The 115,343-nt window shown below is 71.1% G+C and carries 90 protein-coding genes, 2 tRNA genes, 5 pseudogenes and 1 riboswitch; of the genes and pseudogenes, 40 read left to right on the top strand and 57 right to left on the bottom strand.

The window, feature by feature from the left end; genetic code table 11:
- Positions 1-119: 119 nt before the first annotated feature.
- The 12 genes from ABZV42_RS27785 to ABZV42_RS27840 form a co-directional block, all read right to left on the bottom strand.
- Complete coding sequence (locus ABZV42_RS27785) at positions 120-659, bottom strand: hypothetical protein (RefSeq protein WP_356054075.1); 540 nt, start codon at positions 657-659, stop codon at positions 120-122.
- 87 nt (positions 660-746) lie between these two features.
- Entirely contained in the window at positions 747-1,685 is a 939-nt protein-coding gene (locus ABZV42_RS27790) for a DsbA family protein (protein WP_356054077.1), read from the bottom strand.
- A 133-nt stretch (positions 1,686-1,818) separates the two neighbouring features.
- The gene (locus ABZV42_RS27795) at positions 1,819-2,517 is read right to left on the bottom strand and encodes a DJ-1/PfpI family protein (RefSeq protein WP_356054079.1); all 699 of its coding nucleotides are present in this window, start codon (positions 2,515-2,517) and stop codon (positions 1,819-1,821) included.
- A gap of 335 nt (positions 2,518-2,852) precedes the next feature.
- A complete protein-coding gene (locus tag ABZV42_RS27800) occupies positions 2,853-5,012 on the bottom strand; it encodes an MMPL family transporter (protein ID WP_356054081.1) in 2,160 nt (719 codons plus the stop codon).
- 375 nt (positions 5,013-5,387) lie between these two features.
- A complete protein-coding gene (locus ABZV42_RS27805; protein WP_355985920.1) occupies positions 5,388-6,167 on the bottom strand; it encodes an alpha/beta fold hydrolase in 780 nt (259 codons plus the stop codon).
- An 80-nt stretch (positions 6,168-6,247) separates the two neighbouring features.
- Positions 6,248-7,384 carry an alpha/beta fold hydrolase gene (locus ABZV42_RS27810; protein WP_356054083.1) on the bottom strand — a complete coding sequence of 379 codons (1,137 nt, stop codon included), beginning with the start codon at positions 7,382-7,384 and terminating at the stop codon, positions 6,248-6,250.
- Entirely contained in the window at positions 7,381-10,050 is a 2,670-nt protein-coding gene (locus ABZV42_RS27815) for a thioester reductase domain-containing protein (protein WP_356054085.1), read from the bottom strand. Before ABZV42_RS27815 ends, ABZV42_RS27810 begins: the two co-directional genes overlap by 4 nt.
- Before the next feature lie 75 nt (positions 10,051-10,125).
- The gene (locus ABZV42_RS27820) at positions 10,126-24,927 is read right to left on the bottom strand and encodes an SDR family NAD(P)-dependent oxidoreductase (RefSeq protein WP_356054087.1); all 14,802 of its coding nucleotides are present in this window, start codon (positions 24,925-24,927) and stop codon (positions 10,126-10,128) included.
- Positions 24,928-25,259: 332 nt separating this feature from the next.
- On the bottom strand, positions 25,260-27,008 hold the full coding sequence (locus tag ABZV42_RS27825) for a fatty acyl-AMP ligase (RefSeq protein ID WP_356054089.1): 1,749 nt from the start codon (positions 27,006-27,008) through the stop codon (positions 25,260-25,262).
- 403 nt (positions 27,009-27,411) lie between these two features.
- A complete protein-coding gene (locus ABZV42_RS27830) occupies positions 27,412-29,082 on the bottom strand; it encodes a hypothetical protein (RefSeq protein ID WP_356054091.1) in 1,671 nt (556 codons plus the stop codon).
- Between the two features lie 37 nt (positions 29,083-29,119).
- Positions 29,120-30,724, bottom strand: a complete 1,605-nt coding sequence (locus ABZV42_RS27835; RefSeq protein ID WP_356054093.1) for a protein kinase — start codon at positions 30,722-30,724, stop codon at positions 29,120-29,122.
- Between the two features lie 116 nt (positions 30,725-30,840).
- Positions 30,841-32,592: an FHA domain-containing protein gene (locus ABZV42_RS27840; RefSeq protein ID WP_356054094.1), complete on the bottom strand. Its 1,752-nt coding sequence runs from the start codon at positions 32,590-32,592 to the stop codon at positions 30,841-30,843.
- A gap of 83 nt (positions 32,593-32,675) precedes the next feature.
- Here ABZV42_RS27840 and ABZV42_RS27845 point away from each other — a divergent pair, with 83 nt between their 5' ends.
- Positions 32,676-34,247, top strand: a complete 1,572-nt coding sequence (locus ABZV42_RS27845; RefSeq protein WP_356054095.1) for a hypothetical protein — start codon at positions 32,676-32,678, stop codon at positions 34,245-34,247.
- 274 nt (positions 34,248-34,521) lie between these two features.
- On the opposite strand, the gene ABZV42_RS27850 is transcribed toward ABZV42_RS27845, so the two are convergent.
- Positions 34,522-34,935, bottom strand: a complete 414-nt coding sequence (locus tag ABZV42_RS27850; protein WP_356054096.1) for a cupin domain-containing protein — start codon at positions 34,933-34,935, stop codon at positions 34,522-34,524.
- 101 nt (positions 34,936-35,036) lie between these two features.
- On the bottom strand, positions 35,037-35,945 hold the full coding sequence (locus ABZV42_RS27855) for a zinc-dependent alcohol dehydrogenase family protein (RefSeq protein ID WP_356054097.1): 909 nt from the start codon (positions 35,943-35,945) through the stop codon (positions 35,037-35,039).
- Positions 35,946-36,374: 429 nt separating this feature from the next.
- Between ABZV42_RS27855 and ABZV42_RS27860 the strand changes: the two genes are divergently transcribed.
- Positions 36,375-37,265: a helix-turn-helix transcriptional regulator gene (locus ABZV42_RS27860; RefSeq protein WP_355985942.1), complete on the top strand. Its 891-nt coding sequence runs from the start codon at positions 36,375-36,377 to the stop codon at positions 37,263-37,265.
- 27 nt (positions 37,266-37,292) lie between these two features.
- Here the strand turns inward: ABZV42_RS27860 and ABZV42_RS27865 are convergent, their stop codons facing one another.
- Positions 37,293-37,961, bottom strand: a complete 669-nt coding sequence (locus tag ABZV42_RS27865; protein ID WP_355985944.1) for a phosphoribosyltransferase — start codon at positions 37,959-37,961, stop codon at positions 37,293-37,295.
- Between the two features lie 370 nt (positions 37,962-38,331).
- The gene (locus tag ABZV42_RS27870) at positions 38,332-38,694 is read right to left on the bottom strand and encodes a helix-turn-helix domain-containing protein (RefSeq protein WP_355985946.1); all 363 of its coding nucleotides are present in this window, start codon (positions 38,692-38,694) and stop codon (positions 38,332-38,334) included.
- Between the two features lie 187 nt (positions 38,695-38,881).
- Here ABZV42_RS27870 and ABZV42_RS27875 point away from each other — a divergent pair, with 187 nt between their 5' ends.
- From ABZV42_RS27875 to ABZV42_RS27890, 4 genes are all read left to right on the top strand, one after another.
- A complete protein-coding gene (locus tag ABZV42_RS27875; RefSeq protein ID WP_355985948.1) occupies positions 38,882-39,679 on the top strand; it encodes an ANTAR domain-containing protein in 798 nt (265 codons plus the stop codon).
- Between the two features lie 436 nt (positions 39,680-40,115).
- Complete coding sequence (locus ABZV42_RS27880; RefSeq protein WP_356054099.1) at positions 40,116-41,429, top strand: GAF domain-containing protein; 1,314 nt, start codon at positions 40,116-40,118, stop codon at positions 41,427-41,429.
- Positions 41,430-41,691: 262 nt separating this feature from the next.
- Positions 41,692-44,301: a DUF5127 domain-containing protein gene (locus ABZV42_RS27885; RefSeq protein ID WP_356054101.1), complete on the top strand. Its 2,610-nt coding sequence runs from the start codon at positions 41,692-41,694 to the stop codon at positions 44,299-44,301.
- Positions 44,302-44,328: 27 nt separating this feature from the next.
- Complete coding sequence (locus ABZV42_RS27890; RefSeq protein ID WP_355985954.1) at positions 44,329-46,182, top strand: glycoside hydrolase family 76 protein; 1,854 nt, start codon at positions 44,329-44,331, stop codon at positions 46,180-46,182.
- A 60-nt stretch (positions 46,183-46,242) separates the two neighbouring features.
- Here ABZV42_RS27890 and ABZV42_RS27895 read toward each other — a convergent pair whose 3' ends face one another.
- Positions 46,243-46,677: a hypothetical protein gene (locus tag ABZV42_RS27895; RefSeq protein WP_355985956.1), complete on the bottom strand. Its 435-nt coding sequence runs from the start codon at positions 46,675-46,677 to the stop codon at positions 46,243-46,245.
- A 97-nt stretch (positions 46,678-46,774) separates the two neighbouring features.
- On the opposite strand from ABZV42_RS27895, the gene ABZV42_RS27900 reads away from it, so the two are divergent.
- The gene (locus tag ABZV42_RS27900; protein ID WP_356054103.1) at positions 46,775-47,617 is read left to right on the top strand and encodes a methyltransferase domain-containing protein; all 843 of its coding nucleotides are present in this window, start codon (positions 46,775-46,777) and stop codon (positions 47,615-47,617) included.
- A 77-nt stretch (positions 47,618-47,694) separates the two neighbouring features.
- Here ABZV42_RS27900 and ABZV42_RS27905 read toward each other — a convergent pair whose 3' ends face one another.
- The 3 genes from ABZV42_RS27905 to ABZV42_RS27915 all read right to left on the bottom strand — a co-directional run bounded on the left by ABZV42_RS27905 (position 47,695) and on the right by ABZV42_RS27915 (position 49,677).
- Positions 47,695-48,063 carry a low affinity iron permease family protein gene (locus ABZV42_RS27905; protein ID WP_355985959.1) on the bottom strand — a complete coding sequence of 123 codons (369 nt, stop codon included), beginning with the start codon at positions 48,061-48,063 and terminating at the stop codon, positions 47,695-47,697.
- Positions 48,064-48,065: 2 nt separating this feature from the next.
- Entirely contained in the window at positions 48,066-48,242 is a 177-nt protein-coding gene (locus ABZV42_RS27910; protein ID WP_355985961.1) for a CsbD family protein, read from the bottom strand.
- Between the two features lie 187 nt (positions 48,243-48,429).
- Complete coding sequence (locus tag ABZV42_RS27915) at positions 48,430-49,677, bottom strand: MalY/PatB family protein (RefSeq protein ID WP_356054105.1); 1,248 nt, start codon at positions 49,675-49,677, stop codon at positions 48,430-48,432.
- An 81-nt stretch (positions 49,678-49,758) separates the two neighbouring features.
- Between ABZV42_RS27915 and ABZV42_RS27920 the strand changes: the two genes are divergently transcribed.
- The gene (locus ABZV42_RS27920) at positions 49,759-50,244 is read left to right on the top strand and encodes an Lrp/AsnC family transcriptional regulator (RefSeq protein ID WP_356054107.1); all 486 of its coding nucleotides are present in this window, start codon (positions 49,759-49,761) and stop codon (positions 50,242-50,244) included.
- A 576-nt stretch (positions 50,245-50,820) separates the two neighbouring features.
- Positions 50,821-50,895, top strand: a tRNA-Met gene (locus ABZV42_RS27925).
- A 262-nt stretch (positions 50,896-51,157) separates the two neighbouring features.
- Here ABZV42_RS27925 and ABZV42_RS27930 read toward each other — a convergent pair.
- Positions 51,158-52,426, bottom strand: coding sequence for an MFS transporter (locus ABZV42_RS27930; RefSeq protein ID WP_356054110.1), 1,269 nt, complete (start codon positions 52,424-52,426; stop codon positions 51,158-51,160).
- Positions 52,427-52,516: 90 nt separating this feature from the next.
- Between ABZV42_RS27930 and ABZV42_RS27935 the strand changes: the two genes are divergently transcribed.
- Positions 52,517-53,278, top strand: a complete 762-nt coding sequence (locus tag ABZV42_RS27935) for a DeoR/GlpR family DNA-binding transcription regulator (RefSeq protein ID WP_355985970.1) — start codon at positions 52,517-52,519, stop codon at positions 53,276-53,278.
- Positions 53,279-53,408: 130 nt separating this feature from the next.
- Here the strand turns inward: ABZV42_RS27935 and ABZV42_RS27940 are convergent, their stop codons facing one another.
- From ABZV42_RS27940 to ABZV42_RS27985, 10 genes are all read right to left on the bottom strand, one after another.
- Entirely contained in the window at positions 53,409-54,266 is an 858-nt protein-coding gene (locus ABZV42_RS27940) for a transposase family protein (RefSeq protein ID WP_356054112.1), read from the bottom strand.
- Between the two features lie 195 nt (positions 54,267-54,461).
- On the bottom strand, positions 54,462-54,983 hold the full coding sequence (locus ABZV42_RS27945; RefSeq protein ID WP_355985973.1) for a hypothetical protein: 522 nt from the start codon (positions 54,981-54,983) through the stop codon (positions 54,462-54,464).
- On the bottom strand, positions 54,980-55,414 hold the full coding sequence (locus ABZV42_RS27950) for a MarR family transcriptional regulator (RefSeq protein WP_355985975.1): 435 nt from the start codon (positions 55,412-55,414) through the stop codon (positions 54,980-54,982). Before ABZV42_RS27950 ends, ABZV42_RS27945 begins: the two co-directional genes overlap by 4 nt.
- Before the next feature lie 113 nt (positions 55,415-55,527).
- Positions 55,528-56,685, bottom strand: a complete 1,158-nt coding sequence (locus ABZV42_RS27955; RefSeq protein WP_355985978.1) for a VWA-like domain-containing protein — start codon at positions 56,683-56,685, stop codon at positions 55,528-55,530.
- 41 nt (positions 56,686-56,726) lie between these two features.
- On the bottom strand, positions 56,727-57,941 hold the full coding sequence (locus tag ABZV42_RS27960) for an AAA family ATPase (protein ID WP_356054114.1): 1,215 nt from the start codon (positions 57,939-57,941) through the stop codon (positions 56,727-56,729).
- A complete protein-coding gene (locus ABZV42_RS27965) occupies positions 57,938-59,839 on the bottom strand; it encodes an ankyrin repeat domain-containing protein (protein ID WP_356054116.1) in 1,902 nt (633 codons plus the stop codon). Before ABZV42_RS27965 ends, ABZV42_RS27960 begins: the two co-directional genes overlap by 4 nt.
- The gene (locus ABZV42_RS27970; RefSeq protein WP_355985984.1) at positions 59,836-60,969 is read right to left on the bottom strand and encodes a gala protein; all 1,134 of its coding nucleotides are present in this window, start codon (positions 60,967-60,969) and stop codon (positions 59,836-59,838) included. The genes ABZV42_RS27965 and ABZV42_RS27970 overlap by 4 nt, the downstream gene beginning before the upstream one ends.
- 106 nt (positions 60,970-61,075) lie before the next feature.
- Positions 61,076-61,151 (bottom strand) — tRNA-Arg (locus ABZV42_RS27975).
- Between the two features lie 280 nt (positions 61,152-61,431).
- The gene (locus ABZV42_RS27980; protein WP_355985986.1) at positions 61,432-61,887 is read right to left on the bottom strand and encodes a VOC family protein; all 456 of its coding nucleotides are present in this window, start codon (positions 61,885-61,887) and stop codon (positions 61,432-61,434) included.
- 29 nt (positions 61,888-61,916) lie between these two features.
- Entirely contained in the window at positions 61,917-62,435 is a 519-nt protein-coding gene (locus tag ABZV42_RS27985) for an adenylate kinase (protein WP_355985988.1), read from the bottom strand.
- A gap of 138 nt (positions 62,436-62,573) precedes the next feature.
- Between ABZV42_RS27985 and ABZV42_RS27990 the strand changes: the two genes are divergently transcribed.
- Positions 62,574-63,041, top strand: coding sequence for an HIT family protein (locus ABZV42_RS27990; protein WP_355985990.1), 468 nt, complete (start codon positions 62,574-62,576; stop codon positions 63,039-63,041).
- A 40-nt stretch (positions 63,042-63,081) separates the two neighbouring features.
- On the opposite strand, the gene ABZV42_RS27995 is transcribed toward ABZV42_RS27990, so the two are convergent.
- Positions 63,082-63,471: a (2Fe-2S) ferredoxin domain-containing protein gene (locus tag ABZV42_RS27995; RefSeq protein WP_355985992.1), complete on the bottom strand. Its 390-nt coding sequence runs from the start codon at positions 63,469-63,471 to the stop codon at positions 63,082-63,084.
- Between the two features lie 172 nt (positions 63,472-63,643).
- A riboswitch (cobalamin riboswitch) is annotated at positions 63,644-63,820 on the bottom strand.
- A gap of 130 nt (positions 63,821-63,950) precedes the next feature.
- On the bottom strand, positions 63,951-64,247 hold the full coding sequence (locus tag ABZV42_RS28000) for a hypothetical protein (RefSeq protein ID WP_355985993.1): 297 nt from the start codon (positions 64,245-64,247) through the stop codon (positions 63,951-63,953).
- A gap of 192 nt (positions 64,248-64,439) precedes the next feature.
- On the opposite strand from ABZV42_RS28000, the gene ABZV42_RS28005 reads away from it, so the two are divergent.
- The 3 genes from ABZV42_RS28005 (at position 64,440) to ABZV42_RS28015 (ending at position 67,760) form a co-directional block, all read left to right on the top strand.
- Positions 64,440-65,111 carry a hypothetical protein gene (locus ABZV42_RS28005; RefSeq protein ID WP_355985994.1) on the top strand — a complete coding sequence of 224 codons (672 nt, stop codon included), beginning with the start codon at positions 64,440-64,442 and terminating at the stop codon, positions 65,109-65,111.
- A gap of 160 nt (positions 65,112-65,271) precedes the next feature.
- Positions 65,272-66,387, top strand: coding sequence for a S8 family peptidase (locus ABZV42_RS28010; RefSeq protein WP_355985997.1), 1,116 nt, complete (start codon positions 65,272-65,274; stop codon positions 66,385-66,387).
- Between the two features lie 281 nt (positions 66,388-66,668).
- Positions 66,669-67,760, top strand: coding sequence for a serine hydrolase domain-containing protein (locus ABZV42_RS28015; protein WP_356054118.1), 1,092 nt, complete (start codon positions 66,669-66,671; stop codon positions 67,758-67,760).
- 107 nt (positions 67,761-67,867) lie between these two features.
- On the opposite strand, the gene ABZV42_RS28020 is transcribed toward ABZV42_RS28015, so the two are convergent.
- Positions 67,868-68,686, bottom strand: coding sequence for an SAM-dependent methyltransferase (locus tag ABZV42_RS28020; protein ID WP_355986001.1), 819 nt, complete (start codon positions 68,684-68,686; stop codon positions 67,868-67,870).
- A 229-nt stretch (positions 68,687-68,915) separates the two neighbouring features.
- On the opposite strand from ABZV42_RS28020, the gene ABZV42_RS28025 reads away from it, so the two are divergent.
- The gene (locus ABZV42_RS28025) at positions 68,916-69,335 is read left to right on the top strand and encodes a PH domain-containing protein (RefSeq protein ID WP_355986003.1); all 420 of its coding nucleotides are present in this window, start codon (positions 68,916-68,918) and stop codon (positions 69,333-69,335) included.
- A 169-nt stretch (positions 69,336-69,504) separates the two neighbouring features.
- On the opposite strand, the gene ABZV42_RS28030 is transcribed toward ABZV42_RS28025, so the two are convergent.
- The 5 genes from ABZV42_RS28030 to ABZV42_RS28050 form a co-directional block, all read right to left on the bottom strand.
- Positions 69,505-69,915, bottom strand: a complete 411-nt coding sequence (locus ABZV42_RS28030; protein WP_355986006.1) for a hypothetical protein — start codon at positions 69,913-69,915, stop codon at positions 69,505-69,507.
- A gap of 199 nt (positions 69,916-70,114) precedes the next feature.
- A complete protein-coding gene (locus ABZV42_RS28035) occupies positions 70,115-70,807 on the bottom strand; it encodes a carbon-nitrogen hydrolase family protein (RefSeq protein WP_356054120.1) in 693 nt (230 codons plus the stop codon).
- An 88-nt stretch (positions 70,808-70,895) separates the two neighbouring features.
- Positions 70,896-71,339 (bottom strand): MarR family winged helix-turn-helix transcriptional regulator, encoded by a 444-nt coding sequence (locus ABZV42_RS28040; RefSeq protein WP_356054122.1) that lies wholly within the window; start codon positions 71,337-71,339, stop codon positions 70,896-70,898.
- Between the two features lie 341 nt (positions 71,340-71,680).
- Entirely contained in the window at positions 71,681-72,352 is a 672-nt protein-coding gene (gene lexA / locus ABZV42_RS28045) for a transcriptional repressor LexA (protein ID WP_356054125.1), read from the bottom strand.
- Between the two features lie 213 nt (positions 72,353-72,565).
- The gene (locus ABZV42_RS28050) at positions 72,566-72,754 is read right to left on the bottom strand and encodes a hypothetical protein (RefSeq protein ID WP_355986014.1); all 189 of its coding nucleotides are present in this window, start codon (positions 72,752-72,754) and stop codon (positions 72,566-72,568) included.
- Positions 72,755-72,960: 206 nt separating this feature from the next.
- Between ABZV42_RS28050 and ABZV42_RS28055 the strand changes: the two genes are divergently transcribed.
- A complete protein-coding gene (locus tag ABZV42_RS28055; protein ID WP_355986016.1) occupies positions 72,961-73,914 on the top strand; it encodes a LuxR C-terminal-related transcriptional regulator in 954 nt (317 codons plus the stop codon).
- A gap of 517 nt (positions 73,915-74,431) precedes the next feature.
- Here the strand turns inward: ABZV42_RS28055 and ABZV42_RS28060 are convergent.
- Complete coding sequence (locus ABZV42_RS28060; protein WP_356054126.1) at positions 74,432-76,327, bottom strand: BTAD domain-containing putative transcriptional regulator; 1,896 nt, start codon at positions 76,325-76,327, stop codon at positions 74,432-74,434.
- A gap of 408 nt (positions 76,328-76,735) precedes the next feature.
- On the opposite strand from ABZV42_RS28060, the gene ABZV42_RS28065 reads away from it, so the two are divergent.
- The 6 genes from ABZV42_RS28065 (at position 76,736) to ABZV42_RS28090 (ending at position 83,335) form a co-directional block, all read left to right on the top strand.
- A complete protein-coding gene (locus ABZV42_RS28065; protein ID WP_356054185.1) occupies positions 76,736-77,803 on the top strand; it encodes a radical SAM protein in 1,068 nt (355 codons plus the stop codon).
- Positions 77,800-78,492 (top strand): iron-containing redox enzyme family protein, encoded by a 693-nt coding sequence (locus ABZV42_RS28070; RefSeq protein ID WP_356054128.1) that lies wholly within the window; start codon positions 77,800-77,802, stop codon positions 78,490-78,492. Before ABZV42_RS28065 ends, ABZV42_RS28070 begins: the two co-directional genes overlap by 4 nt.
- On the top strand, positions 78,485-78,694 hold the full coding sequence (locus ABZV42_RS28075; RefSeq protein ID WP_355986025.1) for an aroma-sacti cluster domain-containing protein: 210 nt from the start codon (positions 78,485-78,487) through the stop codon (positions 78,692-78,694). Before ABZV42_RS28070 ends, ABZV42_RS28075 begins: the two co-directional genes overlap by 8 nt.
- 101 nt (positions 78,695-78,795) lie before the next feature.
- Entirely contained in the window at positions 78,796-81,870 is a 3,075-nt protein-coding gene (locus ABZV42_RS28080) for an adenylate/guanylate cyclase domain-containing protein (RefSeq protein WP_356054130.1), read from the top strand.
- A complete protein-coding gene (locus ABZV42_RS28085) occupies positions 81,867-82,727 on the top strand; it encodes a S8 family serine peptidase (protein WP_356054132.1) in 861 nt (286 codons plus the stop codon). Before ABZV42_RS28080 ends, ABZV42_RS28085 begins: the two co-directional genes overlap by 4 nt.
- On the top strand, positions 82,724-83,335 hold the full coding sequence (locus ABZV42_RS28090; protein ID WP_355986032.1) for a GAF domain-containing protein: 612 nt from the start codon (positions 82,724-82,726) through the stop codon (positions 83,333-83,335). The genes ABZV42_RS28085 and ABZV42_RS28090 overlap by 4 nt, the downstream gene beginning before the upstream one ends.
- 275 nt (positions 83,336-83,610) lie before the next feature.
- Here the strand turns inward: ABZV42_RS28090 and ABZV42_RS28095 are convergent, their stop codons facing one another.
- From ABZV42_RS28095 to ABZV42_RS28115, 5 genes are all read right to left on the bottom strand, one after another.
- A complete protein-coding gene (locus tag ABZV42_RS28095) occupies positions 83,611-84,732 on the bottom strand; it encodes a glycosyltransferase (RefSeq protein ID WP_356054133.1) in 1,122 nt (373 codons plus the stop codon).
- Positions 84,729-86,861 carry a prolyl oligopeptidase family serine peptidase gene (locus tag ABZV42_RS28100; protein ID WP_356054135.1) on the bottom strand — a complete coding sequence of 711 codons (2,133 nt, stop codon included), beginning with the start codon at positions 86,859-86,861 and terminating at the stop codon, positions 84,729-84,731. Before ABZV42_RS28100 ends, ABZV42_RS28095 begins: the two co-directional genes overlap by 4 nt.
- Before the next feature lie 51 nt (positions 86,862-86,912).
- Positions 86,913-88,349, bottom strand: coding sequence for an MFS transporter (locus ABZV42_RS28105; RefSeq protein WP_355986038.1), 1,437 nt, complete (start codon positions 88,347-88,349; stop codon positions 86,913-86,915).
- Positions 88,346-89,542: a radical SAM protein gene (locus tag ABZV42_RS28110; RefSeq protein ID WP_356054137.1), complete on the bottom strand. Its 1,197-nt coding sequence runs from the start codon at positions 89,540-89,542 to the stop codon at positions 88,346-88,348. Before ABZV42_RS28110 ends, ABZV42_RS28105 begins: the two co-directional genes overlap by 4 nt.
- Before the next feature lie 103 nt (positions 89,543-89,645).
- Positions 89,646-89,921, bottom strand: coding sequence for a hypothetical protein (locus ABZV42_RS28115; protein ID WP_355986042.1), 276 nt, complete (start codon positions 89,919-89,921; stop codon positions 89,646-89,648).
- A gap of 551 nt (positions 89,922-90,472) precedes the next feature.
- Here ABZV42_RS28115 and ABZV42_RS28120 point away from each other — a divergent pair.
- Positions 90,473-91,720 carry a cytochrome P450 gene (locus ABZV42_RS28120; protein WP_355986045.1) on the top strand — a complete coding sequence of 416 codons (1,248 nt, stop codon included), beginning with the start codon at positions 90,473-90,475 and terminating at the stop codon, positions 91,718-91,720.
- A 113-nt stretch (positions 91,721-91,833) separates the two neighbouring features.
- Here the strand turns inward: ABZV42_RS28120 and ABZV42_RS28125 are convergent, their stop codons facing one another.
- Together ABZV42_RS28125 and ABZV42_RS28130 are read right to left on the bottom strand one after the other, a co-directional pair.
- Positions 91,834-92,853, bottom strand: a complete 1,020-nt coding sequence (locus ABZV42_RS28125; protein WP_355986048.1) for an aldo/keto reductase — start codon at positions 92,851-92,853, stop codon at positions 91,834-91,836.
- Positions 92,850-93,773 carry a helix-turn-helix transcriptional regulator gene (locus ABZV42_RS28130; protein ID WP_355986051.1) on the bottom strand — a complete coding sequence of 308 codons (924 nt, stop codon included), beginning with the start codon at positions 93,771-93,773 and terminating at the stop codon, positions 92,850-92,852. Before ABZV42_RS28130 ends, ABZV42_RS28125 begins: the two co-directional genes overlap by 4 nt.
- A gap of 666 nt (positions 93,774-94,439) precedes the next feature.
- On the opposite strand from ABZV42_RS28130, the pseudogene ABZV42_RS28135 reads away from it, so the two are divergent.
- Positions 94,440-95,926, top strand: a pseudogene (locus ABZV42_RS28135) (pyruvate, phosphate dikinase); the annotation flags it as partial.
- A 176-nt stretch (positions 95,927-96,102) separates the two neighbouring features.
- On the opposite strand, the gene ABZV42_RS28140 reads toward ABZV42_RS28135, so the two are convergent.
- A complete protein-coding gene (locus tag ABZV42_RS28140; protein WP_355986054.1) occupies positions 96,103-96,708 on the bottom strand; it encodes a WHG domain-containing protein in 606 nt (201 codons plus the stop codon).
- Complete coding sequence (locus tag ABZV42_RS28145) at positions 96,701-97,537, bottom strand: alpha/beta hydrolase (protein ID WP_356054139.1); 837 nt, start codon at positions 97,535-97,537, stop codon at positions 96,701-96,703. Before ABZV42_RS28145 ends, ABZV42_RS28140 begins: the two co-directional genes overlap by 8 nt.
- A gap of 389 nt (positions 97,538-97,926) precedes the next feature.
- Here ABZV42_RS28145 and ABZV42_RS28150 point away from each other — a divergent pair, with 389 nt between their 5' ends.
- The 3 genes and pseudogenes from ABZV42_RS28150 (at position 97,927) to ABZV42_RS28160 (ending at position 98,625) form a co-directional block, all read left to right on the top strand.
- A complete protein-coding gene (locus tag ABZV42_RS28150) occupies positions 97,927-98,220 on the top strand; it encodes a hypothetical protein (protein ID WP_356054187.1) in 294 nt (97 codons plus the stop codon).
- Between the two features lie 86 nt (positions 98,221-98,306).
- A pseudogene (locus ABZV42_RS28155) lies at positions 98,307-98,453 on the top strand (UDP-N-acetylglucosamine--N-acetylmuramyl-(pentapeptide) pyrophosphoryl-undecaprenol N-acetylglucosamine transferase); the annotation flags it as partial.
- Position 98,454: 1 nt separating this feature from the next.
- Positions 98,455-98,625: a hypothetical protein gene (locus tag ABZV42_RS28160; protein ID WP_355989516.1), complete on the top strand. Its 171-nt coding sequence runs from the start codon at positions 98,455-98,457 to the stop codon at positions 98,623-98,625.
- 14 nt (positions 98,626-98,639) lie between these two features.
- Here the strand turns inward: ABZV42_RS28160 and ABZV42_RS28165 are convergent, their stop codons facing one another.
- Positions 98,640-98,837 carry a hypothetical protein gene (locus tag ABZV42_RS28165; RefSeq protein WP_355989513.1) on the bottom strand — a complete coding sequence of 66 codons (198 nt, stop codon included), beginning with the start codon at positions 98,835-98,837 and terminating at the stop codon, positions 98,640-98,642.
- Between the two features lie 73 nt (positions 98,838-98,910).
- On the bottom strand, positions 98,911-99,312 hold the full coding sequence (locus ABZV42_RS28170) for a helix-turn-helix domain-containing protein (protein ID WP_356054141.1): 402 nt from the start codon (positions 99,310-99,312) through the stop codon (positions 98,911-98,913).
- Positions 99,313-99,552: 240 nt separating this feature from the next.
- On the opposite strand from ABZV42_RS28170, the gene ABZV42_RS28175 reads away from it, so the two are divergent.
- Together ABZV42_RS28175 and ABZV42_RS28180 are read left to right on the top strand one after the other, a co-directional pair.
- A complete protein-coding gene (locus ABZV42_RS28175; RefSeq protein ID WP_355989507.1) occupies positions 99,553-100,089 on the top strand; it encodes a hypothetical protein in 537 nt (178 codons plus the stop codon).
- A gap of 180 nt (positions 100,090-100,269) precedes the next feature.
- Entirely contained in the window at positions 100,270-100,869 is a 600-nt protein-coding gene (locus tag ABZV42_RS28180; protein WP_355989505.1) for a hypothetical protein, read from the top strand.
- A gap of 477 nt (positions 100,870-101,346) precedes the next feature.
- Here ABZV42_RS28180 and ABZV42_RS28185 read toward each other — a convergent pair.
- Positions 101,347-101,742 (bottom strand): annotated as a pseudogene (locus tag ABZV42_RS28185) (kinase); the annotation flags it as partial.
- A gap of 163 nt (positions 101,743-101,905) precedes the next feature.
- Positions 101,906-102,748 carry a CAP domain-containing protein gene (locus ABZV42_RS28190; protein WP_355989503.1) on the bottom strand — a complete coding sequence of 281 codons (843 nt, stop codon included), beginning with the start codon at positions 102,746-102,748 and terminating at the stop codon, positions 101,906-101,908.
- Between the two features lie 497 nt (positions 102,749-103,245).
- Between ABZV42_RS28190 and ABZV42_RS28195 the strand changes: the two are divergent.
- The 3 genes and pseudogenes from ABZV42_RS28195 to ABZV42_RS28205 form a co-directional block, all read left to right on the top strand.
- Positions 103,246-103,362: pseudogene (locus ABZV42_RS28195) on the top strand (thioredoxin-disulfide reductase); the annotation flags it as partial.
- A gap of 49 nt (positions 103,363-103,411) precedes the next feature.
- Positions 103,412-103,786 (top strand): hypothetical protein, encoded by a 375-nt coding sequence (locus tag ABZV42_RS28200; RefSeq protein ID WP_356054143.1) that lies wholly within the window; start codon positions 103,412-103,414, stop codon positions 103,784-103,786.
- Positions 103,787-103,946: 160 nt separating this feature from the next.
- On the top strand, positions 103,947-105,707 hold the full coding sequence (locus tag ABZV42_RS28205; protein WP_355989500.1) for a S8 family serine peptidase: 1,761 nt from the start codon (positions 103,947-103,949) through the stop codon (positions 105,705-105,707).
- A gap of 920 nt (positions 105,708-106,627) precedes the next feature.
- Here the strand turns inward: ABZV42_RS28205 and ABZV42_RS28210 are convergent.
- A complete protein-coding gene (locus ABZV42_RS28210; RefSeq protein ID WP_355989497.1) occupies positions 106,628-106,798 on the bottom strand; it encodes a CsbD family protein in 171 nt (56 codons plus the stop codon).
- 792 nt (positions 106,799-107,590) lie between these two features.
- On the opposite strand from ABZV42_RS28210, the gene ABZV42_RS28215 reads away from it, so the two are divergent.
- From ABZV42_RS28215 to ABZV42_RS28250, 8 genes are all read left to right on the top strand, one after another.
- Complete coding sequence (locus ABZV42_RS28215) at positions 107,591-108,649, top strand: YihY/virulence factor BrkB family protein (protein WP_355989495.1); 1,059 nt, start codon at positions 107,591-107,593, stop codon at positions 108,647-108,649.
- A gap of 163 nt (positions 108,650-108,812) precedes the next feature.
- On the top strand, positions 108,813-109,346 hold the full coding sequence (locus ABZV42_RS28220) for a phosphatase PAP2 family protein (RefSeq protein WP_355989492.1): 534 nt from the start codon (positions 108,813-108,815) through the stop codon (positions 109,344-109,346).
- 220 nt (positions 109,347-109,566) lie between these two features.
- Entirely contained in the window at positions 109,567-109,938 is a 372-nt protein-coding gene (locus tag ABZV42_RS28225; protein ID WP_355989489.1) for a phage holin family protein, read from the top strand.
- Positions 109,935-110,384, top strand: coding sequence for a DUF3618 domain-containing protein (locus ABZV42_RS28230; RefSeq protein ID WP_355989486.1), 450 nt, complete (start codon positions 109,935-109,937; stop codon positions 110,382-110,384). Before ABZV42_RS28225 ends, ABZV42_RS28230 begins: the two co-directional genes overlap by 4 nt.
- 4 nt (positions 110,385-110,388) lie before the next feature.
- On the top strand, positions 110,389-110,664 hold the full coding sequence (locus tag ABZV42_RS28235; RefSeq protein WP_355989484.1) for a DUF4235 domain-containing protein: 276 nt from the start codon (positions 110,389-110,391) through the stop codon (positions 110,662-110,664).
- Positions 110,610-111,623: an ornithine cyclodeaminase family protein gene (locus ABZV42_RS28240; RefSeq protein ID WP_355989483.1), complete on the top strand. Its 1,014-nt coding sequence runs from the start codon at positions 110,610-110,612 to the stop codon at positions 111,621-111,623. The genes ABZV42_RS28235 and ABZV42_RS28240 overlap by 55 nt, the downstream gene beginning before the upstream one ends.
- Before the next feature lie 238 nt (positions 111,624-111,861).
- Positions 111,862-112,827: an LLM class F420-dependent oxidoreductase gene (locus ABZV42_RS28245; RefSeq protein ID WP_355989482.1), complete on the top strand. Its 966-nt coding sequence runs from the start codon at positions 111,862-111,864 to the stop codon at positions 112,825-112,827.
- 19 nt (positions 112,828-112,846) lie between these two features.
- Positions 112,847-113,518, top strand: coding sequence for an HAD family hydrolase (locus tag ABZV42_RS28250; RefSeq protein WP_355989481.1), 672 nt, complete (start codon positions 112,847-112,849; stop codon positions 113,516-113,518).
- A gap of 216 nt (positions 113,519-113,734) precedes the next feature.
- On the opposite strand, the gene ABZV42_RS28255 is transcribed toward ABZV42_RS28250, so the two are convergent.
- The 3 genes and pseudogenes from ABZV42_RS28255 to ABZV42_RS28265 form a co-directional block, all read right to left on the bottom strand.
- Entirely contained in the window at positions 113,735-114,391 is a 657-nt protein-coding gene (locus ABZV42_RS28255; RefSeq protein ID WP_355989479.1) for a diguanylate cyclase, read from the bottom strand.
- A gap of 9 nt (positions 114,392-114,400) precedes the next feature.
- Entirely contained in the window at positions 114,401-114,667 is a 267-nt protein-coding gene (locus tag ABZV42_RS28260) for a hypothetical protein (protein ID WP_355989478.1), read from the bottom strand.
- Positions 114,668-114,821: 154 nt separating this feature from the next.
- Positions 114,822-115,311: pseudogene (locus ABZV42_RS28265) on the bottom strand (PP2C family protein-serine/threonine phosphatase); the annotation flags it as partial.
- Positions 115,312-115,343: the final 32 nt, after the last annotated feature.

Genomic DNA, 115,343 nt, shown 5'->3' on the forward strand with positions numbered 1-115,343 from the left:
GGACGGCCACCCGGCAAGTCGTGCTGGCCAAACCCGGAAACATCACCGGACCCCCACCCGAAATCGAAGACCAGAATTCACGCGGTGGATCGAGGGTGAGTAATACATGCTCATGTCGCTCATGTGGGCTCTGCGCAATAACCCAGGAGGGCGGAGAACCCGACGCTTACGGAATCTGCCGGGAACACCCGCAGGACGGTGGCGCGGTCCGGCGACGTAATGACGTAGTGGTGGGCGAGGTAGGAAAGATCTCCCCGGCTTTCCCGGCTGTGGGCGCGCATCAGTACCTGGCCGCATCTCGTACAGCCGACCCAAGGGACGAGGAAGAGCCCGGCCAGTTCCGGGCCGGACCCATCCACCGGCTCATGGTCCGTGCCGTCGTCGTGTTCGATCAGCTTCAACTCGGCCGGAGCGCCGTTCCCAGGGCATTGAAGGATCCGGGGCGTGAGCGCCTCCCGCTCGCCCCACGCCTCCGCGAGTACGGAGATCTCGGCCCTGACCGTCTCGCTGATCAGCGCATGATGGGCGAGGATCCCGGAGACGAGCACGCCAAGCCCCGCCTCCTGCTCCCCGATGCTCCAGCAGTCCCGGAAACCCAGGGCCTCGGGCTCCGGAAGCAGGGCGGCGAGCCTGTTCCAGGCAGCAGCGTCCTCGATCACCGGGCAGACGCTACCGGCCGGCGCCGGCACCCGGACGCCGAGGCGAAGTCGGCGTCGTGGGGCTCAGCGATCAATCACGGGACGAGCTCATGGCGTCTTCCGGGGCTTGGGTGACCATGCCTTGCCCTTGCCGACGGGGCGGGACGTGGCACCGGCCTGGGCGAGGAGTTCTTCCACCTCGGTGACGGAGTGGCCGGTGAGTGCGGCGTACTCGAGTGAGGTGCCGGTGCCGAGCCGTTCGGTGGCGTCGTCGATCGAGGAGATGAGGGGCCGGCGGGTCGCGCCCGACACGGTGAGGAAGGTGTTCTCCAGGCGGTCCGGCTGGATCCAGCCGTGCAGGACGACGCGGCCGTCGGGGCCTTCGAGGATGAGGGTCGGGAAGCCGCGGGCACCGAGTTCGTGAGTGCGCACCAGGTCGCGTTCGAATTCGGATTCGGCCTCGCCGTTCTCGATCAGACGGCGGTACGACGACACGTCCAGGCCGAGCTCCACGACCAGTGCCTCGAGGAGTTCAGGGGCGGCGATGTTGCGGCCGTCCAGGAAGAGTTCCTCGCGCAGGCGGCGCAGGTAGGCCTCTTCCTGTGCGGGGGCCAACCGCCGGACCGCGGCCAGCGCGATGCTCGGAGGGTACGAGGAGTCGATGGGGTCGCTCCACCAGACGGAGGAGTTGATGGGCTGGCCGGAGAGCTGGGCGAACTTGTCCCAGTGGTGGGCGACGTCCTCGGGGCGCCGGATGCCGTTGCCCGCGTCGTGGAAGCCCTGCCAGCCCCGCAGGAGTCCACCGTAGACATGGTGCACGTCGACGAGGTCGCGGTAGCGCTCCGTGAGCGAACGCCAGGCGGGTTCGAGGATCCAGCAGGCCGAGCAGATCGGGTCGGTCACGTAGGTGATGCGGGTGAGACCCACCTCGGGAGCCGGAGTGCCGGCGCTCGCACCCGGAAGAGGGGCGCTGTCGCCGGGCAGGGCACAGATGCCCGACTCGACATCGCACACGCCTTCGGCGAGCGACTGGTCTGGCTGACTCATGATGTCTCCATAGGTGTATTCAGGCGCGTTGTCTGGGTGTTGGGGAGCTTGCGGTGCAACAGGGCGGTGGGGGGCGGGGTGGTTGCGTGCGTGGGCTTGCGTCGCCCCCGCCCCCACCGCTTCCTGCTGTGGGTCAGTTGTCGGGGAGGAAGACCTTTTCCATGGCGTTCTGGAGGCCCTTGACGAAGGTGTCGTCGTCGTTGGTGAGGGGGCCTTCGGGGTTGAAGAGGGTTTCGCCGTGGAGGGGGAGGGTGTCCCAGGTGGCGGCGAGGGTGCGGGCGCGGTCCTCGCCGTAGAGGTGGGTGATGAGGGCGATGGTGCTGGGGTGGACGGTCGCGGCGCCGCCGGCGGTGAAGATCTTCGCGTCGGGCAGGAGGGACCAGGCGCGCCGCGGTTCGGCGACGTCGGCGCCGAGTTCCTTCAGCCGGCGGCCGAGGACGGCGGCGGCCTGGAAGCGGGTGCCCTGGAGGATGCCGGAGCGGAAGACGACGCCGACTCCGGCGCAGTTCGCGGCCACCCAGCGGCCCTCGGTGTGGTGGGCGCGGATGAGGTCGAGGATCTGCGGGTCGTGGGAGGCGGCGCCGCCGCCGATGCCGCCGGGGATGTAGAGGAGGTCGTAGCGGTCTTCGGGGTTGACCTTCTCGGTGTGGATCTGTGCGCCCATGTGGGTGGTCATGGTGCCGCCCTCGAGGCTGCCGAGGGTGACCTCCAGCTGCTCGCCGCTCCGGCCCAGGTCGTAGGCCAGGGCCCTGAACAGCTCCCAGGGCGCGAGGAGGTCCTGCTCGCCGACGTTGGGGAAGGCCAGGAAGAGGACCTTGTTGATGCCGCTCATCGTGATGCTCCTTGTGTGGATGCGGGTGGGTGAGTCACCCCGTACAACATGCTCATGGGTCATGACTATTCCAGTTGGAAGGAAATCTTTTTTTGAACTCGTGAACGCGCGAGGTGCGGACCGCCCCGGCGTCCCTCCCGGCGGGCCATACCGGCCGTGACTGCGCCTTGGACGCGAAGAGGCGCTGCGCCCACCCGGCTTCTGTCCGGGGGGCGCAGCGCCGCGGCACCGACGTCCCCACGTCGTGCCGTGCATCCGGGTCGCCGCATGCTCTGCGCGACGTGACCGGGGCCGGCTCGCCGACCGAGCCTCCCGGCTCCCGGACGACCGGGAAATCAGACCTTGACGAGCCCGTGGTCCGGGTCCGCGGCTGCCGTTTTCCGAGGGGCGCCGGAGAGCCTCGCCCCTTCGACGTCGAAGTCGGGCAGCGCGCTGTCCAGCCGGCGGGGCAGCCACCATGCCCGGTGACCGAGGAGGGCCAGGACCGCGGGAACGACGGCCATACGGACGACGAAGGCGTCGAAGAAGACAGCGACGGCCAGGCCGAAACCGATCGTCTTGATCATCTGCTCGCCCGAACCGATGAAGCCGGCGAAGACCGCGATCATGATGACGGCGGCGGCCGTGACGACACGCGCTCCATGCCGGAATCCGGTGACGACGGCCTGGTGCGCCTGTTCGCCGTGCACGTAGGCCTCGCGCATGCGGGAGACGAGGAACACCTCGTAGTCCATGGCCAGTCCGAAGACCACGCCGACCATGAAGATCGGCGTCATCGACATGATCGGGCCTGTCTGCTCGACGCCGAACAGGGAGCCGAGCCAGCCCCACTGGAAGACGGCGACGACGGCTCCCAGCGCGGCCACCACCGAGAGCAGGAATCCCAGCGCGGCCTTCAGCGGCACGAGAATCGAGCGGAAGACCATCATCAGCAGGATGAACGCGAGTCCCACGACCAGGGTCAGGTACGGCATCAGCGCGTTGTTCATCTTCTGCGAGAAGTCGATGTTCAGTGCTGTCGTGCCGGTGACCAGGACGTCTCGTTCGGAACGATTCCGGATCTCGTGAACCAGATCCTCGGTGGAGGCTGAAGAGGGGCGGCCCTGCGGGATCACGGTGATCACGGACGTGTCACCTGTTGCATTGGCCTTGGGCGGGCCGACGGCCGTGACGCCACCGATGCTCCTGATGGTCTGCGCCGCTTGTCCGGCGGCGGCCCTGTCACCGTCGACGACCACCAGGAGGGGGCCGTTGAAGCCGGGGCCGAAGTGCTCCGACAGCAGGTCGTAGGCCTTGCGCTGAGTGGTGCCGGAAGGCTGCGCGCCGTCGTCGGGCAGACCCAGTTGCAGCGAAGCCGCCGGGACGGCGACAGCGGCCAGCCCCAGCACACCGGTCAGGAGAACCATCACCGGGCGGCGCAGGACGAACCCGGCCCACCGACTGCCCGCGTTGGTCCCGCCGCGGACCGGCCGCGCTCTCCTGCCGCGATCGGTGATCCGGCCTCCGGCGAAACCGAGCAGCGCGGGGACCAGGGTCAGGGCGATCAGGACGGCGATGACCACGGCGCCGGCGGCGGCCAGACCCATCTTGGTGAGCATGGGAACGCCCGCCACGGACAGCCCGGCCAGCGCGATGATCACGGTGAGTCCCGCGAAGACGACCGCGGAACCCGCCGTACCGACAGCGTGGCCCACCGCCTCCTCACGCTGCTTGCCCTCCGCGACTTCCGCGCGATAGCGGGAGACGATGAACAGGGCGTAGTCGATCCCCACGGCGAGGCCGATCATCATGGCCAGCGTCGACGTGCTCGAACCGAGATCCAGCACGCCGGCCAGGGCCGTGATGACCGAGATCCCGATACCCACGCCGATTATCGCCGTCAGCAGAGGAAGCCCGGCCGCGGCCAGAGAGCCGAAGGTGATCACGAGGACGACACCGGCTATGACCACACCGATGATCTCTCCGGCACCCGGTTCCGGTGTCACGGCCAGGGCATCACCGCCGATCTCGGCTTTCAGACCGGCCTGTTCGGCCCGCTGCCCGGCCTCCTTCAGCGCGTCACGGGAGGAGTCGGTGACCTCGGGCGGACCGACCTTGTACGTGACGGAAACGTACGCGGTGGTTCCGTCCTCGGAAACCGCTCCGGCCTCATAGGGGTCCGCTACGGCCGCGACCTGGACAGAACCCGACCCGAGGTCGGCGACCACCTCACGAACGGCGTCCTTGTGTGCGGCAACCATCAGCTTCTGACCGTCGTCGGCCCTCAGGACGACCCGGGCTGTCGCGCCGTCGGCGCTGCTGTTCGGGAACCGCTTCTCGATCAGGTCGGAGGCACGCTGGGACTCTGTTCCCGGCAGGGAGAACGTCGAAGAGGCGGCAGACGACGCGGTTGCGGCGCCCACGCCCGCCATCACCAGGAAAGCCAGCCAGACCAGCGCGGTGATGCGTCGTCGTCGGAAGGCCAGACGGGCGAGTCTGTACAGATATGTGGCCACGGGAGCCTCCCACAGGGCTCGATCGGCGCGGGAGGAACAGGGTCGGCCTGATGCTGGGGCGTGAATCGCCGAGCAGCTCTCTGCCCGATGCGGATGGGGTCCGATCGGACATTTCCTCCAAGGTCGATCCTGGCCGGGCCAGGCCTCCCGATCGTGAGCAGTCGGTGCTCATGTTCCGGCTCACCCGGTTCGACGAGACGCGTCCCGTCGGCCGGGGCTCCGATACGGCCCGGTGTGACCTGGCCGTGCCGGCATCCGATGTACGCGGGGAGCGGGCACGTCATCCGTCCTGGGTGGCGATCCCTCGTGCCGGAACGCCGAAGTGCGGGCCGAATCGGCGGCATGTGTCCGCTTCGGCCCGCACCGAAAGCTCGGCTACGGCTGGGACGTCACGAACCCGTCGAGCACGGCGGTGAGTTCGGCCGGCTTCTCGACGGGGAGTTCGTGGCCCGCGTCCACGATCCGTACGACGGCGTCGGGATAGGCCTTCGCCATGCGGAGCATCTGTGAGAGGGGCAGCTGGATGTCGTGGTAGCCGTGGACCAGGAGGGTGGGGGTGCGGATCTCCCCGAGCCGGTCGAGGACGTCGAAGGACCGCATGGCGCCGTAGCAGGTCATGACCACCTCGCGGGGCGTGCCCGCCGAGTCCCGGACGTACTCGCGGATCTTCTCGCGCGGGTAGCCGGGGGCGAAGGCCCGCTGGATGTTGGCGGCCACGAACAGCTTGAACGGCACCAGGGTGGAGACCGCCATCAGCAGCCCCCTCCCCCGGCTGTACGTCATCCTGCTGATCGAGTTCACCAGCACCAGCCGCTCGACCCGCTCGGGGTGGGCGAGCGTCAGGGTCTGCGCGATCATCCCGCCCATCGAGTGGCCGACGAGTACGAACCGGTCGAGCTCCAGGTGGTCGAGGACGGCGAGAACGTCACCGGCCAGCTCCGCCACCGTCCGCCGCCCCGACCCGTCGCTCTCCCCGTGCCCGCGCAGGTCCAGCCGTACCACCCGCCGCTTCTGCGCGAAGTGGTCCATCTGGTGGTCCCAGCGGTGCCGGTTGGCCGTCCAGCCGTGGATGAACACCAGAGGCACACCGTCGCCGTCGCGGGGGCCCTCGTCGTCGTACGTCAGCGCGGCGCCGTCGACTTCGAGCTGCGGCATGGGGCCTCCTGGAGTGCGGTCCGGTTTTTGGGTTCCGTCTGGTTACTGGTCGGTACGTTAACCGGCCGCGGGGGCCGCCGTCACCGTCGTTCGCCGAGGAATTCGAGGATGTGACCGAAGACGTCGAGGGCGGCGGCCCGTCCCAGGAACGTGTCCAGGTGGCCGTAGGCGGGGATCTCGGTGTACGACACGTCCAGCTGGGGCTGGCGGCGCGCCAGTACCTCGTGGCAGAGCTTCTGCGAGTCCAGCCACAGTCCGTTCTCGCTGCCCGCCAGCAGCAGCACCGGAGTGTCGATGCGGGCGGCCGCGTCCAGCGCGTTGGGCGGCAGGGCCCGGTAGCGGTGGTCGGTGTCGTGCCAGCGGACGACGCTGCGGGCCAGCTCGATACGGCGCAGGTGCGGCAGGATCCACAGGGGCGCCGGCCCGAGAAGCTCGGCGAGCCGGTCGTGCGTGGCGTCGGACAGGTTCTCGTGCAGGAACAGCGAAGCGCCCGAGCCCCAGGCCGAGTTGTGCAGGATCTGGCAGGTCGGGTCCGGGCAGCCCGCCCCGCGGGAGGCCAGCGCGAACAGGGGCGTGTACTTCGAGCGGAGACCCACCTTGCGGAAGTCGACCGGGATGTGGTCGATCCGGTTCCTCAGCAGCTCGCCGGCCACCGTCATCCGCAGCGAGGTGCGTCCCGCCAGCTTCGGCGTCAGGAACACGCCCTGGGAGACGACGCCCGCGAGCCCGGGCACCAGCCCCGCCGTCATGCTCAGCGACAGAGTGAGGGAGCCGATGCAGTGGGCGACCACGAACAGCGGCCGGTCGCCGATGCGTTCGCGGATACGGGAGACGGCCTGGGGGATGTCGTACAGGGCCACGTCGTCGTACGTGTACCGGGCGCCGGTCTCGTTGTACGGCAGTCGGCAGCTGCCCCTCCAGTCCAGCAGCCAGGGCTCGTAGCCGTCGTCGAGCAGCACGTCGACCAGGTTTCGCGTCTCGGGGAGCAGGAACATGTCGGCGGACGCGGTGTGCCCGTGCAGGAGCAGCACGGCGGGCCGGTTCTGCTCACCACTGTCGATCCGGGTGAGACCGAGGCGTACGCCGTCCCCGGCCGTGAACGGGATCTCCTCGACCCGCGCCGGGTCGAGGCGGTGGCGCAGCGGCCGCAGGGTGGTGGCCGTCCTGACCTTGCGGATCGCGGGCCTGGTACGGGAGTTGGCGGTTCTGAAGATCATCGGTGGCGCTCCGAGGGGGTCCGGGTACGGCGCAGGTCGAGGAGGTCGGCGGCGGCGCGGGTGAAGGGGCCGAGCAGTCCGCGGCCCATCTCCGCGCCGAACCAGGCGAGCCAGGTCAGCTTGGCGGCGCGCTTCTCCTGGGCGGTCAGTCGCGGGTCCACCTTGATGCCGTCGATCTGGTCGCGTACGTAGCTGTCGGCGGGCACGATCAACTCGCCTGCGAGGCATGCCGGTTCGCCTTCGCGGCCGATCTCGACGCTCAGCGCGCGGGTCTGCCGCCACACGTCTCGGCGTGCGCGGGCGTACTTGTGGCCCTCCAGCCACCAGCGGCCCCCGTCGGCGTCACGCAACGTCAGCCGGTAGCGCAGGAGTTGGTGACGTGTCCCGTGCCGCTGCGGGATGCCTTCCTCGGGGCGGACCCATACGTCGCCGCGTTCCACGAGCAGCGGCTCGGGATGCGCCGCCGCGCACAGCAGCTCGCCGCCGACGTCCACCCGCCGTTCCTTCACCAGTTGATACATGCTCGCGATGGAGAGGGTGAGCGCCATCGAGCAGGGGGTGTCCGCGTCGGCGCCGACCGGGCCGACCGCGCCCTCCGTCGTCTCGGAGAACCACAGGTACGGCTGGTCGTCCTTGTCCGGAACCCGGGCCAGGCCGTCCTGGGCGAGCCGCTCGAACGTCCTCAACTGGGCCTGGGCGTCGTAGCGGGCCGCGGGGCGCAGACCGAGCGCCTCCACGAGCGCGGCGGTGCGTTCGCCGGTGGCCGCGGGTCCCTTCAGGGTCGCCTCGCACAGCTTGAGGGCGGTGGGACTTCGCAACACCCGCGTGAGGAAACCGAGTTCGGGAATCGGTTCCGCCTCCAGACGGGCCAGGGCGTCGGTGCGCCACTCGTCCCAGTCCTGTACGCGCACGTGCATCCCGCCGAACGCCATGTCCCGTACGACATCATCGAGGGTGTTGGGCACGCCGGTCAGGTTGTAGTCGAATCCCCAGGCGTCGGGTTCGCAGATGACGGCTGCCGCGACCCGGCTCACCCAGTCCACCGGGGCCGCGTTCAGAGCGCGGAAGGCGGGCACGGTACGGAAGCGGCCGAACGCCGCGATGAGGCCGCTGCTGAGGTCCTGCGGGTTGTGCGCGCCGGTGCGGGTGTGGCCTCCGATGCCGCCCGGGCGCATCGCGGTGACGATCAGGCCATGGTCGCGGGCCCGCCGCAGGGCGACCTCGGCCGCCCACTTGGTCTGGTCGTAGCCCGCGACGAGGCGGTCGACGTGGGCGAGCGGGTCGTCCTCGCCCATGGACGCGATACCGACCTCGTTGAAGACCGCGATCGAGGAGATGTGATGCAGCGGCTTGGGCGGCCCGGTCGCCGCCAGTTCGGCCAGGGTCAGCGCGCCGATGACGTTGCTCTGCCGCAGCGACTGGTAGCCGCGCAGGAAGTCCACGGCCGCCGCCACGCCCACGACGCTGTCCAGTTCGTGGGCGAGCTTGTTCCAGACGTCCTCGGACAGGCCGAGGCGCGGTCGCCTGATGTCGCCGGGGAGCACGGTCACCCGGCGGCGGATCTCCGACGACCAGGGCAGCCGGTGGCTCTTCAGCGCCTCGCCGAGGCGGGCGGTGGCCGCCTCCTCGTCGGCCGCGCGGACCAGGCAGTAGACATGCGCGTCACTGTGCCTGAGCAGATCGAGGAGCAGATGGCTGCCGAGGAAGCCGGTGGCCCCTGTCAGCAGGATTCGGCGGGGCGGCAGGGGCTCGGGCGAGCCCGTCCAGGGCAGGCGGTCGGCCAGGGAGAGATCGGCCAGGATCTGATCGAGGTCTTCGGGACGGGCGGCCGTGGCGCTCGGGGTGCCGCCCTCGATGCTCCGGGAGGAAACCACCGCGCCGGACGGGGTGCCGGGCAACGGGATGGACGGAGTGTCCGGGACACGCGCCGGGGTGGAATCCGGGGCGAGAGCGGGGCCGAATCCCGAGGGGGGAGCCGGAGCCAGGATCCGTGCGGCCGTCGACGTTGCCTGGAGCCCCGGGGCCGAGAGAACCGCGGTGGCACCCGCGGTCTCCAGCCAGCGCATGGCGAGGCTGCGCGGCCGTGCGTCGGCGAACACCTCGTCGAGGTCGATCTCCATGCCCAGCTCGTCCTCCAGCGCCGCGACGAGCTCCACGGCGCCCACGGAGGTACCTCCGGCGTCGAAGAAGTCCGTGTCGGGCGACAGATGCCCTCCGGGTACGAAGGGACCGGCCGCCGCGGCGACGACGGCGGCCAGGCCGTCCGCGTCGGGTGCGGGGGACGCGGTGGACGCGGTGGACGCGGTGGAGTCGGTGGAAGCCGCCGGGGCAGGGAGGGCGCCGACACCGCAGTCCACCCCGGTCCCGGTTCCGGTCTCTATACCGTCACCATCACCGTCACCGTCACCAGCACCAGCACCAGCACCAGCACCAGCACCAGCACCAGCACCAGCACCCAACGGCACGGTTTCCGTACGGGTACGGGACTCGGAGGTGTCCGCAGCCGCCGCCGGCTCCGTGCCCGTCCCGGTCGCCGTGAGTGTGGGGGCCTGTCTGATCCTGGCCAGCAGTGCCTCGACGCTCGGCCCGGCGTCACCTCGCTCGATCGCCTCGCCGGTGGCCCGCCGGTCGGCGTGCGACGACGCGTCCTCGTTCACTTCAAGCATGAGAGTCCCTCACCCTGTGCAATGCATTGTCTGCTGTTTCCGTCCTGCCTGTGCGGGCCGAGCCGCCGGGTCCGCTCACTGCCGCCGCCAGGAGCGGAAGGCCCGCAGGTGTTCCGGCGTGACCACGCTCTCCAGGTGCTCGTCGTCCTGGTCGCCGCCGGCGAGCGCGGCCAGCAGCCGCCTGGCCGGTACGTTGCGGTCGGTGCGTTCCGCCGTCAGCCGGACCTTCACGCAGCCCAGTCGGTCGGCACGGTCCGCCAGCCACCCCAACAGTCGTTCCTCGACGCCTCTGCCGAGTGCGCGACAGCTCAGCATCCAGGCGAGGACGTCGAGTCGATCGCCGTCCACGCGCAGGGCGAGCAGGCCGATCTGGCCGTAGTCGCCGAAGCGGTCCCGCGCCGCCGCCATCCACACCTCGCCGTGCTCACTCCACCGCGCCAGATCGCCGCCGTCGGCGGACCGGGGACGGAGGGTGAACTGGTTGGTGCGGCGCACGAGTTGCTCGGCCCGCTCGACGTCGGCCCCGGACAGTGCCCGGATGTCGACCTCCAGCTCCAACTGGGCCAGGAACTCCTCGAAACCGGCCTGCTCACGCACCGCGTCCCGTTCCCGCTCCTGTGCGTAGAACCCTGCACGCAGCCCGTCCTCGGCCGTCGCCGCCGCCGGGACCAGGGGCCACAACCGGCCGAGGAATTCATCCAGTTCGGCCGCCGGAGGGCAGGTCACCGACAGCACCTCCGGCAGTGCCGACCGCACTCCCGCGATCTCGACGGGGTTGTCGTCGAGGAACAGGAAGCTGTCGAGCCCAAGGTTGAGGGTGCGCGCAGCCTCCGCGAGACGGCCCGGTTTGGGACCCCAGCCGGCGGAGAGCACGCTGAGGTGCTCGGCCTTCAGCACGCTGTCTGGGCGGTCCAGGACGGCTCGTACGGTGTCCTCATCGTTGTTGCTGACCAGCGCGAGCAGCGCTCCCGCGGCACGCCACCGCAACAGCCTTCGCGCCAACTGTGCGCGCGGCCCGGTGAGTTCCACCGACTCAGAGCCGATCTCCCCCGCGACTCCGCCCCACAGGGTCTCGTCGCCGTCCACCGCGATCACCTTCGGCGCGGGTCGCAGTACCGCCCGGACCACTTGGGCCAGCCGCAGGGCGACCGCCGCCTGGAAGTGCGGGGTGAAGGGGAGGTGAGCCAGCCGCTCGGTCCGCTCGTCGAAGCGTTCCGCGACGGCGTGGTGCCGGGTCCACTCGTCCGGGCCGAGCACCGCGATGCCGGGCGCGTCGGTCAGCTCGGCGACGAGGTCGCTCTCCCAGCCGGCGAAGCGGTCGTCCTGTCGTGCCGAGGGCAGGATGCCGACGATCAGTGGTCTGCGGGTCCGCTCGGACAGGGCTCGCAGCGCGGCCGGGTACGCGGTGCGGAGTTCGGTGAGCATCGTGTCGGTCACCGGGCCGAAGCGTTCCAGGTCCGCCGCCCGCAGCAGCACCACGCCCACCGCTGTCGCGGGATCGGCGAAGACACCCGAAGGGTCGCGAAGAGCGGCGAGCACCTGGTGGTACGGGGCTTCCGCCACCGTCAGGCCCGCGCCCCGTGCTTGTTCCCGCTCACGGGCTCCATCCTGCGTGCCGTCCTCGACCGCCGCCTCGCAGAGCAACGGCAGATTGCCGAGCGCGAAGGTGGCGGCGAGGGCGAGCGAGCGGCGCGGCCGGACAACGGCGTCCCGTCCGAGCGGAGTTGCCGTCGCAGGCGAAAGCGCGACCGGAGTTCCCGTCGCAGGTCGAGGCGCGACCGGAGATCCCGTCGCGGCCGGGATCGCCCTCGCACCCGGCACGGTCGGAGCTTCCACCGTGCCCGTCAAGACAGTTGCCGTCGTGCCCGCCGTACGGACCTGCGCGGTCGGGTCGTCGGCCGTCGAGGCGAGCAACCGCAGGAACGCCTCCGCCAGTTCGGTGGAGGTGGCCGCGTCCAGGATGTCGAGGTTGTGGTCGAGTCGTACGCGGCCCGCGTCCGGGGTCATGGTGACCATGAGGTCGAGGTCGGAGTAGCCCGTTCCGGCGGGGAGGACCTCCAGCCGGCCGAGGTGGGCCGCCGAGGAGCGTACGTAGTTGAAGTACACCTCCACCAGCGGCGCGTTCGCCCGGTGCAGCTTCTGCCCGGCCAGCGTCGACAGCACGTCCGAGAACATGGCGCCCTTCGCGAGGACCCGGTCCAGGCGGGCGTCCGTCCGGCGCAGTACCTCCTCGATCCGCTCCCCCGCCGCGGCCTGCGCCGGGAACGGCACCGGTACGCCGAAGAATCCCACCGCGTCGTAGGCGTCGGCGTGGATGCGCGTGTCGACGGGCACGGCGAGCACGAAGCGCTCGCGCTCCCGCATCCTGGCCAGCAGTACGGTCAGGGTGCCGAGGCAGAAGGCGGCCGGCGTGACGGCGAGCCTGCTCGCGGCCGCCGCCACCCGCTCCATCAGCCCGCCGGGTATCGCCACGGTCACGCTCCCGGCCCGGTACGAGCGTGTCGCAGGGCGCGACCGGGCGAGCGTCAGGTCGAGACGTTCACTTCCGTGAAATGCCTGGCGCCACTCGGTGGTGGCGGCCCCGGACCCGTCGCCTGAGGTGTCGCCGGTCCGCTGCGCCTCGATCAGCAGGTCGATGTCACGGTTGGTGACGGCGTCGCCGAGTGAGGTGCCGGACAGTTCGGCGTCGATCTCCCCCGCGACGAGCAGCAGCGACTGGAGATCGCTCACCGCGTGGTGCGCGCCGAACGCCAGGATCTGGCCACGCGCCCCGGCGTCGAGCAGTTCGAACCGCCACAGCGGCGCGCTCGACAGGTCGAACGGGGGCTCCAGCAGCCGGGACAGCCGCTCGTCGGCGTCGAGTACGGCCTCGGCGGGGACGTCCGTCCAGCGCAGCAGCGGCGCGGCCGGCTCCCGTTCGACGCGCAGTTGGCGGCTCCGTCCGCCGCTTCCGGCGATCGCCGTACGCAGGGCGGCGTGCCGTCCGGCGAGCCGGGTGACGATGTCGGTGAGCGTCTCGCGGGTGGTCGGCGCGGTGAGCCGGACGGCCAGGCCGACGGCGTGCGCCGCGCCCGGCATGCCCGGCTGGGCGCTGCGCAACAGCCGTACGACATCGCGGGTCGCGGGCCGCAGCTCGCTCTCGGGCACCTCGGCGGTGACGCCGGGCTGTGGCTCCGCCGTCCGGGCCCCGCGGCCGCGTTCGGGCAGCACCTCTGCCAGGGCCCGTGCGAGGCTCCGGATGTCGGACGCCGAGAAGACGGCGGCGGCCGGGAGTTCGGCGCCCAGTTCGCGGGTGAAGGCGTTGCGCAGCCGGACCAGCATGAGCGAGTCCAGGCCCAGTTCCTTGAGGGCCGTGGTCGCGGACGGCTCCACGGCGCCGCCGGAGACCTGGCCGACCTTGGCCCGTACATACGCTTCGAGCCGTGCGGCCCGGTCCTGGTCCGTGGTGGCCGCGAACAGCCGCGTGACGAGGTCGTCCGTGCCCGCCGGGTCCGTGGCGACGGTGATCAGGTCGCCCAGGATCGGGCGGGTGCGTGCCGCGTCCGGGTCGAGCTCCAGGGCCTCCCGGTCCAGCGCGATGGGGGCGAGCTGGCGTCGGGAGGTCGCGAGCACTCGCTCGAACAGGTCGCCGCCCTCCGCCGGGGTGAAGGCGATCAGACCCGAACGGCTGGTCTCGGCGGCCCGGGTGCCGGAGCCGGCGACCATGCCGACCTCCGCCCAGGCTCCCCAGTCCAGACTCAGGGCCCGCCGGTCCGTGCGGGAGAGGTGGTGCGCCCAGGCGTCGAGAAAGGCGTTGCCGGCGGCGTACGGGCTCTGGCCGGCCGAGCCGAGGAGGCCGGCCGCCGAGGCGAACAGGACGAACCTGTCGGCCTCCGGGACCAGTTCGGTGAGCAGGGTGGTGCCCAGGACCTTGGGCGCGAGGACGCGCAGGACGCGTTCGTCGGTCAGGTTCGCCACCGTGGCGTCGTCGAGGATGCCTGCCGTGTGGATGACCACGGCGATCGGTCCCGCTTCACGGCGTACGGCGTCCAGGGCGGACGTCAGCGCGGCACGGTCGGCGACGTCCGCGCGGGCGAGGTGCACGGTGGCACCGCGGGCTTCGAGTCCCTTGATCCAGCTCTCCGTGGCCGCGTCGGGTCCGCTCCGGCTCAGCAGGGCCAGTCGGCGGGCACCCCGGCGGACCAAGCGCTCGGCGGCCACCCGGCCGAGGCCGCCCAGGCCACCCGTGATCAAGTGCACGCCGTCCGCGGTGACCGCGCCGTGCCCGCCGTCGTCCGGGCGGGTACGGGCCAGGCGTGGCACCAGCCGGCCCGACTCCCGCAACGCTACGAGCCGTTCGTCGTCCGCGTGCCGAAGTTGCGTCCACAGTCTCGACCACAGGTCGCTGGCGTCGTCCGAGGCCGGCAGGTCGACGAGCGTGGTCGACAGTTCCGGGTACTCCTGGGCCACCGAGAGTGCGAAGCCCCAGGCGAGGGCCTGCTGAGGGTGCGTCACCTGCGTGCTGTCACCTGCGGCCTGGGTGCCCCGTACGACGACGAACAGACGCGGGGCGCGGCCCTCGGGACGGTCGGCGAACGCCCGCACCAGGTGCAGGGTGCTCAAGCAGCAGAGCAGCGCGGCCTCTTCGGCCGTGGCGGTGTCCTGAACGGCCGGCGCGTCAAGTGCGGACAGCTGGACCACACGCTCCGGAGGTCCGTCGGAGAAGGCCTCGTCGAGCAGACGGGTCAACTGCCTTGGATCGGCCGCGTCGAGGACGTAGCGGCCCGGGCCCTCGGCGCCGAACGCCGCGCCTCTGCGCACGATCACATGAGGCACGTCGGCCAGGGCCAGCCGTTCCGCGAGTGCGTCGGCCGCCCCGGTCTCGTCGGCCAGGACGAGCCAGGGCCCGTCGCCCGGCGCCTCCTGTGCGACCGGGCGTGGCTGCCAGCGGGTCTCGAAGAGCGCGCCGTCCAACGGCGAGAGCGCGGCCAACTCGAACTCCGTCGCTTCCAGAACGAGTTGTTCCTTCTCGTCCCAGAGCCGCAGATCCAGAAGCGCGGTGTCGCCGTCCACGGAACGCAGCCGGCAGGTCGCCCAGGCGGGCGCGGAGCGCACGCCGGTGAAGCGCAGCCGCCCGACCCCGGCGGGCACGAAGGCCCGGCCCGCGGGCGCGTCGGCCGGCAGGGCCGCCGTGTGGAAGGCGGCGTCGAGGACCGCGGGGTGCAGCAGATGCCCGGCGGCGCTCTGCCGGGCGAGTCGGCCCACCGCCGCGGTATCCGTGCGGTGGCCCTGTTCCAGGAGACGGAACGCGGGACCGTAGTCGATGCCCAGAGCCGTGAGCCCCGTATAGACGGCGGGCAGGTCGGCCTCATCCTTGCACCGCTCGCGCAGCACGGCCGGCTCCTCGCCCACGTCGGACACGGCAGGCGTGGCAGGCGCGACAGGCACGGCTGGCGCGACGGCCGCCGGGTCGACGGCGCTGTCGACAACCCGTCCATCGACGACCCGCCCGGTGACGTGCCGCTCCCACGGCGCGCGCCGTTCCCCCGCAGCCCCCGAGGCCCCCGAGGCCCGCGAGGCCCCCGAGGCGATGGTGAAGTCCCGTGACCCGTCCTCCCCGGCGGGTTGCAGAACCAGTTGGAGCCGTACGGGCTTGTCCGCGTCGAGAGCCAGGGGCCGCTCGAACCTCACGTCGGACAGCCGGATCTCGCCGCTGTCCCGCAGCGCGGAGGCGCCCTCCAGTGCCAGGCCGAGGAAGGCGGCGCCTGGCAGCCAGACCTCGCCGTTGACCCGGTGGTCGGTGAGGTAGGCGAAGCGGCTGTCGCGCAGGTCGATGACGCTCTGGAAGATGTGCCGGCCGGGTGTGTCGCTGGCCTCGACATGCGTGCCGAGGAGCGGTGAGGCCCCGGCCGTCCCGGTGGCCGGGGCGGGTGCGCGCCAGTGGCGTTCGCGGGCGAAGGCGTAGGTGGGCAGGTCGATCCGGCGGCCCTGGGGCAGCAGCACCGGCCAGTCGGGCGTGTGCCCGGCCTCGTACAACTCCCCCAGCCGGCCCAGTAGAACAGCCCGTCCGTCGCGCCCGCGGCTCAGGGAGCCGATCGCAACCGCGTCGATGCCCGCCTCGGCCGCCACCGCTTCCACCGAGGCGGTGAGCGAAGGATGCGGGCTCAGCTCTACGAAGTAGCGGTAGCCGTCGTCCAGCATCCGCCGGATCGTGTCCGCGAAACGGACGGGGCGCCCGAGGTTCGCGTACCAGTGCGCTGCGTCCAGGCGGTCGCCCGGCACCGGTTCGGCCAGCACCGTCGAGTACAGCGGAGTCGGCGCGCTCGTGCCCCGGATCCCGGAGAGCCGGCCCAGCAGATCCTCGCGGACCGGGTCCATCAGCGGGGTGTGGGAGGCGAACGGCGTCGACAGGCGTCGTACCGGGATGTCCAGCGTTTCGAGGTGCGCGCGCAGTTCGGCCAGTGCTTCGGCGTCGCCGGAGACGGCCGTGGAGTGCGCGCTGTTGACCGCCGCGACGAACAGGCGGCCTGGGTAGGGCGCGAGCAGCTTCTCGGCCTCCGCGCGCGGCAGTTCGACGGACAGCATGCCGCCCTGTCCGACCAGCGGGGCGACCGCTCCGGCGCGCCCGGTGACCACGGACACCGCGTCGTCCAGGGTGAGGGCGCCCGCACTGTACGCGGCGGCGATCTCGCCGAGGCTGTGGCCGGTCACGGCGTCCGGGCGGACGCCGAGCGCGCGCCAGGCGGCGGCCAGGGCCGCGTTGACCGCGAACAGCACCGGCTGGAGGAACTCGGTGCGGTCGAACGGCGCGAACTCCTCCGGTGAGCGCAGCACGTTGAGCACCGACCAGCCGACGTGACGGTGCACCGCCTCGTCGATCCGGGCCAGCTCCGCGCGGAAGGCCTCCGACTCGGAAACCAACTCCATTCCCATACCGGGCCATTGGCCGCCGTGCCCGGCGAAGACGAAGGCAACCTTGCCCGTCTGTTCCGCGCGGACCGGGGCCAGCGGCATCCGACCGCTCGCCAACGCCTCCAGGCGTGAGCGCAGTTCGTCCCGGTCAGCGGCCACGATTCCGGCTCGCCGTTCGAAGTGGCTGCGGTGGCGCGCCAGGGTGTGGGCGATGTCGGGCAGGGCGACATCCTGCTCCAGGTACCGGGCCAGCCGTGCGGCCTGCCCGCGTACGGCGGCCTCACCTCGCCCGGACAGCGCGAACAGCCGCTCGCCCGGGACGGTTTCGCCCTCCGGCGGGATCTCGGCCGGCTCGGCCTCCTCCACGATCAGGTGCGCGTTGGTCCCGCTGATCCCGAAGGCGCTGACACCGGCCCGTCGAACGCGCCCACCCGACGACGGCCAGGCGACCGCCTCCCGCAGCAGGTGCAACCCGCTGTCGTCCCAGTCGACATGACGGCTGGGCGTGTCGGCGTGCAGGGTGCCCGGAAGGAAGCGGTGCCGCAAGGACTGCACGACCTTGATCAGACCGGCGATGCCCGAAGCCGCCTGCGAGTGACCGATGTTGGACTTGAGCGAGCCGAGGTACAGGGGGCGGCCCTGCGGGCGCGAGGCGCCGAAGACCTGCGCGAGCGCGTTCGCCTCGATCGGGTCGCCGAGGGTGGTGCCGGTCCCGTGCGCCTCGACGTAGTCGATGTCGGCGGGCTCCAGCCCGGACAGCTCCAGCGCCCGCCGGATCACCTGTTCCTGGGCGGGGCCGTTCGGCGCGGAGAGGCCCTGGCTGCGGCCGTCCTGGTTGACGGCCGTACCGCGCAGCACGGCCAGCACCTCGTCGCCGTCGCGCCGCGCGTCGCCGAGCCGTTTCAGTACGACCATGCCCGCGCCCTCGGCCCAGATGGCACCGTCGGCGTCGTCGGAGAAGGAACGGCAGCGGCCGGTCGGGGACAGCCCCCGCAGACGGCTGAACTCGACGAAGGTTCCCGGCGTCACCATCAGCGTCACCCCGCCGGCGAGCGCCAGGTCGCACTCGCCCGAGCGGAGCGCCTGCGCCGCGAGGTGCAGCGCCACCAGCGACGACGAGCAGGCGGTGTCCACTGTCAGTGCCGGTCCGTTCAGGCCCAGCGTGTACGCGAGCCGGCCCGAGGCCACACTCGGCGCCGATCCCGTGCCGACGTACCCGTCCAGCTCGTCGAGCCGGGAGCCCGCGAGGTAGTCGCTGCCGAACATGCCGACGTACACACCGGTGGTGCTGCCCGCCAGCTCGCCCGGCACGATCCCGGCGCGTTCCAGTGCCTCCCACGCCGTCTCCAGCAGCAGCCGCTGCTGTGGGTCCATGGCCGCCGCTTCCTTCGGTGTGATGCCGAAGAAGCCCGCGTCGAAGGACTCCAGGTCGTCGAGGAAGCCACCTTCCTTGGCGTACGACTTGCCCAGGGCCTCCGGGTCGGGGTCGTGCAGCGCCTCCACGTCCCAGCGGTCCGCCGGGAACGGGCCGACCGCGTCGCGGCCCTCGGCGACGAGCTGCCAGAGGCTCTCGGGGTCGCTCACGCCGCCGGGCAGACGGCAGGCCATGGACACCAGCGCCAAGGGCTCGTCCGTCGCGGGCGCCGGGGTGCGGGGGGACCGAGGATCGGGTGCGCCGCGCCGGGTGGCACCGCCGTCCGTGGCGAGTGCGGTGGCCAGAAGGTGGGCGGAGAGCCGGTCCGCGGTGGGATGGTCGAACAGCAGCGTGGCGGGAAGCCTGGTGCCGAGCCTGGTGCCGATGCGGTTGCGGAGCTCGACCGCCGTGACCGAGTCCATGCCGAGCTCACGCAGCGGCTGATCGGGACGGACGGACTCCGCCGAGCGCAGACCGAGCGCCCGCGACGCCTCCTCGCGGACCAGGGCCAGGACTCGTGCGGCGCGGTCTGCTTCCGGGAGCCGTGCCAGCCGGTCCGCCAGAGCGGTACCGCCGTCCTGACCGGTGCGGGGCGCGGGCAGCAGCGAGCGCCAGAGGGCCGCCGAACCGTCGTCCGTGGCAGCCGTGTTCTCGCGCAGGCGGTGCAGGTCCAGGGACCAGGCGACCAGGTGCGGTGCGCCTTGGCGCAGGGCGAGTTCGACGAGGTCCCGGCCCAGGTCGGGGGTGAGGGAGCGGTGGCCGAGCCGGGCCATCCGGTCCAGGTCGGCGTGTTCGGCGGCAAGGCCTTCGCCCGCCCAGGCGCCGAAGGAGACCGAGACGCCGGGCAGGCCCAGGGCCCGCCGGTGATGGGCCAGTTGGTCGAGGAAGACGTTGGCCGCCGCGTAGTTGGCCTGGCCCGGGCTGCCGAGCACGCCGGCCGCCGAGGAGATCAGCAGGAACAGGTCGAGGGGGACGTCGGCGGTGAGCCGGTGCAGATGGGCGGCGCCGTCCACCTTGGGACGCAGGACGCGCGCGAGGCGTTCGGGCGTCAGCTCGGTGACCACCCCGTCGTCCAGGACTCCGGCGCAGTGCACGACACCGCGCAGCGGCAGCGCGTCGCCGACGCGGGCGAGTACGCGGGCCAGGGCCGCCGGGTCCGCGACGTCGCACTCCGCGATCTCGACCTCGGTTCCGAGGGAGGTCAGTTCGGCGGTGACCTCGGCGGTACGCGGATCGGCCGCACCTTGACGTGACGTCAGAAGCAGCCGGGGGACGCCGTTTTCGGCGAGGAGCCGGGCGATGTGGCGGCCGACGGCACCGAGTCCGCCGGTGATCAGCACGGTGCCGTCGGTGGGTGCCAGGGCGCCGCGGCCGGTGAGGTCGAGGACGACCGGGGCGCTCGATGCCCCGCTCCGCCGTATCGCCTCGCGTGCTGCGGTGACGGGCAGCACCTGGGGGCGGGCCTGGCCCGTCCGGGCGGCGACGTGCTCGCGCAGCGTCCGGGCCGCTTCTTCGACACGGGTGGCGCGGTCGGGCGTGAGGGGAAGGGCGGCCGCGGTGGTGTACGGCACGTCGTCCGGAAGCACCGCGACCAGCCGTGCGTCGGCGACCGCCGAGGAGCCGGGCGGGGTGTCGGCGAGAGCGAGGACCCGCAGGCCGGGGATCAGGTCCGTCACGTCGGCGGCGGCCTCGGTGACGACACCGGCGCAGATGCTACGCGACCACTCCCCGCCGGGCCCGGGAGCCGCCACGGCGTGCACCTGGATCCTCACCCGGCCCGCGGTCAGAGCCGGGGGCACCACTGTTCGCAGGATCGGGTCGGCCGCGGAGCCGGCCAGTTCGTAGCAGTCACCGGCCGGGATCCGCAGCGCGTCGGCCGCGCGGGCACGCACCAGCCGCGGAACCAGCAAGGTGCCTTCCCGGAAGGCGAGTTCGGGCTCGCCGGCCTGGGCGAGGGCCGCCGGAAGGACGTCGGAGGGAGCGGAGTCCCCGAGGTCCAGGAGGGTCAGCCCGAGGTGCGGGTGTTCGGCCCTGGCGCCACGGGCGAGGCCCCACAGCACCGACTGGGCCAGGCCGGCCACGGTGTCCCCGGCGCCGGTCGCGACCGCGCCGCGGGTGACCCAGACGGTACGGGCGGGCGGGCGATCCGCCGAAGGCTCGATCAGGGCACGCAGTTCGGCCAGCGCCGCAGCAGCCAACTCCTGTGCGGCTGCGCCCGGTTCGGCGTCGGCCTCCGGACGCGGCCAGAAGCGTACGACGACGTCGGCGTCCGTCTCACGCACCTGGACGCCCGCCGCGGCCAGGCCGTGCAGGGCGGTGGCGACCTCCGGGTCCGAGCGGTCGCCGCGGACGGACCACACGCCGCGCGATCCCGCCGCGGGCTGGTCGGTCACGGCCGTCCACGCCACTTCGTACAGGTGACGGCCGTTCTCGGATGCGCCGTTCAGATCCGCCGGGTCGGCGGCGCGCAGCCGTACGTCCTCCAGCCGGCCCGCCGGGAGGCCGTCGGCGTCCCACAGGGTCACGTCGAGGGTGAGGTCCGTCCCCGAGCCGCCCGACCGCCGTACCAGCGCCGTGAGGTCGTTCGCGCCGCCCGGCGGCAGGACGCAGCGGCCCACCGCGACCGGCAGCAGCACCCGCCCATCGGAGGCGTCCAGCGCGGCGGCCACGTGCAGCGCGGCGTCCAGCAGCGCCGGGTGGACGGGGTAGGGATCGCTCGCGTCGCGGGCCACGGCCGGCAGTGAAAGCCGGGCCAGCAGCTCACCGTCGGTGGTGGTCGTGACCGCCGACCGGACGCCCTGGAAGGAGGGGCCGTAGCCGAGGCCGAGTGCGGCCAGTCGTTCGTAAGTCTCCTCGTTCCAGGCGGACTCGGCGGCCTGCGGCCACTCCGGCGGCCTCACCGTCCCCGACACCGGGGCAGGAGCGGCGGCCGACGCGGTGGCGTGCAGGGTCCAGCCCGGTTCCTCCGTGTCGCGCGGGCGGCTGTGCACGGTGACCTCCGGCGCCGAACCGGTGGTGACCACGTCGACCGACACCTCGACTGTTCCGGTCCGCGGCAGAACGAGGGGCGCGAGGAGGAGCAGACCGGTCAGGTCGCCGGGAACGTCAGGGCGGGCCACGGCGAGCGCGGCACGGCACAGCTCCATCACCGTCGTGCCCGACACCACGGTCCGGCCGAACACGGTGTGGTCGGAGAGCCAGTCGGCGGTGGCCGGGGACCACTCGCCGCGGAACGTCCAGCGGGACTCGTCCGCCGACTGGAGCTGAACTCCCAGCAACGGGTGCGGGGCACGGTCGAAGAGGCCGGAGGCCGGGGCGCCTGACCCGGGTTCGGGCGCGACCCAGTAGGACTGCTGGTCCCACGCGTACGTGGGCAGGTCGGTCGCCTCCCCGTCGGGAACGACGCGGCGCCAGTCGATCCGCCGTCCGTGGACATGGAGTTCGGCAGCGGCCCGGTCCAGACAGGCGGGCCCGTCCTCGTCGCGGCGCAGCGATCCGACGGCGACCAGGTCGTCGTGACCGTCGTCCTCGGCGATCGTGCGCACGGCGGTGACGAGGGAGGGGTGGGGGCTGAGTTCGACGAAGTGGCGGTAGCCGTCGGCCGCCATGCGTTCCACGGTGGGCGCGAAGCGCACGGGCTCACGCAGGTTCGTGTACCAGTAGTCGGCCTCCAGCTCCTCCATGACCGGCTCACCGGTGACCGTGGAGTACCAGGCGACGGCGGACGGGGAGGTGGTGACGCCGTCGAGTTCGTCGAGGAGCGTCGCGCGCAGAGGCTCGACCCGGGCGCTGTGGGAGGCGTAGTCGACGTCGAGACGGCGGACGAACACCTGCTCCCGGCCGAGTTCGGCGAGCAGGGCGTCGAGCGGCTCCACGTCACCGGCGATCACCGTCGAGCGGGCGCTGTTCACGGCGGCGACGGACACCCGGTCGCCGAGACCCGCGAGCCGCGCCTCGACCTCGGTGTGCGGCAGGGCGACGACGGCCATGGTCCCGGTGCCGGACACCTCGGTCAGGGCCTGGCTGCGCAGGGCGACCACCGCCGCGGCGTCGTTGAGGCTCAGCGCCCCGGCGACGCAGGCCGCGGCTACCTCGCCCTGGCTGTGCCCGATCACCGCGTCCGGCCGTACGCCACGGGCCCGCCACACCGCGGCGAGGGAGACCATCACGGCGAAGAGGACCGGCTGGACGACGTCCACCCGTTCCGCGGCAGGCGCACCTTCGTCGCCGCGCAGGACGGATGTCACCGACCAACCGGTGAACGGGCGCAGTGCGGCGTCGCAACGGTCGAGTTCGTCAGCGAACACCGGTGACCGGTCGAGGAGTTCACGGGCCATGCCGGACCACTGGGCGCCCTGGCCGGGGAAGACGAAGGCCAACTTGCCCGGCGGGTGCGTCTGTTGCGGGCCCACGACCAGGTCGGGGTCCGGCTTCCCCTCGGCGAGGCCTTGGAGCGCGGCGAGCAGTTCGTCGTGGTCGCAGGCCTGGAGGACGGCGCGGTGCTCGAAGTGTGTGCGGTGGTGGGCCAGCGTCGAGGCCACGTCGGACAGTTCCGGCCGCGGTTGCGTGGCGAGCGCGTCGAGCAGGCGGGCCGCCTGCCCGGCGAGGGCCGGGAGGGTGCGGGCGGACAGCGGGAAGAGGGTGGGTGCTGGGGTACGGGGGCTCCGGGCGGGCGTGGCAGCGGGAGCCGGTGTTGCGGTGGGAAGCGGTGTCGCGACCTGCGGCGTCGCGGCTGGCCGTGTCAGGTCCTGGGGGGTCCCGGCCGGGTCCTGCCGAGTCACGGCCGGGCGTATCAGGTCCTGCGGGATCGCGACCGGGCGTCTCTGGTCCGCCGGTGTCGTGGCTGGTCGCATCTGGTCCACCGGTGTCGCGACCGGTCGTATCAGGTCCGCCTGTGTGGTGGCCGGGCGTATCAGGTCCGCCGGAGTCGTGGCCGGGCGTATCAGGTCCTGAGGTGTCTCCTCCAGCACCACATGCGCGTTGGTGCCGCTGATCCCGAACGCGCTCACCCCGGCCCGCCGCACCCGGTCGCCGCGCCGAGGCCACTCCTCGGTGCCGCTGTGGACGCGCAGGCCACCCTCCGCCCAGTCGACGTGCTCGGTCGGGGTCTCGGCGTGCAGGGACGCCGGGAGCCGTTCGTGGCCGAGGGACAGGACCGCCTTGATGACTCCGGCGATGCCCGCCGCGGCCTGGGTGTGACCGATGTTGGACTTCAGGGAGCCGACACCCAGGGGCCGGTCCGCAGGGCGTCCAGGTCCGAAGACCGATGCGAGCGCCCGGCCCTCGATGGGGTCGCCGAGCCGTGTGCCCGTACCGTGCGCCTCCACGTAGTCCAGGTCGTGCGGGCGGAGCCCGGCATCGTCGAGGGCGGCGCGCAGCACCCGCTCCTGTGCCGGACCGTTGGGCGCGCTCAGTCCCTGGCTGCGGCCGTCCTGGTTGATCGCCGACCCCTTGACGACCGCGAGGACCCGGTCGCCGTCGCGGCGCGCGTCCGCGAGCCGCTTGAGGAGCACGAGGCCGCAGCCCTCGGCCCACACCACCCCGTCCGCCTCGGTGGAGAACGGGCTGCACCGCCCGGACGGCGACAGCGCGCGCAGCCTGCTGAACTCCACGTGCCCGCGCGGTGTCACCAGGAGCGTCGCCCCGCCCGCCAGCGCGAGGTCGCACTCACCGCCGGCCAGTGCCCGCGCCGCCAGGTGCAGGGCCACGAGAGAGGAGGAACAGGCGGTGTCGACCGTGACGGCCGGCCCCTGGAGTCCGAGGGTGTACGCGATCCGCCCGGACGCCACGCTGGACGCCGAGCCCGTGCCGACGTGCCCGTCGAGCCGGTCCAGCGGGGCCGAGGCGAGGTATCCGCTGTCGTACAGGCCGACGTAGACGCCCGTAGAGCTGCCGTTCAGCGTCTCGGGGACGATCCCCGCACGCTCGATCGCCTCCCAGCCGGTCTGTAGCAGCAGCCGTTGCTGCGGGTCCATGGAGGCGGCCTCCCGCGGCGAGATCCCGAAGAAGGCCGCGTCGAACCGGTCGATGCCGGTCAGGAAGCCGCCGCGCAGGGTGTACGACTTTCCGGCGGCCTCCGGGTCGGGGTCGTGGAGCCCCTTGGTGTCCCAGCGGCCCGCGGGCACCTCGCCGACGGCTTCCTCACCCCCGGCCAGCAGCCGCCAGAGGGCCTCTGGGTCGTCGGCACCGCCGGGGTACCGGCAGGCCATGGAGATGATCGCGATGTCGTCGTCCCTCCGCACGGACGGATCCGCAGGCGCGGAGGCCTGGGCCGGATCGGCCGTGCCCGGGAGCCTTTCGCCGCAGACGGCCTCGGCGATCCCCGCGATCGTGGGGTGGTCGAAGACGAGGGACGGTTCGACGGACCGCCCGGTCCACTCGGACAGGCCCACGGCCAGCGTCACCAACTGCCGTGACCCCAGACCGAATTCGGCGATCGGACGGTCCGGCTCGACGGTCGACGGGGCCAGCCCGGCCGCTTCGGCGACGGCCGACGTCAGCCAGACCCGAACCCCCTCGGTGGTCGTCGGGGACGTCTCGGGGAACTGCTTCGGGGACTCGTTCGCAGGCATCTGGGCTGGTGTCCTCGTGAACTCGGGCTCAGGTGGATTCCGTACGGGCGGCACAACGGGTGCGCACCACGTACGACTTACCGCCGCCGCACGACGGGCGACGCACGACGGGCAACGGGCAACGGGCAACGGGCAACGGGCAACGGGCAACGGGCAACGGCAGACGGTTGACTTGGTTGGCGTGCGGCGGATTGCGGTGGCTGTACGAGCGCGTCACGAACCCGTACCGCTGACGCCCGGCCACGCTGCCGGTGGCCTGCGGCCGGGCAACAGAGCTACCCGAGGCCACAGTTGGGCCGCCGACGGTGCGTGGGCACGCCGCACGCATCCGGTCATCCTGTCGCGGGTCCGCCGACCAGGGAGAGCGTGCCGTCGAGATACGCCGCCCGGGAGGCACGACGCTGGATCTTCCCGCTGGAAGTCTTGGGGATGGTGCCGGGATGGACGAGCACGACATCTCGCAGGGGCAGACCGTGCGCCTCGCCGATCGCACCGCGGATCAGATCGATGATCTTCTCGGACTCGCCCACCCCCTCCGGTGCCGTCTCGGCAACGACGACGGGTTGCTCGCCCTCGCCTCCGCCGTCGACGGAGAAGGCTGCGGTGCAGCCGGGCCGCAGCGCCCAGTGGGACATCTCGGCGGACAGTTCCAGGTCCTGCGGGTAGTGGTTGCGTCCGTCGATGACCATCAGGTCCTTGAGACGGCCGGTGGCGAAGAGTTCGCCGTCCCGCAGGAATCCGAGGTCGCCGGTGCGCAGGAAGCGGCCCTCGCGACCGCCGAGGGTGGCCCGGAAGGTCTCCCGGGTGGCGAGCGCGTTGCGCCAGTACCCCTTGGCGACACTCGCTCCGGAGACCCAGATCTCCCCGACCTCGCCCTCGGGCAGTTCCTCCTGCCGTTCGGGGTCGGCGATGACCACGGTGATGCCGGGGCCGGGCCGGCCGGACCCGACCGCTGCCCCGTCCGTGGGCCTGGCCACCTCCGCACCGGCATGCGGACCGGTTCCACCGGCGCCGGTGGCAGCGGCCAGGGTGGGCGGGGCGTTCACCGAGCTGCCGGTGACGATCAGCGTGGCCTCCGCCAGGCCGTAGCAGGGATACAGGGCCTCACGGCGGAAGCCGACCGGGCTGAAGGCCTCGGTGAACCGGCGCAGGGTCGCAGCCCGTACCGGTTCGGCGCCATTGAAGGCCACCTTCCAACGGCTCAGGTCGAGGCCGTCGAGCAGGTCGGGCGTGGCATGCTTCAGACACAGTTCGTAGGCGAAGTTGGGGCCGCCGCTGGTGTGCGGGCGGTACCGGCTGATGGCGGTCAGCCAGCGCTCGGGGCGTTGCAGGAAGTGCAGCGGGGAGAAGAGTGTGGCGGTCACGCCGAGGTAGGCCGCGTTCAGGACCGGGCCGATGAGGCCCATGTCGTGGTAGACGGGCAGCCAGCTGACGAAGAGTTCATGGCCGTACTCCTCGATCACGTCGGGAGTGTGACCCATCCGCTCCGTGATGACCCGCTCGTTGTCCATCAGATTCCCGTGGGTCACCATCACCCCGCGCGGGGCGGAGGTGGACCCGGAGGTGTACTGGAGGAAGGCGACCGAGTCTGCGGTCAGGTCCGGTTCGCGCCAGGAACCGGCCGCCGCGTCGGGGATGTCTTCGGTCGCGACGCAGGTGATCTCGGCCAGTTCGGGCAGGTGTTCCGACATGGTGGCGAGGGCCTCGATCACCTCGCGGCCGCCCAGGATCACCTTTGCGTCGGCGTCGGCGATCAGGCGCTTCATCCGGAGCAGGGCACGGTGGTTCTGTGACCGCCCCTGCGGGGGCAGGCCCGGTACGGCGACGACGCCGGCCGACAGACAGCCGAGGTAGCCGCAGATGAATTCGATGCCGGGCGGATACAGCAGCATGGCGCGGGAACCGGCCAGGCCGCGCTCCTGCAACCAGGCGGCGACGGCACGGGACCGCTCGGCGAGCCGTCCGTAGGAGATGTCCTGGATCTCTCCGTCGGAGTCCCCCGTGACGAGGTACCGGTAGGCGGTTCGGTCGGGCTGTAGAGAGGCGTGCGCGGTCAGCAAATCAACCAGGGAACGAGCCATGGGAGGTGTCTCACCTGTTCGGATGAGTGAGCGAGAAGTCTGGAGTTCGAAGGCCGCGTCATAGGCACGCGCAGATGCCGCGTACGCCCGGCCCCCTTGCCAGAACGTCCGTCTCGATCAATCCGCACAGGAAGCGGCGGCAGTGCTCGCGCCGACTCCCCGTGACCCCCTTCGAATTGCTACCAACGAGTAACACAGTAGCAAGTCCGACCGACCCCTCAGATGTAACCCCGGGTACTAAATACGGAATTGGGCGATCTGACAGTCAGTCACCACATGTCAACCGTGTGAAATGGCTGGTGCGCGCGGTGCTCAGGAGGGACATGTGTGACGCATCACGCGCTCCGAACAACGTTCGGGCGAACCGGCATTGGTCGTAGGGCCGGGTCGGCATGCCCGCGGGTCAGCGGCAGACATACCTGAAAGAGCCCGTCGCCTCGACCGGGATCCGCTGGTGCAGGATCCGCAGCCGCGCGACGCCACTGAAGGCGCCCGGACCGCGAACCGTCCAGCGGAGGTGGACCGTGACCCGGCGGGCGCCACGGGGAGCCAGGTGCACCAGCTCACCGGAGTCACGTCCGTCTCCGCGCAGCCACCGGTAGGTGACAAGGCCACCGTGTCCGTCGGTGGTCAGCACCCCGACCAGGTCCGCGGTCTGGCCGCAGCGCAACTGTCCTGCGGGCGCACGGACTTGCACGGCACTGACGGTCAGAGCGGGCGTGGGGCGCAGGGACAGCCAGAAGAGGACAGCGGCGACCGCTGTCAGGAGCACGGCCGTGGCACTCCAGACGCGTCGCCTTCGGGGGACGTGGGGCCGGGGTGCGGCGCGATCCTGGGGGTAGGCCGCGGGCTGGTCGTCCACCGGGACACCTGGGCCGAATCGAAGAAGGATCTCATCGTCGGATGCGTCCGATGTGCTCGACGTCTCCGATGCCTCCGCCGCGGCCGATCCAGGAGATGCGGGAGATACGACCGAACGCGGCGGCATACCGATGCGGGCCCGCCTGCCCAGGACGGTGGCCTGGTCGCCGGGCGCGAGAGGAACGGCGGGTACGGCCACCGCGTCGGTCACTGGGACTGGGGCCGAAGCGGGAGTTGGGGCTGAGGCAGGAGCAGGAGCAGAAACCGGAGCCGAAGCCGGAACTGGAGCCGGTGTAGGAGCGGAAGCGGGAGGCGGGACTGGAGCTGGAGCCGGTGCAGGAGTTGAAGCCGGAGCCACTGCCGCCCCTGCTGCCGCCCCCGCTGTCGGAGCCGGAGCCGGAGCCGTTGCAAGGATCGGCGGCCGCACCAGGGCCGGTACGAAGTTCGGCGTTGTCGCGGCCACCGCCGCCCGTAGCGCCGTTCGCCGCGCGAAGTCCGGAGGGAGCACTCCGCGCCCGGCGACGAGCACTGCACGGGCTGCGGCCAGTCCGTCCGACTCGGCCGTCGTAGCGCAGCGGGCGAACAGGTCGGCCGCGGGGGATCCGGGCTCGGTCCACGCGGCAGTGAGGGTACGGGCGAGGGCGGCCCACGCCGCCGTGTCGGCCTGAAAGGCGAGGTCCGCGCCGACTGTGTCGCCCAGTACCGGGCCCAGCGCGGCCTCGGTGAGCTGGGCGATGCCGTCCGGTGCCACGACGACCGTTTCCGCGTCGAGTGCTCCATGGGTCAGTCCGGCCGCGTGCAGGGCCAGCAGGGTTTGCGCGCTCTCGTTGAGAATGCCGGCGACACTCCCCGCGTCCGGTCCCGGTCGCAGCGCGGAACTCGTTCCGGATCGCGGTGGTGGTCCGTCCGCATCCAGGAGGGCGGCGAGGGCAGGTGCCGGTGGGCGGGCGCTGATCAGCCACACGTCGTCGGCCTCCGTGACGAGGTCGACCGTGCCCAGGGCTCCGGGCAGCCTGAGCTTCGCCACGGCGAGTACGGCGGCCGCCAGCCGTCCTCCGACGCCCTCCGGGGCGAGCAGGGCTCGGTCGATACGGAGCGCGCCGAGGAGTGGCTGTCCGGAACCGGCCGGGAGCAGGGCATGCCAGGTGCCGTGGCGTGTGGTGCGCGACCAACCGCTCAGGGGGCGCCCGGCGACCGTGGGGGCTGTCGTCATGTCGGTCCGTTCTCGTGGTCGGCCGCCGGGTCGTGCCTCAGCACGGCGGTGCGTCCAAGGACGCCGTCCGCGGCTGGCCCGCGGCTGCCGGAGTGCTGGTCAGCGCGACGACCCAGGTGCCCCGGCAAGGGTGGTTGGCGAAGTCGGCCACGAAGGTCACGTCGTAGTGCGTACTGCCGGACAGGTTGCGGCTCTGGGAGCCGTAGGGGTCGGCGGGCGTGTCCACGTAGTAGTTCGCGGTGACGGTCAAGGGACCGGTGCCCGTGGTGTCGACGCCGACGGCGGCGATCAGTGTGCCCGTGGTCGGCCCGCGCTGCCAGGAGCCGATGGTGAGCGAGACCGTGCCGGATGTGGGCGCGGTCGGGGCTTCGGACGTCGCGGCGGGTGTGGGTTCCGGTGGTGCCGCCGTGCCCGTGGTGGGGGTGGGCGAGGCGGCCGAAGGCCCTTCCGACGGGCTGCCTGTCGGCGAGTCGGAGGAGGTCGGCGTGACCGGGTCCGTGGCTGTGCCCGGTGAGCCGGACGTCGAGGGGGCGGGGACTCCCGACGCTACAGGAACGCCGGAGGGCACCGAACTGGCTACCGTCGTCGCCGTGTCGTGCGGACGGGCCGTCGCGGACGTCACCGCGCCCGCCACGACCGCGAGCGCCGCCGCTCCGGCCGCGGCCTTCCAGCCGCCGCGCTTCAGCCGGGCCAGCAGGGTCAGTGCCTGCGCCGGGACGTCGAGGGTGGCGGCGGTGGTGAGCGGGAACAACAGCGCGAGCAGCGTGGCGAGTTCGGCGAGGCGGCGGCGTCCGCGCTCCTCCCAGTCGGCACCGTAGGTCTCGGTGGCGGAGCGTTCGAGGTCTGCGAGGAAGGCGTCGATGGCCGGTCGATCCGCCGGGTCCTTCGCGAGTCCCCTGGCCAGCAGCTCGCGCAGCGGCGGGGGTACGTCGTCCAACGGAACAGGCGCGCGCAGGTGCTGGAGGAGGAGGGCGTTCACGTCGTCGGCGGTGAACGGGCGGTGCCCGGTGAGGCATTCGTAGCAGACGGCCGTGGCGGCGTAGACGTCGGCGGGTGGCCCGGCCGGCTCGCCGCGCCATTGTTCGGGCGCCATGTAGGCGGGGGTGCCCATGGCCTCGGTCTCGCGTCCGGTGCGTACGGCGATGCCGAAGTCGGCGAGCGCGCTGGTGCCGTCGGCGCGGACCAGGACGTTCTCCGGCTTGTAGTCGCGGTGCACCACTCCGGCCGTGTGTGCCGCGCCGAGTCCCTGGAGGGAGCCCTTGAGCAGGACGAGGGCGGCTTCCGGGCCGGTGGCGCCGTGGCGGCGCAGGAGTTGGCGCAGGCTGACGCCGTCCACTGCCTCCATGACGATCGCGGCACCCCGGCGGGTCTCCACGTACTCGTACAGCCGCACCACGCACGGGTGCCGCAACTCTCCGAGCAGCCGGGCCTCGGCGCGGAATCGGGCGAGGAACTCCCGGTCACCGCAGAGGTGTTGGCTCAGGTATTTGACGGCGACGGGTACGCCGGTCGCGGTGTGCCGGGCAAGTACGACCAGCCCTCCGCCGCCCTGGCCCAGGGTGCGTACGACGTCGTAACCGGGCACGGTCCACTCCGGGCCCTTGGTGCCTTCCGGACCGCTGGTGGTTCTGGGGCGGCCCATGGCGCCTTCCGCACCCCTGGTGCTTCCCGGGCGGCCCGTGGCGCCTCCCGGACCCATGGCGCCTTCCGGACCCATGGTGCCTTCCGGACCCGGGGTGCCGTCGGGGCTTTGCTCTGTCATGCGGTGCCCTCCAAGGACGCACCGACCGCGCCATGCGGCGGCGCCGCCCCACGGCGGCGTCGGACCCGGCGTGCCAGCCACCGCACCGGCGCCGCCCACACCGGGAACGCGACCATGGCGACCACGGCGCTCTCGATCACCGTGACCCAGGGCTCGGCCAGCCGCCCGTCCAGCAGGTCGCCGATACGGGAGTGCCAGGCCAGCAGGGCGAGGGCCAGGAAGCCGTACGTCCCGACGACGACCGCGAGGCCGTACGCGGCCATGCCCGTCTGACGCGGTCCGGGCCGGTTGCCCGCACGCAGGTCCCGCCAGAGCCCGCCGCGGAAGTAGGCGCTCGCCTCCTCGCGCAGGCGCGGCACGCGCAGCGCGTCGGTCAGCGCCTGGTAACCGTCCAGCGGCATCAGGGGGTTGAAGTTGTAGAGGGTGTTCAGGTACAGCCCGAAGGCCAGGTGGAAGAGGATCGCCGCAGCCGGTCCGGCCGGCAGTACGGCCGCGCCGGTCGCGCACCAGCCGGCCAGGACGGCGGTCGACAACGGTCCGGACAGGGCCACGACTACCCGCGACCAGCGCGTGCCGAACCACATGTCGCTGGTGTCCACGAAGGCGAACGGCATGCCCATCATGAACAGGAAGCCACCGCGCCGCACCTTGCGGCCGTACGACTTCACGGCCAGGGCGTGCGTCAACTCGTGTACGACCAGGGCGCTCACGTATCCGGCGATCAGCAACACCGGTCCCAGCACGCCGGCTCCGCCGAAGTCCAGCAGGTGCTGCCCGTTCTGTGCGGCGAAGAACGCGACGAGTCCGCCCGCGACCGACAGCCAGGCCAGCGTCACGCCTGTACGGGTGAACAGCCGCCAGCCGAAGGCCTGATAGAGGCGGGTGACGGCACGGTCGAGACCGGGGAACGAGATCTCCAGCTTCAGCAGCCCCCGGTACAGGGCGCGCCCTGCCCGCCGCCATCCCTTGCGACCCGTATCCTCCGGTCGGCCGGGCAGTCCGCGCAGCAGGTCCGCGCGCTCGAACGCGGTCAGCGCCGACTCGATGCGCGGCAGGGCGAGTTCACCGAAGCGCTCGGCGTACGCGAACAGCAGGTCCCGTACGGTGTTCTCGCCGTCGATGGCGTTCCAGAGGAAGGCCTCACGCTCGTCCAGCTCGAGATACGCGCCGGTGCGGGTGTTGTTGAGCACCCAGCGGGGTGCGCCGTGATCAGTGGGCACCTGCTTCAGCGCCCAGCCGGAACGGCGTCGGGGCCGCGCGGTGAGCTGTCCGTTCGCCTCCGGCGCCTCATCCTCCACGACGGTGGGGAGTTGGGTCTGCTGGGTGGCGACGACCATCGTGCGCGAACCGATGCGGGCGTCTCGGGGGTGCTCGAAGACCAGGCGTACGTCGCCGACGGACAGTTCCGTGCCGTCGGCGAGTTGGGCCGCGCCGCCGTGCAGGTCGACTCCCGCGACCGCGGTGCCGTTGAAGGAGTCCAGATCCTCGATCCGGAAGCCGGACTCCGTACGTACGATCCGGGCGTGGCGGCGCGAGACACTGCCGTCGGGCAGCACGACGTCGTTGTCCTCGCCCCGGCCCAGGGTCGTGAGCGGGCCGGTGAGCGGGACGAGGAGGGCGGGGTCGTCGAGGCCGCGCAACTGGGGCGCCGCGTAAGCCGTCGGTGCCGCGCCGCGGCGGAGAGTGCCGCAGCGCAGGCAGTAGGGGAAGTCGCGCCGCAGGTGGACGCGGCATGCGTGGCAGAGCATGGGGCGGTTCAGCCCGCGCCGGAACCGCTGGCGAGCGTTCCACCGTCGAAGCCGCCGTCGATGGCGGGGGCCGAGGGCGAAAGGTGCGTAGAGATGCCGCCGGTGCCGATGCCTGGGGCCGTCACGCCGCCGCGGATCCCCTCGCGGCCACCGCCGCCCTCGCCACCACCGGGCTCGCCTCCACCAGGGCGGCGACCCGTGTTCTCCTGATCTCCACCACCACCGCCACCGTCGCCGCCTCCCCCGGGTTCACCACCACCCCCGGGCCGACGACCGGTGTTCTCCTGATCTCCACCACCACCGCCACCGTCCCCGCCCCCGGGCTCACCACCACCGCCGGGGCGACGACCGGTGTTCTCCTGGTCCCCGCCACCGCCGCCTTCGCCGCCGCCTCCGCCTCCTTCACCTCCGCCGTCGCCGCCACCACCCTCACCGCCACCGGGGCGACGACCGGTGTTCTCTTGGTCCCCGCCACCGCTGCCGCCGCTGTCACCACCGCCGCTATCACCGCCGCCGCTGTCACCCCCGCCGCTGCCGCCGCCGTCACCACCCCCGCTGTCACCGCCGCCGCCTTCACCCCCGCCGCCGCCGTCACCACCCTCACCGCGGTCGTAGATGCCGCCGTGGCCGAAGTGACCGGAATCGCCGTCGCCGCCGAAGCCGCCGCCGGGGCCGCCACCGTGCTCCCCGCCCAGGCCACCGGAACCGTGCCCGCCCAGACCGCCGAGGCCTCCGAAGTCGCCGCCCGAGCCTCCGCCGAGGCCTCCGAAGTCGCCGCCCGATCCCTCGCCGAGGCCCCCGAAGCCACCGTCAGACCCACTGCCGAAGCCACCGGGACCGCCATCCGATCCGGTGCCGAAGCCACCGAAGCCACCGAGATCGCCGGAACCCCCCTCGGAGCCTTGGCCGAAGTCCCCGAAACCGCCCTCGGCACCGCCTCCGAAGTGGTCACCGAGACCGCTGGCCTCGCCCAGGCCCCCTGCCTCACCAAAGCCGCCGAGCTCCCCGAACCCACCTCCGTCGACACCGGCACCAGCACCGGCACCGGGCACGCCGTGCCCCAGCCCGCTGCCAAGGAGACTCCGCGCCCCCGTACCCGTCAGATCGAGCCCCGCCCCGCCGCCCTGTATCTCACTGGGGCGAGGAGGGCCGGACAAATCGTCGGCAGACAGATGCCCGGCCGCGATGTGATCCCCGGAGACGTGGTCACCGGCCATGTGGTCGGCCGCCGGAACATCATGGTGCGCCGGCCCATGGGCGGCGCTCCCGAAGAAGAGGGACGACTTCGACAGCCGGGGGTCGAGAGCGGCCGGTCCCCCGGACGTGCCGGTATCGACGCGGAGGCGGCAAAGTTCGGTGACCTGCTCGGGTGTGAGGCCGAGTCTTCGTGCCACCTCGCCGGTGTCGCCGTCGAGTTCGGCCCTGAAGGCCGGGTCGACAGCGAGGCGGGTCAGGGCGTCGCGGAAGGCGTTTTCGGTCATGTCTCGGGTCTCCGTCGTTCTGGCGTGGGCTGGTGCCGATCCCGGCGGAGTCGAGGGTCCCCCTTGGCCGGCGGCGGACCGCCTGTTCCGGCCACCCCCACCGATGCCTGCACGGACGGTTATAAGGGGCATGGCATGACCCGCGCAAGGCTGCGAGCAGGGATCACTCCCTGAAGCGACGGCCTTCCGGTTGATCGTGTCCCCTGACGTTGCGATCGGATGGAGCCACGTGTGTCCCTCTGTGCGAACTCGGGGACTATCCGGCCGACGCACCCGCCCCCGGCGTCCAGGGGACGCTGAGGCGGCTGCCGAACGTCACTGCTGCTCCCGAGCCTCCTCATGGCCCAGGAAGTTACCGGGGCCCTCGCCGGTCGCCAGGTTGATCGCGTCTCCGACCCGGGTTACGGCTCGGCGCCTGACGTACGGCGCGGCGCCCGGCGGACCGTGGTCACCAGTCGGTGGCCGGGGCGGCGGCGTACTCCTCGTCGGTCACGGGGGTCAGCCAGTGGACGACGGCATGGTCGGCGTCCGCCTCGTTGATGGCCAGGTGGACCATCAGCCGGTTCGGCGCGGCGCCGTGCCAGTGCTCTTCGTCGGCCTCGAACAGGACGCGGTCGCCAGGCCGGATGACCTCGATCGGCCCGCCCCGCCGCTGGCACAGACCGACCCCCTCGGTGACGAAGACGGTCTGGCTCAGCGGGTGGCGGTGCCAGTGGGTCCGCGCGCCCGGCATGAAGTGCACCAGGGTGGCGCTGACCCGTGACGGAGAAGGTGCCGCGGCGACGGCGTCGATGTAGACATCGCCGGTGAACCAGTCGGCGGGACCCTTGACGGTGTTGATCGAACTACGGGTGATCTGCAAGGTCGTTTCCTTCTCTGTGGGCTTCGTGTGCGTATGGGGCCGGTCGCTCATCCTTCGGATCGCCAGGACGGCGTGTCCGCGGACAGGTCGCGGCGCGGCCGTCACGGCTTGAGGAGGGCCTTGATGGCGCGGCGCTCGTCCATCGCCTTGTAGCCCTCGGCGACCTGCTCCAGGGGCAGGGTGAGGTCGAAGACCTTGCCCGGGTCGATCCGCCCCGACAGAACGCGGCCGATCAGGTCGGGCAGGTAGCGGCGCACGGGAGCGGGGCCGCCACGCAGCCCGACGTGGGAGAAGAAGAGTTCCTGGCCATCGACGGAGACCTCGTGCGGGACGCCGACGAACCCGACGTTGCCGCCCGGTCGCGTGGAGTGCAACGCCTGCCGCATGGCCTGTGCGGTGCCGACACACTCCAGCACCGAGTCGGCGCCGATGCCGCCGGTCATCTCCTTGATCCGGGCAATGCCCTCGTCGCCGCGCTCGGTGACGATGTCGGTGGCACCGAACTCCAGGGCGAGCCGGCCGCGGGACTCGTGCCTGCTCATCGCGATGATGCGCTCCGCGCCCATCTCCTTCGCCGCGATCACCGCGCACAGGCCGACCGCGCCGTCGCCCACCACCACAGCGGTGGAGCCGGGCCGGACCTCGGCGGCTTCGGCGGCGTACCAGCCGGTGCCCATCACGTCGGAGACGGCGAGCAGGCTGGGCCACAACTCCTCGCCCGGGTGCTCGTCGGTGGCGACCAGGGTGCCCTGGGCATTGGGGATGCGCACGTAGTCGGCCTGGCAGGTGCTCATGAACTCGCGGTCGAGGCAGTTGGACTGCCATCCGTTGCGGCAGTTGGCACAGGTGTTGTCCGAGGTCGCGAACGAGCCGACGACGAACTGCCCGGGCCTGAGCGTGGTGACCTCGGCTCCGACCTCCTCGACAAAGCCGACGTACTCGTGGCCCATGGGGTGGGCCTCGTCGGTCGTGTCCAGCCCTCGCCAGGGCCACAGGTCGGAGCCGCACACTCAGGTGACGGCCGTGCGGATGATCGCATCCGTCGGCTTGAGGATCCTCGGGTCGTCCAGGGTCTCGAAGCGCACATCGCCGGGGGCGTGGATCACTGCTCCGTGCATGGGGGAAGTCCTTAAAAGTTCGTTGGAGGGGCGGGCGGCCAGGGGGGCTGACTGTGGGCCGCCGTAGTCCGGGGGCGGGAGGAATCGGGTGCGCGTCGAGCGTGCCGTCGTCCTTCGCGGGCCGCCCGGCCGGGTACGTACCCGTCGCGACGGCGGTGCCGTCCCAGGTGGTGCCGATCGACGTGGTGCCGTTCCCGGTGGAGCCGATCGACGTGGTGCCTCCTCCAGGTAACCGCTCATGACGTCGGCTGACGAGTCACCGGCGAAAGGTGTACCGGCAGTACATCCCTCCCACGCCGGGCAAGCCGTACGGTCGAAGACATGGACAACCGTGAGGAGGTCCGCGAGTTCCTCACCTCGCGGCGAGCGAAGATCACTCCGGAGCAGGCGGGCCTGCCTGCCGGATCCCGGCGGCGCGTGCCGGGACTGCGCAGGAGCGAGGTCGCCGCGCTGGCCGACATGAGCGTCGAGTACTACGCCAAACTCGAGCGGGGCAACCTGGCGGGCGCCTCCCCCGCCGTACTCGAAGCCGTCGCGAGAACGCTGCGGCTGGACGACACCGAACGGGCCCACCTGCTGAACCTGGCGCGGGCCGCCGACGGTTCCGACGCTCTCACCCGCCCCCGGCGCCGCTCCACCAGCCAGCCGTGGACCCCGCACCGCAGCCTGCAATGGACCCTCGACGCGATCACAGCGGGGCCGGCGGTCGTGGTCAACGGCCGCATGGACATCCTGTCCGCCAACCGGCTCGCCCGTGCCTTCTACACCGACCTCTTCGCGGGCCCCGAAGATCAGCGGAACCTGGCCCGCTTCCAGTTCCTCGACCCGGCCTCCCGCCGGTTCTACCCCGACTGGGATCTGTTCGCCGACATGGCGGTGGCCATCCTGCGCCGCGAGGCGGGTCGCGACCCTCACGACAAGGATCTGCACGACCTCGTCGGAGAACTGTCCACCCGCAGCGAGGACTTCCGCTCCCGCTGGGGCGCCCACAACGTCCGCCGCCACGGTACGGGGACCAAGCGGTTCCGCCATCCCGAGGTCGGCGACCTCACTCTCGCCTACGAGTCCCTGGACCTGGCAGCCGAACCCGGACTCAGCATGACCGTGTACATCGCCGAACCCGGCTCCCCCTCGGAAGAGGGGCTGCGCCTACTGGCCTCATTGGCCGCCACGGAGGACATCAGCCCGGCAGCGCGGCACCCCACCACCTGAAGGAGCCTGCCGGCGGCCGCCCGCCGTTCACACTCGGTGTGCCGAGGTCCTGTGCCGGTCCAGGATCTCGATGACCTCGGCATCGCTCACCTGCTCGAAGTCGTCGTACCAGTAGCCGACCGCCCCGAAGTCCGGCGGCTGCCGGAGCCAGACGACATCATCGGCCTCCGAACGCATGCCGGTGGCGGTCCCGGGAGCGCAGACGGGCACGGCGAGGATGAGCCGGGCGGGTTCCAGCCGGCGCAGGTGGCGCAGAGCGGCGCGTGCGGTGGCGCCGGTGGCCAAGCCGTCGTCGACGACGACCACGCAGCGGTCGTGGACGTCGGCCGTGGGCCGGTCACCCCGGTACAGCAGCGCGCGGCGTTTCAGTTCCGCGCGTTCACGGGCGACGTCCGGTGCCAGCTGGTCTTCGGTCAGGCCGAGCATCCCCAGTGCCCGCTGGTCGAACAGCGGCGGGTCGTCGCCCACGATCGCCCCGATGCCCGTCTCGGGCCGACCGGGCACGCCGATCTTCCGTACGACCAGCACATCCAGTGGCGCCTCGAGAGCCCGGGCAACCTCGGCGGCGACTGGTACACCGCCACGGGGCAGGGCGAGGACGAAGGGATGGGGAAGGCTGCCCTGGGATTCGGATGGCTGCTCCATCAGGCGGCGCCCGAGTTGCTCCCCGGCTTGCCGACGGTCAACGAATCGCATCGCCTCGTGTCCGCCTTTCTCCCCCGGTCTCCCCCAGTTCTTTCGATCCCCCGGTCTTCTTAGACCCCCGGGTCCATTCCGGTCTTCTCCGGTCGTGTCCGGTCGTGTCCCGTCGCGTCCGGTCGCGTCCGGTCTCGTTCGGTCTCCTCAGGAGAACGGGGAGACCGGCAGGGGATACCTTCCGGTCGGCCGTGTCCCGCCGACGACGACCGAAGTACCGGCATGGAGGACGGTGCCCGTCTGCGCCCGGCAAGGCGAGCCAGGACTCAGCTGCGCTCCCAACTCGAGCCCCGGCTCGATGGGCCACTTGCGCCCAGTTGTCGTGTTTCACGTCGTCACGGCCTCAAACCGACCGAAGCCTCCGGCGGCTTTACCGCCCGGCGTCCTCGCGCTCAAGGTCGCTATGGCCACCGTCGACATTTTCTTGACGGCTGGCGTCATGGCTGGCCAGCAGTTTCAGCAGCTCCGCCACGGAAAGTCCCTCTTCCGCCGGGTGACGCAGGATGGTCCCCGACGTGATGCGGTACGCGTTGGACCGGCCCTCGCGCGTGTGGGTGAGGTATCCGCCGCTCTCCAGATCGGAAATGATCTTCTGGACCGCGCGTTCGGTGAGCCGGCAGCGGGCGGCGATGTCACGGATGCGGGTGCTGTGATCTTGGGCGATCGCGGCCAGCACACGGGCGTGGCTGGTGAGAAAGGTCCACCCTGTATGCGGTTCAGGCACTTCTACCATCCCCTCAGCATAGAGCTCTTATTCACGCATCCAAAAGAATGAAATAGTTTTCCGGTATCTGTTGACGTGTGATGCGTGAGGACGCAACCTGAAGGAGGAGTACATCCATCAGCCGGACTCAAGGTCTCCGGCGCCGCCTCACCCAGGGCAGGATCCAATGCACGCATCAAGGTCTTACGACCCCGCGTTGCGGGAGCTGACGATCGATGTGCTGTGCCAGAGCGGACGCATCCTCGTCACGATCTGCGGCGAGCTCGGTCTCGGTACGAACCAGGCGCTGAAAGCAGCGCTCCTCCAGGCCGTCGACAGCAGCGCCCAGGGCGTGGATCTCGACCTGAGCGGCGCCACCTGTGACTGCTCGGCTCTGAACGTCCTGATCGCCGCCAGGCGGCACGCCCTGGACGCCCACAAGACCCTCACGATCCGGTCTGCCGGCTCCGCGGTGCGGCGGCTGCTGAGCGCGACAGGGACCCTTCCGCTGTTCACCTCGCACGACACGACACGACCCGCCCATGCCCGTCGACCGGTCCGGCCCGACACCGAGAGCCGCACGCAAGGGGAGCATGCCCTGGACAACGAGGAGGAGGCACTGCGCAGCGAGGTCGTACAGCTTCGCCGTGCCATGCGGACGCGGCCCGTCATCGACCAGGCCCGGGGCATCCTGATGGCTTCTTTCGGGCTCCGCGCCGAGGACGCCTGGGACGTGCTGGTCAGCGTCTCCCAGAACACGAACATCAAGCTTCACCTGGTCGCGGGTGAACTGGTGACGACCGCCGTCCAGGGAGGAGCACTCCCGACACCCGTGCAACAGCACCTGGCAGCAGCCGTGTCGGCGCTCGCAGAGGCGGTGGCGGAGGTGGGGACAGTGGCGGAGACGGTAGCCGAGGCAGGGACGGTGGCGGAGGACGGGCAGCCGCGCGAGGACGCGGCCCCGTTCGGCGCGCGGTCCACGCCAGAAGACGAGGGATCTGAATTTGCACCCTGAGGGGTGCTCACCGAGCTCGGCGACACGGTCCCCGGACGGGGAGTGTTCAACGAACGTCGTCCGGACGGTCCTCCGCCCGGGCGCACATCGCGCACGTCGCACACGTGACAGTCAGCGCGCACACGTCGCACACGGCGCACACGTGACAGTCAGTGCGCACCCGGCCCCCGCGTCATTCCCTTCTCAGTTGCTGATCCGGACGCCTCTTTGTTGCCGGTCCGGACGTCTCTTTGCCGCTGGGCCGGACCTCCATGGTCACTCCGACCCTTCACGACGGCCCCGTAGAGGGCCGCGCCTTCACGCGACGGCCCCGAGAGGGCTTCACGAGGGACGCTTCAGGCCGAGTACGGCATTGGTTCTTGCTCTTTACCCCGCACCGGGCGAAGCTGGAAAAACGGGCGGACAGCGGCCGAAATCCGCAGAAGGGACTGGCCGCATGTCACAGGAAACGGTCACTCCGCGTGGCGGTCACCGGGAACCGAACGCGACACTCCGGGTGCGGCGGGTGACCGACGGCGTGGACGTACTGTGCCTGTCCGGCATCCTCGACACCGAGGGCGCCACCGCACTCGCCCGCGAGCTGGCCTCCCGCCTTCGGGCGACAGTGCCGGAGCAGCGACGCCTCATCCTGGATCTGACGGGCCTGAGGCTGCTGAGCGCGGCCGGCATCCGCGTCCTGGACACCCACACACGCCACCTGTCCGACAACCCGGTTCTGGTGATCGCCGCAACCCCACACGTCCAGGAGATCTTCACCCTCGCGCCCGCTCCCGGTCTGCGCGTCCACCCGACCCTCGACGCGGCCCTGGCAGCACTGCCCGACACCACTCCACACGGTCTACGTGGTCCACGCGGTCTACGCGGGTCCGGCGCAACGGCGGAGGCGGACGAGGACCGGTCGGACGAGGACCGGTCGGACGAGGACCGGTCGGACCAGGAAGCGGACCAAGACCAGTCGGACCAGGAGCAGGACCAGTCGGAAGACGTGCTCGGTCTGCGTGCCAAGGCCCGTACCAGCGCCGTCATCGGAATGGCCCAGGGAATCCTCCTCGAACGCTATGCCCTGGCCGACTTCCAGGCCGCTTTCGAGCTGATGTGCCAAGCCTCCCAGCACCACAACGTGCCGCTGCGCATCCTCGCCTCCGCCGTCGTGACCGCCCCGTCCCCGACCGAACGCTCCCGCGACTGGTTCCCCGGGCGTCTCCGCACTCCCCCGCCCTCCTGGGACCTGCTCGACACCCTGGAGCAAGGGGCATACGACCGGCGCAGGCTCCTGCGCACCTTCGTCGGTGAGGTCGTCACCATCACGTGCGCGGACGGCGCCGAAGTGCACCTGGTCGACCGGGCCCTGCGGGCGCTCGTCCTCGAATCCCACGCGGGGCTCGACGCCGCCTACCGCGATCACGTGGCACACGTCAACGGCACACCCGCCCTGTGCGCGCGGGCCCGCCTTCTCGAACAGCCCGTCCTCGTCGCGGACATCCTGGCCGATGCCGCCCTCGCCACGGCCGATGAAGGCCGCGCCGCCCTGGCCGCCGGCAGCCGCGCCCTGTACGCGGTGCCCGCCCTGGCCCAGGACGGCGCGTGCGTGGGCGTCATCACCGTCCATCACGCCCGGCCCGGGCCCTGGTTGACCCCCGTACAGCGGACGGCACTTCAGACCCTCGCGGACGACCTGGCGCGCTGGCGCTCCTGGTACCGGCGAACGGTCGTCCTGGACGCCCTGGAGTATCTGCACGCCCACGCCTGACACGACGGGCGCTCGGCATCGAGCCTCACCTTGCCGGTGCCGGTGCCTGCGACCCGTGATCCGCGCCACCCTGCCGGCCCGGCGGGCGATTTTCCGTCGTAGACATAGACATGACAGGTCTCTGGTGGTGTCATGCCGTTCGGGACAACCCTTTGCAACGTTAGAAAGGCCGGCTCCCTCATCACCGGCCGCGCCCTGTCCCAGTACCTGAATATCTCCGAACGGCTGTCCGCCGTCCCCCACGCATCGGAGAGCGGATCACATGGTGCATACCGAAGACCCCGGCAGCTCGGGTCCCGGCCGTCGCGCGCTCTTGCGGTGGAGTGGCGCACTGGCCGCAGCCGCGGCCACCGACGGGTTGTTCACCGCGCAGGCTCGGGCCACCACACCTTCCGACGGTCCTCCGGCCCCGTCGCCGAGAGCCCTCGCCGCATCCACGTTCAGCCCCCTGCGCCCGCCCGCGGTCCCGTTGGCCGTGCGCTCGCCCTACCTCTCCACGTGGGTGCCCGCGGACAATCTGGCCGGGACCTGGGCCACCTTCTGGAACGGCCGCGTCACCGCCCTGTGCGGCCTGGCCAGGATCGACGGCACGGCGTACGTCTTCGCAGGATCCCCGGCGCTCCCGGGTGGCCCCACCCTGACCACGATGCAGCAGCTCTCGCTCCAGCTCACCGCCACCCGCTCCATCTACACCCTCAGCGGCGGCGGGGTGACCCTGACCGTCACCTTCTTCTCCCCGGTGGACCTGGGCAACCTCCAGCGCCAGTCGGTGCCGCTCAGCTACGTCACCGTGGAGGCGGCGAGCAACGACGGGCGGGCTCACAGCGTCGACGTGCATGTCGACGTCTCCGGCGAGTGGGTGCACGGCAGCAGCGGCACCCCCATCACCTGGGCGCAGCAGCAGTCCGGCCGGATGACCGTCCTCAGCGCCCAGCCCGCCTCCCCCGCGGTCCTCCAGGAGAACGGCGACCAGGCCGCGTGGGGGCGGCTGGTGCTCGCGGCCCTCACGGGTACGGGCACCAGCTGGCAGATCGGGCAGGACACGGTGGTGCGTGCCGCCTCGGCGAGCGGCGGACGCCTCGCCGACACCGCGGACGGCGACCGGCCCCGGGCGATCGACGACCGCTGGCCGGTACTGGGCTTCAACCGGGACTTCGGCACCGTGGGCCCCGACGCGCCCTCGGCCGCGTTCACCCTTGCCCTCGGCCATGTCCGCACGCCCGCGGTGAGCTACCTCGGCACCCAGCTCCAGCCCTGGTGGACCCGCTACTGGGATTCCTGGGCCGACATGGTCGACTGGTTCGACGCGGATCATGCCGCCGCGTCGGACGCCGCCATCGCCCTCGACCGGCGCATCCATGACGATGCCGTAGCCGCCGCGGGCGGTGGCACCACGGGTGAGCACTACGCCGCGGTGTGCGCCCTGGCGTTGCGTCAGGCGGTGGGCAGTGCCGAACTGGTGGACCGGGGCGGAAAACCTTGGGCGTTCCAGAAGGAGATCTCCTCCAGCGGCAACATGTCGACCGTGGACGTGGTCTATCCGACGTTCCCCGTGTACCTGTACCTCTCCCCCGCCTATCTGCGGATGCTGCTGGAGCCGCTGCTGGACTACCCGGAGCACGGCGGCTGGCCCAACACCTTCGCCGAGCACGACCTGGGCAGGCTCTATCCGAACGCGGACGGCCACAACGACGGCAACGAGGAATCCATGCCGGTCGAGGAGTCGGCCAACATGCTCATCATGGCCGCCGCGGTCGTCCAGCGGCTGCCTGCCGCCGACGCGGCGGACTTCGCCCGCGCGCACTACCCGATCCTGCGCCAGTGGACCGAGTACCTCTCCGCCAACGCTCTGGACCCGGGCTATCAGAACCAGACCGACGACTTCACCGGTTTCATCGCCCACAGCTCCAACCTGGCACTCAAGGGCATCATCGGCATCGGCGCCATGGGCGTCATCGCCACCGCCGCGGGCGACACCGGCGACGCGGCCCGCTACTCCGCACTGGCCCGCGGCTGCGTCAGCCGCTGGACGACCCTCTCCGAGGACTCCTCGGGAAGTCACCTCAAGCTCGCCTACGACCAGGACGGCACCTGGAGTCTGAAGTACAACGGCTTCCCCGACCGGCTGCTCGGCCTGGACCTGGTGCCGCTGGGCACGACCGCACGCGAGGCGTCCTGGTACTCGGCGCACGCCGGGACGTACGGAGTGGTCCTCGACCCGCGCAACGACTACACGAAGGCCGACTGGGAGCTGTGGACGGCGGCCTGGCTCGCCGATCACCCCGCCACCCGTGACACCCTGGTCAACGGCGTGTACGACTTCGCCACCAGCACCGCCCAGCGGGCCCCCTTCACCGACTGGTACGTCGTCGCCACCGCCGACCAGCGGGGCTTCGCCGACCGGGCCGTGGTCGGCGGCGTATTCGCGCTCCTGCTGCCCCCGGCCGCCTCCGGCACCGTCTGGCGGCGGATCCAGAACCGCAACTCGGGAAAGGTGCTGGCCGTCTCCGGGATGTCCCTGGCCGACACCGCCGAAGTCACCCAGTACGCCGACAACGGCACCGCCGACCATCTGTGGACACTGATCGACAACGGCGACGGCAGCGTGCGGATCGTCAACCGCAACAGTGGCAAGGTGCTGGCGGTGCACGACCAGAGCCTGGACGACGGCGCCCATGTGCAGCAGTACCAGGACAACGGCACCCCGGACCACGTCTGGCGGATCGTCGACGACGGCGACGGCTGGTCGAAGATCGTGAACGTCCGCTCGGGGAAGCTGCTCGCCGTCGACGGAATGTCCGGCGCGGACGCCGCCCAGGTCACCCAGTGGCAGGACAACGGCACCGCCGACCACCTGTGGCGGTTCCTGTAGAACCCAGTGCTGTCAGGAGGACCAGCCATGTCCGTGCACACCCTTCCCAGAATCCTGCTGCTGGCGCTGGTCTCGCTGTTGCTCGTGGCGGGCCGGACCGAGGCGATGGGGGCCGCGCCGCAGCCGGTGGCGTCGGCCGCGGTCTGCTCCCTGTACTGCGACACCCTGGACCCGTCGCGGGCCACTCAGGAGACCTTCCCTGTACCCGACGTGAACCTCAACGGCCGGTTGCTGCGACTGCACGTCGACGACGCCGAGGGCATGGCCTGGGCGAGCATCGACCGTGGGACGCCGAATGACGCCGTATGGCTGGACCGCTCCTGGGACGGCGGTGCCACCTGGGAGGGGCTGCTGGGCAAGGCGGCCGTCCCGGCGACGTGGACCGGTACCCGGACCCTGATGTACAACCTCTACGACCCCGGCAACCACCGGCGCGGCCTGCTGCGAGCCTGCGGTGACGCCCAAGGCGTCGCCTGTACGTCGTGGGCGCACACCGCCGTCTGCGCGGCAACCTGCGACGGAGGGGGCGCCGCCCCCGGCGACAGTCGGCCGGTGTCCCCCGCCACCCTCGCCGGACGCACCATCGCCCTGCACACCGACAGTGCCGGGATGGCCTGGGCGACCCTGGCCGGCGGCCGGGCGGGCGACGAGGTGTGGCTGGACCGCTCCTGGGACGGCGGCGCGAGCTGGCCCGACGGATCCTCGCTCGGACGGCTGCCGGTACCCGCCGGGGCGACGGGAACCGGCACCGCGCGCTTCAGCACCACCGATCCGCTGGGCCGCCTCTACGGCGGGGCGGTGCGGGCCTGCGGCCGCGCGGTGGAGGGCCAGAACGGCAGCTGCACCGCCTGGGCCCGGCCGGCGACCACCCGCGCGGCCGCCGCGGCCGACGCGCTCATGTACTCGTACGACCCCACCACGGCCTACTGGCGCTCCAGTTGGTGGAACTCCGCGGTGGCGCTGACCACCGTCATCGACTACCTGCGGCAGAGCGGCGACACCAGGTACACCTGGATCGTCGAGCGGACCTTCCAGATCAACCGGATGGCCTTCCCCGCCGGGGCGCGCAGCTCCGACCCCATAGAGGGGGACTTCATCAGCCGCTCCACCGACGACAGCGAATGGTGGGCACTGGCCTGGATCGACGCCTACGACCTCACCCACGACAGCCGCTATCTCGACGAGGCCGCCACCATCGCGAGCTACGTCAACGGCCTCTGGGACAGCGGCAGTTGCGGCGGCGGGGTGTGGTGGGACCGCGAGCGGACGTACAAGAACGCCATCACCAACACGCTGTACGTCCGTCTCACCGCCGCGCTGCACAACCGGCTGCCCGGTGACACCGTGTGGCTCGGCCGGGCCACCACCGCCTGGAACTGGTTCCTGGGCAGCGGCATGGTCAACGCCTCCAGCCTGGTCAACGACGGGCTCACCAGCGGCTGCGCCAACAACGGCCAGACCGTCTGGAGCTACAACCAGGGGCTCGCGATCGGCGCCGCGGTGGAAATTTGGCGGGCCACGGGCGGTGCCACCGCGCTCGCCACAGGGCGCCGCCTCGCCGACGCCGCTCTCGCCTCCCCCACGCTGGTCAACTCCGGCATTCTCACCGAGTCCTGCGACGCACCGACCTCGGACTGCGACGACAACGCCAAACAGTTCAAGGGGGTCTTCATGCGGTACCTCCAGGACCTGGACTCCGTCACCGGCGACAGCTACCTCGCCTTCGCCACCACTCAGGCCGACAGTGTCTGGACCGCCGACCGCGACAGCCTCAACCGCCTTGGCCAACGCTGGTCAGGCGGCAGCCCCTCCGCACACCCCAACACCCGCGACTGGCGCACCCAGGCGTCCGCCCTGAGCGCGCTGCTGGCGGCGGGCTGACCCCACGTAACCCCTCCGGCCACCGCGAACAGAATGCGGCACGGTAGTCCACGGCGGGGTTCACGACGCCGTGTGGTCCGGGTGCCCGGGGGTGCGGCGCCGTTCCTTCATCTCGGCCTCGTAGACGTGGTCCACGCCGTCGGCCAGGGCGCCCCGGATCTCGGCCTCGACGTCCTTGAACGGCTCGTAGTAGGTGGAGTTGTAGGACTCGACGATCTGGAACGTCCAGTGACCGGGGATGACGTTGCGCCCCAGGATCTCCCGTTCGACGCGGTCGGCCCATTCCGGGTGACCGCTCTCGCGAAGGAGTCCGACGGCACGGTCCAGTTCCAGGTCGGCGCTCCCGGTGAGCTGATGGAAGTCATAGAGCCTGCCCCGGGCGCGTTCCGTCGTCTCCAGCGCCTTCGACAGGGCTCCAAGGGCTTCCACCGTGGTGTCGGAGACTCCGTCGGGGCGCCGGTGGGCCGGGGCGGGGACGTCGTGGTGATCGTTCATGGACTCATGGGTTTCCTGAACGGGGGAATCCTCACCCGCATACGTCCGATCGAGCACGCCGGACGTCACCCACCGCAGCCTCGTAAGGTGTGCGCTTGTGGCCGATGACCCCGTGGTGCCCCCGAACCCTCGCGCCCTCGATCCGCACTCCCTCGGACGCGTGTTCAACGAGGTGCCGGAGCTCTACGACCGCGTCCGGCCGGGATACCCCGACGAGCTGTTCGCGGATCTTGTCGCCGTCACCGGCATGGACGAACGGCCGTCGGTACTGGAGGTGGGCTGCGGTACCGGTCAGGCGACTCGCTCATTGGCAGCGCTCGGATGCACGGTGACCGCCGTCGAGCCTGGCGCGGACATGGCCGCGCTCGCCCGCCGTCGGAGCACCATGTTCCACAACGTCGGGATCGAGACGTCGACGTTCGAGGAGTGGGACGACCGTGGCCGGCGTTTCGATGTTCTCGTGGCCGCGTCGTCGTGGCACTGGGTCGACCCGGGGGTCGGCTGGCAGCGAGCGCACGACGTGCTGCGCCCCGGCGGTTGGATGGCGCTGCTCGGCAACGTCGTTGTCCGTCGGCCGGGAGAGCCTGAGGTATACGCCGAGACCGCCGATCTCCACCAGCGGTTCTGCCCCGGAGACCCGGGCTGGGGCCGTCCGCCGCTGGAAGACGAAGTGCGCACCACCGGCGAGGGGTGGGGCCTGGTCGAGGATCCCGGAGGATTGTTCGGCCCGACGATCGTGCGGTGGTACCCGGCCGTTCAGTGGTTCGACGGGGACGGCTTCGCCGATCTTCTCCGCTCGACGTCGCTGTATCGGAGGCTCGCCCGCGACGTCCGTGAGCCCCTGCTCGACGCCATCGCCGAACGTATCCGCACACGGATGGGCGACCGAGCGTCACGCCGCTATCTGAGCGTCCTCCGTGTCGGACAGCGTTCCAGCTAAGCGGTTCCGACCGGGGGCTCGCCGAAGCGTCGACGAAAATTGTCTCGGGATACCCATGCCCGAACGATCGCCCGAGACTAGGTCTCGTCCTCCATGCGGATCACTCTTCTCAGATCCTCATGGGCCTGGCCGGGTGCGCCTTGCTGCGCTTCCAGCAGCGCCGAGGCGATGGCGTCCAGCTTGCGCTGGATCGCCCGCTCGGACCGCAGCTCGGAATTCTTCAGCAGAGCAAGGAGCAGCAGCGTCACCGCGGTCATCGCCTCGCCGGCGAGGAGGAGCCACTCCGCAGCGAGACCGGCGACGTGAACGGCCACCGTCAGCGAGACGAGCAGGATACAGAACGCGAAGAAGACCGGCGAGCTGGTGAACCTGGACCCGGCCTCGGCGAGCCGCTCGAATCTCCCGCGTTCGTCGCCACCGCGGTCGGCCGGGTGCTGTAGGGCCATGGTCAGTGCTTGGCCCACGTGCGCACGCGCGCCGAAGCCCTCTCCGTCATCTCCTGCGCCTTGCCGCGCAGTTGCTCCCGGCGGCCGGCCCGCTGCACCGACGTGTCGCCCAGCGCCTTCCCGACGGTCTCCTTCACCTTTCCCTTGATCTGCTTGGCCTTCGCGTTGCCCTGGAACATCGTCGTCGCCGTCCTCCGGGTACGCGCCTACGAGACGCGGTGGGTCGCTTTCTTCCTTTCACCGTGTGGCCTCGCAGGCGGCACCGCAAACCGGCCCGCCCCGAAAAGACGAGGAAGGCGTACGGCCACGGACATGGGCGGCCTCGGCGCCCATACACCTAGGCACCTCGAAACAGGAGTCCGGTGCTCACATGTTCTCGACGGCCGTGAGCAGGCGGTCCACCGCCTCGTCAACCGTCGAGCGGGGGCAGCCCAGGTTCACCCGCATATAGCCGTGGCCCTCGATCCCGAACTTCTGCCCCTTGTCCAGCCACAGCCGTGCCCTGGTGAGCATGAACTTGTCCAGTGCCTCCGCGTCCATCCCCAGTCCCCGGCAGTCCATCCACGCCAGATACAGGGAGTCGGCCGGCAGCACCCGCACCTTGGCGGTGGCGGAGTTGACCGCCTGCGCGAAGTGCGCGTGATTGCCTCGCAGGTAGGTGAGCAACTCTTCCAGCCAGGGCTCACCGTGCACGTAGGCCGCTTCGGCTGCGACCATCCCCAGCACGTTGACCAGCGGGAACACGTTGCGCTCGTACTGGCGCGCCAGTTCCTCCCGCAGTCTGGGGTCGGGCACGAAGACGTTGGCGCTCTGCAGACCGGGAAGGTTGAACGTCTTGCTCGGAGCCGTGCAGGTGATGCTGTTCCGTGCGAACTCCTCTCCGAGCGAGGCGAAGGGGATGTGCTTGCGGTCCGGGCCGATGATGAGGTCCTCGTGGATCTCGTCGGAGACGACCAGGACGTCGTGCCGGGCGCAGATCTCGCCCATGGTCCGCAGTTCGTCCTCCGTCCACACGTTCCCGGTGGGGTTGTGCGGGTGGCTGAGGATGAACAGTCTGGTGTCGGGACGAATGGCGGCTTCGAACACCCCGGCGTCGAACCGGTAGCCGTCGTCGGTCCGCTGAAGCGGCGCGAACGCGAGGTGACGCCCGTTCAGCAGAACGTCCTCGTGGAAATGAACGTAGACCGGGGGCTGGATCAGGACCGAATCCCCGGGCGCGGAGAACGCCTGCACAACCGTCTTGAGCGTGGTGATGATTCCGGCGGTCTGCAACACCCACTCGGGCGGCACCTCCCAGCCGAACCGCCTGGCCTGCCAGCCGGTCACGGCGTCGAGGTAGCTGTCGCTCGCGCCACCGGGATACCCGAAGACGCCGTGGTCCACCGCCTGATGGAGCGCGTCGAGCACGGCCTGCGGGGCTTTGAAGTCGGTGTCGGCGACCCACATCGGCAGTGGGTCGGCCGCGGCCTCGTCGGTCGTCAGGAACAGGTGGGCGCGGGCCCACTTCATGGAGTTGCTGTTCCTGCGGTCGACGACGGTGTCGAAGATCGATCCGGCCTCGGCCCGCGAGGGGCTCTGCCGTGCCCGGCCGTGGGGATTGGTGTGAGTTCCCATGACTGGATGCTAGCCAGGACCGCACGCAATTTGTTCGCGACGTTTGCTCCTGATGCCCCTGTCGGCGCTAGCCTTTTACGCATGGACGTCACGGACCGCAAAATTCTTGCCCTTCTCCAGTCGGAGGGCCGAATCACGCTCACCGAGCTGGCCGAGAAGGTCGGGCTCAGCGTGTCCAGGTGCCAGCGACGCGTCCGGGAACTGGAGGCGGCCGGGATCATCCGCGGCTACCGTGCCGTGGTCGACGCGGCGGCCATGGGCTACGGATTCGAGGTCCTGCTCTTCGCGACCCTCAGCCGCCCCGACGCCGTCACCGAATTCGACGCGGCCCTCGCCGACGTTCCCGAAATCATCGAGGCGCAGCGCCTGTTCGGCGAACCCGACTACCTCATCCGCGTGGTCAGTGCCGACCTGCCGTCCTACCAGCGCCTCTACGAATCGGTACTCATGCATCTGCCGGGGGTGCGCGGCCTCAACTCGACCATCGTGATGAAACAGGCCGTCCACCCCCGCCCCCTGCCCGAACACCCCTCACACGAGGCACCTCCGTCGGCCGACCCGGCCTGAGCACGGTCTCGCACCGGCAGGCCGGTACCGTCCGGAAGTACGACCCGGAGGGTGACGGTTGCGACCTGAGAGTTGTCCCGTAACGAGAGTGGCTGTCGACGTGTCAGCTCTGGTCCATGGACTGTGGGTTGATCGGGATGAATGATCCGGGCATGTCCATCGATGAGACGCTCTCCGAAACTGACCTTGACGCGATGGCCGAGCGGGCCGCGACGGCATCGCCGGGGCCATGGGTCCCTTGGCTGGAGACGCGTGGAGCGACAGGCGGCGAGAGCTTCATCCAGGTTGCCTCTGGTGCCGAGCAAGATGATGAGATCTACGTCAAGCCCCGTCGCGGGCACCGGCGGGCGGGCCGATGCCGCCGACCGGGACGGCCCGCGCACCGCCGCGCTACACGCCGACGCCGGAAGCGGGCCCTCTTCCCACACAACGACGACGCCACTCCACCGGTCTCGCCACGCCGTCATCACCGGTGGCGCAGCCACGGCGCGTCAACTGCGCCAACCCGTTCCCGCCCGGCCACCACATAATTCCGCGCACGGCCCCGTCGCTATCCCGTACCGTGTTGGAAGTCGACGCGGGGTGGAGCAGCTCGGTAGCTCGCTGGGCTCATAACCCAGAGGTCGCGTGGTTCAAATCCCGCCCCCGCTACGAAAATCCGGCCCCTCTGCCTCAGTGGCAGAGGGGCCGGAGCATTTTCGGAGTCGAGACGACCGCGCCGTCCGAGATCGGCTTCCAGCTCCCGGCCGTCCGCTCTCGGCCTTCCCTGTGGAAAAGGCCGAGCTGTGGATGAGCTACGACCGCTCGTCGCCAGGGCCTGCGGACTGGTGCTGGGGCGGCGTGGACGCAGCCTGGTGCCGTTGCAGGCAGCGTCAGTCTCGGTACGGGGTCAGGGGCCGTACCGCATCGGCGGTCAATGGCCGACGGGTGCCGGCTCAGGCGCTGGCGTGCGAGTCGGTTCGGTGCGCAGGACTCCCGCGGCGACAGCCGTGGTCACGCACAGCAGGGTCAGCAGGACGAAGGCGTGGTTGAGGGCGACGACGTGGGTCAGCCAGCCGATGACCGCAGGACCGGCAAGCATGCCGACGTAGCCGAGCCCGGCGACGCGGGAGACGTTGGCGCCGGCGGCCGCTGGGTCCGCGTGACCGGCCGCGCTGAACAACTGCGGGACAGTGCCGGACAGGCCCAGACCGAACAGCGCCCAGCCCACGAACGCGGCCCACATCCACGGGCCGAGTGCCACGAGAGTGATGCCGACCGCGGCCATGGACGCGCCGTGGCGCAGGATCGCCATGGAGCCGAACCGGGCGACGAGGCGGTCGGCGAGCAGCCGGCCTATGGTCATGGCCGCCGCGAAAGTGCCGTAGGCGAACGCGGCCGTGCTACCGGGCGCGCCCAAGACGTCCTTCAGGTGCAGGGCGCTCCAGTCGTTGGCGGCGCCCTCGCACAGCATCACCATCAGCGCCAGGACGGCGAGGAGCCGGATGCGTCCCCTGATGCCGCGGGGCGTGACGGCCGGTGATGCCTTGCCCTCCTTGACGGAGTCGGCGTCAGCACCGGAGTCGGAGTCGGCGCCGGAGTCCGAGCGGGAACCGGAGTCCGAACCGGGACTTCCGGCGGCCGGTGCGGACGGCAGCAGGGCGCGTGCGGATGCCAGCGCGATCACGATGCCGACGGCTCCCATGACGGCCATGCTCGCCACCGGGTCCAGGCCCTCGCTCGCGGCACCAGCCGCGACGAGCGCGGCGACCACACCGCCGACGGAGAACGTGGCGTGGAAGCCCGACATGACCGGCCGCCCGTAGGCCTTCTCCACGTGCACCGCGTGGGCGTTCATGCTCACGTCCAGGCAGCCGTTGCAAAACCCGAAGACCAGCAGCGCTCCCGCCAGGGACCACGGGTCCCGGGCAAGACCGGGCAGTATCAGGGCCGCGCCGCACAGCACTCCGCCGGCCGGGACCACGGCCCTTGCGCCGAAGCGGTCGGCCAGGGGGCCAGCCACCCGCATGCCGACGAAGGCACCGAGCCCGAGCAGGACCAGCAGGCCGCCCAGCGTCGCGTGACTGATGCCCACGCGTTCCTCGGCGGCGGGAATGTGCACCACCCAGGCGCCCATCAAGGTGCCGCACAGCACGAAGTAGACATAGGTCGCCACGCGGGCGGCTCGAAGCGATCGTTCCATGCCGCCCACCGTAACGAACAATTTCAATGTTCGAAAGGTCGATAAGTGAACGCGTTGCATGTTCATTGCGAGGTGGTGTTCAATCCCGTTATGAGCAACGCAGACCGGCACGGGCTGATCGCGAAGGCCGTCAGGGACTCCGGCGACGCCACGGTCCAAGAACTCGCGGAGCTGACCGGCGCCTCGGAGATGACCATCAGGCGCGACCTCGACACCCTCGCCGCCCAAGGCGTCCTCGAACGTGTCAGAGGCGGGGCCCGCACCCTGCTGCTCAGGGGCGAGGAGCCCCCTTTCGCGCTGCGCACGAACGAGTCGGTCGACGCCAAGCGCCGGATCGCCGCCGAGGTCTCCACTCTCATCGCCGACGGCGAGAGCGTACTGCTGGACAGCGGCACCACCTGCCTGGAGGTCGCGCGCCTCCTGCGCGAGCGGCCAGTCACGGTGGTGCCGCTGTCGCTCCAGGCCATCCACCTGCTCGGAGAGACACCCGGCCCGGCCACCCTGGTCGTGCCCGGCGGACAGCCCCGCGCCGCCGAGGGAGCCCTCACCGGCCCCCTCACCCTCGCCTCCCTGGCAGCCCTGCGCTTCGACACCGCCGTCATCGGCTGCTGCGGACTGAGCGCGGCCGACGGGCTGACCGCCTACGACCTCGACGACGCCACGGTGAAAAGGGCAGGCATCGCCTCGTCCCGGCGCGTGGTCCTCGCCACGGACGGCAGCAAGCTCGGCCACACCGCCTTCGCCCACGTAGGCCCGTCCACGCTGCTGCACACAATCGTCACCGACGTCACCGCGCCGCCCGACGAGGTGACCGCACTCGAAGACGCCGGCACCGTGGTCAGAACCGTCTGATCACGCGGCCGCCCGGCCCCGCCGGCGAGGGCGACGGCGACGGCGAGGGGGCCAAGTCGCCACCCCGGTAACGAGCCGCGGAGCGATTGACGTCGGGGCGTGTCGGCCTGACGGTTCGGCTGGTGGGTGATCAGCGGGCGATCGGGTGGACGAGTACCAGTTCGGTGCTCGTCCGATGCCGGGTCGCCCGGAGGGCGGAGCGGTCCGAGACCAGTGCGGCGATCGCGGCCTGGGTCTCGGCGAAGTCTTCACGTCTGCCGGTGAAGCGTTGCATCGGGCGCCACTGTGCGGACTCGGCGTTGGCATGCTCCACACAGATCCGCCGGGACGACTGACGTCGCCGCGCCTCGCGCCAGGCGTAGCGATCGCCGAGCGGGGCGTCCTGCTTCGGTTTCTTCGGCGGGGCGCTGACCTGGTCGGGGAACTCGTTGACCAGTCCCCGGTAGCCCGCGTCGATCTCGGCCTTGACCTTGGGACGGAGGCGGGACTGTTCGGCGATGCCTTCGGTGCGCACGGAGGTCTGATCGTGCATTCGACCGGGCCGGGCCGCCCCGGAGAACAGGGTCCGGCCCTGGGCATCGCAGAAGGTGGTGGTCTTGATCGTGTTCTGCTTACGCTTGCCGGACACGAACGCCTTGCGGCCCGGGCGTCCCGTCCGGGGGCGGCGGACCTGTACGTCAGTGCCGTCGATCCGCAGGTCCACGCCTTCCACGTCGGCGTAGGCGAATGGGTCTTCCACGGTGCGCAGTCGCAGGCCGGGGCGGTCGGGGACGGCGAATCCGCGTGCGGCGAGGAGCGGACGGATCTCGCGGACCGCCCCGGAGATGGTGGAGCGGTCCACCGTGTACATCTGGGCCGGCGCGGCGTGGGGCATCCCCAGTCGGAGCACGACCAGGGTGACCGGCACGCGGTCGATGAAGACGAACCGGTGGTCGGGTCCGGCTCCGACGGCGCGCCGCCGACTGCCGCCGCGGCGTTCGTGCAGCACCGACTCGCGCGCGGCCTTCCACGTCGGGGCGAGCTCTTCGATCAGCTCGCCGAGACGTGCGCGACGCCGGACAGGGCAGGATGGGAGCAGGCCGCACGGGCCCAGGCTTGACTCACAACTCGCCCGAATCGTGCGGTCCTTGTTGCGTCACGTCCCCGCTGCGGCGATCTTGCCCGTGGCCTTCCGGGGTTCGGGTCAGTGTTGCCAGGGGAAGGCGGCGAGGTCTGGCTCGACCCAGCCGGTCCGTGCTTCTGCGCTGGCGAGGGTCGTGGGTCGGTAGAAGCGGGCGAGCAGGCGTTTGTTGAGCAGTGCCGCATGGTGCTCGGCGAAGGCTGCGAAGTCATTGACGTCCTGCGCCGCCGCGTGGTGCCCAACCAGTTCGACCCAGGCCTGGCTGACAGTGGCGTTGTACTTCTGGGGTGCCCCCGCGTAGCGGGCGGTGCGCTGAATTCCGTTACTGACCAGGTCGACCGCCTCAGCGGTGCCGTATCGCCGCACAGCGAGCCAGGTGAGTTGGATGTGCTGCCGGTGGCCGAAGTGCTCGGCGGTCGCCATCACCTCGGCCATCAACTCCGAGAAGGCATCTGCATCAATGCCGTGCGACTGGGAGTCCTGGCCGTTCGGTCCGTGATGGGCCGTGGGTGGGCTGGAGGACCTCAGCCCCTTGATCAGCCCGTGCAGGTGAGGCGCCTGCGGGGCGTGGTTGGGCTCGTTCATGAGGAAACCTTCGCCAATGCCTGGAGGACCGTGTGGAAGTTGGCGATGGCCTCGGGTGGCAGCCCCTGGAGCGCACGGTGCTCCAGGTCGGTGATGGCCTGGCGGATTGTGGCGGCGGTCAGATGTCCGGTGGGGGTGAGCTCGATGAGCACCGCGCGCCGGTCTCCGGGACGGGTGCCGCGGGTGATGTGGCCGCGTCGTTCAAGCCGGTCCAGCACACTGGTCAGCGTGGTAGGGCGAGTGCCCACGGCCGCGCCGAGTTCGGACACGGTCCGGCCCCGGCCATCGGCCAGGTTGGCCAGTGCGTTGATCTCGGAGGCAGTCAAGTCCAGGTCGACGAGTTCTGCGGCGAGCACTTGCAGGGTGGCGTGGGTGGCCCGCTGGAGCACGAGGAGGGCCGACCACTCGGATGGCACGGATTCGGACTTCACGATTTCGAACTATACGATTTCGTTGTACATCCTGCAAGCAGGACTCGATCGCGCCCCGATCTCAATCGCTCCCCAGCTCGAAAGCCAATGCGATGTGCGCGGCGCCCGAGGCGTCAGGCGGGAATGCGTACCGTCTCCACCCAGCTCGGCGGCTGTTGTCCGGCGGAGCCGATCAGAGCCGCGATCACGCGGCAGGGCGGCATCTTCTGGGGCCAGGGGGTGAGCCCGTCGGTCAGGACCACGACGATGTTCGGGCGGTCGGGCGTGGCGAGGGCGGCCTCGATACCGACGCGCATGTCCGTACCGCCACCGCCGCCCAGGGTGATCTGTTCGGTGGCCGTCACCCGGGACACGGCCTGTACGTCGGCGTCGCAGGCGAGCACGGTCACGCGGTTGCCCCGGATGCCCACCTCACGCAGGACACCCGTCACCTCCCCGAGGGCGGCGGCCAGTTCGTCGTCACCCATGGAGCCGGACGTGTCGATGACCACGGCCACCCGCGGCAGCGGGCGGCGCAGGCTCGGCATGACGACACCGCGCAGCGCCGGGGTGCGACGAGAAGGACGGCGGTAGGTGTAGTCGACGGCTCCGCCCGCCCAGGCGGCGGCTTCCCGTACGGCGCCGGACAGCGCCTGCCGCCAGTCCACGGTGGGTTCCAGGGTCTCCTCGGCCCAGCGTTGCCAGCCCGCGGGCAGGGAACCGCGGGAGCGCTGGTGGGCGCGCATCGCCTCGGCGGTCTGCCTCCGCAGGGCCTGCGCCTCGACCTCCCCGATCCGTGCCGGCCCGGCGGTCCCCGGCAGCTCCCAGGGACCGGGCCGGCCGTGGGCACCCGAACCGCAGTCCGGTGTACGCACGCTCGGCGGCAGCCGGTCCAGATACACCTCGAACAGCCGGCCCTCGGGAAGGCCGAACAGACGTGGTTCCATGCGACCTTCGGGCAACCGCAGGCCGTCGGCGAGCAGATCGTCGTTGATCTCGCAGTCCTGGGCGACGTTGACGCGGTGCCAGTCCCTCTGGGCGGCAGCGGGGAGCCGCTCCGCCCGGCCGTGGTGGTCGCGCAGCAGGTGCGCCACCTCGTGCACCCACACCCCCGCGAGTTCGGGCACCGGCGTCGCCTCGACGAAGGCCGGGGACACATAGCAGCGCCAATGCCGGTCCACGCCCATCGTGGACAGCTCCGTGCTCGGCACAACGGTCAGGGAATACAACGCGGCCGCCAGATACGGGCGGTCGCTCGCCGCCCGGTAGCGGGCGGCGAGCAGTTTGGTCATGTCCAGGGCACCCCGGGAATCCCCCGTGGTCCCCGCGCGCCTCACCGGCCGCCGCCGGGCAGCGCCCCCGACATCTGGAGCAGGTCCAGGAACCCGTCGATGCCGGGCGGTACGGGCCAGTCGAGGTGCCGCATCGCCGCGAGGTCGGTGGCGGCCCGGGCGGCCACGTCCGGCACGCCCGCGTCCACGGCTTTCGCCAGTACCGTCCAGCCTGCCTCCCAGCGGGGGCGGGTGAGGTCGCTCTGGATGGCGGCGACCACCGCTATGAGGAAGGCCAGTTGCCGGTCGCCGCGTTCGGGCAGGGCGAAGGCGTCCGGGTCGGCGAGCACGCGGTCGGGGTCGGGCAGATCGAGGTGTTCGAGGTACGAGAGCAGCTCCAGGCCCGCTCCGTCCCCGACGGCGCCGGTGAGAGCGGCGGCCAGCGCCTCGCGGCCGGCACCGGCGGCGTATCCGGTGGCGAGCAGCTTGAGTGCCATCTCCCAGGTGCGGGGGGACGGCCAGGACCTGCCCCGGTTCTCGGCGTCCTCGGGAAGGTGGTGGACGAGGCCCGGCCGGGCGGTGAGGAAGCCCGAGATCGCGCCGCGGGCGCGGGCGACGGCGCCGGGCACCTTGGCCGCGCCGACGACCGGCACGGTGACCTCCGGCCAGGTGCCGGCCAGGCCACGGGCGACGGTGCGTGGGTCGTGGGTCCATTGGAGGTGGACGAACCGGTTGGCGAGGGGCGGGCTGAGATGCCAGCCGTCCGCCGCGCTGGAGGGCGGGTTGGCGGCGGCGACGATACGTACCGCCTCCGGCAGGACCAGGCTCCCCACGCGTCGTTCGAGCACCACGCGCAGCAGCGCCGCCTGCACGGCGGGCGGCGCCGAGGAGAGTTCGTCGAAGAAGAGCAGACCCTGTCCGGCTCGCGCGAGGCGGACCGCCCAGTCGGGCGGGGCCATCGGGACTCCGGTCGTGGCCGGGTCGTCACCGACGATGGGCAGTCCGGCGAAGTCGGAGGGTTCGTGCACGCTGGCGATGACGGTCTCCAGCGGCAGGCCGAGTCCGGCGGCGAGCTGCTCCAGGGCGGCGGACTTGCCGATGCCCGGTTCTCCCCACAGCAGCACGGGCTGGTTGGCCGTCACGGCGAGGGCGAGCGCCTCCAGCTGCGGGTTCGCGGCAGGTTCGGTACGGCATGTGCGCAGCCTGCGGTTGAGGTCGTCCGCGGCGGCCAGCGGGCCGGCCGACGGCGCGCCGGGGACGGAGCCGTTGGTACTCAAAGGGGCAGGCTCTCCTCGTCGTCCGGCATGTCCGGATCTTCGTCGGGCTCGTCCGGGTCGTCATCCGGAACGTCCCGGTCGTCGTCCGGCACGTCTAGCTCGTCGTCGGGCAGGTCGGGTTCGTCGTCGGGCTCGTCGTCGTCGGCGTAGTGCTCCGCCTGCTCCTCCATCCACTCGTCCCACCACTCGGAGCCGATGCCGGGGTGCTCCGCCTGGACGCGCTTCTGGAGGAAGCCCAGGTCGGACCGCTTGTAGCGGCGGACGGTCTGGGCCAGCGACAGCTCGCTCTGGTCGATCACGTCGAGCCGTGCGCCGGCGGCGACCAGCGCCTCCACCAGCGCCTTCGAACCGAGGTCGTTGGCCGCCACGTACAGCGGTGTGCGTTCCCGCTGGTCGCGGGCCTCGATGTCCACTCCCTCCGCCAGCAGCCGCGGCAGGAGCGTCTCGTGGTCGAGGAGGTTCAGCGCATGCAGCAGTGTCCGGCCGCTGGCGTCCCGCACGCGGGGGTCGACACCGGCGTCGAGGAGTTCCAGTACGCCGGGGGTGTCGCCGTGCTGGGCGCGCAGGAACAGTTCGTTGCGCTGCGCCCGCAGCGCCTTGGGCAGCCGGCCGCCTCCGGTGGTCCACGTCTGCTGTACGGCGAAGCATCCGGCGACGGCACCGCCGAAGGCGCGCAGGGCGCGTTCACGCTGCTGTTCCTCGTCGGTGTGCGGCATGCCCAGGACGCCGCCGGGACGGAAGGCGACCTCGTGCCACTCGCCACGGCACCTGACCCGCACCGGTGCGGGAGGCGTCGGCCCGGGTGGCCCGGCCGGTCCCGCCGGGACGGGGAGTGCGGGAAACAGCGCCTCGCGGACGAGGGGATGCAGGTGTTCCGCCGCGACGCCCCCGGCGCGCAGGAGGTCGAGGTCGGGCAGTCTGCGCCACAGGGCCTCGGCGAGAAGGGGCTCGCCCTTGACCTCGTCCCGGTCGACAGCTCGTACCAGCAGTCCGCCCCCGTCGGCGGGTTCGAGCAGGATGTGGGTCCGCCAGTGCACGGCGATGACGAAGCGGTCGCTGGCGCCCTCGGCGATCTGGCGGCGGATCTCCGGCTCCAGGCGGGTGTGGGCGAGCGCGGTCCCGCCCAGGAATTCCCCCAGGCCGGCCTGGAACCGGCGCGACTTCTGCGCGCGTGTCAGGTCCGCCTCGATGCCTACGGCGGCGAAGGCGGCCTGGATCTCGCCCTTCTGGTGCAGCAGCGTGGCCCACTCGGCCAGCGCCGTCGGGTCACCTGGGCCGGGTTCGCTGGTGGGGAGTTCGTCCGCGCCGAGCGGGGTGGCGTCGACGTGGAGGAACGGTGGCCTGTCCGTGCCGCCGCTGCGTTCGAGCAGTTCGGCGGTGTGCCGTGCGTCCCACAGGTGCCGTGCGGAACGCCAGTCGTCGGTGCTCGGCCCGAAGACTCCCGCGGCCCGCTCGTCCTCCACCGGGCCGAACCGCAGGGTGACGCGCTGCGGTCCGGCGATCATCGCGGGCGTGGTGATGTGCAGGTAGCACGTGGTCAGGCGGTCCTCGTCGGCCGTCTTCGGACGGTAGCGCGCGAGCACGATCGTCCGGTCAGTGGCGAGGGTGGTCTGCCCCCCGAGTGTGCGCGGCAGATGCCAGCGCAGCAGGTCGGGGGCGAAATGACGGAGGTCGTTCTCCAGAGCCGCGGCGACGTCGTCGCCGCAGTGGCCCGCGACCTCGGACAGGTCGAAGGCGATGTCGACGTTCGCCGCCGCGCAGGCCCCGCGCCAGTCACCGGCCAGGCGGCAGGCGGTCGCGCGGTCGATCATCCAGCGGGGCACCGCGTACCGGCGGATCCGGCGCAGGCTCGACGCCTCGTCCGGGGGGAAGCACCGGAGTTCGCCACGGGAGCTCAACGGTAGACACTCCCAATCGCGCGCAGGTCGGGGTGGGCCCTGCCGACGGGCCGCAGACGCCGGGTGAACGACCGCTTCACCTTGCGCGGCAGGCCGGGCCCCAGACCGACGTACTCCAGGGCTGACTCGTCGGGCAGCGCGGCCAGCAGGGTCTTCGCGCCCCGGCCGGTCAGGCCGGTGTGGCACAGTTCCAGCCGGCGCAGCGGGCTGCCGGGCAGGGCGGCGGCCAGCGCGTGGGCGCCTTCGTCGCCGGTGGTGTTGGCGGGTGCGCCGAGGCTGCGTGCCGACAGCGGCCGGCCGAGGTCGAGTGCCTCGATCCCGGCGAGGGAGTCGGCGAGGGCCCGGGCACCGGCGGGGCCGATGCCGTTGCCACCGAGGCCGAGGCGCACGGGACGCGCGGGGTCGGCGGCGGCCGCGAGGATCGCGGCGCCCTCGTCTCCGAGGTGGTTGGCGGGGAGGTACAGCTCGCGCACGCCTGCCTCACGGATCAGCGTCGCGAGAAGCGGGGCGGCCTCCGCGGTCAGGCCGTTGCCGCCGAGGAAGAGCCGTTCCACCGGGCTGGGCCGACCGGTGAGGGTCTCGCACAGGGCGCGCAGACCGTCGGTGGTCAGACCCGTGTTGACCAGGTCGAGGGTGCGCAGCGTGGTGTTGCGGCGGAGCATGGCGGCGAGTGCGCGGGCGCCGTGATCGCCCACCGGGTTGCGCTTGAGCCACAGGGCCTGGACGGTGCCGTCCGTCGTCAGCGTGTCGGCCAGCGCGGTGACACCCTCGGGGCCGATGCGGTTGCAGCCGAGGTAGAGCGTGTGCAGACCGTGGCCGTCGGCGAGCGCGTCGGCGACCCAGCGGGCTCCCTCGTCGCCGATGGCGTTGGTGCCCAGCAGGACGTGCGTGGCGTGCGGGGACGCGGCCGCCACGGGCATCAGCCGGGCGGCGCCGCCCGCGCCGAGGCCCTGCTTGCACAGGTCGACACGCCCGTCCGCACGTACGGTGCCGAGCGGGAAGCTCTCGTCGGCCTCGACCGGCCGCGCGGACCGCAGCCGGGCGAGCAACGGCTCCAGCGCGGCGGGTTCGCTGATCGGGATGTCGGGGTGCTCGATCGCGGGGCAGCGTACGGGCGTCGGCTGCGTCATCACTACTCCACCGGTCCATCGCCGGTGCCCGGCGCGCCGAGGGCGGCATCGCCCTCCGCCCGCCCAGGCTGAACCGACGCCAATCGACATTCCTCTACGACGAAGGTGGCAAGACCGGCCGGATTCGAACCGACGTCCTCCAGCTCGATGCTTGGGCGCGACGACCTCTGCGCTACAGCCTTGCCACGTTGATCATAGCGCCATTCGTATCCGCGTTCGGACGTTACGGCAGCACGGGGTGCCGGGCTTCGGCGACGTCGAAGCCCCGTCCTCGGGGCGCTTGTTGCCCGGCTGTCCATGGGCGGGACGCATCGGACCGCTTTCGTCCTCGGCACGGCCCGAGTCGGCGCCATCGAGGACGAACTCCACGAGACGAAGCATCCCTTGGCTCGCAACGTCGTCCCGCACCGCTCCAGCGCGGAATCGGCGACCGTACCCGGTCCACCCACGGCACAACGACTTCTAGACAACGTCGAATTCATTGCCTTCGGGGTCCGTCAGTTGGACGGCGTAGTGCCCCATGTCAGGCTTGTCCGCGATCCGCAGCACGACGGCTCCGGCTTCGACCAGTCTCTCCACTTCTGTGGAGACCCGCTCTGTACGCACCGCCAACGGGACGTCGCGCCCGCCGCCGACCTTCAGGTCGAAGTGAATGCGGTTCTTCGTGGCCTTGGGCTCCGGAACCTTCTGGAACCACACCCGGGGTCCTCGCCCTTCGGGATCGACGATCGACTCCGGGGTGTCACCCGCGCCTTCGGGCAGCTCCTCGTCGGGCACCCCCATGCCTGCCCAGTACTCCCGCCACGTGGCATGGCCGCCCGGCGGGGGTTCGGGAACGTATCCCAGGGCCTCGCACCAGAACGCCACCTGCCTCCGCGGGTCGGCACAGTCGATCGTCAGTTGCAGTGTCATCTCCATAACCAGAGCCTGACAGACGGGTCTGACATTCAGAGCGACGCCAACCAGGCCGCGGTGTCCTTGGGATGGTCGAGGCGGAGGGTGTCGAGAGGAGCGAAGCGGCCATCGTCGACGCGGCGCTGGATGTCGCGGTGGCGGGCTCCGTGTTGGGACCAGGCCCACCAGGCAGGGTGTTCCCGGCTCAGCCAGGCTTTCCAGGTTTCCCTGTTCCCGCCGAACAGGGACTCGCGCGTGACGGTGCGTTTCAAGGAACGGCGCAGGACTCGGAGCATGATCACGCGCCTTGGGTAGTCCAGCCAGATCACCGTGTCGGCCCGCTCCCACAGCAGGTCACGGACCGCCGGGTAGCCGAGCGAGTCGATGATCCAGCACGGCTCGGCGGTGAGGGTTGAGACGTCGTCGGTCAGTTTGTCGTTGACGGACCAGTCGGGGCCGTTGAAGTAGAGCGCGTCCATCTCGTGGTACGGCAGGCCGAGATACCCGCTCAAGGCTTGCGCGAGCGTGGATTTGCCCGCGCCGGTGACTCCCACCACCAAGATCCGTTCCACGGCCGCACCCTACTCTCGCGGCCCAGAGAAGAGCTCGCGCGTCTCCTGCCCGCCACCGATTCAGCACAGGGCGCAGTCTCGGCAACCGCCCTCGGGCCGAAGGACATTCGGCGCGAGACCGGTCTACGATCTTGGCGCATGACGACTCCCGACTGCTATGTATGCGGCAAGGAAGCAGAGTTCGACGACCTTCCGCCACGCGAGTGCGTGGCCTTCGACCAGCACTGGCGGGTGGCTCACGTCTTCAACACCGCGATGCCCGGCTGGCTGGTGCTGCTGCCGAGGCGCCACGTCACCGCGGTTCACGACCTCACCGACGCCGAGGCAGCTGCCCTGGGGATGTGGCAAGTCAAGCTCTCCCGGGCGCTGCGGAGCACGACCGGCTGCGCCAAGACCTACGTCATCCAGTTCGCCGAGGCCGAAGGCTTCGCGCACGTGCACTTCCACATCGTCCCGCGCATGGCGGATCTGCGGCCGGAACATCGTGGACCGGGCGTTTTCGAACTGCTCGGGCGGCCCGAACAGGAACGAGTGTCGAGCGAGCACGCGGACCAGATTTCCCTCGCCATGCGCGATCACCTTCGCGAGAACTCGATCGCTCGTTAGACGGACAACGGAATCCGAGCGTTCGGGACGACGCCGACTCTCAACGCGCCCTCCGGGGAGGGGTGAACACGTACAGGTCAAGGATGTCGGGGCAGGGAGCGACACCGGGGCCGCCGGCCTGTACCCAGGCCGCGATGTCCTCGGTGGCGTCGGAGTCGTTGACGAGGCCGAGCCAGACCGGGCGGGCTCCTGCGGTACGTGCGGCTGCGGAGGGCTGGACGACGATCACGTTGGCGTGTTCGCACACGTCGAGGCAGTCCGAGACGCGTACAGGGACCTCTTCGGCCAGCCGCGCGAGCTGCCGTTCGTGATCCACGCCGGTGACTTTGGGGGTTCCGCAGCAGCAGTCCCGGCAGACGACTATCCGACATGGTGCCGGTGCGGTGGTGAAACGCTCGGTGCCTGCCGCTTCAGAGCTCTGTCGAGGCATGGCTCGTCACACTCCTCGTCCGGAGAGATCGGTGAAGCTCGACCGGCAGCCGGGAGGCGAGGCGTACAGGGGCACGCCCGGCTTGTCCGGGGTACGAAGCAGCGAGACGGTACGGAACATGGGCATGCCTCGGGGGTCGGGGCTCGTACGCGGAGCCTGGCCTACATGTCCTCCGGGGTGCGGAGGTGCCAGCAGGTCTTCGGACTCGGGTTCGTCCGGACGGGGCGCCTTCCCGGTCTCCCAGTGGCGCTGTGCCCCGCCCGTCCCCCTCACCGCTGCGCGTCAGCTCCGGATTCGCACCGGATTCCCTGACCACGGATGTGGTTCGACTGGCTCGCCGAGGCTATCAAGTCCGTCGGAGAGGGGCGTCGAGAGCTACGGAACCTGCGCCGGCCCGCCTTCGCAGGGCAGAACTCGATGCGGGGCCCGCCCGCGTCACCCGGGCCCGGAAAGCCGTACGTCACGCCCGCCCCCGTTGTTCAGGGTGTGTCACCCGCGTAGTAGAACCGGCACGTCACGCCGGAGCCGGGTCTGCGAGGCTCGTCGGGGTGCGGGTCGTACAGGGCGCGGCCGCCGGGCCAGCGCGACAGCTCGGTGGACAGGGCGGCGCCGTCGTCGACTTCCTCAGGCTGCCGGTCGGTGACGTCCAGGAGCAGACCGTCCAGTGGTCCGCCTATGAGCGCGGCATACGTCCGGTGCGGCAGCGGGCCGGGGTCAGGATCGTCATGGTCACGTCCGTAGACCCGTCCGCGCAGCAGCTGCTCATCACCGTTCATGGGACCAGCATTGCAGCTGGCACTGACAACGAGGATTTGCTCGGCCCTCTCAAGCCCGAGGGACGTTTCCCGAGTACCCCTCGGGGCCTCTCGGGGGCGCGTGGTGGTTGCGTACGTTGCGCTCCACCTCTGCGGTACAGCCGCTCGATATTGGGTTGGTGTTTCGGTGGCCGCACACGGCAAAGTGGCACGGTGACTGAGTATTGGGCGCATACCCTGAACTGGGCAGAAGTGGACCCGTCGCAGCACCCGTTCGAGCTCGACGCCGAGGCGGCGAAGGCGCTGGCCGAGTCGGTGGCGGCCCTGCTGCCCGGGGCGGACGCCGTCGAAGAGGATCTCGGGCGCTCGCTCGATCCGGTCACGGAACTTCTGGTGGAGCGGTACGGCCGGTGGGCCTGCGGATGGAACTGGTCCGTGGGCGAGGGGGACACCGACGGTGGGGTCGTCGGCGTCTGGTGCTGTGCTGCCGATTCCGTGACGACGACGGAGGAGACCTCACGGCTGGTTGTCGCGGCCCTGCTCGAATGGCGTGACTGGCTCGAGGAACTGGCGGAGCGCTTCGCCGCCCTCGTACCGCCCAGGGCCTCCGCCGACTCCTTGGCCGACGCCTGGCACTGGGAGCGCGTGTGCACCCGGCTGGTCACGGTGGTGGCCGAACGGACCCAGGCCGAGAGTGGCTGGTACGGGCACTGTATGCAGGTCCTCACATGGTTCCTCACCCGCAACGGCGTCGACGAGGAGCGGGCCCGCGAGATCGTCGACGGCGCGGTCGGAGGCCGCTTCGGCAGTTGGATCGCACCGGAGGCCACTGTGGTCGACTCGGTGAGCTCACGCTTTGCCCGGAGCCTGGAAGGACAGGGATGAATGCCGCGCCCGCCGGACGGACGCCCTGGCCGACCGGCTGAGCATCCGTGGCGCGCCCGGGCGCGTGCACCGACACGCCCACGCCCCCGCCGGAACCGCCCCGGCCTATGTAGTCGTCTTGTGCGCTGACTGTGTACGCGGCAGGGAGACGGGGGATGTTGTGACGCGGAACGTGACGAAGGCCGGTTTGCTGGCGGTGGCCGTGGTGACGGTGCTCGGGGCCTCGGCCTGCGGCGGGAAGGCCGGCGCGGCGGCCGGGGGAACGCTCCCCGCCCACAAGAAGGGCGAGACCGTGGCGCCCTTCGGGGAGAGGGCGTCGTCCGGCTGGGCGCCGACACGTTCCGGCTCGGCGGGGACGTCGTCCGGAACGGCGTGGACCGCGGCAACGCCCGTCACCCGGCATGTGCCGTGGAATCTCGACATCCTGGACCAGCGGTCGCGGCCCCTGAACGGGAAGTTCACCACCACCGCCACGGGCAAGGGCGTTCACGTCTATGTGATCGACACCGGAATGGACATCGCTCACAGCGAGTTCGGCGGACGCGCCCACCTCGGCGCCGACTTCGTCGGCCCGAGGGACTCCGGTGACTGCTTCAGCGAAGCGGGCATCGGCCACGGCACGTTCGTCGCCGGCATCATCGGCGGGGCGAAGTACGGGGTGGCGCCCAAGGCGGACCTCGTACGGGTCCAGGGCGTCCTGTGCGAGAGCGACGGCGGCGGTTCCCAGGCAGCGGCCGAGGCCGCCGTGGTGAAGTCGGTCAAGTGGGTCACCGCGCACGTGCAGAAGCCGGCAGTGGTGAACATGTCCCTCAATTTCGACCACCGGTCGGCGGCCGTGGAGTCCGCCGTGAAGAAGATGGTCGACGCGGGGATCCCCACGGTGGTGTCGGCCGGCAACTTCCACGACGACGCCTGCAAGCACTCCCCCGCCGGGGTCCCCGGCACGATCGTCGTCGCGGCCTCCACTCCGAACGACCGCCCCTGGAGCGACGGCGGCTCCTACGGATCGGGCTACGGACGCTGCGTCGACCTGTACGCACCCGGCCAGAAGGTGACCGCCGCCCTCGCCGGCGGCGGTACGACCACGGAGACCGACGGCGCGACGTCCTGGGCCGCACCGCACGCGACCGGCGTGATCGCGCTGTACCTGTCGGCGCACCCTCACGCCACGGCTCACGAGGTCCACGTCTGGCTCGACCACACGGCCACCCCCGGCGTCCTGCACGGCGTACGCTCCGACACCCCCAACCGGCTGCTCAACACCGGCGGCCTCTGACCGGAAGCGGGCGGTGGGGCAAGGGTTCGTGAACGCAATGCGGGGCCCGCCTTAGCGGCACCGGGGCCCGACACGTGGCTTCGGTACGGCGAGCGACGGGCGGCGGGCTCCCCATGGCGGTGCGGGATTCTCGGCGAGTTCAGGTCGTCAATGACGGCGCGTGACGGCTTCCGGGGCATGATGATTCGGCTTGCCGTCGCTGCCGCACCGGCGCGGTCGGCCGAGCATGTCTCAGCTGCCGCCGTCCCGTCGGACCCGAACGCGTGACCGAGGTGGTGACGATGACGCCCTCACTCCAGCAGAAGGTCCAAAGCGTCCTCGGTGAACTCGTCGGCACCGGAGCCGAAACCGGTTTACAGGTAGCCGTCCACCAGCACGGTGCTCGTGTCGTCGATGCCGTCGCAGGCGTCGCCGACGGCAGGACCGGGCGCGAAATGACCCCGCAGACCCCGGTCTTCAGCTTCTCCGCCGGCAAGCTCATGTCGTCGCTGATCGCTCACCTGCTCGTCGGGACCGGTGTTGTCGGCTACGACACGCCAGTGGCCGACGTGTGGCCGGAATTCGGTACGCACGGCAAGGCGGCCACGACTCTTCGGCACGTGCTGACGCACTCGGCCGGCGTGCCCGCCATGCCTCGTGGGATCGGCCCCGCCGACCTGACCGACTGGTCGCGTGTGTGCGCCGCGATCGCCGATGCCGAACCGCGGTGGCCTCCGGGGACAATGACGGGTTACCACTCGTACACGTTCGGCTTCGTTGTCGGCGAGATCGCGCGCCGGGCCACGGGCAAACCGATGCGGCAGCTTCTGCACGAGTGGGTCGCCGCGCCCCTGGGCATCGAGGGCGAGCTGTACTTCGGCGTTCCCCCGGCGGACCTGGCCCGGCTGGCACGACTCGAAGACGCCCCAACGCAACCGGCGGCCCCACCTGACGTCGACGCCGTTCTGGCGCCCTGGGAACGGCAGCCGACCGCCGCCATGGGCAACAGCCACGAGATCCTCCAGGCGGACATCCCGTCGGTCGGCACCTTCACCGCGCGGGGAATCGCCGCCATGAATGCCGCACTGATCGAGGGCCGGCTCATCGGTCCACACCAGCTCGCCGAGGTGACGGCGGTTGCCTTCGAGGGCACCGACCAGGTCTTCGGCAATAACGCGCGGCTGGCCCTCGGCTATCCGCTCGGCCGTATCGGTGCCCGGCCGGACGACTCGCCCACCACGTTCGGCTGGGTCGGCGGCGGAGGCAGCTACGTCTACGCCGATACCGCCACCGGCATCTCCTTCGCCATGACGAAGACCCGTCTCACCCCGCACTTCACCGCGGCACAGCGACTCGCGGACCTGACCACAGCCGAGATCGGCACGCACGCCTGACCACTGATGACGGGGATCCGGATCCGTTCCTCAGGCTTTGGCGCGCCGCGGCCGCCTCACCCGTCCGCGTCACGACGGCGGCCGCGGCCTGCCTGCCCACCTTGCCATCAAGCCTTGCGGGCCAGCCCTGCGGCGATGAGGTGTTCCCAGACGGTGAGTTCCCTCTCGGCGCCTCCGTTCCACAGCTTGCCGACCGCCGCGGGGCGCCAGAGGGAGGCGGGGACGACTCCAGGGTCGAGGATCTCCAGACCGTCCAGCAGGGACGCGATCTCCTCGTCGGTGCGCCAGCGGCCACGGCCGAACGTCTGCTGGAGGACCTTCTCGGCCTCGGCCGTCTCCGGGTTGTTGCCGGAACGGAAGTGGCTGACGAAGAAATAGCTTCCGGAGGGTACGCGGTCGCGCCAGAAGCGGACGATCGCGGCAGGGTCTTCCTCGTCGTTGACGTGATGAAGGATGGCGCTGAACACGACGGCCACCGGGCGATCGAAGTCGATCAGCTCGCGGGTCTCGGCGTGGTTGTAGACGGCCTCGGGGTCACGGACATCGGCCTCGATGACCCGCGTCCGGTCGTTCTCCTCCAGCAAAGCCCTTCCGTGGACGAGCACTTGGGGGTCTATGTCGACGTACACCACGCGGGATTCCGGGGTGTGGCGCTGCGCGACCTGGTGAACGTTGTCGGCGGTCGGCAGACCGCTGCCCAGGTCGAGGAACTGGGTCACGTCGGTGGTCGTCGCGATCTCCGCGACCGCCCGGGTCAGCGCGGACCGGTTGGCGAAGGCGATCGCCACCGAGCCGGGAAGATCGCGTTTGAACACATCGCCGATCTCCCGGTCCACGGCGTAGTTGTCCTTGCCGCCCAGCAGATAGTCGTAAACACGCGCGATGCTGGGCTTGGTGGAGTCGATCGAGGTGCCTTCGCTCGTCATGATGACCATCCTCTCCTGTGAGAGAACCCGCTGCCCAGCACTTTGAACCAACGAACCGCCAAGTCCCGCACCGGTGTTCAGCCCGGACGCCACCCCGTACAGGCGGCACATTAGGAGCGCCCTCCCGGGTGCCGTCATCCATCGGCCGTCCGCAGCCCGGGGTTCCGCTCCCCCGGGCTGTCATGTCGCACCCATTGCAGGGGATCGCCTGCGGCGCTACACAGCGAATGTGAGGGAGACCATCAGGATTCCGGGGGTGACCGTGGTGTCGGTGCTGAGCCTTCAGCTACCGGCGATGACAGGCATGGGGGGCGTTCTCAGTTTGCCCGGGGCCATCGGTCTCTGGCTGGCCGGACCTTGGGCGGCAGGCTGGGTGCTGTTCACGTGGCGAACCGCCGTGACACGGCTCGAGGTGTCCCCGGAAGGCATTCGCAGTCACGGCACATGGCGCACGCGGTTCGTGTCGTGGGACGACCTTTCCCTGGTGAGCGTGCGCCAAGCGCAGTCCGTCCTTGGGGAGTTGCCCGTCGCAATTCTCTGCGATGGGAGTCAAGTGCCGCTCACCGGCGCGTACGGCTTCCGCAGCGACGTCGAGTCACGGGTGGACCGGATCGCGAAGCGACTCAACACGCTGGCCGACCAGGCCTGACCGGTCGGGTCGGGCGAGACACCGAGGGCCCGGTGCGGCGGGGACCGCCCGTCGGCCAGGGACCGCCGTCGGACCGCCGGTCGGCCGGGCGGCTGCGGGCGCGCCCGACCCCGGCCCGATCAGCCCGCCAGCCCGCCAGCCCGCCAGCCCGCCAGCGGATCAGATCCCGTCAGCCGAGCAGATCGATTGCGGCCTGGTCCCCCTGCTCCCTCAGCTTCTCGGCCGCCTGCGCCGCCTCCAGGGCGGCCTCGGTCGCCTGGCGCATCTGCTCGGCCGACAGGCCCTCGCACGCGCTGGGCTCACTGCCGTCGGGACTCGCGACGATCGCGGCGGCGCACTGGTCGACGGGGTCGGCGTACCCCGAGTCCGCCTGACCCTGACCCGCTGTCGTGTCCGGGGCAGCGGGATCCGCCGGGCGGGCATCGGTGGCGGACGAGCCTGGCAGCCCCAGGCCGGCCGAGACGCCCGGCGCCTGCCTCCCGCCACTGCCGGGAGGGTTCGCCGTGTCATCGGCGGAACAGCCGCTGATGAGCGCGAGTGCGGCCAGCGCGAGGACGGCCGGGAACGTACGGTGGTGCACAGGTTCTCCCCGAAATCTCCAGGAACGTGATCAGCCGTCAGGCTGGCAGAGTCGCCCGATGGTCGTACCGGTGGTGACGATCCTGTGACAGTGCGTTTCCTGCGTCGTGCGTGCGTACGGATTGGCCGCGCGAGACGGGATGCGACTCCCGACCCCTCCTGTCGTCCGACAGCCGGGTCTTCCGCACTCCGACTCGGACTCACTTCACGAAAACCGCCCGCGCAATCTCATCGGGCGCGGCGCTCGCCTCCGCGACGAGCTTCCCGTCGGCGGACCAGATGCCCGAACGGCCGGACGTGCGGTCGAAGCCGCCGCCGGTCGAACCTGCGAAGGCCGCCGTGGCGACCCATACACCGTGGTCGGCGGCGACCCGGCGGGCGCGCTCGCCGTGAACCTCAGCCTCGTGATCGGCGTGGACGACCCCGGCCACGTACCCGTCGATGCCCAGCGCGGCCGTCCGCGCGGCATGCTCGGGGACACCCGTGTCGCGGCAGACGGCAAGCCCCAGCCGCCTCCCGTCCACTTCGATCACGGCGGGCTCCCCAGGCACAAAGCGAGCGGCCTCGCTGCCGTGGAGGTACACCTTCCCGTAAGCCACGCGCACGCCGTCGCCCTCCACGGCCAGGATGCCGATGCGCGGACCCGGCACAGGCGCGCCGACCAGGGCGAGCGTCCCGGTCTTGGCACATGCTGCGACGATCGGCGCCAGCCGATCATCGTCCGGACCGACCGGCACGGCGTCCAGCTCGTATCCCGTCAGCGACATCTCGGGGAAGACCACCACCCGCGCGTCCGCCGCCCGAACGGCCTCCGCGTGAGCCACCGCGTTGGCCCTCACGTCGTAGGCCGTGCACCTCGGCTGCGCCACCGCGATGCTCAACGTACGCTCCACCCCGAACTCCCCTCATCGAACGCGAGCCCACCAGCACTCAAGGCCAGTGTCCCTTGCACCCGCGCCAGGACGGGCACCCGGGGCGGGGCTACGCCTCGTGCACCCGGGTTAGCAGTTCCATCAGCCGCTTCCCCTCCGCGGCGCTGAGCGGTGCCAGCAGCTCCGTATTGGCCCGCTCAGCCAACTCCGCGCATCGCTCCAGGGTTTGCGTGCCCGCTTCGGTCACCGTCACCGCGTTCTTGCGACGGTCCCGGGGATCGGGTCGGCGCACCGCGAGTCCTGCGTCCTCCAGGTCGTTCAGCAGCAGAACCACGTCCTTCGCGTCGAAGCCCAGCCTGCGCACCAGATCCGCCTGGGCCACCGGGCCGCATTCGGAGACCGCGGCGAGTATGGCGTGCTGCGGCAGCCTCAGCCCCTCCTCGGCGATCGCCTCGGCGACCAGACCCCGGCCGCGCGCCGCCACCCGGCCGACCAGCCAGCTCGGCAGTGACTGGATGTGCGCCAGGGCGCCCGGGGCTTCGATGCGAGTCATGAGGGAGAGGATATCCCGGAATCATTGGACTTCCCAACGATCTCCTGCTCGTCCGGGTCGAGGCGGCCGGCGTCACGCTGCCGACCGCGCACCTGCCGAACTGGCCCGCGTCCACGCGACGATGGCCTCTCGCATCCGTGACCGGCCACCGCAGTGGGCGCCGTGGCCTTGGTGCACGGTGGGCTGGTGGGTTGGTGGCACGAGGGCGCCCGGGAAGCCGAACGTCCCTGCCCGGCGACGCGGTGCTGGTTCCCTGAGACCCAGAGTCGACCCGAACCGTGGTGAGTCCGGCCCGTCGCCGAACGGCCGCCCGCGGTTCCGGCGGACGCCGGGGCGCCGCCCTACAGCACCCGCAGGACGCCGACGACCTTCCCGAGAATGCGCGCGTCGCCGCCGGGGATCGGGGCGAAGGAGGAGTTGCGCGGCATCAGCCACACCTGCCCGTCCTTGCGGTGCAGGACCTTGACCGTGGCCTCGTCCTCCAGGAGCGCGGCGACGATGTCGCCGTGTTCGGCACTGTCCTGCTTGCGGACGGTCACGATGTCGCCGTCGCAGATCGCCGCGCCGATCATGCTGTCGCCTGACACGGTCAGGGCGAACAGCTCCCCCTCGCCGACCACCTGGCGGGGCAGGAAGTAGACGTCCTCGACCATCTCGTCGGCCAGCAGTGGCGCTCCGGCGGCGATCCGTCCGACGAGGGGCACCCGGGCCGGTTCCGAGCTCCGGGCGCCGAGGTCGGGGGCCCAGGAAGGACGGACGCGGTAGGCGCGGGGGCGGTGGGGGTCTCGGTAGAGGACACCCTTGTGCTCCAGTGCGCCCAGCTGGTGCGCGACCGAGCTGGTGCTGGAGAGATTCACGGCCTGGCCGATCTCCCGCATCGACGGCGGGTAGCCCTGCCGGGCGACGGACTCCGTGATGTAGCGGACGATGTCCGCCTGGCGTGCCGTCAGCTCGCCCTCGACGGTCTGTATTCCCGGGGGCCGTCCCCGGCGTACCGGCGCGCTGTTGTCCATCCCCGGGGCACCTCCGTGCAAGATCCTCGCTGAAAGTGACCTTAACCCGCCGTACGGCACATACGAAACGCCTGGACTCGAATTGCGGGCGACCGGGGCACCCAAGGGGCTTCCCGGCACCGCGCTCCCGGCACCCGGCCGCCCACGAAGCCGGATCGTGAAGCCGGCCGTCGAGCGGGGCGGGTACCCGCCGGCGCTGTCGTCACCGGCCCCTCACCAGTGCGGTGTGGGAATGGTCGGCGCGTCCTCGTCGCCGTCACGCACCGGACGCGGAGGCTGGTCGAGGACCTCGCGGGCCGTGGCTCCATCGCCGCCGGTCCGGCGCTGCCGGGCACGCGCCCAGTGGCCGAGGGCGGTGAAACGTTCGAGGAACAGGACGAATGCGCCTTTGGCCGGTTTCACATCGGTTCCTTCCAGGAGGGTCTGGGAAACTCCATCGCACAACTGAACAATGGGCACAGCAGCGGCTGCTGGGGTCTTCTGGCTGTCGAGGGGGTTGGGTGGGCGGGATCGGTGAGGACGGCACGGCTCCGGGCCCGTGTACGGCGGAGGGGTCGCCGTCGCACGAGACACAGTTGTCCGAGGACGCCGTCCAGGTGTTCCGGTGGGTGAGCGACCAGGGATCGTGCGACGCGCTGACACTGGGCGCGACACTGGGATTGCCGGAGAGCCGCGCGGCATCGGCGGTGGCGACGCTGACCGAACTTCTGCTGCTGCGCCGTCTGCCCGGGAACCCCGACCAGTTCGTGGCGGTGGCGCCGGACGCGGCCCTCGCGGCCCTGGTCGCGCCGAGGGAGGCCGGGTTGCGCCGGCAGCTCGCCGAGATCGACCGGCTGCGGGCAGAGCTTTCCCTTCTGGCGCCCTTCTATGCGGAAGGCCGGCGGCAGTGGCAGGGAAGGGCGCCGCTGGCGGAGATCACGGATCTGAAGACTGTCGTGGGAATGATCACCGAGGCGACCATGCGGTGCCGCAAGGAGGTCCGCACCTGCCACCCCGGCGGCGGACGCTCCCCGGCGCTGCTGGAGCAGGCGTTCATCCAGGACCGCGACATGCTGCGCCGGGGCATACGGATGCGCACGCTGTATCAGCACACGGCCCGCTACCACCTGCCCACGCAGGAGTACGCGCGGCGGATGACCGACGAGGGCGCCGAGATCAGAACGCTCAGCGAACTGTTCGGCCGCATGGTCGCCTTCGACGGGGAGACGGTGTTCATCCCGCACCAGGACGACCTGGACGCGGCCATCGTCATCCAGGATCCGTCCACGGTCTCCTATCTCTGCGCGACCTTCGATCACGCCTGGTCGCTGGCCGAGCCCTACCACCCGGGCTGGACGGAGAGTTCGGCGCGGGACGAGGTGAAGCAGGCCATCGTGCGGCTGCTGGCCGAGGGCATGAAGGACGAGATGGTGGCCCGGAGGCTGGGAATGTCGCTGCGTACCTGTCGCAAGCACATCGCCGAGATCATGGAGCAGCTGGGCGCGGCCAGCCGCTTCCAGGCCGGATATCTGGCCCGTGTGCAGTCCTCCGGTCCGGCCTCGGCGACCGCGGGCGGAGCGTGAGAACCCGGCCGGGGGGAGCCATCGACGGCTGAACCCGGCCGGGGCGAGCCGTCGGCGGCCGGTGGCCCGGCGACGCGCCGGACCGGGGGCCGCCCGCCCTTGCGCCTCGCCCGCGGGTCGATCCTGGACCGCTCGGGCAGCCTCGTCGGCCGGATTCCGTCCGGCCCGGGGAGGTGGTCCCTGCACCGCGTGCAGCGGCACGGGCAGCGGCCGACACGACACGGAGGCGATCGTGCGGAACGAGGCGTACGCGCGGGGCGACGCGTACGCCGGAAGTACGTGCCCAATCACGCCGGGACCACAGCAGGACGCCCGGCTGCCCCGACTCCCAGTCACGCCGGGACCACAGTGCGAAGGACGACCGCCGCGACTCCCAGGCACGCCGCGACGACGATGCGAAGCACGACCGCCCCAGCTCCCAGGCACGCCAGGGCCACAGCACGACACACGGCCGCCCCGACAGTGCCGTAAGGCGTCGTACCTCCTGCTCCTGTCCCCATGCCGTCGGCGGTACGACCTAGCACCGTTCTCCTCGTGGGGCCGCCTGCTCCCGTGCGAACAGCAGGGTCAGCCAGGGCAGTTCGTAGCGCATCGCCTCCGGGGTCGCGGCCGTGTGCGCCGACACCTCGGGCAGGGACGGGGGTTGCAGGACGCCCACGTCGATCAGTTCCTCCAGGGAGCGCTGCGCGTCCCGTCCGGCCACGCCGAGGCATTGGGCTGCGGCGGGCAGTGTGAAGGAGACGTCAGGCAGCGCGGCCAGCGCCCGGAGGGAGCCGCGGGCGGGAGCGGGGAGCCGGGACCAGGCCCGTACGAGGCGGGTGCGGACCCCGATTCCGCCGGACGCGAGTTCGTCCAGGGCCTCCGCGGGATGCTCCAGACGGTCCGCGTACTGGCCGAGCGGCATGTGGCGCAGCACGGAGAGGCGATTTCCGGCCGCTCGCAGGGCGAACGGGAGGTGTCCTGCGGCGGCGACGATGCGTTCCGCGGCGGCGCGCTCGGCGCTCAGCCGGGCCCGTCCGATGATTCCGCCGAGCAGACCCAGTCCCTCCTCGGTGGACAGCGGTGGCAGTTCCACCCGGTGCGCGGACTCGAGACAGGGCAGCCGGCCGCGGGAGGTGACCAGTGCGGCGGCGGTGCCCGACGGCGGCAGCAGCGGGGTGAGGGCGTCGGCGTCGGACGCGTCGTCCAGGAGCAGCAGGATCCGGCGCCCGGAGAGCCAGGAGCGCCAGACGGTGGCGGCCTCCTCCCGGTCGGCGGGCAGCCGCTCGGTGCAGCCGACGGAACGGGCCAGCTCCGCGAGCACCGACGCCCAGGGGCGCGTCGAGCCGTCCTCCGCGCACAGCCGGGTCGCGACCACACCGTCGGGGTAGCGCTCGGCGAGGCGGTGCGCGACGTGTACGGCGAAGGCCGTCTTACCGACGCCGACCGCGCCCGTGACGAGGACAGGGGGTCCGCCCTCGGAGCCCAACTGCGCGCTGACGAAGTCCAGTTCCCCGGCGCGTCCGGTGAAGTCGGCGAGGTCCGGCGGGAGCAGCCGTGCCCTGGAGGCGGCGCCGCGCGGCCGGGGCGGGGCCATGGCGTCCAGCAGGGAGCGGTAGGCGCTGTGCAGCGCGGCGCCGGGTTCCAGGCCCAGTTCGCGGGAGAGTCGCTGACGGCAGTCGTCGTAGGCGGCCAGGGCCTCGGTCCTGCGGCCGACCTGGTGCAGCGCGGTGAGCTGGGCGGCGCGCAGCCGCTCCCGCAGCGGGTGGCGGCTCACCATCTCGTCCACGGTGTCGGCGACCGGGCCCGGATCCCCGATCTCCAGCTGTGCCTCCGCCCAGGCCTCGTAGACGGCCAGCCGCCGGGCGTGCCGGCGTTCGACGGCGGCGCGCAGTACCTCGGCGCGGGGGGCCAGGTCGCTGAAGGGGTCGTGCCGCCACAGGTCGAGCGCCTGGCGGTAGGTCCGGGCCGCGTGGCTCGGCGCGCCCGCGCGTACCTCGGTGTCGCCGCGCCGGGCCAGTTCCTCGAAGTGCAGGGTGTCGCATTCCTCCGTGGTGAGGCGCAGTACGTAGCCGCCGGGGCCGTGGTGCAGCCGGTCGAGGTCGTCGGGGTCCAGCACCCGGCGCAGGGTCGAAACGTAGGCCTGAAGGTTCTTGCGGGCCGTGCGGGGCGGGTCGTCGGGCCAGACGGCGTCGGTCAGTTCCTCCACCGACACCGGCGTGTTGGGGCGGGTGAGCAGGACCGCCAGGACGAGGCGCTGCTTCAGCGGACCGAGCGCGAGCGGCAGACCGCCGCGAAAGGCCCGTAGAGAGCCGAGGAGATTCAGCCGCAAGGAAGCGGTGTTGGTGTCCTCGCTTCCGAACTCGCCGGCGGGCTCGCGCGGAATTCCGTGATCCGAGGCCGCGTCGCGGCTTTCCGTGAGCGAGTCGGCCATCTCGCCCCCTCAGCCCCTTCCCCAGCCGGTGTCGTCGGAGTTCAGGCAGAGGAAAGGAAATCTGTGCACGAAAGCCTCCGGTGAGCGGCAGGGGGTGAGGGAATCCGCGAGGAGCCGTGAACCCTTCGGGAATTCGGTGGAATTCCTTCGGCCTTCACAGCATGCGCACGAGCCGGTTCCGGGGCCATGGACTCGAGGATGGCTCAAGGTGCATGCAGCAACGCACCCGCCGGGATAAAGAGCGAACATGCACACAAACTGGCGTGAATCGACCGTACGTGTCTCTTTCCGTCCCCAAGCTGGTCAGCCCCTCGTCGCGTACCGGCTTCGAACCGACCGCCAACCGCGACCGAACCCGGACCGCGCACGCTGGGTCCGCACGTCCTGGTGGCCTACGGAGGTGACGAGATGCGGCTGGCGGAGATCATCGAGCTACGTCCGGTGCCGGCGGCCGGGCTCCTCGCCACCCTCACCAGACGTTGCCCGCTGAGCTGCGCCCACTGCTCCACCTCGTCGGGACCTCGCGGGGAGGACACACCGGGCGAGGCGCTGCGCCGCTTCGTCGGGGGCTTCACCTCGCAGGACCGTCCGGAGGTCCTGATGCTCACGGGCGGTGAGCCGCTGCTGCGGCCCGCGCTCGTGGCGGACCTCGCGGCGCTCGCCGAGGCGACCGGAACGCGCACGTCGGTACTGAGCGGCATGTTCTTCGCGGGCGACGGCCGCGTACCCGCCCGCATCCTGCGCGCGCTGCGGCACGTCGCCCACTTCTCGGCGAGCATCGACGTGTTCCACGAACGTGAGATTCCGCGCGCCCAGGTATTCCGCGCGATGCACCGCATCATGGAAAGCGGAACAGACGTGAGTTTCCATGTGGCGGGCACCACGGCGGATGACGCCTATCTCACGGACATCACCACCTCCATTCGTACCGAATTCCGCGACCAGGCGGCCGTCCTGGTCAATCACATCCGGCCGGTGGGACGCGCGGCGGGCTGGGCAGCCGCGCGGACGGTGCCGCTCCGGGACGCGGTGGACGAAGGGCTCTCCGAGGCACCCCCGGCACCTTGCGCGATGGCGGCCTGGCCGACGGTGGCCTTCGACGGCACCGTCACCGCCTGCTGCAACCAGCGCGTGGTGGACGCCCGCCCCGTTCCCGAGCATCTGCGGCTGGGGCACATCGCGGAGGACGACTGGGCCGCGATACGCCGCCGCTGCCAGGAGTCACCCGTGCTGCGCACCATCCGTACCGCCGGCGTCGGATCGTGCGCGGACTGCCGCGGCCTCGCCCGACGACCCGCGGCCCTGGACGCGGCCGAGCGGGCTGGTTCACGCCCCGCGGCCGGCGCGATGGACGCGCTCGGCGCCCGGCTCCAGTACGAAGCCGGGGCCGCCTCGCTGCTGCGACGCTACGGAAGCGACCGGTACGCACCGCTCGTGCTCCTCGGCGGTCCGGAGAACGGGGAGGATCCCGGGTGAGCCCGTCGGCCGCCGCGAGCCTGCGACTTCAACTGTCCCTCGTACAGCCCGTGTTGCGGTCCGCGACCGCCCGCATGTGGCACTCAGGCCCCGGGCTCCCCGACCGCTACCGGCGCTACCTGCGCGCCATGCACCAGGTGATCCGCGCCTCCGTTCCGCTCATGGAACGGGCCGCCGCGCGCTGCGAGGCGCTGCCCCGGGACCCGGTGACGGGGCCGCTCGCGCGATACCTGCGCTCCCACGCCGAGGAGGAACGGGGCCACGACGGCTGGCTGCTCGCCGACGCGGCGGCGACCGGGACGGCACCCGGCGAGCTCACCGACACCGTTCCGCCGGCTCATGTGGCCGCCCTGGTGGGAGCGCAGTACTACTGGATCGAGCACAGCCATCCGGTGGCACTGCTCGGCTACATCGCCGTGCTGGAGGGCAACGCGCCCGCACCGGGACTGGCCGCCCGGCTGGCACGGGAGACCGGTCTGCCGCAGGCCGCCTTCGAGACCGTACGCCTCCACGCGGACCTCGACGACGGACATAGCGCGGACCTGGATCTCCTGATCGAACGACTGCCTCTGGACGCCGCGCAGCGCTCCCTCGTCGCCGTCAGCGCGCTGCACACGGTCGCCTCCCTCGCCGAGCTGTTCGACCGCATCACCGCGGCACCAACCGAATGGGAGAGCACCGATGAATGACCCCGCACCCGATCGCGACCGCCTTCGCGCGCTGGAGGACGCCGGGTTCCCGCTGCACAGCCTCTCCCCCGAGCAGCGAGAGGTGCTCCAGGAGCTCAGCGCGCAGGAGTTGACCCTGCTGCTCGACCTGAAGGGGCGGCTGGACGCGGCCGAGCCCGAGGTGCAGGCGCACAGCGAGATCGCCGGCGGAGCGCTGTTCTGATGACCGGCGTCATGACCGGCGGCGCGCGCATGAAGTGCCCGCGGTGTCCTGAACCCCCGCCGGACGGCGCGGCGTTCTGCCCCAGGTGCGGAACCGCCTGCGTGGCCGCGGGCGACGGTGCCCCGCTCGAGGAGCGCCGGGTGGTGACCGTGCTCTTCTGCGACCTCGTCGGGTCGACGGCCCTGTCCGGGCGGCTCGACCCGGAGACGCTGCGCACCGTCACCCTCCGGTACTTCGCGCTGATGCGGGAGCGGATCGAGGAACACGGCGGAACCGTCGAGAAGTTCATCGGCGACGCCGTGATGGCCGTCTTCGGCGTGCCCGTCCGTCATGAGGACGACGCCCACCGCGCGCTGGCCGCCGCCCGTGGCATGGTCACCAGCCTCGACGGGCTCAACACCGAGCTGGAGCGGGAGCACGGTGTACGGCTCGCCGTCCGCATCGGCGTGAACACCGGCGAGGTGGTGGTGAGCGTCGACCCCGCCGCCCGCCAGGCCCTGGTCTCAGGCGAGGTCGTCAACATCGGGGCCCGGCTCGAACAGCACGCCGGCGCGGGCGACATCCTGATCGGCCCCGCCACCCTGCACGCCGCCGGTCCCTCCGCGGTCACCGAGTCCGCCGGATCGCTTTCTCTCAAGGGCGTCGGCGTCCCCGTACCGGCACACCGCCTGCTCGCCCTGCACGAGGACGACCCGGAGCGGGTACGACGCTTCGACACCCCTTTCATCGGGCGCGAGCACGAACTCGCCGAACTACGCCTGATGCTGCGCAAGTTGGAGGCGGATCCGCGTTCGCACCTGGTGACCGTCTACGGCGAGGCCGGCCTCGGCAAGACGCGCCTGCTGCGCGAGTGGCTGCGGGGCTGCCCGGCGTACGGCGAGGGACGGTGCCGGCCCTACGGCGAGACGGGGTCCCTGTCGCCGCTCGCCGAAGCCGTACGCCAGGTGCTCGCCTCCGCCGGCGAGGACGCGGCCCTCGCCGGACTGCCGGCACCCGAGCGGACCGAGGCACAACAGGCCCTGCGCCTGCTGCGGACCGGTCTCCTCACGGACGGCACCCCCAGCCCGTCCACGGACGACACGCTCATGGCACTGGCCTGCCTCCTGGACGCGCTGTCCCGTGAACGGCCCGTCGTCTTGGTCCTGGACGACTGTCACTGGGCGTCCGCACCCCTGCTCGACATGGCGGACCGGCTGCTGGACGAGCTCGACCGCTCCCCCGTGGCCCTGGTGTGCGTCGCCCGCCCGGAGCTGCTGGAGTCCCGCCCCGGCTGGGGCAGCGGGCGCATGCGGTCCGCGTCGCTGCTGCTCACACCGCTCACCCGGGAGGAGGCCGCCGCTCTCGCCGGCGAACTGGTCGAGGTGGCCGCCCACCGGCACGACGTGCTGGAGGGCGCGCTCGACCGCGCCGAGGGCAATCCGCTGTACCTGGAACATCTGACGGCCATGGCCGCCGAGGGCGACGACCTGCCGCTGACCGTCCACGCCCTGCTCGGCGCCCGCATCGACGCGCTGCCGCCGCGGGAGCGGACCCTGCTCCAGGTGGCCGCCGTCCTCGGGCGCGAGTTCCCGCGCGCCGACCTGACCGAACTGGCCGGCGCCGAGGAGCCCGCGGGCCCGGCGGAGTCCCCGGGCGGCCTACTCAGCGGCCTCGTACGACGGCGGCTCATCGAGTCGGGCGGCCGCTCCCGGTCGACCGGTTCCGTCCTCCGGTTCGGCAGCGCCCTGGTGCAGGAGACCGCCTACCGCGGCATGGCCAAGAAGGTACGGGCCCGGCGTCACGAGCACGCCGCCGAGATCCTCGTCCGCCACGACGCCGGGGATGCCGCTGTCGGCTCCCATCTGGCCCGCGCCCACCGTCTGCTCACCGAACTGGGCGTCCACGACGGGGACTCCGACGTGCTGCGCGCTCGCGCCGCCGAGACGCTGACCCGGGCCGGGGCGGCCGCCCTGGCACGCTCCGACCTGCGGTGGGCCGACGACCTGCTCACCCAGGCCCTGGATCTGGCCACTCCCGGCGATCCCCTCGCTGGCGAGGCTTCTAGGCGGCTCGGCGAGACGAAGGTTGCCCGCGGCGAACCCGGGCGCGGCCGGGAACTGCTTGCGGACGCGCTCGACACGGCCGACCGGGCCGGCGATCCACTGGGCGCCGCCCATGCCCGCCTCGCGCTCACCGCGCTCGACCCCCGGCACGGATCCGCCGCCGAGGTGGCCGAGGTCGCTCTCCCCCTGTTCACCCGGGCGGGCGACGACCAGGGCATCGCCCGCGCCTGCGTCCGTATCGCCCAGGACCGTCAGCGCCGGGGACGGCACGCCGAGGCCGAGGAACTGCTCCGACGGGCCCTGGACCACGCCGACCTGGCCGACGCCGAACCCGAACGGGCACTGGCGCTCGGCGCGATCGGCATCTCCCTGTGGCGCGGCCCCACCCCGGTCGCGCAGGCCGTGGCGCGCTGCGAGGAACTGCTGACGGCCCACGGCGCCGGACGGCCGACCGTCCGGGCCACGCTGTGCTGCCCCCTGGCCGTGCTCCTGGCCCTTCAGGGCAGACACGAGGAGGCACAAGAGCGGCTGGCCGAGGCGGCTCAACTGGCTCGCGGCCTCGGCTACGCCGAGAGCGCGCTGTTCATCCCGCTGTTCGCTGCCGAGGTCGAGGCGCTGACCGGCGCGCAGGACCGAGGACTCGCCCTGCTGGAGGAGGCGGCACGCGCGGCACACGGGCTCGGCGCCACGGGGGCTCTGCCCGGCATCGCCCGGGAGCGGGCGCGGATCCTGCTGGACCGCGGTGAGCCCGCGGAGGCGCGGGCTCTGCCGGACCCCGAGCGGTCCGGACTGCCTCCGGCCGAGTCCGCCGACGCGTACGGGCTGCGGGCCCGCGCTCTGGCGCTCACCGATGAACCGGACCTCGCGCGCGCCTGGGCGGGCCTGGCCGTGGCCGCGGCGGCCGAGACGGACTCCCCCCTCGTCCGGGGCACCGCTGCCCTCGACCTCGCTCACACCCTGCGCGCGCTCGGCCGGACCGCGGACGCGGCCCGGGAGGCGCACACCGCGCGGAAGCACTACGCCGCCAAGGGCCACCGGCCGGGCACGGACCGCGCGTCCGCCTTCGCCGACGAGACGACGGCCACGGCCCGGGGCGCAGGGCACCCGGCCCCACCGGAAGGCAGGACCGCATGACCACAGGAACGGCGGGAGGGCTCACCTGGAGCCTGCGTGACCGCTCCCCCGAAGAACTCACGATGCTCGCCGACACGATGCCGGACCTGCCCGCCGACCCCTCGGCCTGGTCGGACGGCGGCGGGGTGCGGGTGTGCGTGGTCGACACCGGGGTGGAGTGCGGCCATCCCTCGGTCGGCGCCGTCCAGGGCTCCTACGAGGTGGCGCCCGACCCCGACGGAACCCTGCGCGTCGTCGAAAGCGGCCCGCTGCCCGACGGCGCCGGCGACGCCTGCGGGCACGGAACAGCGTGCGCCGGCATCGTCCGGCGGGTGGCCCCGGACTGCGAGCTGCACAGCGTGCGGGTGCTGGGCGAGGGCTTCACCGGCAGTGGCGAGGCCCTCCTCACCGGGCTGCGGTGGGCCGTCGACCAGGGATTCGACGTGGTCAACCTCAGTCTGTCCACGACCCGCCCAAAATTCCTCGAGACCCTGCGGGCGCTGGCCGACCAGGCGTTCTTCACCGGGACCACGCTGGTGGCGTCCGCGCACAACACCCCCGTGGAGAGCTTCCCTTGGCGCTTCTCGTCGGTCATCTCGGTCGGCACCCACCGCGAGGACGACTCCGGTCTCTTCCTCTACAACCCCGCGCCACCCGTGGAGTTCTTCGCGCCCGGCCAGAACGTGCAGGTGGCCTGGACGGGCGGGAAGACGATCCGTACGACGGGCAACAGCTTCGCCACCCCCTTCATCAGCGGGATGTGCGCACGCCTGCTCGGCACCCGCCCGAAACTGACCCCGTTTCAGATCAAGAACGCGCTCTACCTCTCCGCCGCGAACGTGCGCATCGGCGAACCAGTCACCCGAGGTGAATCATGACCCAGTCCCCCGGCCTCGTCCCCGCCACCGGCGGGGGCCCCGCGACGCGCGTCGGCAGCGCGGAGCACGATCTGCTTCAGTCCGTCGTCGACACCGCGCGGGCCATCTTCGGCGCCGCGGCCAGCTCCGTGCTGCTGCACGACCGGGACACCGACGAACTGGTCTTCCAGGCCGTGGCCGGGGAGGGCGAGGAGTCTCTCGTGGGCTCGCGGTTCCCGGCCGGTCGGGGTCTCGCGGGCTGGGTGCTCGTCTCGGGTGAGCCCATGATCGCGGACGACCTCCGGGAACAGGGCATGTTCGCCAAGGACGTCGCCAAGGCCACGGGTTACGTGCCGGATGCCCTGATGGCGGCGCCGCTCGCCCATCACGACCGGGTGCTCGGCGTCCTCGAAGTGCTCGACCCCGCCCAGCAGTCCCGCTCCAGCCTCTCCGAGCTCGACCTCCTCGCCCTCTTCGCCCGTCAGGCCGCGGCGGCCCTCGCCGTCATCGCCGACCGGCGCCAGGAGGAGACTCCGGCGGCGGTCCGCGCACGGGGCCTGGAACTCCTGGCCGCGCTGCGGGACGTACTGCTCGACGGAGTGCCCCCGCAGGCGTCGCAGGAGGGGTGAGGCTCCGGGGGCTGCCGCGGCTGTCGGGCAGCCCCCGTCTTCCCGTTGGCGGGGGCGGTGGGGGCAGCGGGGCTGGCGAGGCTGGCGTGGCTGGCGAGCGCGGACTTCCCCGACCCCTCGGTCCGCGCCCATGGACCCACCGTGGCCCTCGGTGGATACGGCGAGGTCTACGGGGTCGACAGAGCCGACGGGAGGGAACGCGGGCCTGCGGCCTCTCACTTCGGTTCCGTGCGGCGGTCTCGGACGGGACCGGCGTCGCGCCACGCCTCCTGGGTTCAGCGTGCCGCCGATTCCACCGCGTCGGCGGCGCGGGTTTCGCTCTTGCCGTCGGCGAGCAGGCCGCCGATCTCCTCGGCACGCGAACGCATTTGGGGGTCGTTCGCCGTCTCCTCGACGGCGGCACGCAGGTCCGCGGCGGGAGCGCCGGACTCCGGCAGGCGGCGGGCGACGCCGGCGCGCAGGCAGGCGGTGGCGAGGACCTGCTGCTCGGATCCGTTGGGGGCCACGAGCAGCGGTTTGCCGTGCAGGAGGGCGGCGAGGACCGGGGCGGAGGTGGCGTTGGTCAGGACGAGGTCGGCCCGGTCGACGAGCGGGCTCATCCAGGGGCGGCGGCCGACGATCAGGTCGGCGTCCGGGGCGGCCTCGGGGGCGCCGGACCGGCCCAGTTCCACGACGGCCCGGTGGGTACCTGCGGTGAAGGCCGCGTTGAGTCGCGGCCAGAGCGAGGTGCCGCCGAAGGTCCGGCCGAGGTGGACGTATGCCAGGGGCCTGGTATCCGGGAGCGGTTCGGACGCGGCTGGTTCTGGTTCCCACCAGCAGGGGCCGACATGGCTTACGGCCGGGGGCAGTTCGGCGTCGGCCGGCTCCAGGAGGGGGTGACCGCGCAGCAGGAAGGCGGTGCCGAGCAGCGGGGTGTCCGGGAAGCGGTCGTGCCGTGGCGCGAGGCCTGCCGTCTCTCGGAGCGCTCCGTAGTGCTTCAGGGTCTCCGTCAGCCGCCAGGTGCGGTCGTGCGTGTCCGCCGGGCCGGCGTCTCCGCCGCGGTAGGGCCACAGGTGCGCGGTGAGTCCGAGGACCACCACGGGCAGGTCGGCGGCTTCGGCGGCCACGAGTGCGCCGTGGCAGAGCACGGAGGTGACCAGGACGTCGGGTCGCAGCCGTCGGACGGCCCGTGCCACCGCGGTGTACTGCTCGGGGCCGCGGACCGACCATTGGGTCACCGACAGGGCCGTGGCGTCCGTGACGGCGGACAGGTCCAGTCCCGCCTCGGTGGTCACCGGAGCGGCGTTCGGTCCGGCCAGGACGCGCACCGTGTGGGCGCGGCGGCGCAGTTCGCGGCCCACGGCGAGGGCGGGGTACAGGTAGCCCGGGTCGCTGAGCGGACACAGGAGCACGTTCATGTCGGCGTCTCCCCCGTCAGCGGAAGGCCCAAGTGGTGGGCGAGGAAGGCCATGACGTCCGCGTAGAGGCGGGCGCTTCGCGAGGAGGCGCGCGCCGAGTGTCCGACGTCGCGCTCGGTGCGCAGCACGACCGGCGCGTCACCGGTACCGGCCCATTGCAGGGCGGCGCACATCTTGCGTGCGTGGGCGGGGTCGACGCGCGTGTCCCCGTCGAATACGGCCAGCAGCACGGCGGGATAGCGCGTGCCCTCGCGCACCTGGTGGTAGGGCGAGTACGAGAGCAGGTGCGCGAACTGGGCGGGGTCCGCGGCGCTTCCGTACTCGTCGCGCCAGCTCGCGCCCATGCCCGACAGTTCGTAGCGCACCATGTCGAGCAGGGGTGCGACGCACACGACGGCCGCGTAGGTCTCCGGGCGTCGGGTGAGGGCGGCGGCGGCCAGCAGTCCTCCGTTGGAACTGCCGAGAACGCCGAGCCGGCCCGGCGCGGCCCAGCCGTCGCGGAGGAGGTGGTCCGCCGCCGCGTCGAAGTCGTCGAAGGTGTTGCGCTTGTGCTCACGGCGTCCGGCCGAGTGCCATTCCTCGCCCTCCTCTCCCCCGCCGCGTACGCAGGCGACCGCGTACACGCCGCCCGCCCGCACCCAGGGGATGGCCTGCGGGGTGAAGCCTGGGGTCATCGAGGCGCCGAAGCCGCCGTATCCGGTGACGACGGCGGGGCGGGGCCGGTCCGGGCGGCCTGTGGGTGACATGACGAACATGCGCACCTGGGTGCCGTCGCGGGAGCGCACGGTCTCCTGGGTGACGATCACGCCGTCGACGGGGTCGACCGCCGGGGAGCCACCCGGCCAGGGGCGCAGCTGTCCGGTGACGGCGTCGTAGTGCAGGACGACGGTGGGTGTGATGTGGTCGCTGTACGCGAACCACAGCTCGTGGCCAGCTTCATGATGTGCCGTCAGTTGCGTCACCGTCCCCCGTCCGGGCAGGGGTACGGTCCTGGCGTGGGATCCGGTCCTGGCGTCGTGCAGGGTCAACTCGCCGACCGCGTGCCGGGTTCGTACGACGGCCAGGAGCGGCCGGTCCAGTGCCGGGCCGTCCAGGACGGCGAAGTCCTGGAGTACGGTGCCGGGTTGCTCGGCGACGAGGGTGCGCCACTGTGCGGGGTCCTTGGCGCCGCGAGGCGCCGCGGCGATCCGGCCGCGCGGGGCGCCGACGGTGGTCCTGAGGAGGAGTGGCCCCTCGCCCGGCCTCAGGCGGACGGCGGTGTGGCCGTCGTCCTCGTACTGAAAGCGGCGCAGGTCGGGGCGGTCCGGCCCGGTCGCGGTCAGGTCTGCGGTCCACAGGCCGGTGCGCGGAGAGGTGCCCTCGCTGGCGCCGACGACCAGGATCCGGCCGTCGGGGGCGGTGGCGACGGTGTAGTACTGGGTGTCCGACCGCCCGGCCCCGAAGATCTCCACGTCCTGGTGGGCGGGCGTGCCGACCTGGTGCAGGTATACGCGGCGGGGCAGAACTTCGCCGGCGGCGTGTGCGGGCGCCAGTCGGCGTACGTAGTAGAAGGCCCGGCCACCCGGCAGCCATGCCACGGGGGAACGGCGGACCCGGTCCACGGGCCCGTCGACCGTCTCGCCGGTCTCGGTGTCGAGCACGCGCAGCACCGAGTGCTCCGTACCGCCCGAGGACAGCTGGACGGCCACGAGGCCGCCCTCCCAGGAGGGTTCCCAGGCCTCGACCACGGTCGTTCCGGACGGGTCGGCCTCCAGCGGGTCGAGCAGGATCCTCGTCCGGCCGCTCTCCCGGACGGCCAGCGCGGCAAGTTCGCGCCCGGGTCGCCTGCACAGGTGGAATTCCCGTCCGCCGCGCGCCACCGGCGGACGGGCGCCGCCTCCGGCGAGCAGGGCGGTCATCCGCGTGAGCAACTCGTCCCGGGCGGGCCAGCGGGCCTCCTCCTGGGCGAGGAGTCGTTCCTGAGCGGCGCTCCACGCGATGGTGGCGGGGTCCCGCGCATCCTCCAGCCAGCGGTAGGGGTCGGCGACCCGCCGGCCGTGCAGGATCTCCTCCGGTCCGCTGCGTGGGGCCGGCGGGCAGGTGTTCCGGTCGGCCGCCGGCCCGGCGTCGCGGGGCGGGGACTGGGTCATCGCGGCGCTCCAGGGTGAACGGATCACGTCGGTGGCGTGAGGAGGACGGGCTCAGACGCCGTCCGTCCCCGGGCGTCGCACGGGAGGCGCCGGATACGGGTCCACGGGCCCGGAGTCGTCAGCGGGGGCCGGCTCGCCATGCGCCTCGACCGCCGGCCGGTCGGCATGGCTCACGCCCGCGGGGGCCGGGAAGTCCGGGCGACCGGAGGAGGCAGAAGTGTCCACGGGCTCGGGCACGGGCACGTCCCGGACAACGGCGGCACCGGCCTTCTCTGCGTCGTCCGCCACGGCGTCGAGGCTGGTCTCGCGCAGCAGCGGCACCGACGACACGAGCGTGACCACGGCGGCGGTTCCGGCGAGGGCCAGCCAGGTGTGGCTCGACCCCAGGGAGTCCACGAAGGAGCCCGCCAGGAGCGGCCCGAGAGAGGCGAGACCGGCCATCACCAGGCCGGTCGCGGTGCTGACCCTGCCGAGCAGGTCCCGGGGGGCGAGCACCAGCATCGCGCGGCCGACGACGATGCCGGCCGGCGGGCTGAAGAAGACGACCACGACCAGTACGGGGCCGATCGCCCAGGGGTGGGTGGTCGCGGAGAAGACGGCGAGGCCGATCGACCAGACGGCGCCGATGAGCAGGAACAGGCGGGCGGCGGGAAGCCTCTTGATCAACCGGGGTGCTGCGGCGGCGCCCAGCATGGCGCCGACGCCCGCGCAGCCCATCACCGCTCCGATCGCCGTCCCGCCGGTGCCGCTCTGCCGCAGGGAGACGACCATGGTCGTCTGGGCCGCCGCCGATACGACGTTGATGCCGGCGGCGAACAACAGCGCGGCCAGCAGGGCCCGTTGGTGTGTCAGCCAGCGCAGACCGGCCGTGAGCCGGTTGTCGCGCGCCGGCCCGACGACCTGGCGTCGGGGGCGGGTGGCGATCCGCAGCAGCAGCACTGCGGACACCCCGTAGGAGAGGGCGTCGACGGCGAAGGGCAGGATCGGGTCGAGCGTGTACAGCATGCCGCCGAGGAAGGGGCCGATGAGCGAACTCGTCGCCATGGCCGCCTGACTGCGGCTCAGCGCGTCGGTGAGGTCCTTCTCCGGCACCACGTCGCGTACGGCGATCGTGGCCGCGGGTGCGAAGAGGGCGGTGGCCGCGCCCTCGACCGCGGCGACGCCGAGGAGATGGGCCTGTCCGAGGTCTCCCAGCGCCGACATCAGGGGAATGCTGGCCAACGCCACGAGCCGTACCAGGTCGGTCCCGACCATGATCATCCGACGGTCGATCCGGTCGGCGAGATGGCCGGCGGGCAGGCGCAGCAGGGTCCTGGTCACCAGTGAACAGGTCGCGACCGTACCGGCCTGTGCCGCGCTGCCTCCGATGGAAAGGACGAGCAGCGGGAAGGCGAGCAGCGACAGCTGCGATCCGAGGGTGGACAGTGTCGAACTGAGCCAGTAGCGGCGGAAGTCGGCGTTGGTCCGCAGGATGCCGGCGCCCTTCATCGCAGCCGTCCGGCGGAGTTGAGGCAGTCCAGGACCGCGGCGTCGACCCGGTCCTGGAAGACGGCGCGGACGGCCGCCTCCTCCTCGTACTGGTAGTGGTCGTGACAGCTGACCCAACGGCCCTGTGTCTGCTCGGCGTCGAGATAGCCGTCGCCGATCGTGCCGACCTCCATGCCGGGCTTGCCCGCGGTCTCCCAGCAACTGGCCAGCACACCGTCGGCGTTGACGACCGCACCGTAGCGCCCGTCGGTGAAAGAGCAGGCCTGGCAGGGGACATGGGCGCGCGGACGGGCCACAGTGAAGCCGAGCTCCAGTGCCCGGGCGTGCCAGCGGACGAAGTCGTCGACGAGGCCGTCCTCGTGCAGCAGGTTGTTCGCGTAGCCCACACCGACATCACCGACGCGGGCGAAGTGGATACCGCAGCGGGCCGGATCGAGGTGTGCGCCGAGCCGCTCGACGAGGTCGTCCACGCCGTCCCGGTTCAGGTGCGAGACGTTGACCCGCAGCATCCAGCGCAGGGAGGTCTTCTCGATGGCGCGCGCGATGTTGGAGACGATGACGTCGAAGGTGCCGCCTCCCGAGCGCCGTACCCTGATGGCGTCGTGATCGGCCCGGTCGCCGTCGAATGTCACCTGTACGGAGCCGAGGCCCGCCGCGTTGAGCTCCTTGGCGACGAGCGGTGTGAGCAGCGTGCCGTTGGACGTCATCGACGCCGTCAGGTCCCCCAGCTTCCCGGCCCTGGTGAGCAGGTCACGGCAGCCGCGCGGGTTGAGCAGCGGCTCGCCACCGAAGAGCAGCAGCGACAGCTTGTCCATGCCGGCGGCCGCCATGCGCTCGCGGGTGAAGTCCAGGACCTGGCCCACGGCTTCGGGGGTCAGGCGGGCGTGCCGGATGCGCGGCGGCCGGCTGCCGCCCTTGGGGTCCTGCGCGGTGTTCTGGAAGCAGTAGCCACAGCCGAGGTTGCAGTCCGTGCTGGTCAGTACCGTCAGCGAGTACGAGGTGTAGCGCTTCACGTCGTACAGTCCCGCCTCGCGGAGATAGCGCTCGGCCGAGGGCCGCAGGGTGCCGTCGGCCTGCACCTGACCGGGGCGCATCAGCGCGTATCCGCCCGCGCCCAGGAACCACCACCCCCTGTCGGCCTGGATCAGACGGGCCCCGGCGGCGGGGACGGCGACGGACTGCGTACCGGGCACGGCAACCTCCGGAGCGGGGGCGGGAGATGGACGGCGGGCGCGGCCCGGTCGCGGTGGCGTCAGGCGCCACCGCGACCGGAGGACCGCGCCGGTGGTGAGCCGATCAGGCGTTGTGCTCCTGGTGGACGCCGCACCAGGGGGTGTCCTCGCCCTCCTCGGAGTGCGCGACCACCTCGGGCTCGTCGACGGCCGACTCCTGGTGCACGCCGCACCAGGCCACGTTCGACGCGGCGTGCGCGACCACTTCGGGCTCGTCGACGGCGGTCTCCTGGTGCACCCCGCACCACGCCACGTTCGACGCGGCGTGCGCGACGACCTCGGGAGTCTCCTCCGCGGGCGTCTCGGTGGTCTCCTCGTTGGGCTCGACGTTCTCGGCCATGATGGTCCTCCATACGACGGGCGTTCGGGACGACTGACGGCAGCACTGCGCCGACCGGCAGGAAGCTAGGAGGACGGGGTTCGGCACCGGTTCAGCGCGGGTTGGCCCTCGGTGAATCCCCTGGTGGGGCGGTGGCGCAGGGTGGAGTGGCCGTACGGGGGAGAGCGTGACGGAGGTGCCGCGGAAACGGCGGCGGCTGCTGGGCGCTGCCTCGTCGGTACGGCGGAGGGGTGAACGTCCTGGAGCGTCGTGGGCGCTCGGCGGAGGCGAGTGTGGGCGCTCGGCGGAGGCGAGTGTGGGCGCTCGGCGGAGGCGAGTGTGGGCGCGGGACGAAAGCGAGCGTGGGGCGCTGGCGCGGGCGCCCGGCGGAGGCGAGTGAGGCCGCGCGGCGAAGGCGGTATGGAGGCCGTACGGCAGGTAGTCGCACGCGTCACCGGCCAGGTGGGCCGGGTCGGCCGTATACCGGAATCGCACCGGGCGCGAACCCGCGGGCAACCGGCCGTTCCTACGGTGACTCCGCACACTCCGCGACCGCGAGAGGACGCCTCCGTATGGATACCGAGCCCGTCGTCACGGCCGCCCCGCCCGCGCCGGCAGGTCCGCGGCGGCTGCCGGAGCCGCTCGGGGCTGGGTTCCTGGCCCGGCCGGAGGAGGCGCTGGCCGGGATCCGGGAGACGTGTCCCGTGGCCCGGATCAGGACGCCCGCCGGACGGCCGGCATGGCTGGTGACCCGTGCCGAGGACGTACGGGCCGGATTCCTCGACCCCCGTCTCTCCTTGAGCGGCGGACGCGTTCCCGACCCCGGCGTACGCCGTCGCGCCCTGGACGTGACTCTGGTCAACTACGACCCGCCGGACCACACGCGGATCCGCCGACTGGCGACGCCGGCCCTGACCCCGGCCCGTATGGCCGTCCATCGGGAACGCATCGAGCGGGCCGCCGGTGAACTCCTCGACGCGGCGGACGCGGCCCGTGGGCAGGGACCGGTGGAGCTGATGGACGCGTTCGCGCGCCCGTTCGCCTTCGGATCGCTGTGCGAGGTCTTCGAGGTACGGGCGGAGGAGCGGGCGGCACTGTACGAACCGGTGGCGCTCCTCGCGGACAAGGCGGGCCGCACCGCCCGCGCCGTCGAGGAGGCCGTGGCCCGTATCGACGCGTTCGTCCGCGGCGAGATGGCCCGCCGAGCCGCCACTCCGGGCGACGACGTCGTCTCCCGCGTTCTCGCCACGTGGCATGAGCAGGGCGGCGCGACCGAGGACGAGGTCGCCTCCCTCCTCGCGATGCTGTTGCTGGCCGGCTTCGACAGCACGGTGCAGGCGATCGGCATGGGCGTGGTGGCGCTGCTCGGCCATCACGACGTACAGGACTTCCTGAGGGACGAGCCGTCGCGGATTCCGCGCGCGGTGGACGAGTTGCTGCGCTGGGACACGCCGGGCCCGTTCAGCACCAAGAGGGTGGCGCTCGAGGACGTCCGGTTCGGGGACACGGTCATTCCGGCGGGCAGCGGTGTCCTGCTCTCCGTGGCCTCGGCCAATCACGACCCGCGCTGTCACGCCGACCCCGGAACGCTGGACCCGGACCGCAGTACGGCAGGCCGGCACCTGTCCTTCGGCCTGGGGCCGCACTACTGTCCCGGATCGGCGCTGGCCCGTCTCGAACTCACGGTGGCCCTGACCGCCGTACTCTGCCGCTGGCGCCGGCTGAAGCCGGCTGTCCCGCTGAACGAACTGGCCTGGGGCGGCGGCTATCTGCACCGCCGTCTGGCCGCGCTCCCCGTCCTGCCCAGCGGACCGGCCTGAGGGAACACCAGGGCACCCCGCCGGCCTCCTCGGCGAAGCGCGGACCCACGCCGGGCCGGGCCGCCTCCACCTCCTGGCCCGCGATGAGCTGCCACAAGCCGAGCCGGTTCGCGTCAGCGGCGGCGCTGGTCAGCCCGTAGCTCGTAGTCCCCGTAGCTGTTGTCCGCGGGGTTGACCGTCACGCCGGGAGCCACGATCTCGTCGATGCGGTCGAGGACGTCGGCGGGGAGCGTGATGTCGGCGGCGGGCAGGAACGCTTCGAGCTGTTCCATGGTGCGAGGCCCGATGATCGCCGAGGTGACGCCTGGGTGGTTGATCACGAAGGCGACGGACAGCTCGATCAGGGACATGCCGGCCTTCTCCGCCAGGAGCGCGAGCTGCTCGACGGCATCGAGCTTGCGCTGGTTGGCCGGGCTGCTCATGTCGAAGCGGGCCGGCGGGCGCGCGGCGGAGGCCGGTCCGGAGGAGGCCTCCTTGCGGTAGCGGCCCGAGAGCCAGCCGCCGCTGAGGGGGCTGTAGGTCAGCGTGCCCATGCCGTGGCGGCGCACGGTGGGCAGGACGTCCTCTTCGATGCCGCGGACCAGGATGGAGTACGGCGGCTGCTCGGTCACGAACCGCTCCAGGCGGCGTTCGCGGGAGACCCACTGGGCCTCGACGATCTGGGAGCCGGAGTAGGACGAGGAGCCGATGTACCGGATCTTGCCCTGGTGCACGAGGTCGGAGAGCGCGCCGAGGGTTTCGGTGACGTCGGTGTCCGGGCTGGGGCGGTGGACCTGGTAGAGGTCGATGTGGTCGGTGCGCAGGCGCCGGAGGGAGTTCTCGACCTCGCGGATGATCCAGCGCCGCGAGCCTCCCCGCTGATTGGGGTCGTCCTGGCTCATCGGCATGAAGAACTTGGTCGCGAGGACCACGTCTTCGCGTCGGTCCTTGAGCGCCTTGCCGACGATCTCCTCCGAGATCCCTGCGGAGTACACGTCCGCGGTGTCGATGAAGTTGATGCCGGCGTCGAGGGCCCGGTGGATGATCCGCAGGGAGTCGGCCTCGTCCTCGTTGCCCCAGGGGCCGAACATCATCGCGCCCAGACAGAGCGGGCTGACCTGGATGCCGGTGCGACCGAGCGGTCGGTGGTTCATGAATGTGTTCTCCTCATCGGGTATTCGGTCGTCGCGCGAGGGGTGACCGTGCCGGTGGCGGCCCAGCCGGCGAGCAGGCTGAGGGCCTCCCGCTCTCGCGAGTCAGGTTCAGGGGTGTAGAAGTTCAGGCGCAGACCGGGATCGGCCGGCAGGTCCATCGCCTCGTAGGGCAGTGCGAGATCGCCGACCAGCGGGTGGCGAAGGTTCTTGACGCCGGAGCGGTGAATCTTCACGTCGTGGCGCGCCCAGCGGCGTGCGAAATCGTCGCTCCTGGTCGTGAGCTCGCCGACCAGGTCGGTCAGCGCCTTGTCGTGCGGCGCCCGGCCGGTCTCGCTGCGCAGGAAGGCGACCGAGTCGTCGGCACCCTTGTCCCAGTCGACCCAGAAGTCCCTGCCCGCGGGGTCCAGGAACAGGAAGCGGGCGGTGTTGACGGGGCCGCGCTGCGCGAACAGCGGAGAATCGAAGACCGGCGCGTACAGGGCACGGCCCAGCGCGTTGGCGGCGAGAATGTCGAACCGGGCGTTGCGTACATACGCCGGCGCGTCGGTCATCGAGTCGAGCAGCCGCAGGATCGTGGGCCGCACGCGGGAAGCGGTCACGGTGGGACGCCGGCCGGAGGGAGTCGACGCACGAGCCAGGTCGTAGAGGTGGGTGCGCTCGGCCTCGTCGAGCTGTAGTGCGCGAGCGAGGGCGTCGAGCACCGAGTCCGAGGCGCCGCTGAGGTTCCCGCGCTCGAGCCGCACGTAATAGTCCACGCTCATTCCCGCGAGGAGTGCGACCTCCTCGCGGCGCAGGCCCGCGACGCGGCGGTTTCCTCCGTAGACGGGCAGCCCGGCCTCCTGCGGGGTGATCCGCGCCCGCCGGGTGCCGAGGAACTCACGGACCTCGGCGGCCACGTTCTTCTTGTCGTTCTCGGCCATGATCAGATCTCGAAGGCTTCCTCGGCCGCACCGACGGCGCACCTGACCGCGGGCGAGCCCGCGAAGCACGCGGGCCGCGTCCCTGCGCCACCGCACCGGACGACGCCGGGCAGGGACCGCGGGGGTGCCACGGCCCCGGCGAATCGCGGGGCCGCTGTCGGGCGGGAATCCAGGGGCACGGGTGACTCCTCTTGATCGGCGTGGATCCATTAGATCGGCGTGAATCCTCTTGATCGGCGTGACTTCTGTGCCGGCTCCTTCACGGTAGATGTGCCGGGAGGGGACTGCGAGGTACTGCCATTACCTGGAAGGGCGGTGCCTCCCACCTGCCCGAGGTCGTTGGACGAGGACCGGGCCGACGGCGTCGCAGCCGTGTCGGGCGGGCCAACTGGCTCCTCGGGTCGAGACATCAGCCTGTCGGGACACCCGTACCGGTCGCACCACGCCGTCGAGCGCACAGCCGCATGACACACGGAGGGTCCAGCACTCCCCTCCGGCACTACATGCCTCACCTCTGGCCTCCGGGGCGCTCCCACGAAGGCGGGCCGACCGGCCCCCTGAGGAGGTCCGACGGCACCTGCCGCTTCGTCCGCGCCGGTCGGATGCTGGAAATGTGCTCCAGTGCGACACCCGGCAAGGCGACACCCGACAGAGGAGGCCGGCGTCATGGCCCGCTTCGTGTACGACTTCGCAGAAGGCGGCCGCGACCTGGCCGAGCTGCTCGGCGGCAAGGGCGCCAACCTCGCCGAGATGACCCGGCTGGGTCTGCCGGTCCCGCCGGGCTTCACCGTGACCACGGACGCCTGCCGGGCCTTCCTCTCCCGGCACCGAGCCGCCCGGTCTGATCGCGGAGGTCTCCGACCACCTGACGGCCCTGGAGGAGGCCGCCGGACGGCGGCTGGGACAGCCTGACGATCCGCTGCTGCTGTCCGTGCGCTCCGGGGCGCGGTTCTCCATGCCCGGCATGATGGAGACGGTCCTCGACATCGGTCTCAACGACGCGTCCGTCCTCGGCCTGGCGAAGGTCTCCGGCAACGAGCGCTTCGCCTGGGACTCCTATCGCCGTCTCGTGCAGATGTTCGGCAGTACGGTCATGGGCGTCGACAGTTCCCTCTTCGAAGGCGTCCTGGACGACCTGAAGCGGGCACGGGTCGCCGCGAGCGACCTGGAGCTGACGGCGGCGGATCTGGCCACGCTCGTAGAGTCGTACCAGGATCTCGTCCGCCGAGACCGGCGAGTACTTCCCGCAGTCACCGGCCGAGCAGTTGCGGCGGGCGGTGCTCGCCGTCTTCGAGTCCTGGAACGGCGAGCGCGCCCGGATCTACCGCCGCCGTGAGCACATCCCCGACGACCTCGGCACCGCGGTGAACGTGCAGACCATGGTCTTCGGCAATCTCGGCACCGATTCCGGCAGCGGTGTCGCGTTCACCCGGGACCCGTCCACGGGCCGGCCCGGCCTGTACGGCGACCACCTTGCGATCGCGCAGGGCGAGGACGTCGTCGCGGGCATCCGCAACACCGTACGGCTGACGGCTCTCGCGGAGCTGGATCCGGTGTCGTACGACCGGCTCCGCGCCCACATGACGACACTGAAGTCGCACTACCGGGATCTGTGCGACATCGAGTTCACCATCGAGCGCGGGCGGCTGTGGATGCTTCAGACCCGGGTCGGCAAGCGCACCGCCGAGGCCGCGTTCACCATCGCCGCGGAGCGGGCCGACGAGTGCCTGATCACCCCGGACGAGAGTCTGGACCGGGTCGGCGGGGAAGGTCTCGCCCGGCTGATGTTCCCCCGGTTCGACACCTCTGCCGTGGGCGAGGTCCTCGCGCACGGTCTGCCGGCCTCCCCCGGCGCGTCCGTGGGCGCCGCGGTGTTCGATTCGGCCGAGGCGGTTCGACGGGCCGCGGCGGGCGAGAAGGTCGTCCTGGTGCGTCGGGAGACCACCCCGGACGATCTGCCCGGCATGATCGCCGCGCAGGCGGTGCTGACCAGCCGCGGCGGCAAGACCAGCCACGCGGCCGTCGTCGCCCGGGGCATGGGCACGGAGTGCGTGTGCGGGGCCGAGGAGATCACGGTGGACACCGAGGGGCGCAGGTTCACCGTGGGGGCAACCGTGGTCGAGGAGGGCTCGGTCGTCTCCGTCGACGGCTCGGACACCCGCGACCTGGCTACTGACGAGGCATCAGTCTTGACCTGCGGGAAGGCGGGCGCGACGCGCCTGGGCTTCGCCCTTCTGTTCAAGTACTACACCTGCTCTGAACCACTTCACCCGAGGGCGCTACGACTTCCCGGACTAGGTAGTCGGCCGCGTCGCCCGGCAGGCTCCGTTCAACAATCGCCCTCAGCGGGGGCGCTGGTGGTGCGGGTTGCTGCGATTGTCTGCAGGCCGTGGTCGATGAAGGTGATCATCCAGGTGAAACTGTCGTCGATATCAGTGCTGAACTGGAACCCGCCGACCACTTCCAGGGAGGCGAATCCGTGCAGAACGGTGCGCAGCATCCGCAGCGCGTGGATTTCCTGGCTGGGATCGATCCGATACCCGCGCAGCATGGCTGCCCAGGAGGCGACGACCCGGTTGCTGGCTGCGATGAGTGGGTCGTCCGCCCCGGTCGGGCACGCGGCGTTGGCCGCCGCGTACCGGCCGGGGTGCTCCTTGACGAACGTCCGCATCGCCTGCGCGCCGGCGATCAGGGCGTCACTGCCGGCCCGGCCCTGGGTGGCGTCGCGGATGGCGTCGGCGCACTCGTTCATGGCCAGGACGGCGATCCGGTGGGTGACGTCGGCCTGGCCGGTGACGTGCTTGTACAGCGAGGGGGTCTTGACCCCGAGCCGCTCGGCGAGCAGGCCCATGCCGAACTGGTCGAAGCCGATCTCGTCGACCAGTTCGGCGCCTGCCTCGGTGACCGCTGCCGCCGTGAGTCCGGCCCTAGGCACTGGTAGCCGTCTTTGCCATGAACGCCAGGGCCAGCGCGAGGACCTGATCGGGTGTCTGGGCGTGCGGGTAGTGTCCGGCGCCGTCGATCACAACCAGCTCACCGAGACCGGCGGGCAGGTCGGCGATAATCTTCTCCCCCTCGGCGCGGGGGTCAGCCCAGTCGGGGTCGAGACTGCCTTCGATTATCAGGACCGGGCAGGTGACGTGGGCCAGTTGGGCGCCGGCGTCGCCAGGGTTGGCCTTGCACATGGCCTGCAAGGCCGCCATCCGACCGGGCTCGTCCAGCTTGGCCTTGATGCGAGCGAGTTCGCCGTTCCAGTCGGCGGGCTTAACCGGGTACGCGACGTCGAGGTACTTGATCCAGTTCGCCAGGCGTCCGCGGACGATGACCTGCGCCATCTGCGTGTACCCGGTCCGGAAACGCTTGACCCGCATCAGCCCGCCCAGGTCGACCGGCTGCGCGCGAGTGAACGGGGCCAGTTCGACGACGCCACATATCACGTCAGGTGCGGTGGCGGCGGCAATGGTCGCAGCGCCCCCGCTGATCGACTGCCCGATGATCACGGCCGGGCCGCCGAGGTGGCGCACGACGGCGACCAGGTCGCCGGCGATGTCGGTGCGGCTGTAGCCCTCCCAGCCGAGGCTGGAGTCGCCGCACCCGCGGATGTCAACGTTGGCGACCCGGTAACCGGCGGCGGCCAGGCCGGGGACGAGGAAGCGGTAGGAGTGCCGACTGTCGCCAATCCCGTGCGCAAGGACAACCAGGGGGCCTTCCCCGGTCACGTCGAAGGCGATGGTGTTGTCGCCGATTTCCAGGTACTCGGTCATGTCGTCCTCCATGGTGGCTAACGCGATTACCCAAAGGCTAGCGTCATTAGCAACGTGGGTCAACACCCCAGCCGTACAGGACAAAGACGCGGATGCGCGTTCCCGTTCGACACCGTCCCGCGCGAACCACACCTGTGCCTCGTGTGGAGGGAGAGAGGTATCAGCGTGCCGGGAGACGTCCTGGCGGCGACCACCTGGCGTGGCACCTCGGCGGAGCCACCGGCTCCTGGGCTTGTTCCCACTCATCCATCGTGAGGGCGGGTTCAGACAGTGGCTGAACTCCGTTCTGAGGGGAGCGCAAGCCGTCGACGATGAGAGCGAGGTAACGCCTCCACAGTTCGGTGCGCACAGCGTGCATGTGCTCGCTCACGGCTCCGAGCATGCGCTGGATGAGTGGGAAGTCCATTGGCGTGATGTCGCTGCGGGCTCTGCCCTCATTCTGGGCGAGCTCGATGACAGCGCCGGCCGCAGGCATGGGGCGCTCAGCACGCGTGCACAGCCGCTATGTCCGCACGCTGGGCGACCTCGCTCTCGGTGGCCGCCCGGTGCCTGTCGGCCTGTCGGTGCGGCCGTTGTTTTGCGACAGCCCCCGCTGCGGTCGTCGGACGTTCGCCGAGCAGGTCGACGAGCCGACGGTGCGCTACCAGCGCCGCACTCCGCTTCTGCAGCATCTAGACGAGTAGTTTCGATGTGGCTCAGTGGTCGTAGGCGATGAGTGATCTGGTGATGGGTGCGCCGATGGTGCGGTTGTGTCAGATCGCGCAGGTCGTCCTCGGAGTCGACGGTGGCCCTGCTGCCCGAGGCGGTACGTGGTCTTGCGGTGGTCACCGGGAACCCGGTGCGCCCGCAGGTGCTGACCGGGCATGCGGACAAGGCGGTTGAGGCGCTGGGGCTTCACGGTTTCGACCGGCAGCTGCATGAACGGCACGATCACCTACAGCCGCACCAACGACGTCGAGAAGGTACGGAAGCTCATCGTCGCCATCCACGTCGAGGTGCGCGGCGAGTTCGGGCTGATGGGCGAACCCTTCTATGCCCCGGACCGGTTCAGCGACCGTCTGACGACGTACGCTTCTCGGCCGGGATGAGAAGCGGTCATCGGCTACTCGGGCGACGAGCCGATCGGGTACGTGTTCGCCGTGCCGCTGGGCCCAGACACGGGCTGGTGGAAGTCGGAGAAGGAGCCGCTCCCCGCCGAGTACACCGCCGAGGACGGGGCCAGAACGCTCGCGCTGAACGAGATCCTCGTACGGAAGCAGTGGCGGGCGCCCACGGCCAGGGCGCGGCGCGCGCCCTCCATGAGAAGCTGCTCAGCCAGCGACAGGAGCAGCGGGTCACGCTGCTGGTCAACCCAGCCCGGTCGGAGGGACGACTCAAGACCGTGTACGAGTCGTGGGGCTACAAGCAGGTGGGAAGCCAGCAACCCTTCGCTGACTCCCCGGTGTTCGCGTCGATGATGCGCGCCCCCCTACGCTAGCCCTCCGACGTCTCCAGGCCGGTGTCCTCCCCCGCCCGGGCCTCCACGACAGCCGCGCGCGCGGCGCCGCCAAACATCGGAACGGCGTCGAGCGGGTCCCTCGGGAACGGTCCAACAGACCAGGCATGCCCTCCTGCTCGAACCGCCGCCGCCAACTGTTCAAAGTCCGGCGAGAGGTGCCATACCGGGCCGCGACCTCACCGATCGGAGATCCGCTGAGCACTTCGCGGACAGCCCGGTAGCGGTACTCGGCCAACTGCTGCACATCCACGATTTCGACGGAAGCACACTGCCGCACCGGCAGTTGGGAGACGGCGAACGTTCAGCCGAAGGTGTTAACCGTGTCCAGAGTACGAACGGTCAAGCATCTCCGAGACTGCACACCGACATGCTGCTGCCGTGATCGGTACGCGCATGCCGGGCAGGCCGTCCCGCACAGCGCTCGCGCTGCGTCGTGAGGGACCGTGTGGAGTTCGCACAGATCATTCCGCCTCGTTGTCGTACCCGCATGTGACGATGCTGGAGGGAGGCGAGTGACGTGGCAATCGGGTGGGACCGCATCGGGCGGCCGGCCTTCGACCGGTATGTCGAGGCGCTGCTGCACCGGATGTTCGATGACAGCGGGCCGGTGATCGTAGTCAAAGGGCGCGGCGGCGACGATGGCATCGATGTGCAGGTCGGTCTGCGGATCTTCCAGCTGAAGTACCACCCGGATGGCTTCCCCGGTTCACTCAAGGGCCGCCGCGCTTCGATCAAGAAGTCGTTCAACCGGGCCTTGGCCCACAAGCTGGATGAGCGCGCCCTTTTCCCCGGCCGCGGCCGTATCGCCCATCCCGCCTGTCTCTTACTCCTTCACTCCAGGCAGGAGAATCACCTGATATCGGCGCTGGGACTGCTCACGCAAACCAACCGGCCGTTATCAAAACTCCACGTGCTGACACATCCACGTCGAAAAATCAATACCGACAAACCGATACAGCTCAACAGGTCTACGCGGGCGGGGCCTGAACGGAGGGGCGGGTCCGGAAGCCCACGGTGTCCGGACGCGATGCTGTCACCTTCGCCTTTCCCATGAAGATTTGCCGCCCGGGTCCCGTGTCTGGGATCTTGTCCGGGGCGGCGATCTCAAGCAACGCGCTCAGCCGTCGGCACCACTCGCCTCGACCCCAACCCAGGCCTACTGGTGGAGCCGTGGCCAAGCCGCGAGCAGCGGATCCTCGGACTGTCCATGGCCATACGAAGAAGGAGAAATAGCGTGAACACCGAAAAGGTTACGGCTCGACGTCTTACAGCCGAGGAAGTCTCAGAATTGGGCCTCCAGGAGGAAATCTTCGTCTCGGCAGAGCTGGACGATCTTTCTCTCGACTGCTACGCTCCGGCCTTCCTCACGAAGCCGGGAAAGTATTTCGATGGAGGATCCTACATCGCAAGGACAATTTTCGGCAAGGAAATTCATGTTCTTCCGAGCAACGTTGAAGAGCGTGGGATCTGGGTTGCCGACGAGGCTGGGGAAGAAATCGAGGTTCTCCAGAGTGCCGGCGTCCTCCTGAACCTCGCTCTCTTCGTGCCCAACGGGAACAACGAATCTCTGGAGTCGCTCTACACCGCAGCAAGAGAAGCGTTCGGCGCGGGAATCGTTCAGCGCTGGAACGAGGAAGTCGTGGCGGTGCCGGACGTCAAGGTCGACCTGTTCGAAGAGCCGGCCCGCGGGCGAAAGAGCACGAGCAGCCAGAACCGCGACCGCCGCGCCTTGGACATCTACCCCACCCGAGTGCGGTTCATAGAGCCCAGCGCCGGCTGGAAGTTCATCGTCGAACCGCACCAGGAAACCATCGACGACACCCCGACGATCTGAGCTGACAGCAGCCCGGAGAAGGTACGCCGACGGCGGCGAGGACCAGGCGCTGGAGCTCGGCCGGCTCCAGCGCTTCGACTTCCCACTGGACCGGGTGACGAGGGTCGAAGCCGTAGCGGCGGGCGAAGGCCGGCCACCTCGGGTCGCCGTGCTTGCCCTCGGTTGCGGGCAGCTCGTAGGCGACCGCCCGGTGGTAGGTCAGCAGCACCCGCTCGGTCCGGCTACAGCATCCCGTACGGGCCACCCAGTCCCGTTCGATGTCCTCGCCGGGGCAGTCGAAGTCACCGACCACGACAAGAACGGCTTCGCGCTGCCCCGGGTGACGCGGACGACGTCGGCGTACGACTGGGAGCTGAAGCCGCGGACCATGAGCACCGGGACGCCCGTTTCGGCGAGCCAGCCGGTGAGCTGCTGGCGCAGGGTGTCTTTCTCCACGGCTACGTACAGGGCGTGCTCCTGGCCCTCGGTGCGGTCGAGGCGATACCAGTCGCGCAGCTGCGTCTCGTTGACGTCGTCGGCGATCGGCCTGGTGGCGTTCCGGGGGAGGGTTTCGCCGAACGGCACGTCCAGGTAGTAGCTGTGGGTCGGGCCGCGGTGGTCGGCGCGCAGCTGCGCGAGCATGTCGTAGAGAATGCCTTCGACCACAACGTGGAATCCGGCGTCCAGGGCGTAGCGGGCGGTCAGGTCGATCAGGCCGATGTTCACGGCACCGGACCGGTCGCACTCCCGGAGCACGATGCGGTGGAGGTTGTCCTGGCCGACCAGGGCCAGGCCGCGGCCGAACTGCTCACGCAGGCCGACCGCGACGGACGACTTCCTTGAGGCGCTGTTGCCGCAGACCACGACCAGCCGGGTTTCTTCGGTGGCCACCATCAGGGCCCTCACGTTGATTCTTCTTTGGCGACCCGGACTCGCGCAGTACCTGCGCCCTGGACAGAACGGCACCCACGCCGGCCGCGGCCGCTCCGGAGCGAGCGGAGCGGCCGCGGCCGGCGTGATGGTCGGCGGGCCATAACGGGCGTGGGCCCCGTGAGCGTCAGCGGGCCGTGCCGAAGTCCTGCGTCCAGTAGTTGCCGGGCTGCGCCACCCCCACACCGATCTCCTTGAAGCCGCAGTCCAGGATGTTGCGCTTGTGGCCGGCGCTGGCCATCCAGCCCGCCATGACCTGCTCGGGCGTGGAGTACCCGTACGCGACGTTCTCGCCGTAGGTGCTCCAGAGGTAGCCCGCGCGCGTGATCCGCTGTCCCGGGTCGGACCCGTCGGAACCGGTGTGCGACATGGTGTTGTGGCTCGCCATGTCCGCGCTGTGGGCCTGGGCGGCCTGCGAGAGCTTCGCGTTCAGGGTGACCGGGGAGCAACCGACCTTGGCGCGTTCGCTGTTGACCAGGGCAACCACGCGGGCGACGGCGGGGGTCGCTGTGCCTGCGGCGGGAGCCGTGATGGTGGGCGGCTTCGGTGAGGCGGTCGTCGAGGGAGGCACGGCGGTCGGCTTCGGCGCGGCGGCGGTCCTCGTCGGGGCGGGCGGGGTGGTCGCCTTCGAGACGGGCGCCTTGGACTTCTCCGGGGCGGGCGCCTCAGTCCTGGGAGAGGTCGTCGGCGAGGCCGAGGGCGAAGCCGTCGCCGTGGGCTTCGCGGTCCGGACGTCCCGCCCCCGGTGCCCGTCCCAGGACGCCTTCCTCCCGTCCGTCCGGTGTCCGTCCCAGGACGCTTTCCTCCCGTCCGTCCAGGGACCGCTGGACGTGGCGGTGGTGGCCTCGGCTCCTTCGTCGCCCATGCACGCCATGGCGGCCGACGGCACCGCCACCGCGCCCATCGCCAGGACGGCGACGACTATGGGCCGGCGGCGCGTCTTCCTGCCGTGCTTCCGGTGGTTCCTCATGCGGACCTCGTTCGGTCGACTCTCCTTGCGCCTCCGGCGGGCTCGGTTTCGCACAGACACTGCGCTTGAGCTGCGGGGACGCCTTGCGGGGCCGTCATTGTTAAAAGCTGCGGGAGGGTACGACAACGGGGGCTTCAACTACCTCACCTAGTAGGCGAGGGCACCCTTGAGTCCGGCCCGGGATTGTGCCGGGCCGCCGCGCCGGACGCCGTCGGCGCCTCACACTCCGTCAGAAGGGCGGCAGAGGCGGTCCGGCGGCTCGAGGCCGGTGACCCGGGCCGGTGACCCCGGCCGAGATGCCGCGTATGCCTGCTTCCATATGTCAGATCCGCCTATATCAGCCACACGCCACGTACTATCGCGGCACGTTGATGAGGACCGGGCGTGTGAGGGATGTCACCGACTTTCCCCACAACCCTTTCAATGCCCGGCGGGGGGCAGTCAGGCGGCAATGACCGTGCGCAGGAGCGCGTCGAGGTCGCCGGCGTAGGTGCCGTGACGTCGTCGACCACGCCTACCGCCAGGCCATCACCGCCGCTCGCGGCCGCCTGGACGCCGAACGCCACCTCGCGGCGCTGGGCGACGAACACGCCCTCGCCTCGGTCGCCGTGTAAAGGCAAGAGGACAACACCGGGACATCCGGTGGAAGGCATCCACTGCGACGTGGATGCTGCCAGAACCGATGCTGAGCGCCGCCGTGCCCGAGCCCGATCTACGGCCGGGCTGCGCTGTGGAGCCCAGTGGGACGGGTTCCGGACGCTGGTCTCCGTCGCGCAGGGTGACCGCACAGGCCGGACGCCGCCCGCCCTCGAGGGTGTGCCGGCGGCTGGGCAGCAGCACGGCCTGTCCGTCGGCGGGCTCGTCACCGAACTGCGGGCGCACCTCGGTCAGCCACCACGCCAGCAGCCGGTCCACCCCGTCGATGGCCGGCACCAGGTCGGCGGCGTACGCCAGGGCGCGGTCGACGTCGCCGAGCTCCCGGTGGATCCCGATCCCCCGATGCCCGAAGTACGTCTCTTTTCAGCCATTCCCCTATAACGCCCCTGTACGGAAAGGTACTTCCGTACGGGAGCACGCGCCTGACATCTTGCATCCACCACTCGTTTCGTACGGCCCCGCCGGTGCCCTCGGCACGGCCGGGCCGTCTCCGGAGGATGCATTGATACCCCACATATCCAGCAGACCTAGACGCACGCTGGTGCTGGCGGCCACGCTCGGCACCGCCCTCGCGTTCGGCGCGCCGGGCGCCCTCGCGGGCACGCTCCCCGTCGCCTCCTCCACCGCACCGGCCACCAAGGCCCACGCTCCGGCCGCCGTGCCGGCTTCCCAGAGTGCGACCTGGGTGGCCGGCACGCGTGCCTACCTTGTGATCACCGCGCCCGGTGACAGTTCGGCGGTCCGCTCCGCGATCGCGGCCAACGGCGGCACCGTCTTCTCGAGCTTCGACGCCATCGGCGTGATCGTCGCCCACTCGGCGTCCAGCGGATTCGCCGCCACCCTGCGCGGCGTCGCCGGCGTCCAGCAGGTAGGCGCCACGCGTACCTCGGACGTCCCGGCCGACGCCTACAACCCGGCGCTCCCGGCCAATCCGGCTCAGGCCTCGACCCCGGCCGGAGAACCGGTCCGGGCCGACATGAGCCAGATCAAGGCCGACCAGGCCTGGGCCGTGAACCCGGGCTCCGCCGCCGTCACGGTCGGCATCCTGGACACCGGTGTGGACGACCAGCACCAGGACCTGGCGCCCAACTTCAACGCGGCCGACTCGGTCTCCTGCGCCTACGGCAAGCCCGACACCCGTGCTGGCGCCTGGCGGGACGTCGACACGCACGGCACCCACGTAGCGGGCACCATCGCCGCGGCCAAGAACGGCAAGGGCGTCGTCGGCGTGGCCCCCGGGGTGAAGATCGCCGCGGTCCGGGTCGCCGAGCCGGGCAACTCCTTCTTCTTCGCCGAGAACACCATCTGCGGCTTCGTCTGGGCCGGTGACCACGGCTTCAAGGTCACCAATAACAGCTACTACACGGACCCGTGGCAGTTCAACTGCCCGGACAACATCGACCAGGCCGCCATCATCGAGGGCGTCAAGCGCGCCCAGGAGTACGCCGAGGGCAAGGGCTCCCTCCAGATCGCCGCCGCGGGCAACGAAAACTACGACCTCGCCCACAAAACGACCGACTCCGCGAGCCCGAACGACTCGACGCCGGCCACCCGCACCATCACCAACGCCTGCCTCGACATCCCGACCGAGCTGCCGGGCGTGGTCACGGTCGCGGCCAACGGCACGGGTGTCACCAAGGCCTCGTTCTCCAACTACGGGCAGGACGTCATCGACGTCGCGGCGCCGGGCAGCAACGTGTACTCCACCGTCCCCGGCGGCGGCTACGGCAGCAAGAGCGGTACCTCGATGGCCACCCCGCACGTGGTCGGCGTGGCGGCACTCATCGCCAGCGCCAACCCGGGCATCACCCCGGCGCAGATCCGCGCCAAGCTGGCCGCCCAGGCCAACGACATCGCCTGCCCCTCGGACAGCCGCTGCACGGGCACAACGGCCAACAATTCGTTCTTCGGCGAAGGACAAGTCGACGCCCTCAAGGCCGTCGGGACCACCCCGCCGCCCGGCAAGTACTTCGAGAACCTCGCGGACTTCGCCATCAACGACAACGCGACCGTGGAAAGCCCGATCGCCGTAACCGGCGTGACCGGCAACGCCCCGGCCACCCTCAAGGTGGGCGTGGACATCAAGCACACCTACATCGGTGACCTGAAGGTCGACCTGGTGGCGCCGGACGGCACCGTCTACACGCTGCACAACCACGCCGGCGGCAGCGCCGACAACATCGCCCAGACCTACACCGTAAATGCCTCCTCGGAGGTCGCGAACGGCACCTGGAAGCTGCGCGTCAACGACAACGCCGCCTCCGACACAGGCAAGATCGACGCCTGGAACCTGACCTTCTAGCGCAAGGCCCGGCAACGCCCACGTACAACACGCACTGCGCCGGCGACAGCTCCTTGCCCGCGGCCACGGACAAGGCGGGCCGCGGTCTGTTCGGCCAGGGCTGCGAACTGCTGGGTGGCAGAGGGCATGTGGGCCTCGGCAGCGGTGAACGCCGCGGTCGGGGCCCATACGCCGGAGACGTCCAGGAAGGCCGCGAACGGCCTGGGACCGGCGTCCAGCTCACCGTGCGCCTCCCTGAGGAGCTGCAGGGCCGTGTCCGCGCTGACCGTACGGGCAGCGGGGCCGCGGCTGCGCGCGCCGCGGCCCCGAGGAGTGCCGGCCGGCTCGACCTGCTGACACCCGCGCGGCGGCGCAGAGGGCGCGGCCGAGGGTCTGACCGGCGCCCCCGAAGGTCTGTCCGGCGGCATCGAGCCGCGGCAGGATCACCCGGCGACCTGATGGAAGCGCTCGCGGGCGCACCACCCCATCAGCGAGACCCGCAACGCGCCATGCGCCGCATGGTCAAGGAAGCCAACAGCCTCGGACTGACACTCCGCTTCGATCCCATTACAGCGATCTGACCTGCACGATTGACTCTATTTTCGTGTCAGTCCCCGCAGCAGTGAGGGCTGGGGACGACCCAGCAGGAGGTGCCCAACCGTGCATCAGACCCGATCGATGTGGGCTGTGACGGTGACGCGGTCCAATCGACGGGGGACTGCGCGAGACCCTGCACGGCATCAAGAAAGCAGTCGAACAGGCAGATAGCTGGCAATTACCCTCCGAAGCCGCACGGCTGTCCAGCCAACCAGACGATGCTCCGCACCACCAACACGCCCCCCACGTAGCCCGGTCCCGCGCCCCCTCCGGCGCAGCCCTTCCCCCGACTCAGTGAAGGGCCCGCGCCCCGCGGTTCGGAGGCGGACCCTTCTACCGGTGCTTCAGTGCTTGTCGCGCTTGCCGGGCATGGACTGCTTGGCGTCGTCCATGGCCTCCTTGGCCTTGCCCTCCGCCTGCTCCATCTTGCCCTCGGCCTTCATCCGGTCGTTGCCGGTGGCCTTGCCCATCGCTTCCTTCGCTTTGCCCTTCATCTTGTCGCCCTTGCCAGCCATGTCTTGCTCCTTACTGAAGAGAACCGGTGACGCTGCCAAAATAGAACTTAAATGCAGATACCGCCCGGCAACTGATCCGCGGAAGCCTGCCCGGAGCATGCGAGGGCCTAGGCGCTGCTCGGTGGAAACGCATACGCCGTGACACCGATGCCAACCAACCCTCTCTGACGCGGGTGGGCACCCGAGCCGAACAACCGGAAAGACCCTCTGGGCCGAGCGCAGCTCACGGCGCCGCACGGACATGACGGCGGCGCTCTGGGAGGTCGCGCTGATCCGCCTGGCCAAGCTGGGCACCGTCAACTGGCAGATCGACTAGCGCTCCGGAGAATCGATCCTAGGCTCGGTCGGCCGCCAAGCTGCGCGTCAACACGGACGCGTGATTCAACGAAGATGCCGCCGCCCACAACGCGCACCAGGGTCAGGCGCGGGCATACCCCGGTGATCCGGGTGCGCGGATGCTCCCGGCGCCGCTTCTCGTCGCCGCTCTGGCCTGCTACAGGCAGGGCGAACGCTCCCGCCTGATCTCCCGGCCCAAACGGCACGTCGATCACAAGCGGGCGGCAGACGCGGTTTTCTGCTGGACGGACTGCTGCGACCTGCTGCCGCTGCCCACCGACAACTCGGCGCATCGATCGTGCTCGTCTGGGACAAATTGAACGTGCACAAGGACCGCCGGCCGCGAGAGTTCAGCGACTCTCAGGAGCAAGTGACCTCCCGCCTGGCACGCGGAACTGCGCGTTTAGCGGCGCGGGGCCAATCCTTAAGCCACGCTTGCAGGGGTACCCGGCACGGATGACAAAAAATGACTCTCCTAGGCAAAACAAGCGAACCGGTCAGAGTGATGTGGCGACGCCCGACGAGGCCGTCGGCCCCGGGCCCGAGGTGGAGGAGCGCGCTCCGGATACGCCGGCGGAGCTACCCCGGCAGGCGTGGGGCAAGGTCCTCACCGGGAGTCTTCGGGAGTTCCAGAAGGATGAGCTGACCGACCGGGCCGCGGCGCTGACGTACTACGGAGTGCTCGCATTGTTCCCGGCGCTGCTGGCCCTGGTTTCCCTGCTGGGCATCACAGGCAAGTCGACCGCGGACAAGGTGCTGGACAATATCAACCAGCTGGCCCCCGGCTCGGCCCGCGACATCCTCACCCGTGCGGTTGAACAGCTGCAGGGCAACGCCGGCATCGGATCGATCGCAGCCATCGTCGGACTGATGGTCGCGGTGTGGTCCGCCTCCGGCTACGTCGCCGCGTTCATCCGCGCCGCGAACGCGGTCTACGACATGCCGGAAGGCCGTCCGGTGTGGAAGGTCTTGCCGGTACGTCTCGGTGTGACGATCGTGCTCTTGCTGCTGGCCGTGGCCAGCGCGCTGATCGTGGTCTTCTCCGGTGGTGTGGCCCGTCACGCGGGCGCCACGCTGGGCATCGGGGATACCGCGCTGACGGTGTGGTCGATCGCCAAGTGGCCCGTCCTGGTCCTCCTGGTCACCGTCATGATCGCCATCCTGTACTGGGCGTGCCCGAACGCGAAGGTGAAAGGCTTCAAGTGGATCACCCCGGGCAGCTTCCTGGCCCTGCTGATCTGGATGATCGCCTCCGCCGGATTCGCTTTCTACGTAGCCAACTTCGGCTCGTACAACAAGACCTACGGCACCATGGCCGGCGTCGTCATATTCCTGGTGTGGCTGTGGATCAGCAACCTGGCCATCCTTTTGGGTCTGGAATTCGACGCCGAGGCGGTGCGCCAGCGGGCTATCGCGGGGGGCATGTCACCGCGGAGCGAGCCCTACACCCAGCCCCGCGACACCCGGAAATGGGACGCGGAAGACCGACGACGCCTCGAAGATGATGATGAGTAGCCGGCCCTGGTGAGTCATACCGGAAGTACCATCGGCGAGCGCTGCCTCAACCGCGCCCCACAATTCTCGCGCAGCATGCCGTCCCGAAGACCCTGAGTGGGAGAAGCACCGGCCCATATCGTTTTGGAAGTGTGCATCGCCACTCCGGGGACACTCACCGTTCATGAGACTGGCAGCAGAGATCAGCGAGATGGACCGCCAGCTTACGCAGCAGGCAGCCGGCCATATCGCGCCCAGCATCGGGCGGGTGCTCTCGGCGGTCGAGGAGACCGCAGAGGGCAGCAAGCTGTGGTTCGGCACGGCAGTGGTGATCGCGACCCTCGGCAAGAGACGCGGACGGACGTCCGCCGCCGCAGGCCTTGTCGCACTCACTGTCGCGCAGCTGGTCTCCAACGGAGTGTGCAAGATGCTGGTCGACCGGCCCCGGCCGCCCAAAGAGTCAATCCCGCACGACGAGGTCGAAGACCGTCCCGACTCGTCCTCCTTCCCTTCCGGGCACACCGCGGCCGCCTTCGCATTCACCGCCGCCATAGCGCCCACCATGCCGCTGGCGGGGATCTTGTGCGCGCTGCCGGCGGCCCTCGTGACGGTCGAACGGGTCCAGTCAGGAGCCCACTACCCCACCGACGTCGCCGCCGGGGCCCTCATCGGCCTCACCGCCGCGCGGCTCACCCGACGTCTGCTGCCCAACTGCTGAAACATCGGTCAGAGCCGTCCTTTCGTTTTCCGCAGAGCGTTGCTCGCGTAGTAACAGACATTTACCCCCCTTGAACGCGCTATTGGGGGTACTCAAGCCGATCAGGGTCCGGCCTGACGCTGTCGGCCCCAGAACAAAACGAGCGGGAGATGATCGCGTGTCTTCGGTACGACCGTCCAGTCCAGGCCCCAGCGGCGACGCAAACGGGGCGCACGCACCGGTGGGCGAGCTGGTTCAGCAGGCGTCCCAGCAGCTGACCGAGTTGGTGCGCAGCGAGATGAGACTGGCCCAGGCCGAGATGAAGGAGAAGACAAAGCGCTACGGCAAGAGCGGAGGCCTCTTCGGGGGTGCCTCCCTGGTCGGCTTGCTGATGCTGCAGGCGCTCGTCGCCACCGTGATCGCCGCCCTGGCCCTGGTGCTGCCCGTATGGGCCGCAGCTCTCGTCGTCACAGCCGCCCTCGGCGTGATCGCTGCGATCCTGGCCCTCGGCGGAAAGAAGCAGGCCGACAAAGCGGCCCCCCTCACACCCCAGAGCACGATCGAGAACGTGAAGGCCGACGTGGCCGAGATCAAAGGGAGCGCACACCGATGACCGACACGCCCGCCGACCAGAAGGACACCCCCACCCCCGCCGAACTTCGCCAACAGATCGAAGAGCGGCGCCACGCCCTCGGGGAGACCGTCCAGGCCCTCGCGGACAAGACCGACGTCAAAGCGCAGTCCCGGCAGAAGGCCACCGAGCTGAAAAAGCAGGCCGCCGCGAAGGCCGGCGAACTCCAATCCAAGACCGCGCAGGCATCCGCACGACTGCGGAACAAGCTGCCCGACCCCGTGAAGGACAGGGCCGCCCAGGCTGCCGGGCAGATCCGCACCAGGGCAGCACAGGCCGGACAGATGTGGGAAGACAAGGCGCCCGAGCCCTTGCGTCGGAAGACCGCCCAGGCGGGCCAGTCGGCGCGGGACAACCGCACTCTGATCCTTGCAACAACCGCGGGCGTTGCCGCGCTGTGGCTGGTCAGCGGCCGCAGAAGGAGCTGAGCAGATGAAAGCCTCAAAGATCGCCTACAAGCCCGTCGGGCTCGCCCTGGGAGCCGTCAGCGGAATGATCGCCGGCGCCGCTTTCAAACAGGCCTGGAAAGTAATCGGACACGACCAGGACGCACCGGACGCCACCGACGAAGAACGCGGCGGGGTCGAAGTCCTCCTGGCCGCCACCCTGCAAGGCGCCATCTTCGCCCCCGTCAAAGCCGCCGTCGACAGCGCATGCTTGTTCTTGGTCGCTCGCAGGTCGAGTCCCTGCTCGACATGGACTCGCTGATCGATGCCCTGGCCTCGGCGATGGCAGACTTCAGTGCGGGCCGCGCCTCGGTACCCGACCGCGTCGCCGCCCAGGTACCCGCACGCGATGGATTCCTGGCGGCCATGCCGGGCTTCCTGCCGTCGGCCGGGGTGCTCATGACCAAGCTGGTGTCCCTCTTCCCGCACAACGACGGGGCACGGCTGCCTACACATCAGGCGCTGATCGTGGCGTTCGATCCGGACACCGGCGAGCCCGCTGCCGTGCTGGACGGTACGGCCATCACCGCAGCGCGAACCGGCGCCTGTTCCGCCCTGTCGGCGCGACTGCTGGCCCGCGAGGACGCGACGGTGCTGGCAGTGCTGGGCACCGGCGTGCAGGCGCGGTCCCACGCCCGCGCGATCTGCCGGGTCCGCCCGATCCGGCTGATCCGCGTGGCCGGCCGGGACCCGGCGAAAGCCGCTGCCCTGGCCGATGAACTGTCAGAAGTACTGGAGACCGAAGTTCGGGCCGTGTCCAGCTACGCCGAGGCGCTCGACGGCGCGGACATCGCCGCCGCGACCACGCACGCTGTCGAACCCGTGATCCGCCGCCCCTGGCTGACCCCCGGGGTGCACATCACCTCCGTGGGGTACAACCCGGCCGGCCGCGAGATCGACGACGCCACGGAGGACACCGTGAGCAAGCCCCGCCCGCAAGGCCCCGGGACCGGTGAGGGGCCGATGCAGAAGCCCGTACCGAGGGACCTGCCCGATCAGCAGGCGGCACCCGACGAGGACCCTTTGGACGTCGTCGGCGTACCCGGGCAGTCGGCCGAGAGCCGCCCGACCGGGGCGGAGCGCAGCGGCGCGGAAGGCGAAGCCGAGGAGCCCGACACAGAGGTACCCGACACGGACGAGTCGGGTACCGGCCGCAGGGGCGCCCCGCACTCCGGCAGCCCCCGCCCCGAGCAGCCGGTGCCGGACGAGCCGTCCGCCTGACAGGCGCGGCCGCCGCAGGCGCTCGGGCGGGTGACACGGGGGGCGAGGCCCGCGACCGCCGACCGAGACCGGCCGCCGGAAAGGAGTCACCGCGTGGGGAGACCAGGAGAAGGAGGTCGACCTGCGGTTCGGGGCCGAACGGTAGCCCGGCCGAAGAGACGCGGGGCGTTGTCGTGCGCGGGCTCAGCCCCTCGCGCGCCGATCCGTCCCGCCCGACCTCACGGAGGAGAAGACCGACATGGTGCAGATCGGGTACACGATGATGACCGAGCAGGCCGGCCCGCGCGAACTCGTCGACCACGTGGTCCACGCCGAGCGAGCCGGATTCGACTTCTCCGTCACGTCCGACCACTACTTCCCCTGGCTGGACTCCCAGGGACACGCCTCGTACGCGTGGAGCGTGCTCGGCGCGGCCGCGCAGGCCACCGAACGTATCCCGCTCATGACGTACGTGACGTGCCCGACGACCCGCTACCACCCGGCGGTCGTCGCCCAGAAGGCCGCCACCCTGCAACTCCTTTCCCAGGGACGCTTCCGCCTCGGACTCGGCTCCGGCGAGAACCTCAACGAGCATGTGGTGGGCGGCGGATGGCAGGCGGCGCATGTCCGTCTCGACATGCTGGAAGAAGCCGTGGAGATCATCCGGGCTCTCTTCGAGGGAGGTAACGTCAACCACCACGGCGTCCACTTCGACGTGGAGAACGCCCGACTCTTCGATCTGCCAGACACCCCGCCGCCGATCGGCCTAGCCGTCTCGGGCGACCACTCGTGCGAGATCGCCGGTCACCTCGCCGACCTCCTGATCGCCACGGAACCCGAACCGGAACTGATCTCCGCGTTCGACCGGCACGGCGGAGCCGGCAAGCCCAAGGTCGGCCAGCTTCCCGTCTGTTACGACACCGACCGGGACGCTGCGATCACCCGTGCCCACGACCAGTTCCGCTGGTTCGGCGGCGGCTGGCCGGTCAACTCCGAACTGCCCGGCCCGGACGCCTTCGCGAGCGCCACCCGATTCGTACGCCCCGAGGACGTGGCCGACTCCATACCCTGCGGCGACGACGTGGAGAGCGTCGTCGAGGCCGTACGGCCGTTCGTCGACGCGGGGTTCACCGAGGTCGCTCTGGTCCAGATCGGCGGGGACCACCAGGAGCCCTTCATGGAGTGGGCGGAGCAGAAGCTGCTTCCCGCCCTCCGCGACCTGTAAGAACGTGAGGACACCCGTCATGCCCACGAAGCGAGCCTCGATCTTCGATGTCGACGGAACCCTGGTCGACACCAATCATCTGCACGTCGTCACCTGGTGGGAGGCGTTCCGGCAGTCCGGACACCGTGTTCCCACACGCGAGGTGCACCGGGCGGTCGGCCTCAACAGCGACGACCTAATCGAACACCTGCTCGGCAAGGACCGAGACCCCGAGGACGACGGACAGCTCAAGGCCGCACACCACGCCCTCTACGCCACCTTCTTCGACCGGCTGCCCGCGCTGGAGGGCGCGGGCGAACTGCTGCGCGCGCTGGCCGGGCGCGGCTGGGAGATCGTCCTCGCGACCTCGGCGGGCGGCGCGGAACTCTCCGCTCTGCGCCGCGCCATCGACGCCGACGACGTCATCCTCGGGGCGGCCAGCGCGGACGACGTCCGTTCGGGCAAGCCCGCCCCCGACCCCGTCGCGCGGGCCAGGGAGCTCGCCGGCGTCCCGAGCGGACGGGCGATATTCGTCGGCGACACCGTCTGGGACATGAAGGCCGCCGCACGGGACGGGGTGACGTCCGTGGCGGTGCTGTCCGGCGGCATCCCCCGGGCCGACCTGGAGGAGGCGGGAGCCGGCGCGGTCTACCGGGACGTCGCGGATCTGCTCGACCACCTGGACACCGGCGCCTTCGCCGACCGGGAATGACGGCACCTGTCCCACCGCCGGGATCGGGGTACCCGGTGCTCGGCGACCGCCGGAGCACGCCACAGAGCCCCGGCCCGAGTCGGCTTGGGGATGGAGGTGCCATCGCTGATCACACAGGTCACGGCGGCGAGTTCGACCCCGCGCTTCCGGATGGCGAGGGTATCCAAGCGCTGCTCGAAGGCCGAGCCCGCCAGTGAGCACGCATTCCGCAACAGGTCAGACGTTGCTTCGCGCTACGTCGCGGTCCCTGCGGGCGCGCAGGCAACGGACCATTTCCTCCGCGTACGGAAGAGCGACACACAGGCCAACGCCTGCGGCGAGCGCCGTGAGGTAACCCGCAGGCAGGGGGCGCTCCTTGGGCACGAGCTTCCAGTCGTCCGCCTGGCCGCCGCTGCTGAAGGTTGCGCGGACCTGATCCCAGTGCAGGCACGCGGTGAAGGCGGCAGCTGTCACCGGCAACACCTCAAGGAAGCTGTGAACGTGCTGCTCAAGAGGCCGTACCTCGCGCTTGTCGGTGGCCAGCGACACGTCCCACAGCGCGGTGGCCCCGTGAGCCACAGCCGCGCCACCCATCAGCGACAGAACCAGCGGGTTGACCTTGGCAGTCAGTCCCGCGACGACCGGGATGCCTGCTTCGGTCATCATCAGGGCGTGCACCGCGGACTCCCGTACTCCACTGGTGTGCTCGATGTCCGAGCGGCGGTGCATCACCCAGTCCGCCACGGCGGGAACGAACCACAGGGGCAGAACGCCGTACAGCAGGAACCTGCGGTTGGCGTTCTCCACATCCTCGGCCTGGCCCGGAATGCGCAGCGCGGGTTGCGAACGCCAGCGCCGCCAGCGGGTGAGTGTCGAAGCGCGGTGGATGCTCATGGATTCCTTTCACGGCCGGATGGGGGCGTGCGCGGGGGCGGGTACCCGGGAGCAGCGAGCCGAGCGGGGTGAATCAGTAAAAACCGGTTGATCGCTCAATGGCTCCGGATCGTCGCCACCCTGGCCGAGGGAGGAGATCTGGTCGAGTCCGACCATCCGCAGGATGGGCAGAGTGCTGGCGGGTACGGCTTCCAGCGCTTTGTCCGCCTGCGCGGTGTGGGCATGGTGGTGGGCAGCGATGAGGGCGCTGAGTCCGCTGGAGTCGCAGAATTCCATGCGGCCGAGGTCCAACGTGAGGCACTGGCCCGGCCGGAGGGGGACGGGTGGGAATCAACTCTTTTAGTTCGGAGGCAGTGTCGTAGTCGAGTTCCCCGGCAATCTCCAGGACGGGGGCCGGTGGCGGTGTCTCGCGTGGTGATCTTCAGCGGGCTCATCGGGTGCTTCTCGTCAGGGTGTCGGTGGTTAGGGCGCCGAGAGCGAGCAGGGCGGTGTCGCCGTCGAGCCCGTCTCCGAAGCTGTGCAGCAGACCGGTGAGGGCTTGGACGAGGGCGGGCGTGGGCTTGCCGGCGTGGTCGGCGGCGAAGGCGAGCAGGGTCTCGTCCCCGAACAGGCGGTGCGGTCCTCGCTCGTACGGGCCTTTGTGATGCCGTCGGTGTAGAGCAGGAGGGTGTCTCCGGGGGCGAGGACGGTCCTGGCCGCGGTGAAGCGGGCGGGCGGAGGGCAGGATGCCGACGAGGAGGCCGCCGGGGGCGGGCGGGAATGCGCCGGCCCTCGGCTCGCAGCACGATGACCGGCGGGTGGCCGCCTGAGGCCAGGTGGACGGCGACCTGCCCGACCGGGTCGGGCTCGAGGGCGCCGAACACGGCGGTGCAGTACCGCGGGTCACCGCTGCCGCCCGCGTACCGTTCGTAGAGCACCCTGCACCCCCTGTCTTCCTCCCACCCCTCTACGA

The organism is Streptomyces sp. NPDC005281, from assembly GCF_040607495.1.
In the GTDB taxonomy this organism is placed as follows: domain Bacteria; phylum Actinomycetota; class Actinomycetes; order Streptomycetales; family Streptomycetaceae; genus Streptomyces.

Excerpts from the sequence above, each read along its gene's own strand:
- ABZV42_RS28215 (WP_355989495.1), top strand. The coding sequence starts at position 107,591 with ATGACAAAAAATGACTCTCCTAGGCAAAACAAGCGAACCGGTCAGAGT.
- ABZV42_RS27980 (WP_355985986.1), bottom strand. The coding sequence starts at position 61,887 with ATGGAGATGACACTGCAACTGACGATCGACTGTGCCGACCCGCGGAGG.
- ABZV42_RS28160 (WP_355989516.1), top strand. The coding sequence starts at position 98,455 with ATGAACGGCACGATCACCTACAGCCGCACCAACGACGTCGAGAAGGTA.
- ABZV42_RS28210 (WP_355989497.1), bottom strand. The coding sequence starts at position 106,798 with ATGGCTGGCAAGGGCGACAAGATGAAGGGCAAAGCGAAGGAAGCGATG.
- ABZV42_RS28095 (WP_356054133.1), bottom strand. The coding sequence starts at position 84,732 with ATGAACGTGCTCCTGTGTCCGCTCAGCGACCCGGGCTACCTGTACCCC.
- ABZV42_RS27910 (WP_355985961.1), bottom strand. The coding sequence starts at position 48,242 with ATGTTCCAGGGCAACGCGAAGGCCAAGCAGATCAAGGGAAAGGTGAAG.
- ABZV42_RS27810 (WP_356054083.1), bottom strand. The coding sequence starts at position 7,384 with ATGATCTTCAGAACCGCCAACTCCCGTACCAGGCCCGCGATCCGCAAG.
- ABZV42_RS27865 (WP_355985944.1), bottom strand. The coding sequence starts at position 37,961 with ATGCGATTCGTTGACCGTCGGCAAGCCGGGGAGCAACTCGGGCGCCGC.
- ABZV42_RS27820 (WP_356054087.1), bottom strand. The coding sequence starts at position 24,927 with ATGCCTGCGAACGAGTCCCCGAAGCAGTTCCCCGAGACGTCCCCGACG.
- ABZV42_RS28220 (WP_355989492.1), top strand. The coding sequence starts at position 108,813 with ATGAGACTGGCAGCAGAGATCAGCGAGATGGACCGCCAGCTTACGCAG.
- ABZV42_RS27895 (WP_355985956.1), bottom strand. The coding sequence starts at position 46,677 with ATGAACGATCACCACGACGTCCCCGCCCCGGCCCACCGGCGCCCCGAC.
- ABZV42_RS27915 (WP_356054105.1), bottom strand. The coding sequence starts at position 49,677 with ATGGGAACTCACACCAATCCCCACGGCCGGGCACGGCAGAGCCCCTCG.
- ABZV42_RS28075 (WP_355986025.1), top strand. The coding sequence starts at position 78,485 with ATGAATGACCCCGCACCCGATCGCGACCGCCTTCGCGCGCTGGAGGAC.
- ABZV42_RS28060 (WP_356054126.1), bottom strand. The coding sequence starts at position 76,327 with ATGGCCGACTCGCTCACGGAAAGCCGCGACGCGGCCTCGGATCACGGA.
- ABZV42_RS28040 (WP_356054122.1), bottom strand. The coding sequence starts at position 71,339 with ATGACTCGCATCGAAGCCCCGGGCGCCCTGGCGCACATCCAGTCACTG.
- ABZV42_RS27825 (WP_356054089.1), bottom strand. The coding sequence starts at position 27,008 with ATGGCTCGTTCCCTGGTTGATTTGCTGACCGCGCACGCCTCTCTACAG.
- ABZV42_RS27905 (WP_355985959.1), bottom strand. The coding sequence starts at position 48,063 with ATGGCCCTACAGCACCCGGCCGACCGCGGTGGCGACGAACGCGGGAGA.
- ABZV42_RS28150 (WP_356054187.1), top strand. The coding sequence starts at position 97,927 with ATGAGTGGGAAGTCCATTGGCGTGATGTCGCTGCGGGCTCTGCCCTCA.
- ABZV42_RS27885 (WP_356054101.1), top strand. The coding sequence starts at position 41,692 with ATGGTGCATACCGAAGACCCCGGCAGCTCGGGTCCCGGCCGTCGCGCG.
- ABZV42_RS27805 (WP_355985920.1), bottom strand. The coding sequence starts at position 6,167 with ATGCCGCAGCTCGAAGTCGACGGCGCCGCGCTGACGTACGACGACGAG.
- ABZV42_RS28020 (WP_355986001.1), bottom strand. The coding sequence starts at position 68,686 with ATGACGAGCGAAGGCACCTCGATCGACTCCACCAAGCCCAGCATCGCG.
- ABZV42_RS27935 (WP_355985970.1), top strand. The coding sequence starts at position 52,517 with ATGAGCAACGCAGACCGGCACGGGCTGATCGCGAAGGCCGTCAGGGAC.
- ABZV42_RS27860 (WP_355985942.1), top strand. The coding sequence starts at position 36,375 with ATGGACAACCGTGAGGAGGTCCGCGAGTTCCTCACCTCGCGGCGAGCG.
- ABZV42_RS27930 (WP_356054110.1), bottom strand. The coding sequence starts at position 52,426 with ATGGAACGATCGCTTCGAGCCGCCCGCGTGGCGACCTATGTCTACTTC.
- ABZV42_RS27795 (WP_356054079.1), bottom strand. The coding sequence starts at position 2,517 with ATGAGCGGCATCAACAAGGTCCTCTTCCTGGCCTTCCCCAACGTCGGC.
- ABZV42_RS27955 (WP_355985978.1), bottom strand. The coding sequence starts at position 56,685 with ATGACCAAACTGCTCGCCGCCCGCTACCGGGCGGCGAGCGACCGCCCG.
- ABZV42_RS28230 (WP_355989486.1), top strand. The coding sequence starts at position 109,935 with ATGACCGACACGCCCGCCGACCAGAAGGACACCCCCACCCCCGCCGAA.
- lexA (WP_356054125.1), bottom strand. The coding sequence starts at position 72,352 with ATGGACAACAGCGCGCCGGTACGCCGGGGACGGCCCCCGGGAATACAG.
- ABZV42_RS28085 (WP_356054132.1), top strand. The coding sequence starts at position 81,867 with ATGACCACAGGAACGGCGGGAGGGCTCACCTGGAGCCTGCGTGACCGC.
- ABZV42_RS27990 (WP_355985990.1), top strand. The coding sequence starts at position 62,574 with ATGACGACTCCCGACTGCTATGTATGCGGCAAGGAAGCAGAGTTCGAC.
- ABZV42_RS28130 (WP_355986051.1), bottom strand. The coding sequence starts at position 93,773 with ATGGCCGAGAACGACAAGAAGAACGTGGCCGCCGAGGTCCGTGAGTTC.
- ABZV42_RS28090 (WP_355986032.1), top strand. The coding sequence starts at position 82,724 with ATGACCCAGTCCCCCGGCCTCGTCCCCGCCACCGGCGGGGGCCCCGCG.
- ABZV42_RS27870 (WP_355985946.1), bottom strand. The coding sequence starts at position 38,694 with ATGGTAGAAGTGCCTGAACCGCATACAGGGTGGACCTTTCTCACCAGC.
- ABZV42_RS27945 (WP_355985973.1), bottom strand. The coding sequence starts at position 54,983 with ATGAACGAGCCCAACCACGCCCCGCAGGCGCCTCACCTGCACGGGCTG.
- ABZV42_RS28105 (WP_355986038.1), bottom strand. The coding sequence starts at position 88,349 with ATGAAGGGCGCCGGCATCCTGCGGACCAACGCCGACTTCCGCCGCTAC.
- ABZV42_RS28065 (WP_356054185.1), top strand. The coding sequence starts at position 76,736 with ATGCGGCTGGCGGAGATCATCGAGCTACGTCCGGTGCCGGCGGCCGGG.
- ABZV42_RS27815 (WP_356054085.1), bottom strand. The coding sequence starts at position 10,050 with ATGCTTGAAGTGAACGAGGACGCGTCGTCGCACGCCGACCGGCGGGCC.
- ABZV42_RS28145 (WP_356054139.1), bottom strand. The coding sequence starts at position 97,537 with ATGACCGAGTACCTGGAAATCGGCGACAACACCATCGCCTTCGACGTG.
- ABZV42_RS28015 (WP_356054118.1), top strand. The coding sequence starts at position 66,669 with ATGACGCCCTCACTCCAGCAGAAGGTCCAAAGCGTCCTCGGTGAACTC.
- ABZV42_RS28125 (WP_355986048.1), bottom strand. The coding sequence starts at position 92,853 with ATGAACCACCGACCGCTCGGTCGCACCGGCATCCAGGTCAGCCCGCTC.
- ABZV42_RS28245 (WP_355989482.1), top strand. The coding sequence starts at position 111,862 with ATGGTGCAGATCGGGTACACGATGATGACCGAGCAGGCCGGCCCGCGC.
- ABZV42_RS28115 (WP_355986042.1), bottom strand. The coding sequence starts at position 89,921 with ATGGCCGAGAACGTCGAGCCCAACGAGGAGACCACCGAGACGCCCGCG.
- ABZV42_RS28240 (WP_355989483.1), top strand. The coding sequence starts at position 110,610 with ATGCTTGTTCTTGGTCGCTCGCAGGTCGAGTCCCTGCTCGACATGGAC.
- ABZV42_RS27835 (WP_356054093.1), bottom strand. The coding sequence starts at position 30,724 with ATGGGCCGCCCCAGAACCACCAGCGGTCCGGAAGGCACCAAGGGCCCG.
- ABZV42_RS27840 (WP_356054094.1), bottom strand. The coding sequence starts at position 32,592 with ATGCTCTGCCACGCATGCCGCGTCCACCTGCGGCGCGACTTCCCCTAC.
- ABZV42_RS28000 (WP_355985993.1), bottom strand. The coding sequence starts at position 64,247 with ATGAACGGTGATGAGCAGCTGCTGCGCGGACGGGTCTACGGACGTGAC.
- ABZV42_RS27880 (WP_356054099.1), top strand. The coding sequence starts at position 40,116 with ATGTCACAGGAAACGGTCACTCCGCGTGGCGGTCACCGGGAACCGAAC.
- ABZV42_RS27995 (WP_355985992.1), bottom strand. The coding sequence starts at position 63,471 with ATGCCTCGACAGAGCTCTGAAGCGGCAGGCACCGAGCGTTTCACCACC.
- ABZV42_RS27790 (WP_356054077.1), bottom strand. The coding sequence starts at position 1,685 with ATGAGTCAGCCAGACCAGTCGCTCGCCGAAGGCGTGTGCGATGTCGAG.
- ABZV42_RS28165 (WP_355989513.1), bottom strand. The coding sequence starts at position 98,837 with ATGGAGGGCGCGCGCCGCGCCCTGGCCGTGGGCGCCCGCCACTGCTTC.
- ABZV42_RS27920 (WP_356054107.1), top strand. The coding sequence starts at position 49,759 with ATGGACGTCACGGACCGCAAAATTCTTGCCCTTCTCCAGTCGGAGGGC.
- ABZV42_RS28235 (WP_355989484.1), top strand. The coding sequence starts at position 110,389 with ATGAAAGCCTCAAAGATCGCCTACAAGCCCGTCGGGCTCGCCCTGGGA.
- ABZV42_RS28260 (WP_355989478.1), bottom strand. The coding sequence starts at position 114,667 with ATGGAATTCTGCGACTCCAGCGGACTCAGCGCCCTCATCGCTGCCCAC.
- ABZV42_RS28190 (WP_355989503.1), bottom strand. The coding sequence starts at position 102,748 with ATGAGGAACCACCGGAAGCACGGCAGGAAGACGCGCCGCCGGCCCATA.
- ABZV42_RS28100 (WP_356054135.1), bottom strand. The coding sequence starts at position 86,861 with ATGACCCAGTCCCCGCCCCGCGACGCCGGGCCGGCGGCCGACCGGAAC.
- ABZV42_RS28250 (WP_355989481.1), top strand. The coding sequence starts at position 112,847 with ATGCCCACGAAGCGAGCCTCGATCTTCGATGTCGACGGAACCCTGGTC.
- ABZV42_RS28255 (WP_355989479.1), bottom strand. The coding sequence starts at position 114,391 with ATGAGCATCCACCGCGCTTCGACACTCACCCGCTGGCGGCGCTGGCGT.
- ABZV42_RS27970 (WP_355985984.1), bottom strand. The coding sequence starts at position 60,969 with ATGACGCAGCCGACGCCCGTACGCTGCCCCGCGATCGAGCACCCCGAC.
- ABZV42_RS28120 (WP_355986045.1), top strand. The coding sequence starts at position 90,473 with ATGGATACCGAGCCCGTCGTCACGGCCGCCCCGCCCGCGCCGGCAGGT.
- ABZV42_RS27830 (WP_356054091.1), bottom strand. The coding sequence starts at position 29,082 with ATGACGACAGCCCCCACGGTCGCCGGGCGCCCCCTGAGCGGTTGGTCG.
- ABZV42_RS27890 (WP_355985954.1), top strand. The coding sequence starts at position 44,329 with ATGTCCGTGCACACCCTTCCCAGAATCCTGCTGCTGGCGCTGGTCTCG.